Genomic DNA, 115,343 nt, shown 5'->3' on the forward strand with positions numbered 1-115,343 from the left:
ACGGGATCTTCCCTTACGGCACAGAAGAGGTCGACGGCCCGATCCTCGACTTCTTCCTGACCGGCAAGCGCCCGCCGAATGTCACCATCACGCAGGCCAAGCCTTTCCCGAAAGAGGAAGTCACCTACGAGTACTGGACTCCGCTATTCAAGGGCGCTAAGCACCACGGCTCACCGAACACCGACCCATGGCGAGTGGCCGGTGGCGGGGTCGCGACCCCTCGTCCAGTCGAGGTCACCGGAGCTGACCTCACCGCTGCTCCGCAGGCGGCGACTTCCTTCACTCGCTGGGTTGCCCAGACCTACGGACCGCAGGGCATGGACGTGCTAGCGAAAGAGGCGAAGAAGTAACCACGTCGCCGGTGGAGCCCCTAGAGGGTTCCACCGGTGATGAGTTCGTCGAGCTTGGCATAGCCATCATTGATACCGGACTCCATGCCGGAGGCGAGCATCCCGTCGCGTGCTTCGGGTGACTCCAGGAGCGAGACGGAGTGCATGCGGGTCCAGCCGTCCCCGAGGTCTTCGAAGGTCATGGTGTCCAGCGAGACGCCATCGGGCATTTCCTCCCAGGTGAAGGTCTGGACGAGGCGGTCGGGACGAATGGTGTGGAAGCAGCCGCGAAAAGCCCACGCCTCCTCGCCCCGGCGGCTGAGGTAGCGGTAGGACCCGCCGGTGCGGGCGTCCCACTCGACGACCTCCGTATCGATGCTCTTCGGACCGACCCACTGAGTGAAGATCTCTGGGTCGGTGTGAGCGCGGATCAGTTGTTCGCCACTGGCGTGGAAGTCCCGAGTGATGTGAATGATCGGGAGATTCTCGTCGGCCTCGATGCGCGCCGTGCTGATCCGGTCGGTGGTGGGGGTCATGATGCCTGTCCTTTGCCCTGGTTGGTGTGGTCCTGGTTCGTGCCGTTCATCTGGTCGAGCACGTCATCAAGGCGCTGGTAGCGCTCCTCGGCTTCCCGTTGATATTTCTCGATCCACTTGGTCATGAGGTCGAAGACCTGCGCCTCGAGGTGGACGGGGCGACGTTGCGCCTCCTTGGTGCGGGAGACCAGGCCGGCGCCCTCCAGCACCTTGAGGTGCTTGGACACCGCTTGGACGCTCACGTCGTAGGGCTCGGCGAGCTCATTGACGGTCGCGTCGGCGCGAGCCAGGCGCGCCACCATGTCGCGGCGCGTGGGGTCGGCGAGTGCGGCAAACACTTGCGAGAGCGGATCAACCATCAGGAAACTCTCCTCAACTAATCGGTTGAATATGAAGAGCGTACGCCGAGTCGCCGGTTTAAACAACCAGTTGATTGAATAAAGAGCTGGCGCGAGAACGGTGACGAAACATGAGCAGGTAGGCCACAATATGATCATGAAGTTTCAAGCGCCCCCTCCGATGACCCATCTCGAGCGCGAGATCGCGACCCAGCCGACCGACTGGCGTCGGGTGGCGGACCGGCCGGACGAGTTCGCTGACCGATTGCCGGTGGCTGGAGAGCGGGTGGCTGTCGTCGGGTGCGGGACCTCGTGGTTCATGGCCATGGCATATGCCGCGAAGCGTGAGGCGCTCGGGCAGGGCGTGACCGACGCTTTTGCTGGCTCGGAGCATCAGCTGGGTCGTGGCTATGACCGGGTCGTGTGGCTGAGCCGGTCAGGCACCACTACCGAGGTGGTGGATGCGATGGCCGCAGTCGACCCGGCCACTCCAACGACGGCTATCGTCGCCGTGGCGGACACTCCGATCGCGCGGCGCGCCCAGCAGGTCATCGTGCTCGATGACGTTGATGAGCAGTCGGTGGTGCAGACGCGGTTCGCCACGACGGCGTTGGCGATGCTGCGGTCCTCGCTTGGCGATGACCTGACGGCTGCGGTGTCAGACGCACAGGCCGTGCTTGATGAGCAGGTCGACCCCGAACTCCGGGACGCCGAACAGATGACCTTTGTCGGCCGCGGCTGGACGATCGGTTTGGCACACGAGGCCGCCTTGAAGTTGCGCGAATCGTGCCAGGCCTGGGCAGAGGCCTACCCCGCCATGGACTATCGGCACGGCCCCATCGCCATCGCGCAGCCGGGCCGGGTCGTCTGGGCGCTCGGTGAGGTGCCCGAAGGCCTGGAGCGAGACGTACGCGCCACGGGGGCCCGCTTCGAACATCGCCCGATCGATCCGCTCGCGGACCTGGTCCGGGTGCACCGCATGTGCTTGGCCAGGGCCTTGGAGCTGGGCGTGAACCCGGATCAGCCGCGGGGACTCACCCGCAGCGTGGTGCTGGCGGAGTCCTGACCAGCTCCTGAGGCAAGGCGCGCCAATGGCCCCCGGCGACTGACGTCGCCGGGGGCCATTGTGGAGGTGTTGCGGTGGAACTACTTCACTGGCTGGATCTCGCCGCTCTTGATGCGACCGAGGTAGCCGGTGTATTCCTTCTTCATCACGCGGGCCAGGATGTAGAGGCCGATGACATTCGGGACGGCCATGGCGAAGACCATCGCGTCGCCGAAGTCCAGCACTGCCTTGAGGGTCAGCACCGAGCCGATGACCGTGAAGATGCAGAACACGACCTTGAAGGCGTTCTCCGCGATCACGTTGTCGCCAAAGAGATAGCCGATGCCTTTCATGCCGTAGTACGACCAGGAAATCATCGTCGAGAAAGCGAAGAGCGTCACCGCGATGGCCAGCACCGACGGGAACCAGGGAATGACCGACTCAAAGGCGTCCGAGGTCAGGGCGACACCATCGCTGGCGTCCTCCTGGGTGTAGACACCGGTGATGATGATCGTCAGCGCGGTCATCGAGCAGATCACGATCGTGTCGATGAATGGCTCGAGGATCGCCACGAAGCCCTCCGTCGCCGGCTCATTCGTCTTCACCGCAGAGTGGGCGATCGAGGCTGACCCGACGCCGGCTTCATTGGAGAAGGCCGCCCGCTGGAACCCGACCATCAACGCGCCGATGACGCCGCCTGCGGCTCCGGCCCCGGTGAAGGCGCCATCGAAAACCTTCCCGATGGCATCCGGGATGGATCCGATGTTGCCGAGGATCACGATGAGGCACGCCGTGATGTAGAGAACGGCCATGAACGGCACGATCTTCTCGGTTACCTTCGCGATGCTCTTGATGCCACCGATAATGACGACTCCAACGAGTATCGCGAACGCGATGCCGATCCACAGCTCCTGGCCAGCCAACGGGCTGTCTTGCTTGCCGCCGGTGGCTTTGATGAGCTGAACGGTGGCCTGGTTGGACTGCACCATGTTGCCGCCGCCAAGTGCGCCACCGACGCAGAAGATTGCGAACGCGGCAGCCAGGACCTTGCCGAGCACCGGCATCTTGGTGACCTGGGCAACGCCGTCACGCAGGTAGTACATGGGTCCACCAGATACCGAGCCGTCGGCGTGTTGGCGCCGGTACATCACGCCGAGCATGCACTCCACGAACTTGGTGGTCATGCCGAGGAAGCCGGCCATGATCATCCAGAACATCGCCCCCGGGCCACCCAGCGTGATCGCGACCGCGACACCGGAGATGTTGCCGAGACCGACGGTTCCGGACACGGCGGTGGCGAGCGCCTGGAAGTGGGAGACCTCGCCTGCGTCGTTGGGGTCGGAGTACTTCCCGCGGACCAAGTCGATGCCCTGCTTGAAGCCTCGGATGTTGATGAAGCCGGTGTAAGCAGTGAAGATCACGCCCGCGCAGATCAGCCAGAAGACGACCAAGGGCACATCGGTGCCGTTGACGGTCACCGCGAAGAACACGATCTCGGAAATTTTGTTCAGAACGTCTTCCATTACGGAACCACCGTTACTGGGACGGGAGCGACCTGGACCAGATGGCTCGGGATGCTGCCAAAGAGAGCCTGACGAACGCGGCTGTCACCGGTGCGCCCGACGACGAGGCCAGTGGCTTCGCGCTCGCGAATGAGGTCAATGAGCAGGTCGATCGGGTCGCCATGCTTGACGAATCCCTCAGCGGTCACGCCCTCCTCGCGAGCCAGGCTCACCATGGGTTCAACCACCTGCTCGGTCGCAGCCTTAAGTTCCTTGGAGCGTTGGGTGGATCGGAACTCGTTTTCTCCAGGGGTACTGAACGAGTAGGGCGACCACGGGATGACGTGGGCGATGAGCAACTCGAAGTCGAGTTTGTGCGCGCGGAAGCAGGCGTACTCGACAGCATGTCGACTCGCCGCACTCCCATCGACGCCAACTAGAACGACGGCCATGTGGGGCACCTCCAGAATCTGTGCAGGTCGCGGACCAACGTATCCGCGATAGAGGTGATTTGGGGCGAGTTCGCGAGATCGTGATGCGCCGGAGGAATCTCGCCCGGAATATAGGTTAGGCTTACCGAAGTAACATGGTTCGGTACGTCACACCCGGTCGAAAGTTTGAGGATGAACCCGTTCGATGATGACAGCGGTCGATTCTGGGCCCTGGTGAACCAGGAGCAGCAGTACTCGTTGTGGCCCACCTTTCAGACAGTCCCGGGCGGTTGGGCCATCGCCTTCGGGGGCGCTGAAGGCGCAAGCCGCCAAGAGGTCCTCGAGTGGATCGAGCAGACCTGGACTGATCTGCGCCCACAGTCCTTGCGCGATCACATTGCTCAGCACCGCGCTGAGAACGCTGGCGTCATCACCGGTTGACCGCAGCCTTTTTGCGCCCACCCATTCGACTGCTCCTGGAGATCGCTATGCCTCGAACCGTCACCCATGCCGTCCGTTCGACGGACACCACCGTGGAGCCTCTACACCTGGAGGGCGTGGTGCCCTACCCGGCCGACCTCGCCCAGGAGTACCGCCGCCACGGCTGGTGGCAAGACCAGACCTTCTCCGAAATGCTGTTCGACACCATCCAGCGAACGCCAGATCGGACCGCCCTCATCGCGGGCGAAAGCGCTCTGACCTACGCAGAGTTGGGAGAACGGGTCCTGCGTATCGCCGCCGGATTCCAGGCCATGGGGATCACGCGTGGCGACCGCGTCGTCGTGCAACTGCCCAACCTGCGCGAATACATCCCCCTGCTGTTCGGGTTGTATGAAATCGGTGCCATTCCGGTGCTGGCGCTGGCTGCTCATCAGCGCCACGAGATCAGCCACTTCGTCGAGTTGGCAGGCGCCTGTGCCTATCTCACAGTCGAGTCCTACGACGGAGTCGACCTGGGATCCCTCGCCAAAGAACTCACCGAGTCGGTGGATTCGCTCGATCACGCGGTCGTCCTGACAGCAGACGGTCAGGGCCAGGCCCTTCGCGACCTACTCGCGCACGAGCCGCTGACCCACGAACGCCGGTCGCTGCCCGAAGACGTGGCCTTCTTGCAGCTGTCGGGCGGAACAACCGGCACCTCGAAGCTGATACCCCACACGCACGAGGCATACCTCGGCTCCATGCGCGGGGCCGTTCGCGTCGGCGGCACGACCGAGGCCTCCGTTCAGTTGGTCGTCCTGCCGATGCCCCATGCGCTCGCCATGCGTTCGCCAGGTTTCTTGGGGGCCCTGTCGGTGGGCGCGACCGTGGTGTTGGCGCCCGATGCCAGCCCCGATTCAGCCTTCCCCTTGGTGGAGGAGCATCGCGTCACGGAACTCGCGCTCGTCCCGCCGCTCGCGCTGGCCTGGTTGAACTCATCGCTACGGACGGGTTACGACCTGAGCAGTATGCAGATTTTGCGGGTGGGAGGTGCGGCGTTCGGTCCCGGCCCCGCGGCTCGAGTACGCCCCGAACTCGGCGCCACGCTGCAGCAGAGCTATGGCATGGCCGAGGGTCTGCACACCTTCACCGCGTTGGACGAAGACGACGCCATCATCACCACCCGGCAGGGCCGGCCGCCCTCAGCGGCGGACGAGATTCGCATCGTGGATGAGCATGAGTGCCCCGTGCCTGCGGGGCAACCGGGTCAGTTGTTGACGCGCGGGCCATACACGGTGCGTGGCTACTACCGTGCGCCGCAACACAATGCCCAGGCGTTCACGGCAGATGGCTTCTATCGCGTGGGTGACCTCGTCACTCAGGACGACAACGGCTACCTGTCCGTCGTCGGGCGGGTCAAGGATCAGATCAATCGAGGGGGCGAAAAGGTCGCGCCGCTGGAGGTCGAGAACCTCCTGGTCGACCATCCGGATGTGCACGACGCGTCGGTGATCGGGGTTCCAGACGAGCGTCTCGGCGAGCACGTCAAGGCCTTCCTGGTGCCGCGGCGCGGGGTGGAGCCGTCGACGTTGACGGTGGCCGTCATGCGCGCCTACCTCCGCGAGCGCGGGCTGGCGCCCTACAAACTGCCCGACCAAGTGGAGGTCGTCACCCATTTCCCGCGGACGGTCGCGGGAAAGGTCAGCAAACGAGATCAACGAACTCAGAAAGCATGACGTGACCGCACCACACTTTCTGCCGCTCTCGACGGCGCAGCGCGGCGTCTGGTCGGCTCAACAGATCTTTCCGACCTCGCCCGTCTATCGAGTTGGTCAGGTCATCTGGCTCGACGGCGAGATTGACCCGGCGCGATTCGTCGCGGCCATCGACGCCGCCGTCCTCGAAACCGAAGCGCTACGAGTGGAGTTCGACGACACCGACGGATCTCCAGTGCAGGCCGTGCGCGAGGGGCGGAAGGTCGACACTCAGGTCGAACCAGACGTCCTGACCGACGCGGAGATCGTTGAACGCGCGCGGGTCGACTACAGGTCCGAGGTCTCAGGCGCGGACCTGTACGAGCCTGCCTCGCTGCTGGCCCGACGGTCAGAAGGCGGGTGGGCGTGGGCGTTCACTCACCATCACTTGGTGCTGGACGCCTACGGTGTCTCGCTGTTCGTGCGGCGGGTTTCCGAGCACTACACGGCAGCAGTCGCCCCCGTACCGGTCGCGGAGAAGTGGTTCGGCAATCTGTCGGAGGTCGTTGAGGGTCCGCAGTCGAGCCAGACAGCCGACGCCGAGCGCGACGCTCGGGCTTATTGGCAGGACCTGGTATCGGAGGCTGAGGGCCGCCAGGTGAGTGAGGTGCCGCTGGATGAGGCGTTCTCCTTCCGCCCCGCACTGGCCAGCGTGCCGTTGCCTGACGACATTCGAGACCAGCTCAACGGCTGGGCCCGAGCAGCGAGGTTGTTCTGGCCCGACGTCCTCGTGGGGCTGTGGGGGATGTACGTCGCTCGCACCCAGCACCAGGATCACCTTGCAGTGCGGATGCCTTTCATGCTGCGCGATGGAGCCGCTGCACTGCGTACACCCTCGATGGCTTCACGGATCTTCCCGGTTGTCGTCGGCTTGCGGCCAGATGATTCCCTCACGCAGGTCTTGCGGACGATCTCGACTCAAGTGCGCGCGGTGCCGAAGCAGGACGCGATTGAAGACGCGCAGATAGCTCGTTTGTGGCCAGGTGGGGAGGCGGACTTCTTTGCGCTACCGGTCATCAACCTCAAGCTCTTGGACTACTCCGCCGACTTTGCAGGCGTCGCCGGCCTTGAGGAAACCGTCAACGCCGGACCTGTCGCTCCGCTGGATCTGTCTGTCTATAACGACCCGGTGCACGGATTCCTCATCGACGTGCGCGGGCGCTCCGCAACCGTCGCGGGCCTGTCCTTGCAGGAGCACGCGACGGCATTCGGTCAGTTCATGCGTTCTGCGTTGGCGCAATCAGCACAGGTAACGCTGGCTGAGCTCGATCGACTTCTCCCGCGTGCCAATGTCGCACTGCCGCAGGGTATTCAGCCCGAAGTCGAGGTATCGACCGTCGATGAGATGGTTCGAGCCCGAGCGTTGACGTCTGCCGACCGGGTGGCCGTGCTCGACGATCAAAGCGGGACCGCATGGACCTTCGGCGAGTTCGACGCGCGGGTCAATGCGCTGGCGGCGCTGCTGATCGAGCAAGGCGTCGAGACCGGTGACCGGGTGGGAGTGCTCCTTCCTCGCTCGCCGGAGCTCGTCTTGGCGATGGCGGCGATCCTGCGCGCCGGTGCTGCCTATCTCCCCATTGATCCGCGGCTTCCTCGCGAGCGCATCGACATGATTGTCGAGGACGGCATCCCGCGCGTGGTGTTGACCGACCAACTGCGCTCTGACCTGACCTCTGCGAAGTCAGTGCACCTGGACGACTTGTCCGTGGTGGATGCCCTCGACCGGGGTCGTACGACGGCCCCGACGATGTCGCGCCCCCTCCTAACGAATGACCCGGTCTACGTCATCTTCACGTCGGGAACGACCGGTCGGCCCAAGGGCGTCGAAGTACCTCATCGGGCGCTGGTCAATCGATTGGTCTGGGGACGCGAGTGCTATCCACTGCCCGACGGCACGAGCGTGCTCATGAAAACCCCTGTCTCGTTTGATGTTTCGGCTCCTGAGGTGTTCGCGTCGCTGGCCGAAGGCGCCAGGCTGGTCGTGGCGGCCGACGGTATGCATGGTGACCCCGTCTACTTGCACGACGTCATCCAGCGTCACCGGATCACCCGCACCAACTTTGTGCCGTCCATGGCACAAGAGTTCCTTGCCGCCGCCCCGGGCCCGTACACCTGGCCCCACGTGACGATGGTCGCCGGCGAGGCCTTTCCGAGCGATCTCGGTGCGGCATTGTCCGAGCTGACAGGCGGCACCGTGCTCAACGTCTACGGGCCGACCGAGACCGGTGAGATCACGCACCACGAGTATTCACCCGCCGACTCAAGTGGTGTCGTCCCGATCGGTAAACCGATGGCGCACACGCTTGTTCGCGTATTAGACCCATGGTTGGGTCAGGTTCCCCCGGGAACACCCGGCGAGCTGTATCTGGGCGGCGCCCAGCTCGCGAGCGGTTACGTCGGTCGCACCAGGCTGACCGCTGAACGCTTCGTCGCCGACCCGGCCGGATCGCACGGTGAGCGGCTCTATCGCACCGGTGATCTGGTGCTCATCAACACCGATGGCGTCTTGGAATACCTCGGACGCGCCGACGACCAGATCAAGGTCCGTGGCCACCGGGTCGAGCCCAGCGAAGTGGCCAGTGTCCTTGAACTCCACCCCCATATCGATCGCGCAGTGGTCGTGCCCTTCGTGCATGAAGTGGCAGGGACTCAACTTTCTGCGTATTTCACCAGTGCAGAAGCAGATTCGGCGGACCTGGTGGAGGAGGCCCGGTCCCACCTGGTGGCCCGCCTGCCGGACTACATGGTCCCGTCGAGCATTCAACGCATTGCGCACGTACCCCTCACGACCAATGGCAAGATCGATCGCCGCGAGTTGCCCGAACCGCACCTTACGAACGCCCGGACAACAGGCGCGCTGCCGCAGACGGACGATGAGATTGTGCTCGCCGCGTCGATGCGGAAGGTTCTGTCGCTGCCTACCGAGACCCCTATCGGAGTCGACGATGACTTCTTCAGGCTGGGCGGACACTCGCTCCTGGCGACCCGACTCGTCGCCCGGATCAATGCGGCGTGCGGGGTTCGGGCGACCCTGAGGGATGTGTTCGATCATCCGACGGTCTCCGGACTGGCTGACCTTGTCGATGGCCTCCGTGATGCTGCTCCGGACGAGTCCGATCAGGCCCTGAGTTCGGTTCGCCCCGAGCAGATCCCCGCCTCGTCTGGCCAGAGATCGTTGTGGTTCGCCGAGCAACTGGGCGGGCCCGGGGGGCGCTATGTCATACCGACCGTGGCGCGGCTGTCCGGCCCGCTCAATGTCGCGGCGCTGGACTACGCGGTACGAGATGTGGTGGAGCGCCACGAGCCGTTGCGGACCCGACTGCGCTCGGTGGGGGACAGCCTCGTCCAGGACATCGCCTCTGTGGATGCCGTGGGCGATGCAGTGAGCGTGGCGGTTGAGGACTATCGGGAGGTCGGCCAGGCTGCGATTGATCGGCGAATCGGCGAGATCATCGGTGCGGGATTCGATCTCGCGGAGGATCTCCCCCTGCGGGCGGTGCTGCTGCGCGAGGATGAGGAGCACGCCCGGCTGGTGCTTGCCATCCATCACCACGCGCTAGACGAGTGGTCGTTGCCGGCACTGTTGAGCGATCTGTCACTGGCCTACGACGCTCGAGTGGCGGGCCGCGAGCCGTCGTGGCAACCCCTCGCGGTGCAGTACGCCGATCACACGCTGCGTCAGGCCGCCCTACTCGGCGACCCGCAACAGCACACCTCGCCGCTGGCTCGACACTTGGTGTACTGGCGTGAGGCGCTTCAAGGCGCGCCCGAAGAATCGACGATAACGCTCGACCGGGCCCGCCCGGCCGAGCCCACGCATCGTGGCTTCGACATCCCGTTCGCCCTGGATTCCGAGGTGGTCCAGGGACTGCACCGCGTCAGCGAACAGCTCGGTGCGACGCCGTTCATGGTGATGTCCGCGGCCACCGCGCTTGCGGTCTCAGCGCTTGGCGGCGGGGACGATGTGGTGGTCGGATCACCGGTCGGTGGACGTACGGCTGAGGGTGTTGCTGATGCGGTCGGATACTTCGCCAACGTTCTACCCATTCGGCATCAGCTGAGCGGGGCGGACACCTTGGCAGAGGTCGTCCTGCGTTCGCGCGAAAGGGTTTTGGACGCCTTCGCGCACCAGGAGGCGCCCTTCGATCAGATCCTCAGCGCGCTCGGTGTCGAACGCGACGCGAGCCGCAATCCGATCTATCAGGTCATGCTTACCCATCAACAGCACACGGGGGAGGCATTCCCGCTGGCGCTGTCCGGTGTCGAGGTCCAACCCAGTGAGGTCGGCATCGGCGCGGTCAAGGCCGATCTAGACATCTATGTCACGGACAGTCCGCAGGCGCTGAGTGGATTTGTCAGCGCGGCCCACGATCTCTTCGATCAGGAAACCGTCGAACGGCTCGTCGACGTGCTCCTCCGCATCTTGACCGAAATCGCTGCTGCGCCTGGCCGACGACTTGCCACCGTGGACGTGTGTCCTGCCGAGCAAGCCAAGACACTGGCTCGCTGGTCGGCCGGAGAAGCTACGACCGACGAGGCGAGCACCGCTGACGATCTTCTTCGCGCACAAGCGAATTCCTCGCCTGACCGGATTGCGCTAATTGACCACCCGACTGGCGCACGATGGTCGTACGCCGACCTAGCACGCGAGCAGAACGCTGTCGCGAGGGTGCTCGTGGACCTCGGCGTCAAGGTCGGAGACCGCGTGTGCGTGGTGCTGCCTCGCGGACCAGAACTCGTCTTCACCTTGGCCGGGATATGGCGCGCGGGGGCAGCCTATGTACCCGTCGACCCGACCCATCCGACCGACTACGTCCTTGACGTGGTGGCGCGATCGTCCGCGTCAGCGGTGGTCAGCGACCGCGCGACAGCGGCGGGGCACGTATTGCGCGAGAGCACTTCGAATCTAGTGCTCATCGATGACCTTGTGCGTGATCGGGCGGCCGGCCAGAGCGTACTCGTGGAGGCGCCTGTGCTGGATCGGCCACTGCACCGTGATGATCCAGCATTCGCCATCTTCACCTCTGGTACGACGGGCCGGGCTAAGGGCGTGCAGGTGTCTCATGGTGCGCTGGTCAACCGACTTCGCTGGGGCAGTAAGTTGCTCGGCCTGGACGACGCTGGAGTGTGTCTTACCAAGAGTGGCGTCGGATTCGTGGATGCCGCCACCGAAGTGTTCGGACCGTTAGTGGCGGGGGCGACCACCGTGGTGGTGGACGATGAGACAGCGCGGGATCCGTCCGCACTGGGGGCGGTCGTACGCGAGCACGCCGTCAGCCATCTACTCACGGTGCCTAGCTTGGCGGAAATCCTCAGCGAGATCAGTGCTGAGGACAGCTTGACGTCGCTGCGCTCCTGGAGTTCGTCAGGCGAACCACTCCCGGCCGGCACCCTGAACGCGATGCGCACGGCTGCCCCCGGTGCCCAGATCTTCAACTTCTACGGCTCGACTGAAGTTACCGGGGACGCAACAGTTGGGAGTCTGCCATCCGCCGAGGCAGCGGTGCGTGAGGTGGCGATCGGGCGACCTCAGCCCGGCGTCTCTACGTGGATTCTGGATCCGTGGCTGCGCCCCGTCCCTATCGGCGTGGTGGGCGAGCTGTATGTCGGAGGAGCCCAGCTCGCCGACGGTTACCTTGGCCAGCCGCAGTTGTCGGCCGAACGCTTCGTCGCTGACCCGTTTAGTCAGGTAGGCGGGCGACTGTTCCGTACCGGCGACCTGGCGTGCTGGAACCCGTTGGGAGAGATCGACTTCCACGGGCGAGCCGACGACCAGGTCAAGATTCGTGGACACCGCGTCGAGCCCGAACATGTGAGTCAGATCGTGCGCGACCATCCGTTGGTCAGCGGCGCCTACGTCGCGGCGCACGACACAGGAGGGATGACCCAACTGGTCGCGTACTTCACCACAGTGCAGGACGCTGACGACCTCAACGAGTCTGTTCGTGAGCACTGCGCCGCGCGCCTACCCGACTACCTTGTTCCGGCGCAGTTTGTGTCGCTTGAGACATTTCCGTTGACGCCTAACGGCAAGATCGACCGCCGCGGCTTGCCGCTGCCGGATCCTGACCTGTCGAGCGCGGGTCCACTGCCCCAGACCGGCACAGAGGCCAGCGTTGCCGCCGTGATGGGCAGCGTGCTGGGCATCGAGCAGGACCATCCGCTCGGCCTCCAGGACCACTTCTTCCGGCGAGGCGGCGACTCGTTGCTCGCGGCGCGGATGGTCACGCAGCTCAACACCGCCTTGACGGCGTCGCTGCGCATCCGCGATGTCTTCACCCACCCCACGGTGGGCGGTCTGGCCGCATTGTTGGAGGCGCCCGCTGTCGGGGCTCAGGCACCAGCGCCACTCCCATCGATCAGAGACGTCGTTCGTCCCGATCCAGTCCCTGCTTCGCTAGGCCAAGAGGCGCTGTGGGTCCTGGACGAAATGGGGGACGGTGCTGCCTACCAGGTGGCACTTGCCCTGCGCGTCGAGGGCGGCGCGGATCCGAGGTGCTTAAGCGAGGCGGTCACCCAACTCGCGACCCGACACGAGATCCTGCGGACGGTGTTCGTACCGGATGATCACGGGAATCTGACTCAGGACATACGGCCCGTTCAGGAGGCGCCGACACTTCGGGTGGAAGCGGTGCAGACGGAAGTCGTCGCCGAGCGCGTCAACGACTTGCGCTCTCACCGGCTCAACTTGGCTACTGAGGGCGGTGTTGCGTTCACGTTGCTGCAGACCGGAGCCGATGACTACCTGGTGGTTCACGGCCATCACATCGTGATCGACGAAGGTTCGATTGCCCCGCTCGTGCGCGACCTGAACGTGTTGTACACGGCGGGCCTCGAGGGCGTCCCGGCGAACCTGCCGGGCACCTGCGCGCAATCCGCTGAATTTGCCCTATGGCAGCGGGAAGTGGTCGGCGAGCGAACCGACCCCAACGCGCGTTGCTTGGCCGACCTGGCGTACTGGAAGAGCACCCTTCGTGGACTCCCTACCGAGACGCTGTTGCCCCTTGACCGGCCGCGGTCGCGGACCAGCACGCGAACCATTCGAACAGTGGAATCGACTGTGGGACAGGGGGATTCTCGGAGCGTTCGCGACGCGCTCGCAGAGCATGGAGCGACGCCGCTGCAAGCTGTGACCGCTGCCCTCGCAGCCTCGCTGTGGTGGGAGGGCGCCGGAACAGCCATCCCGATCGGAACGCCAGTCGACCTGCGCGACCAGCCGGAACTTGCTGACGCCATTGGCTATCTCGTCAACACCGTGGTGGTCCGGGCTGATCTAGAGCCGGACGCTGGCTTTGCCGAGGTTGTCGGGGGTGTCCGCGAGCGGGTGCTCACGGCGGCGGAGCACAAGTTGACCCCCTTCGACCGTGTCGTGGAGGCGGTGAACCCACCGCGGCTGCCTGGAGTCAGTCCGCTATTCCAAGTGATGACGGCCGCCTTGAATGGGGGACACGACGCCGCCCAGGGTCCGTTGGTGCCCGACGCCTCCGTGTTGGGCGATCCAATCGAAAGCGCCCAGCGCGCAGCACTGTTCGACCTCGTGTGCGCAATCGCCGCGGACGAAGATGGTGCGCTTACCTTGCGGTTCAACGCCGCTCGAGAGTTGTTCGACGACACGACCATTCAGCGACTCATCTCCCAGACGGGACAGTTTCTCGTCCTTGGCCTGCGCTATCCGGAGTTGCCACTGCGCCACCTCGGGCACCTCGTCCGAGCGCACGCTCAAGTTCGGTCGAACTCGCTACCGCAGCCGGGCACCCGGCACCGGCTTCCCGTCGCGGGATTCCGCCCCGAAGAAGCACCTCTGTGGCGTGCCGCAGTCGACTACCTGCGAGCTAGCCTCCCCGAGGCGGACTCATTGGAACTTGACCATCATGAAGATCAAGCTTTCCTTGCAGGTCGTCTTCAGAGTCGCGAACTTCATTCGCACCTCGTCGATCTCGCATCTGAGCTGGTGCAGTCGTATGCCTCGCACACCCCACTGGTGATGGAGTCTTCTGCCACCTCGAGACACCCACGGTTGCGTCCGGCCGACCGGATGCGATTGTCGAGTTCTGAGCTCGCTCAGATACGTGCGGCATACGGCGATGACTGTCGACTGCTGCCGCTGTCTAGCCTGCAGAGCGGGCTTTTTTACCACATGGTCAGGGCCGAGGAGTCTGGCGAACGGCATGCCTACGTCTCGCAGGCGCTGCGTGAGTTCTCCGGAGTCGTTGACCCGGAACGGCTCCGCACGATCACCGGCCAGGTGGTCGACCGGTATCCCAACCTGCGGGCGGTTTTTGTGGCCCTGGGCGACACCGAGGTGCAGGTCATCCCGGCTCAGTCGCAGGTGCCATTCACGGTGTTTTCGCTGGAGGAGTGGCGATCGCAAGACACGCAGTTGGACGACTTCCTGGCCCAGGAGCGCGCGAATCCCTTTGAACCGCATCGGCCCCCGATGCTCCGATTCACACTCGTGCAGCACCAGGAGGACGCCTGGACCCTGGCCATGACCTTTGAGCACATCCTCATGGATGGCTGGTCGATCAATGCCCTGCTCAACGAGATCATTGACACCTATGCGGACCCCAGCCTGCTCACTGCGTCCACGCCCGCGTCGTATGAGGACTATCTCGACTGGCTCGAACGGCAGGATGCCGACGTAGCGTTCCGGGACTGGCACGGCTATTTGGCGGACGTCACCGAACCCACCATTCTGTGGCCAGAAGGTGGTGACCTCAGCGGCGGCGCGCATACCGGCGACGTTGCGCGGGACCTGTCCGCCGCCGATGCGAACGCCGTGTTCGCCGCGGCCCAACATGCCGGTGTGACGGTTGGAACCCTGCTTCAGACTGCCTGGGCCATCACGCTGGCTCGGATGACCGGTCGCAGCACCGTGACCTTCGGCAACACCGTCTCTGGTCGTCCTGCTGACTTGGTCGATGCCGACCGAATGATTGGGCTGCTCTTCAACACCGTCCCCATGTGCGTCACGCTCAGCCCTGGGGAATCAGCGGAAGGACTGTTGCATCGGGTCCAGACCGAACAACTTCAGGTCATCGATCATCCCTACGTCGAGCTCAGTGCTCTGCAGCGGCTTGTGGGGATCGGAACGTTGTTCGACACCCTCTTTGTCGTCCAGAACCTGCCGCTCGGCCCGATGACCGATGCTTCCCGCCCGGATGGCTTGCAGGTCACGGGCGGGTCGATCAACGATTCGACGCACTATCCGGTGACCTTTGCGGTTAACCCGTGGGAAGAATCAGGACGTGCGTCAGTACACGTCCGACTGTCGTATCGCACTGATGCTCTTGCGGATTCGGCGGCGGAGCGACTCGTTGAGCGCTACGCCCACGTGTTGGCTTCACTCGTCGCAGACTTGAGGCAACCCATCGGCCGGTTGCCCGCAGCGATACCAGATGATGCCGCGCTCGAACAGCAGGGGCACCGCCAGGAGATCCCCTGGATAACCGTCGGCGACCTTCTCGTGGAGGCCGTCGCGCGTTCACCGCACGCGACGGCACTGGTTGCGGGCGAACGCGAGTTGACCTTCGCGGAGTTCTCGGCGCGGGTCCATCAGTACGCGCGCGTCCTGATGGATAGCGGCGTGGGCCCAGAGCATCGCGTCGCGCTACTCCTCCCGCGCGATGAGCGAATGATCATCGCGATGTTTGCCGTCTTTGCCGTCGGCGCAGCGTATGTCCCCATCGATGGTGAGCTGCCCGACGAGCGGATCTCTACGATGGTGGGGATTGCGCGACCAACGGCGACGCTCGTCACTGACCGCGACGCTGAGCGCCTGGCCGGTCGAGCGACCGGGCACATCCTCAATCTCGATGAGGCGGATGTTCAGACCCGCATCCACCACGCTGACTCGGGTCCGATCACGGACGAAGAGCGCGGCGTACCGGTCCACCCAGACCACCTCGCGTACATCATCTTTACCTCGGGCTCGACCGGTACGCCAAAGGGTGTGGCGGTCGGCTACCGGGGCCTGACCAACATGTATGTCAACCATGTTGCCGAGATCTTTGACCGCGTGGTTGCCGAGCAAGGCGGCCGCCGCATGAAGATCGCGCACACGACATCGTTCTCGTTCGATGCGTCGTGGGAACAACTGTTTTGGCTGCTGCACGGGCACGAGGTACACGTCATCGACGAGGAGATGCGCCGCGAACCCGAGCGTCTGCTGGAGCACTATGACCAACGGCGGATCGACGGCTTCGACGTGACGCCGTCCTACGGCCAGGTGCTCGTGGACCAGGGTCTGTTGGAGCGTCCCCGTCCGCTCGGCGATTCCGTCGACGCGGATGCGCCCGGAGTGGTCTTTGTGTCGCTGGGCGGAGAAGCCGTTCCGGACGCGCTGTGGCGCGCTTTGCGTGAGGCACCCGGGGTGGAGGCCTACAACCTTTATGGGCCAACGGAATACACGATCAACGCGTTGGGTGCTGACCTATCGGATTCAGAGAGCTCAAGTGTGGGCCGCCCGATTCTGAATACCCACGCCTACATCCTGGACGACAACCTTCAGCGAGTGCTTCCGGGCGTGCCAGGCGAGCTCTATCTCGCGGGTAGCGGTACTGCGCGCGGCTACTGGGCTCAGGCGGGGCGCACCGCGGCTCAGTTCGTCGCGTGTCCCTGGCAGCCTGGCGAGCGGATGTACCGCACGGGCGACCGCGCCCGGTGGAAGCCCGACGGCACCATCGACTATCTCGGTCGAGCAGATGATCAGGTCAAGATCCGCGGCTACCGCATCGAACCCGGCGAGGTGTCAGACACCTTGACCACCGACCCCACGGTGGCGCGAGCCACGGTCATCGCCCGTCCGGACGCGCAGGGCGCGCTGCAGTTGTACGGGTACGTCGTGCCGGCGCAGGGCCAGCCGGCCGATCTCGACCTGGACTCCGTGCGCGCTCGCGCGCGCACCATCCTGCCGGACTACATGATTCCGGCCGGATTGGCTGCCTTGGCCGACCTGCCGCTCTCAGTGAACGGCAAGATCGACGCCCGAAGCCTGCCCGAAATCGAGATCTCGCAGGCGGAGTATGCCGCGCCAACCACGGATGCCGAGACCGCCGTGACCAGCGTCGTAGCCGACCTCCTGGGCATCGGGGAAGTCTCCACACACGCGAATTTCTTTGATATTGGGGGGAATTCGCTGCTAGCCATGCGCTTGGTAGCCCGACTGAACGACCGGCTCAACAGTTCGTTGCTGGTCAAGGACGTCTTCGCCAGCCAAGTGCTGTCGGATCTGGCGGCACTCGCGGACCGAGAAGATGGCGCTCCGGCGGATCTCCTCGACGCGGTGACTCTGCCGCTTGCGCGCTCAACAAACGGTCGTCACCTGTTCTGTGCTCACGCACGCTACGGGCACGCCGCGTTGTACGCGGACCTGGTCAACTACGTGCCGGATGGCCTCGGCGTGGTCGGGTTGCAAGACCCCGCGCATGCCGGGTTGCGGACGGAGTTCGACACGATTGAAGACCTCGCCGCTACCTATGCGGATGCCATTCAACAGGTCCAGCCGAGCGGGCCGTACGACCTGCTCGGGTGGTCCTTTGGCGGGCACATCATGTTTGCCGTGGGACGCGTACTCCACGAGCGTGGGGAGACGGTGGGGTCGCTGACGATCATCGACACGACGCCGTCAGCGAGAGGCCTGTATGAGGCCGGCCAGGTGGTGCCGCGACCGGGGGTTCCCGTTGCCGACGACGACCTCAGACAGCGCGAGTTCCTCGCCGTCTACGCCCAGGAGTTGCGCGAAGTGCTTGGCGAGGACGCGAGTCGAGAGGTCTTTGCCGACCGTGACCAACTCGCCTCCTTCGCCATCTCCGGGCTGCGCTGCGAGCGACTCATGGCACCCGACACCGTGGGTTCCCTGTCGGCTGCGGCGCTGGTCGTCGCGGCAGGTGGCCCTCCGGTGGACACCGATGAGGGCGCAGGCGCATGGCGCCGCCATCTTCCGCAGGCAGAGGTGGTGCGCGTCGAGGACGAAGACCACCACTCAATTGTTCGGCCTGAGCGCGGGATCCCGCGCTGGGCGCATCACCTGATGAGGCTGCTCGACCAGGGCAACCCCACCAACGTTCTCAAGGAGACCAACTGATGAGCCTTGCTGTGGAAACGATGACTGCCGATGTCGCCGACCTGCTCTATGTGCAGACTCAAGAACTCGATTGGGAACTTGACCTGCGCGACCAGGGCATGGATTCGGTACGCATCATGGAATTGGTGGAGCGCTGGCGCCAAGCGGGCGTTGCTGGCATCAGCTTCCGGCACCTGGCCGAAGACCGCCGTTTTGAGCGGTGGGTGGAGGTCGTGAGTGAGTTGCAAGGCGAGACCGCGGACCCCACCCGACGAAAGACCTGCATGGCGACGGTCTCACTCGGCGGGTCCTTGGAGGAGAAGATTGAGGCGATCGCCGGCGCAGGCTTCGACAGCATCGAACTCGTCGACGCTGATCTGCGCGCGTCTTCAATGTCCCCGGCGGAGACTGCGCGCCGTTGCGCCGACGTGGGACTGGGCATCGACTTTTACCAGCCGTTCCGTCGTGCCGAGGGCGTGAGCGACGCTGAGTTCTCTCAGGTGGTGAGCCGGTTCCGCATGGAGCTGGCCGTGATGGCATCCGTGGGATGCAGCTCAATCCTGGTGGTCTCGAATACCGACGGAGACGCGGATCCGGATCGGGCCCGATCTGTCCACCAACTGGCGACCTTGGCTGACGTGGCCGCCGAGCACGACATCACGGTGACCTTCGAGGCCCTCGCATGGGGCACCCACATCGGTCGGTTCGCCGATGCCCTCGATGTCGTACGCCAAGTGGATCACCCGGCACTGTCGGTAACTGTCGACACCTTCCACCTGATCAGTCGGGGTGACGATGTCGAGGCACTGCGTGAGGTCGAGATCGACCGGATCGGGCTCGTACAGATCGCTGATGCACCGTGGCGCGACCTGGACCTGATGACCTGGAGCCGAAACCACCGTGGCTTCCCAGGCGAGGGCGACTTCGATCTGCGAACTCCGTTGGCCCACTTGCTTGCGGGCGGGTATCAGGGTCCGCTATCTCTGGAGATCTTCAACCCTCGGTTGCGTGAACTTCCGCCGACGGCCGTAGCGGCCCGAGGCGCTCGCGCGCTGCGGGGCTTGATCGAGGACGCCGAACGTCCCGTCACGGTCACCGCTGCCGGCTAGCGGTCAGTCGACCGGAGATCTGGGGTCAAGAGGCGCCACTGTTGGCGTTCCGGTGACCGGGTCGGGCACCACGAGCGCTCGCAGACCAAAGACGTCCTCGATGAGTTCTGCGGTGATCACCTCTGCCGGCGGCCCGGTCGTGACGACCTTGCCGGCATGCATCACGATGAGGTGGTCGGCGTAGCGCGCTGCCTGATTGAGGTCATGCAGCACCGCCACGATGGTGCGGCCCTGCTCGTGCAGGGTGCGGAACAACTCCATCAGCTCGTACTGATGCGCGATGTCGAGGTAGGTCGTCGGCTCGTCCAGCAGCATGATGGGGGTGTCCTGGGCCAAGAGCATCGCGACCCAGACCCGCTGTCGCTGCCCGCCCGACAATTCCGCGACAGCACGCCCGGACAACTCGGTGAGTTGGGTAGCCTCGAGCGCCGCGCGGACGGCGTCCGCATCGCTGGCCCTCCACTGCTGGATCAGGCTTTGGTACGGCGCGCGTCCACGAGCGATCAGGTCGGCCACTCGAATCCCCTCGGGCGCGATCGACGTCTGTGGAAGCAGTCCAAGGATGCGAGCGGCTTCCTTGGGCGCGTACTTCGTGACGGATTTGCCGTCCAGGAAGATGTCACCGCTCGTGGGGGTGAGCACGCGCGCCAGCGCACGCAGCACCGTCGACTTCCCGCACCCGTTGGGTCCGATGATGGCGGTGAAAGAACGATCCGGAATCTCCGTCGACAAGTCTTCGGAGACCACCCGATTCGGATAACCGATGGTGGCGTGTTCCGTGACGATGCGGGCGTTCCGCTGCGGTGCATCCCGGTCCGCCGGGGCATCGCCCAGTGTTGTCCTCATGTCGTCCTTATCCGAGGTGGTCATGACAGCATGCCGGACTGCCGACGCGCCTCGCGGGTCAGCAGCCAGATCAAGTAGGTGCCGCCGATGCACACGGTGAGCAGACCGACGGGAATCGGGCGGTACAACTGTCCGATCACGAGCGACAGCAGCAGGGCGGTCGACAACAGCGCCGCACCCATCGCTGCAGAGCCTGCCACGCTGACGCCGGGTGACTTGGTCAGTCGTCGTGCTAACTGTGGAGCGGCAAGCGCGACGAAGCTGATGGGTCCGGCCGCAGCGGTCACCAAGGCCGTGGTCGCCACGCCAATCACGAGCAGTCCCAGACGAGTCCGGCCAACCCGGGTGCCCTGGGTGATCGCGGTGTCATCGCCGAGTTCAAGACGACGCAAGGCTGGGCTGAGCGCGCCGACAGCGACCACGATGACGGCGGCGGCCACGAGCGAGGGCGCCATCGAGGTCCAGGTCACCTTTGAGAGTGAGCCTGCGCTCCACAAGCCGACAACCATCGCGTCCTCAAGTTTCGCGCGGGTGATCAAGTAGCCATTGATCGCGGTGAGCATGGCCGAGAGGGCGATACCGACGATGATGAGGCGGAAGCCAGTGATGCCGCCGCGATAGGCGAGCACATAGACGGCGAAGGCCGTGATGAGGCCACCGCTGAGGGCCGCAATCGCGATGTCCCAGTAGCTGGCGGTGCCAAGGACCAAGACGGTGACGGCGACACCGGTGTAGGACCCGGCGTCGAAGCCGATGACATCTGGGGAGCCCAGCGGGTTGCGCGTGAGCGACTGAAAAATGGCTCCACCGATGCCGAGTAGGCCGCCGAAGACGATGCCGGACAGGACGATGGGCAGCCGCCATTCGGTCACGATCGGGCTATAGAACTCCGAACCGGTGCCGGTCAAGGACTTCGCGACATCGACGGCGCTAATGCGGATATCGCCGATCCCGAGCGAAACCACCGAGACGATGAGGGAGACGCAGATGAGGGCAATCGCCACACTGGCGATGCGCAGGTTGACCCGAAGAGACAACCACGGCAGGCGTAGCTGCCAACTCGGGTGACCAAAGTCAACGGTCGGTCGAGTCGTCATAGGGCGCTCACGTCACGTCTGCGGACCAACGCAATGAGGACAGGCGCCCCGAGGACGGCGGTGACGATCCAGACCTCGATCTCCCCAGGCCGGGCGATCACCCGGCCGACGACGTCGGCAATCAAAACGAACGCAGGCGCCGCGAGTAAGGAGTACGCCATGATCCAGCGCTGGTCTGGCCCGACGAACCAGCGAACAACGTGCGGCACCATCAGACCCACGAACGCGATGCCTCCGGTGAGGGCCGTCGCGCCGCCAGCCAACAGGGTGAGCGCGATGACACCAAAGACTCGGACCCGGCGGACGTTGGTGCCCAAGGACGCTGCGAGGTCGTCGCCGAGAGCGATCGAATTCAGCGACGTGGCCAGGGCCAGGGCGATAAGTAGACCGACAATGATGAACGGTGCGACCAGGCCAGCGTCCGCAAGGGTTGCTCTGGCCAGTGATCCAACCGTCCAATTGCGCACTCCGCGAAAGGTCTCCGGGTCGAGCAAAGTAAAGAAGGTTTCGATGCCGGTGAGGACCGCGCCAAGCGCCACCCCAGCGAGCACCAACGTGATGGGTGAGGCGGTGCCTCCGCCGCCGACGGACCCGATCGCAAAGACGGCAACAGTTGCCACCGCAGCCCCGAGGAACGCAACCCAGATGTATTGGCTGACCGATGTGAGCCCGAAGATGCCGATGCCGATGGTGACGGCAAACCCGGCCCCCGCGTTGACTCCGAGGATTCCAGGATCGGCGAGGGGGTTGCGGGTGAGGGCCTGAATGAGGGCCCCCGCAACGCCGAGCGCGGCGCCGACCATGATGCCCACCAGCGTCCGTGGCCAGCGTTCGGACCACACGATGATGGACTCGGTGCTGTTGTCCCCGCGCGACCACAGGGCCGACCACACGTCGCTATAACTCAGTGGATTTGCACCGTGCGCCAAGCTAAGGATGAAGGCGACGAACAGCGCTGCGCCAATGACCAACAGGCCAATCGCCCGTCGGCCACCAAAAGACGGCGATTCCACCGAACCCGGAGTGGGCTCGGTGGAATCGCGGGTGGTCATTGACATACGACAGTCAGATCCATTGACGCGGGACGTCCCGGTAGGACTAGCCGACCTCAGAGTTTGAGATCGCCGAACCAGTCACCCATGGTCTTGGTGGCCCAGGGGAGCGAGGTTGCGCTCGCGCCGCGGCGCAGTACCCAGGTGACCTCAGCGCCAGGCTGCTCGGAGGTGCGCCCGATGTAGTGCTTCTCCTTGACCGGATCCAGCGCCTTGAAGAGCGGCGTCTTGTCTCGCTTGGCCTTGGCGGCTGGGTCGACGTAGAACATCATCAACACGTCGCCGTCGAGTTTGCCGACGTTCTCATTGGACACCGTGTCGTCCTTGACGAATTCCTTGGCCAACGGGTTGGGCTTGAAGCCCATGTCCACCATCAGCTCCTCCGTCGTGCTACCAGCGATCGTGTAGTACTCGATCTGCCCGGTGTATTCGGTGGCGATGGTGATTGTCTTGCCCTTGACCTCCGGGTGTTTCTTAGCGACGTCGGCAGTGGCCTTGTCGGCCTTGGTGATCGCGGCGTTAGCTGCCTTAGGCAGGTCGACAGCCTTGCCGATCATCCGTTGGGTCTCGCGCCAGTCAATGTCCTCGCCTGGAACCTGCGTTGGGTTGTCTAGCACCGGCGCGATCGACGCCAGGCGCTTGTATTCATCTGCGCTCTGCAGGGCGTTCGGGGCGATGATCAGGTCAGGCTTTGCCGCCTTGATGCCCTCGAAGTTGATGGGATCGCGCCGCGTACGAGTGTCGACCGTCTCAATCGACTTCATCCAGGCCTGGTCACGCCACGGGTACTTGACCTCTTCGGTGATGGTATAGACCGGCTTGAAGTTCAATGCCTCCAGCGCGTCCAGGTTGGGTGAGAAGCCGAAGACCGCAACCCGTTCGGGACGCTTCTTCAACTCCGATGAGCCGGCCCAGGTCTTCAGGGTCAACGGGTACGTCGTCGAGCCTTCGCCAGCGGGTACGCCCGACGAGGCGGGCTTAGCCGCGTCGCCCGATCCACTGCCTGAGGCGCTACTTCCTGGCTCTGGCGTCGAAGAACACGCGGTCAGAACCATCAGCAAGGCGATCAGCAGCGCGGGAAGCGCAACGTGCCGATTACGGTGCAGCACAGAGGCTTTCATGAAACTCCTTCAACGTAGCGTCCGCTACCGAGCGGGCTTTGATGCCGCGACCCCCTTCGGCCAAGGCAAGGCTACCCTATGCTCGGGAGGTCATTGGCGCCACTCAGTAGCCCTATGCGGGACTGGGTGAGTCTCAGGTCAGCGGGCGACTTCGCTCAGCGCGTGACTTCGCGAAGCTCGACGAGTGGGCTCAGCCGCGCCACATCCGCAGGATCCACCTCGCCAGCCACGGGCTGGAGCACGGCGGCGGCCGAGTAGGCGACGCCCATCCGTAATGCTTCGGGCCAGTCGGTCGGTGACTGCTGAAGGTGCGCGGCAAGGGCGGCAGTGAGTGCGTCGCCCGCGCCAGTGGCATTGCCCGGCAGGGGATCCGGGAGGCGAGCACTCCATAGCGCGCCCTCGCGCGTGGCCAGCGTGACGCCCCGCCGCCCGTCCGAGACCGCCGCGTTCTGAGCCCCGGCCTCGATGAGGCGCATCGCCAGGTCCGCTGCCGGAGGTGGGTCGAGCGGGTCGAGGCCAAGCGTGGCCGCCGCTTCAGACCGGTTCGGCTTGACGAGGTCTGGCTGCAGTTCAAGCGCCTGTTGAAGAACCTCGTCACGCAGGTCGAGTACGAGGCCGGCACCACGGGATTGAACCTGCCGAATGATGTCTAAGACGGCTGATTCGGTGCCGATCGGCACACTCCCACACACGGCGACCACGGTCTGCGCGTGCACGACATCGTCGACATGACCGATGAGTGCGTCGCTTGGCCACCGCGTGCCCGGCTCGTTGAAAACCGTTGCAGTTCCATCGGGTTCGACTGCTGCGACGCTGCGGCGCACGCGTCCCGGAACAGGAACCAGCAGGTGCTTGATGCCACGGGAATCCAAGTCGGTGGCCATGAGGGTCAGGTCCTCTTCGCCGGTCGGGCATAGCGCGACACAGTCAATGTCCATAGCGGTCAGAACCGATGCCGTGTTAACCCCCTTGCCGCCCGCACGCGACCAGGATTTTTCGACGGCATGCGTCTCGCCGACACGAACACCAGGAACGGTGTAGGTCATATCGATGGCCGGGTTCGGCGTCAGAGTGATGATCATGCCCACGCCAAGTCCCCCGCGAGAACGGCCGCGCCGAGGGCACCCGCACGGTCGCCGAGTTGGGCGATGACAATCTCCAGCGGAGCCGCGCCAAGGCGCTCGCGGAGTGCTAATTGGAGCGGTTCTGTGAGGACGTCACCCGCCTGAGATAGGCCACCGCCCATGACGAGGAGGTCAGTGCCGTTCGCCGCGAGGATGGGGGCGAGTACGTCAGCCAGGGCGGTGATTCCACGCATCCAGATGCCGGCCGCCACGGGGTTGCCCTCGGCGACGAAATGGGCGATCGCAGCCGCGCCGCCATCGCTCCCCGTCTCGTGTTTCCAGAGTCGGGCCATGGCAGCGCCCCCGACGAGAGTCTCCAGGCAACCCTGGCGACCGCAGCCACAGTCGATGCCATTTGAGTCGACGGTGACGTGGCCAATTTCTCCGGTCCAGGGGTTGCCGCGCACGATCTGACCGCGGCACAGCAGCGCCGCCGCGATTCCGGTGCCCAGGGGGACGAAGCACACGTTGTCCTGGCCGCGTGCTGCACCAAGGCGGTGCTCGCCGAGCAGGCCCGCGCGTACGTCGTGCCCGATTGTCACCGGCGCCGGCAGGTGAGGTGCCAGCGTCGCGGTGAGGTCAAGGTCGCGCCAGCCCAAGTTGGCCGACCAGACCCCGAGGCCTCGCGCCTCGTCGACCAGGCCGGGAACGGCGACCCCAACATGGGCGACCGGCCCGCCGACCTGGTGGGCAAGAGCGTCGACCTGCGCACCGATCGCCGGCCCGAGTCTCGCGGCGGCATCGACGGATTCAGTGGGCCGAGTGTCCTCGGCCAGGATGTCCCCGGTACGCGATAGCGCGACGCCTTTGGTGCGCGTACCCCCGACGTCGATGCCGATCACTGCTGAGTCCACCTCGGCAGTGTGTCAGGTGGCACTCAGCGGAGGTAGACGGTTTGGCCGACATCCGATGATGTTGTGCCGCCCTGGCCGAGACATATCTTCCCACCCAGGGTAGGTCCGCACGCCGCCACCTGCGGTGTGCTCAAAGGTGCGACCCTTAGGTGTGAGCAATGAAGAACGGGAACCGCAGGATCAGGTGTGCCCGAGCACCCGAACCGCTGATGTGCAGGTTTTTGAGCCGCGCGAGGTGCCTCTTGGCGGACCGCGCGCGATGACCGTGCGCCGTACGCTCCCGCACCGGGACCGCTCATTCATCGGCGCATGGTGCTTCGTGGATCACTATGGACCCAGTGATGTCGCCGAGACGGGCGGCATGCATGTGCCACCGCATCCACACTCGGCGCTGCAGACCGTCTCCTGGCTCTTCGAGGGCGAAGTCGAGCACCATGACTCGGGGGGTTGGCACGCCTTCGTTCGTCCGGGTGAGGTGAACCTGATGACGGCTGGTGCGGGTATCGCGCATTCGGAGGTGTCGACGTCCGAGACAACGACATTGCACGGTGTGCAGTTGTGGGTGGTGCTCCCTGAAGCCGATCGCGATCTGCCGCGTCGCCTACAGCACCATGCGGCCGCAGATGTCGAACTCGCCGACGGCGTGCGCGGTCGCGTCTTCATGGGGGAGTTGGGCGGTCAGACATCGCCGATCGAGACCGCAACGCCATTGCTGGGCGCGGAGATTCACCTCGCCCCCGGGACGAAGTGGACGATCTCGGCGGACCCGACCTTCGAGCACGGAGTGCTGCTCGACTCCGGTGATCTGACGGTCGAGGGTCAGGCGGTTGGAGCCGGATCGCTCGCGGTACTCGATTCCGGGCCCGACGAGTTGCATCTCGAATCGCGTGACGGCGCGCGGCTGATGCTCATCGGCGGCACGCCCTACGACGAAGAGATCGTGATGTGGTGGAACTTCATCGGGCGTGACCACGACGAGATCGCCACCTTGCGCGAGCAGTGGCAGGCTCAGGCGGAGCGATTCGGAACGGTGAGCGGCTATGACGGCGGCCGGGATTGGCTGCCTGCACCGGGACTACCCGGAGGTCGACTCCGCCCGCGTGGACGCATGGGAAAGACGGCATAGCCCCAGGCGTTTCAGGGGATATCTGGCCAGGAAACCCCCCGGGCGCGCGTGCTGTATGCCTCCTGCAGGATCGCAACGAAGTCACCTCGCGAGACCCGCCCGCTGTACCCGCTCGCCGGGTGCTTGACCTGGACAGCGTCAGCTGACCGTTCATCGTCACCGACGACGGCGATCACCGCATCTCGGCGTTGGCGGCTGCGCCGGATGCGGGCGCCGAGAGAGCCGTCGACCTCGGTGCATGGTCGAAGGCCAGCGGTCAGGACATCGTCGTGCAGGCGTCGCGCATACCCGTCGTGATCCTCGTTCACTGGCAGCACGCATACCTGAATTGGCGCTAGCCACAATGGCATTCGGCCTTGGTAGTGCTCAAGTAGCGATGCGACTACACGTTCCATGGAACCCACGGTGCCGCGGTGAATCATGGCCACTCGGTGGCGTCCGCCGTCGGCGCCGTCATAGGTGAGGTCGAAGCGTTCCGGCTGGTTGAAGTCCAGTTGTACGGTAGCGATCGTGTCTTCGTGGCCGCGCCCGTCGTGTACCTGCAGGTCGAGTTTGGGGCCATAGAACGCGGCTTCGCCGGGGGCGTCGACGAGGTCAAGACCGGTTCCGGGAAGCACTCGCCCGGCTGCTTCGCGTAGCGCAAGCTCCGCATCGGCCCATTGTCTGGCGTCGCCAAGGTAGCCGGAACCGTTGTCCCGCAGCGACATTCGTACGTAGTCGACCGGAAGTCCTATCACATCCTGGGCGTGAAGAGCTGAGCGAAGGGCGCGGACGGCTTCGTCGGCGACCTGATCCGGACGGCAGAAGACGTGGGTGTCGTCCAGGTTGATCTGCCGCACCCGGCTCAGGCCGGAGACCACACCTGAGCGTTCAGCACGGAACATCGGTGCGAGTTCGTTGAGGCGGATCGGTAACTCGCGATAGGAGTGCCGCGAAGCGGCGTAGACCAACGCGTGGTGCGGGCAGTTCGCTGGTCGCAAGACGAGGTCGTCGTCGCCAGACTCGGCCCCGAGTTGCATGACGGGGAACATGTCCCCGCTGAACTTGGCCCAGTGCCCAGAACGCTCGAACAGTTCGCGCTTGGCGATCAGCGGGGTGTGGACGCCGTGGCAGCCGTCAGCGCGCGCGATGTCCCGTGCGAGTTGTTCGAGTTCGTCGCGGATGACGGTCCCGGCCGGCAGCCACAACGGCAGTCCGGCGCCGACCAGCGGGTCGGTGGCAAAGACAGCCAGCTCGCGGTTGATCTCGCGGTGGTCGAGCACGTGGTCCATGGGTTCTCCTGATCGAGTGGAGTCGCCACGGGGCAAACGAAACCCCGGAGCGTGGCTCCGGGGTGAGTGGTTGTCAGTGCAGCCGCGTCAGCGCCGGAGGTGATCCGGCGTCGTCGTGTGCTGGGCGCGCTGCATGGTGGAGAGTGTACGCATGTGCGCCGAGCCGGGACATCGACTTCCTGTCGATGGCCGCGATGTGGTGGTCGTTCTGAACTATCGCGGCCGGGCCGACACCGAGGATTGTGTCGCGGCGCTGCTCGCGGACCCAGCGCCGCCCGCGGTGATTGTCGTCGACAACGGGTCAGGAGATGGCGTCCTGGAAGCGGTACGTTCCCGCTGGCCGGACGTGGTGACGCACCAGACTGGCACGAACCTCGGCTTCGCCGGTGGGATGAACGCCGGGCTCCGGATGGCACTCGGCGGGGGTGCGCGCACAGTCACGGTTCTCAACAACGACACCGTCGTTCCGGCTGGTGCCGTGAGTGCTTTGGCGGCGCGTGCGCTCCATGGTGACTTGGTCAGCCCCGTCGTACGCCGGGTCGACAGTTCGGTGTGGTTCGCCGGAGGGGTCGTGAATGCCGAGACAGGGGTGCCCGAGCACATCTTCGATGAGCGGTTAGCGCGGCTGCCCGTCGACGGCATGGCGCGGCAGAGCGACGTGCTCGCTGGATGCTGCCTGACCGCAACCGCCGAGACCTGGGGACGGATTGGGCTGTTCGATGAGCGCTACTTCCTCATGTTCGAGGACTCTGATCTGAGTTTGCGCGCGCGGGCAGCCGGGGTCCCTCGGACGGTGCTGACCGACGTGCAGATCGAACACAAGGTATCGGCGTCATTCCAAGGAGCGATGGGCCGTTTGGGGGCGTACTACTTCTTGCGCAATGCACTGCTCTTGACGCGCGAGCACGGCGGTGGATCGCTATCGCAGCGTTGGCGTTTGCTGCGGACGCGTGTGCTACCTAACGTGACGGCTGCTGTGCGACAAAGGGATTGGCCCGCTTCCAGACTTCAACTGATCGTCATCGGTGCAGCGCTGGGAGATCACGCACGGCGTAAGTATGGCCGGGCGTCGGAGTGGCTAGAGGCGCGTTAGCAGAGTTCGTAGAAACAGGCTCAGCACCGATTAGAAGACGGTGTAACCGCCGTCGGCGACGAGGATTGACCCAGTCATGAATGACGAGGCGTCGGATGCGAGGAACACCACCGTCGGAGCGATCTCCTCCGGAGTCGAATACCGCTGCATCGGTGCGTCATCGATCCAATGCTGGCGAAACTGTGGCTCGTCGACGGGCGCCATCTCGGTCTTGATGTAGCCGGGTGCGACGGCGTTGACCCGGACGCCGTGTGGCGCCCACTCGGCCGCAAGAGATTTGGTGAGTTGGTGAACTGCAGCCTTTGAGGCGTTGTACGCCGGCTGCCACTGCGGGCGGTTGACGACCAGCCCCGACATGGAGCCAATGTTGATGATGTTGCCGTGTCCCTGGTCGACGAAGTGCCGACCGACAGCCTGGGTCAATGTCCACAGGCCGTGCACGTTGATGTCAAAGACCTCGCGCCATTCTTGCTCGGGCACCTCAAGCGCCGGGCGATGAAAGCAGGTGCCGGCGTTGTTGACGAGGATGTCCAAACGCCCAGTGGCTTCGATCGCGGTGTCGACAGCCGTGCGCACCGACGCCAGGTCGGTGACGTCGAGGCTGGTGCCGATGACGGTCCGTCCGGTTTCGGTGGCCAGGTCCTCGGCGACGGCGGCACACGCGCTGCTGTCGCGGGCTGCGATGACGACATCGGCACCCGCTTGGGCGAGTGCTCGAGAGAAGCCCAGGCCGAGGCCGCGATAACCGCCGGTGACTAGCGCCGTGCGCCCCTGCAGTGAGAAGGAATCGAGCACGTTCATGGATGCCTCACCCTCACGGCAAACATCACGGCGGTGGGCGAATGCGACCTAGATGCCATGGCTCCACGTTGCCACTCGGCCCGGAGTTTCCGCAACGGGTTGCGCAACAGGGGGCCACAGCATGTGAAGCGCTCGTGCAGGCACGGTGGTACTCGCTTGATCCGACCGGGCAAACTCAGGCTGCCGCGTTTGGCTGGCGCATGCTGCGAGGCCGAAGGTCCCAGATGACTGTCGAGGCGGTGGCGGTGGCGGTGTATTCATCGCGGTGCACGATGGTGTGATGTCGCTGGCATAGCAGTGCTGAGTTGGTGAGGCTGGTGGGTCCGCCGTGAGACCACGGAATGATGTGGTGGACCTGGCACCAACTGGGCGGTCTGTCGCACCCGGGGTAGGTACAACATCGGTCCCGTTGGATGACGGCGGCTCGCAGGCCTCGGGTGACCAAGCGTTCGGAACGTCCGACGTCGAGAGGTTGACTGCCTGACCCGAGAACCATGGGCAGGATCTCAGCGTCGCACGCGATCTCCCGAATCTGACTGGCATTCAACGATGTTCCCGCTTCGGTACGCCCGCATCCGCGCACATTTCCGACAAGAACGTCGAGATCGATAGTGACCACAAGACGGGCGGTGCCGCTGGTCGGGGTCGCGCCGTTGTCGATGGCCTCGGCTCCCCGCGTGAGGAGAAGGACAAGTGCGTCAGCAGCGCGCTTGTCGGCCTGTCGCGGATCGGGCTCGCCGGTCTTCTGGCCGCTGGTGTGGCGATGGAAAACGTCCTCGCAGCAAGAGTTTCCTGGGGTGGGCGCCGACAGGGCGTTGATGGCGTGGCGCACGTGGGCCGCATGCGTTGGGGCGAGATCGGCGACCAAGCGATGCATGCCGTTCGGCAGCTCCGACCAGGTCACCGATTCGGCGTGGTCGAGGCGCTCATCGAGGTCGTTCAGGAAGGTCTCGTCGGCGTACGTGGCGATCACGCGCTGGGCGAGCTCTCGGATCGCCTTGGAACCCGACCCAGCCGGAAGGTTCAGAAAATGCCCGAACACGGCGTCACGATGTGCGCTGGGCAGAACGGGTATGACTTTGTCGACCTCGATCAACGCAGTGCGCGCGGCGGCGACGCCGACCGAGTTGGCAGTCACTGCCGCGGCGAGCACTGTATTACGGCGCTGTGTGCATGCTGTGGCGACTTTGGCGATCCGTGAGGCGATGAGGGGTTCAACGCCCGGAAGCCGCAAGATCTCGCAGGTGTCTGCGTTGCTCTGGTCGGGCGGGTCGTGATGAACGTCTTCATCGGGACAGTCGACGAGGGGCATGAGTGGACCTGACGTCGGCGTTGCTGCCGGTGGCAGCAGGCGGTCGAGGTCCTCGCCAGTGCTGAGACGCGAGACCCACTGAGCCGGCCCGGCAGCAGTCGACTCGTGCACCATGCCTCGCTGAATAGCCTCGGCCACGAGGCTCACGGCGGCTGTCTCAGCCACCTGCAGCAGCGCCAATACCTCGCGGGTCAGCGCGGCTAGGTCACGAGTGCCGCGCTGATGGTTCGATTCGTGCAATCGCGACACCGCATCCACGGTCGTGTGCAATTGCGCGACCGTCTCGCTGACCTCGCTGTCACTGGTCGTCGTGCCCACCATCCCACTCACCTCCCCCGCTTCGCCGCACCCGGCCTATGACTATTATCGAACACACGTTCGAATGTTGTCAAGGGAGGGAGAGGCGATATTTGGGGCGGAGAAAGCGTTCAGGCCACACCCATCGCCTCGATAAGGCGCTGATGTCCGGTCGCCTCTTCGGTGCGGCCCGCCCGCTGGAGGGCGCGGCTGAGCAGCAGGCGGGCGTACCCGTCGGCGGGGTCGTCCTGCACGATCGCAGTCGCCAGTTCAATGGCTCGGCTCAGTTGCGCTGAGTGGAAGTAGGCGCGGGCGAGTAGTAGCCGAGCGGAGGCTGTGCCGATCACAGGTCTCTCCGGCGTGGTGGTCACGAGCGGCTCCAGGATCTTCACGGCCTCGGTGTAACGCCGCTCGTCGAACAGCGTGACTGCGCGCTGCCACGCAGCGAAATCCGAGTTGCCCTGGGTGTCGGTGTGACGGGACAGCAGGCTCTCGAAGGTGGTCATGTCCAGCAGAACGCCGGACGGTGAGTGGTCATTCCGCTGAGTGGTTTCGACGCGGCGGTCGCAGGCTCCCGCCTTGCTCTACCGGCGGTGGTGGTGGTTTCGACGCGGCGGTCGCAGGCTCCCGCCTTGCTCTACCGGCGTTGGTGGGGGTGGTTTCGACGCGGTGGTCGCAGGCTCCCGCCTTGCTCTACCGGCGTTGGTGGGGGTGGTTTCGACGCGGCGTTGTTAGGGGGTCATTTCGTATGCGCCCGACAGTTCCTCGACGCGCTGCCAGACGGCGGCGTCGCGCGCCTCGTCGACGGCGGGCTTGCGAATCTGTCGGATCGCCCAATCCTGTTGGGCTTCAGTGGAAGCCGCCTTTCCGTGCAAGCGGGTGGCGCGCTGGGAGAAGTCGCCAACAAGAACCCCGACAATGGCGTCGACCACCTGACGGTCGATGTCCTCGATGGCCGCCTGCTCCAGCATGAGGTGGGCATAGACCAGCAAGGTGAAGAGCTGGCCGAGCTCGAGGATGAAGTCCAGATCCTTCTGCTGGTCGTCCGTCAGGGGTGCAGTCTTGAGTAACTCGGCGAGCGCGTCGCCCTGCTCACGCAAGATTGCCACGTTGGGGAGGTCGGCGTACGGCTCGAACGCGGCATGCCAGTCGGCGAAGGTGATCTTGCCCAGACCACGAGCGGGACCCTGGTGGAACAAGAAATCGTCATTGGCTGGATCGACCCGCGTCGGGATTTCGGGCTGCTCCCGCGGCGACAGGAGATAGGCCGGCATGAACTTGAGGATGAGCGCGAGGTTCACGTGCACGGTCCCCTCCAGTTTGGCGGGCGCACCGATGTCGCGGCCAGCGTTGGCGAAGTACGTTTCCGCCTCAAAACCCTTGGCAGCAATGACATCCCACAGTCCGGCGACGACCGTCTCGGCCTCGCTGGTGACCTTCATTTTCGACACCGGGTTGTAGAGGAGGTAGCGGCGGTCATCCGCAGACGCGCTGCGCAGATAGTCAATGGCGCGCGAGGAATACAGCTTCATCGCGACGAGTCGAAGGTACGACTCGCTGAGGGTGCGGCGTACGTGCGGAAAGTCCGTCACCCGGTTGCCATAGAGAATTCTGTTGTGCGCGTGGGTGATTGCTTCGTACGTGCAGTGTTCGGCCATGCCGATCGAGGCAAAGCCGATGTTGAACTTGCCGACGTTGACCGTGTTGAGCGCCGCGTTGAACGCATCCTGACCGGTGTGCAGGATGTCGTCTGTGTGCACGGGGTAGTCCTCAAGCCGGAACTCGGAGACGAACTTCTGCCCGTCAACGGTGTTCTTCACGAGGTGGTATGCCTCGTGCTGGCTGTCCGCGGCGAAGAAGACGTAGCCATCCGGGCCCTCGACGTCGGACCGGCGGCCGAAAACCGACACCATGCGGGCGACGTTTCCGTTGCCGATGTAGTACTTACTGCCGGTCGCCGTGTAGCCACCGTCGCCGTCCGGCGTCAGGATCATGTCGGTCGAGTAGATGTCCGCGCCGTGCGAGCGCTCGGACAAGCCGAAGGCGAAGACTGCCCCGTCATCCAGCCATTGGGCCGCGCGTTTGCGGGCGGCTTCGTTGTCGCTCTGCCAGATCGGTCCGAGCCCCAAGATGGTGACCTGAAAGGCATACCAGTAGTCCAGGCCATAGAACGCGAGAACTTCACTCAGCGCTGAGATGCGCGCGGTGTCCCAGCGCTTAGCCGTGCTCCCGGCCGCATCCGTCGACGGCGTCAGCATGGCCGCGAACAAGCCCTCTTTTGCCGCGAAATCGAGGAAGTCAGCTGTCCAGGCGCGCTCGTGATAGTCCTGGAGCAACTTGCGCTTGCCGCGTGACTCGAACCAGTCGACGGTCGCCCGCAACAAGCGCGCGGTCTCGTCGTCGAACGGCTCGCCCTGGTAGGTCGGTGGGTGCAGCAGCGGATTCGGCACGGTGTCTCCTCGCGGTCGGCGTTGGCCCAAGCCTGCCCGTCCGAGCCGCACTCGTCACTGTTATCGGGCACAAGAGGGGTGAGGTGATGTGGTGCGCGAGCACACGTGCGGAACCTGGGGAATGAACGAGCGGGGTGCTGAGTTAAAGTAGTTGACATATCAACAACATGTCCGGAAGGATGAGTCTCATGCAGTTCGGCATTTTCTCCGTGGGAGACGTGACCCCCGACCCGACAACTGGACGTACCGCCAGCGAGGGCGAGCGCATCGACGCGATGACGCAGATCGCGCTCAAGGCCGAAGAGGTAGGGCTCGACGTCTTCGCGACCGGCGAACACCACAACCCGCCGTTCGTGGTGTCGTCTCCGACGACCCACCTGGGGTTCATCGCAGCCCAGACTGAGCGCATCCAGTTGTCGACCTCCACGACGCTCATCACCACGAACGACCCGGTGAAGATGGCCGAGGACTACTCCTTCCTGCAGCACCTGTCCAAGGGGCGAGTCGACCTGATGATGGGGCGCGGCAACACCGGTCCGGTCTACCCCTGGTTCGGTAAAGACATCCGTGACGGTCTTCCACTAGCGGTCGAGAACTACCACCTGCTGCGTCGCCTGTGGCGGGAGAAAGTCGTCAACTGGGAGGGCGAGTTCCGCACTCCTCTGCGCGGATTCACCCTCGCGCCCCAGCCGTTGGATGGCGTACCGCCCTTTGTCTGGCACGGCTCGATCCGCTCGACGGAGATTGCCGAGCAAGCGGCCTACTACGGCGACGGCTTCTTCCACAACAACATCTTCTGGAACCCAGAGCACACGGCGCAGATGGTGAACCTCTACCGTCGCCGGTTCGAGCACTATGGCCACGGCGGTGCCGATCAGGCCATCGTCGGTCTGGGTGGGCAAGCTTTCCTTGCCTCCAGTGAGGCGGAAGCGAAGAAGGCGTTCCGGCCCTACTTTGATGTGGCTCCGGTCTACGGCTACGGCCCGTCGATGGAGGAGTTCACGCGCACCACACCGCTGGTCGTCGGTACGCCGGAGATGCTGATCGAGCGCACTCTGCAGATCGGCGAAATGGTCGGTGACTACCAGCGCCAGATGTTCCTTATGGACCACGCGGGCCTGCCTCTCGAGGTCGTGCTGGAGCAGCTGGAAATCCTCGGTCGGGATGTGGTGCCGGTGTTGCGCAAGGAGTTCGAGAGCCGTCGGCCCTCCCACGTGCCGAGCGACCCGCCCAGCCACGCGTCGCTGGTCGCCGAAGGCGTCGAGTCCAAGCACCTGCTGGTGTCCCCGGCAGATGTCGCCACCGAATCACAAGGAGTTTCAGCATGACTCGCCGCATCGTCGCCCTGACTGCTGGCCTGTCAACACCATCGAGCACCCGACTGCTGACCGACCAGATCACGGACGCAACTCGCGCGGCGGTGAGCGCCCGTGGAGAGAATGCCAAGGTCGATGTCATCGAGTTGCGCGAACTCGCGACGGATCTCGCGCAGATGATGACCAGCGGCGGACGGCCATCGGAAGCCCTGGGTCGGGCCCGTGACCTCGTTGCGACGTCTGACGGAATAGTCGCAGTGACACCGGTATTCGCGGCAAGCTACAGCGGTCTGTTCAAGATGTTCATCGACTCCCTTGATCCTGAAACGATCGAAGGCAAGCCGGTTCTCATCGCGGCGACTGCCGGAACGCCGCGTCACTCGTTGGTGCTTGAGCACGCGATGCGCCCGCTGTTCAGCTATCTGCGCGCACTGGTCGTCCCCACGGCGGTGTTCGCTGCTACCGCGGACTTCGGTTCTGTGGGTAGCGAACTCGGGTCGCGGATCCACCGCGGGGCCGCCGAGCTCGCGGCGCAGGTGGTCGCTGAACCAACCGGTGTCGAGGGCTTCACCCCCGGTCCGGGCGACCGACGGCCCTCTCAGACCGACCAGGACGTGACGCCGTTCGCCGAACTCTTGCGCGGGCGTGGGCGTTGAGAGCCGCGTCAGAGTGGGTGCGACTTCTTGGTCGTGCTCACTCTGACGATGCGGACGCCGGCTGGGTCGTTCGGCGGATCCGTCCGTCGTAGCGGTCTTCCAGTGTGCGGTTGTGCTCATCGCCGCCGGGAACGTTTGCAGACATATAGATCGGCGGCGTCCCATCCGCCAGCAACCGGCGAACGACCTCGGCGGTAACCATCTGCGCCAGTAGCGCGGCGGTAATGGAGGAGACCGCGCACACGGCGCCGTCACCGGGCAGGTCCAGGACGGAGTCGCCGAACGGCGCGCCGTTGTCGAGCACTACGTCAGCGAGATCAGTCAAACGTTGACCGGACGGATGGCGTGACACCAGCGACTTAGACCCCCCCACCGAGGTGATCGCGATCAAGGGGTGGCCGTTCTCCTTAACCGTCTGAGCCATCTCGACGATGGAGCCGTTCACGCCCGAATTCGACGCAATAACAAAGGCATCCGCCGCATGGGGTGAGTTGAGCTCATAGATTCGGCGGGCCAGCCCGGACTCACGCTCGAGCGCCCCGTTGGTCAGGATTTCCGCCGGCTCGCCGCCGCGTAGCACCAAGTCACTCAGCAAGAGCCGGTTCGTGGCGACGAGACCGCCCGCTCGGCCGGACAACTCCATTGACAGCGCCTCCGAGTGACCGGTACCGAACGCCTGAATGACTCCACCGGCGCGTACGGCATCTGCAAGGAGCTGCGCGGCATCCTGGACCGGGCCTTCGGCCTGAGTCGCGACCTGGTCGAGCAACGATTTCAGCGTCGCGACGTAGGACACGGCGGATGGAGTTTGCTCGGTCATTGGTGATGCCTTTCAGTGGTTTCTGATCAATACTGAGCACGTGACCTCGTTGAGCGTAGCGCTGGACCTCGTGATTGGCGCCGACCTCGGCGGATCCAACACCCGGGTTGCGGTGGCGGATCGGTCAGGTCAGGTGCTCGGCCGAGCGCAGGGACCTGGCGGCAATCCGCTCTCCCATGCTGGGAGTGCCGCAACGACCTTCGGCAAGGTGCTGCGTGAGGCGCTCGCCGGATTGGACCCGGCGCGAGTGCGTCTTGGTGTGATCGGGCTAGCCGGGGGTAGCGCGTTGAGCGATCCGGCAACTCACCATGCCTTTGAAAAGGCTTGGCGCAGTGCCGAATTGGCTGCGCCGTGGCATACCTGCTCCGACCTAGAGGTCGCCTATAGCGCCGCCTCCACGGAGTCCGACGGAGCAGTACTGGTTGTCGGCACCGGATCAGCCGCGGCACAGGTGAGCGGACACCAGGTGCGTGTGGCGATCGGAGGGCACGGTTGGCTCATCGGCGACGACGGCTCGGGATTCTGGATCGGTCGACAGGCGGCAAGGGCGACCGTTCATGCGATGGAGTCCGGCGAGCAGGTCACCGGGCTGGCGGCGGCCGTACGCGATCACGTCGGGGCGAGCGACGACCCGCACGAGTTCATCCGGATCGTGATGGGCAAGCCACCGGTCGCGCTAGCGGAACTGTCCCGACTGGTGGCACAGGCGCATGCCTCCGGTGACCCAATAGCCCAGCGCATCCATGTCGAGGCGACCTCGTGCGTACTGGATCTGTGGTCGCGCTTCGTCGATATAGCGCCGCTCACGACTGGCGGCGTCGTGGCGTTCGCCGGGTCGATTACCCGGCCCGTGCATCCGGTCGGAGCCGCCCTCCGAGCCGCCCTCACCAATGATGGCTGGGTCGTGCGTGACAGCGTCGATCCGGTACTCGGCGCGGTGCGTCGAGCCATCGCTCTGACGCAGGACTAAAGGCTCAGGCGGTGGCGAAAACCGCGTGCACGTCAGCGCGTACCTCAACGTCCTCGGGCGCTAAGGCGATACCGTCGCCGTTGGGCTCGACCGCAGACATCCGCATCATCGTCGCGCCCGCGGCATGATGACCGGGCGCGGGGTCCACGACACGGGTGAAGTGCACCTGACCAAAGCCGGCGGCTCGGGCAATGGCTTCGGCCCGCATGCGAGCCGAAGCCACGGCCCGTCCGATGACCTCATCCTCCAATTGGCGGCGCGTCTCCGTCGTCAGAGCCCACTCGACGCCCTGCACGGTGACGCCCGGCTCGCCACCGAAGTTGTCTACGAAACCCGAAAGGGCTTTCCAGTCAACGAACTTCACGAGAACTACGGCATTGGCGGAATGCCGTTGAGGCATCACCTCGCCGTTCTGATTAAACGGCCGCCACGACTGGGTCGTGATCGGCTGCACGGCTGACCACGTCGTCGGCGACGGTACGCGTCCCTTGAAGTCATCGATGGCCGCTTGCACCCGCCGCACGAGCGTGGTGGTCTCCGTGAGCGCCTTGCCCTTGTCTCCCGTTTCGAAACCCAGCCGAAGCGTCAAGGTGGCTCGCTCCGGCCGGCGGGCGATTACGCTGCTGCCGTCTACCTCAATTTCCATGTCTCGCAGTATGTGTCATTCAGACGAGCTGAGGTCGATTAGGTGAGGTTCGTCGCCAGCCAGGCGCGGGTTCGATCCCATGCCTGCTCGCTCGCCGCCGGGTGGTGCAGCGCGGGAAGGTCGGAGTTGTCGAAGGCATGGTCCGCGCCGGGGTAGGTGTGGAAGGTCGTGGTGGGTCCACCGACAGCGCGCTCAATCTGAGCGACCGTGTCGGCGTCGATAAAGGAGTCCGCGAGACCGAAGTGATGCAGGCTCGGCACGGTCACGCGGGGTGCGAGGTCAAGCAAACTAGGAAGCGCCGATCCGTAGTAACTGACGAGTGCATCGACGGATTCGACTGCCGCGACGTTGAATCCGAGGCCACCACCGAAGCAGAACCCGACGATTCCGACGCCGCCGGAGACATGCTCGTCGGCGCGCAGTGTGCGTACGGCGGCGGCTCCGTCGGCGACGGCCTGATCCCAGTCGAGGCGGTGCAGCGTTGCCATTCCGTCCTGGAGCGCGGTCTCGCCCTCGAAGGCGGTGTCGATGTCGAGCCCGTCGAGACGCCAGTAGATCGCGGGGGCAAGGACGACGTACCCGTCGGCGGCGAGTTGTTGGGCTCGCCGCTGCACATAGGCGCTGACGCCAAAGATCTCCTGGAGGAGCACGATGCCCGGCCCACGTCCCGATGGCGGTAGCCAGCGGTACGCCACCATCTCGCCAGAATCAGTCAGGACAGCAACGCGCTCAGCCATAGACTCAGTATGGACGCCGGTCGAGACGACGTTGTCCGAGCCTGGACATAGAGTCCACCCGTGGCCCTTCTTCTCCACCACGCCCCGCGCACCGACGTGCTCGCTGACGAGCTCGCCGGTCTGCTGGCGCAGCCCGTGGACGACCCATTCACCGAAGAAGTCGTTGTCGTTCCGGCACGTGGTGTGGAGCGCTGGCTGACGCAGCGCTTGTCACATCGGCTGGGCACCTCCCGCGGGGATGACGGGGTGTGCGCGGGCGTGCGTTTTCTGACCCCGGGTTCCTTGGTCAGCCTGCTCCTGCGGCGCGATCGCGACGACCCATGGGATCCGGACCGACTGGTGTGGCCGGTTCTGGCGGCGATTGACGCCTCCCTGGGTCAGGACTGGGCCGCGCCGTTGGCTCATCACCTCGGCCGGGCGGACGCGTCCGAGCAGGAAGTTCCGACGGGTCGCCGCTACTCGCTGGCGCGCCGCCTTGCGGGCCTGTTCGCGAGTTATGGTGCCCAGCGTCCGCAGGTGCTCACTGACTGGGCGGCGGGCAAGGACAGCGATGGTGCGAGTCAGCCGCTACCCGACGACCTGGCTTGGCAGCCTCCGCTGTGGCGTGAGGTCATCGCGCGGGTCGATGCCCCGCCGCCGGACCAGCGGCTGGCCGCCACGGTCGGTCGCTTGCGTGCGGGTGACCACACCCTGGAGCTTCCGGGGCGGCTGTCCCTTTTTGGGCATACCCGCGCGACTGGTCCTGATGTTGAGTTGCTGATTGCGCTGGGCCAACACCGTGACGTGCATTGGTGGCTGCCGCAGCCGTCCCCTGCATTGTGGGCGGCGCTGGACGAGGTCGCGGCGGAGGGGCCTGTGCGCCGCGTGGACGACCGTAGTGCCGAGCGCGCCGAGCATCTGTTGTTGTCGTCCTTGGGCCGGGATGCTCGCGAACTGCGGCGCACCCTCGGGCCTACGCCGGTCGAGCGACCTATGCCGGTCGAGCGACCTATGCCGGTCGAGCGACGTACGCCGGTCGAGCGACGTACGCCGGTCGAGCTTGTCGAGACCAAGCCGCAGGGTCTCGACTCGCCCTCGGCTGGCGCCTCGGGCGGCTCGACCGGCGTGGGGGTGCAGGGTCTCGACTCGCCCTCGGCCGGCGTGGGGGTGCAGGGTCTCGACTCGCCCTCGACCGGCGTGGGGGTGCAGGGTCTCGACTCGCCACCGGCTAGGGCATCTCTGCTGCGTCATCTGCAGGACGACATCCGTGCTAATCATGAGCCGACGGACGCTGACCGGGCCGCCCGACCTTGGGGCGCCGAGGACCGCTCGCTTCAGGTGCACGCCTGTCATGGGCCAACCCGGCAAGTGGAGGTGCTGCGCGAAGTGCTCGTCGGGCTCCTGCAGGACAACCCGACCTTGGAGCCGCGGGACATCCTGGTGATGTGCCCCGACATTGAGACCTATGCCCCGCTGATCCAGGCGACGTTCGGCCTGCATGACATCGACTTGTCGGCGCCCGGGCAGGCCCGCCGCGTAGGTCACCCAGGGCACGAGTTGCGCGTACGCCTCGCCGACCGCGCTCTCACCAGCACCAATCCGCTGCTCAGCCTGACCACTCGGCTCGTGACCCTTGCCACCAGCCGAGTGACCGCAAGCGAGGTGCTCGACCTGGCCTCACTGCCTGCCGTACGCCGCCGGTTCGGTCTCGATGTCGATGACCTCGAGACCTTCACCGGCTGGATTGAGCAGGCGGCTGTGCGGTGGGGGCTGGACGAGCAGCACCGGGAGGAGTTTCACCTCGGGTGGCTGCGCGACAACACCTGGGCGTTCGGACTGGATCGGTTGCTGCTGGGTGTGGCGCGGGCCGACGGCCCCCAACATGACGTTGGCGGGGTGCTCCCGATCGACGACGTGGGCTCGACCGCGATCGAGTCGGCGGGTGCGCTCGCGGAATTGGTCGATCGGCTCGCCACCGCCCTCACTCAGATGCGGGAAGCCCAGTCCCCCGGTGCATGGGCTGACATCCTGACTAACTCAGTGCGTGCCCTGGCGGACGTACCGCCCGACGATGCCTGGCAACTCACCCAACTCGACCGCGAGCTGCGTGCCGTGGTCGAAGCCGCCGATCCTGACACCGTGCTGCACCTCAGCGATGTGCGGCGCATGCTCGAGCGCAACCTCGGCGGTCGCCCGACACGGTCCAACTTCCGGACCGGAATGCTCACCGTGTGCACGATGACGCCGATGCGGTCGGTGCCGCACCGGGTGGTGTGCTTGGTGGGGCTCGATGATGGAGTTTTCCCCCGGATGTCCGGTGTCGACGGTGACGACGTGCTGCAACGCGACCCGATGACCGGCGAGCGTGACCGACGCAGCGAGGACCGGCAGTTATTGCTGGATGCCGTGTTGGCAGCCACCGAAACGTTGGTCCTCACGTATTCCGGTGCGGACGAGCACACTGGCGAACCCCGGCCTCCCGCCGTGCCGCTCGGTGAGTTGGTTGATGCAGCGCGTCGCACGGTCGAGGTCCCGGCTGACCGCGATGTCGTGACCCGGCACCCGCTGCAGTCCCATGACCCGCGAAATCTGATGCCGCGACAGCTTGGCACCGCGACACCGTTCAGCTTTGATCCGGCTGCGGTCGCCGGTGCGCGTGCTGGCCTCGCACCGAGGCCGGTCAGCCCGACTCTCCTCGACCAGCGACTGGAGTCCAGGCCTCCGGCGGATGTGAGCCTTGAGGCGCTGATGAGGTTCTTCGACAACCCGGCCCGCGGATTCTTGCGCGATCGTCTCGACGTGACCGTCGTGCGCGAAGAGGATGAGTTGGACGATGCTGTACCCGTTGAGGTGGAGCGCGGACTAGGGACCTGGGCGGTTGGTGACCGGATGCTGCGCGACGCACTCGCCGGAATCCCCCTGCCAGAAGTGCTGACCCGTGAACTCCAACGCGGACTGTTGCCTCCAGCGGCCTTGTCGGCGCAGGCGTTGACCCAGGTGAAGCCTGCCGTCGCGTCACTCCTGAGTGCAGCAGACAGCCTTCGCCAGGGCACGCCCCGGTCGATCGACCTGCGCCTGCAGCTGGGAGAGGACCGGGTTCTCACCGGCACGCTCAGCCCAGTCTTCGCCACCGGTCATGTCGTCGTGACCTATTCCTCGGTACGCGCCAAGCAGCGACTCCGCGGCTGGATCACCGCCCTGGCGCTCGCCGCCGCGGGCGTGGAGGAGTCGTCTCGAGTCGCCCATGTGATCGGCAAGGACCGGTCCTCGGCGGCCACGTACACCTTTGGGCCGGTCGACACCGAACGCGCCCGACGCTGGCTCGGCGAGTTGGTCGACCTCTACGACCGCGGGATGCGCGAGCCGTTGCCCTTTGCGCCCGCGACCTCGCTCGCGGCAGCTGAGGTGCTGGTGCGCGGTCAGCGCAGCAGCGACAAGGACGCGATTACCCGTGCCCGCGCAGAGTGGGAGGGCCGGGGCGACTTCCCCGGAGAGAACGCCGATGCCGCCGTGACTTGGGTTCATGGACCGAGGCGTTCGATCGAGGTGTTCACCGGCGAGACACTGCCCGATGAGGCGTGGAGCAAGTCGACGACCCGCCTCGGGCAGTACGCCACCCGGGTTTTCGGACCGATGCTCACCCACGGTCGAGAGGGGTGAACCATGGACATTTTCGACATTCGTGATCCGCTGCCGACCGGTACGCTCATGCTCGAGGCCAGTGCCGGAACGGGCAAGACCTGGACCATCGGGGCGCTCGTCGCCCGATTCGTCGCAGAGGGCGCGGCCACGTTGGACGAGCTGCTCGTGGTGACCTTCAGCAGGGCAGCCACGCAGGAGTTGCGCGATCGCGTCCGCACCCAGTTACTAGCCGCCGAAAATGCCCTGCGAGACCCAACATCCGCTGACCGTTCTGATGCGCTCCTCGACCATCTCCTCGACGCTGATCCCGACGAGATCGAGCGGCGGCGTTGGCGAATCCGCCGGGCGCTGTCGTCCTTCGATGACGCGACGATCGCCACCATCCATCAGTTCTGTCAGCTCGTCCTGCGCGGCCTCGGTGTCGCAGGCGACACTGACGCCGATGCCACGTTGGTCGAGAACCTCGACGAACTGGTGGTTGAGGTGGTCGATGACACCTACCTGCGCGGGTTTGGGCGGGTCGATGGGCCGCCGGCATTCGACCGGGAGACCGCGCTGTCCATCGCGCGTCATGCGGTGAATGACCCGCAGGCATTGCTGCTTCCTGAAGCCGACCCGGCGACAGTTCCCGGACGACGGTCGGGGTTTGCAAAGGTCGTGCGTCAGGAGGTCGAACGGCGGAAGCGTCTGCAGGGCGTGCTCAGCTTCGACGATCTACTAGCGCGCGTGGCGGACGCGCTCGAACCTGTGGAATCCCCTGCGCGACACCGACTTCGGCGCCGGTGGAGGGTTGTTCTGGTCGATGAGTTCCAAGACACCGACCCGGTGCAGTGGCAAGTTTTCGATCGGGCGTTCTCTGGACACAGCACTCTGGTGTTGATCGGTGATCCGAAGCAGGCTGTCTATGGCTTCCGCGGCGGCGACGTGGTGACTTATCTCGCCGCGCAGCGCACTGCCGACGACCGGCGTACCCTCGCCCGAAACTGGCGCGCCGATGCACCTTTGGTGCAAGCACAACAGGCGGTGTTGAGAGGCGTGGCGCTCGGTGACGATGAGATCGTCGTGCGCGACGTGCAGGCTCAACACCAGGGCAGCCGTCTGACGGGCCTCCCGCCTGGTCGCGAGGCACCGTGGCGAGTACGCGTGGTTCCGCTCGCGGTGGCGGGTCAGACCGAGAAGTCGACGATGGTGGTGGGGGTGTCGCGCCCGTACATCGCTCAAGACGTCGCGGCCGACATCGCCGTGCTTCTCAGTTCGGGCGCACACTTTGACGGCCGCCCCCTCGACGCGGGCGATATCGCGGTGCTGGCGCGCACCGGCGCGCAGTTGCGAATGGTGCACGAAGCGCTTGCTGGGGTCGGCATTCCGGCAGTGCTCGCGAGCACCGAGAGCGTGCTCGGGACACCGGCTGGTCGAGATTGGCTCACGGTCCTGGAGGCGATGTCGGCACCGCATCGCACGGGGCTCGTGCGCGCCGCGGCCTTGACCCCACTCATCGGCTTGGACGTTCCCGCGCTCGACGCCGACCCTGACGCCACCACTGACCAGACCGCAGCGCTCACCCGGCGATGGGCTGAACTCTTCGCGCTGCGCGGCATTCCCGCCGTGCTGGAGGCAGCGATCACCGGGGGACTATCCGAGCGGGTGCTGGCGCATGTCGGTGGCGAGCGCCTTCTCACTGACCTGCGCCATGTCGCAGAGGTGCTTCACGAGACGACTCTCGACAAGGGCATGGGCTTGTCCGCGTTGACGGCCTGGTTGCGTCGCCAGGTGTCCGGTGACGATTTCGGCACCGTGAACCCACGGTCGCGGCGTCTCGATAGCGACGCGCATGCCGTGCAGTTGGCGACCATTCACAAAAGCAAGGGCCTGCAGTTTCCGGTGGTCTACCTGCCTTTTGTCGCTGACGAATTTGTCTCCCGGGTGCCCAACCCGGCGCGCTTCCATGGCGGGCAGGAGGGCATCACTCGCTGTCTCGATATCGGTGGCGACCCCGCTCGTGAGCACATTGAGCGGGCCAAGGCTGAAGACGACGGCGAGCGCCTGCGGCTGTTTTATGTCGGCCTCACCCGTGCCCAATCACAGGTCATCACGCACTGGGCGCCGACCACTAACGCCAACCACGCCCCGCTGCACCGGTTGCTGGTCGGGCGCGAGCCGGGTGAGACCGCGGTGCCGGGCTCCCCGTCGGTGCCGACCGAGGTGCGCGTCCGCGAACGGCTGCAAGCCTGGACCGAGGCGGGTGGGCCGGTGTGGGAGGAGGCCGATCATCAGCCGGAGGTTCCAGCATCAGCGCCTGCGGCGACGCCCGACTTGGCGGTACGCCGGTGGACTCGGCATGTCGACCAGGACTGGAAGCGCACGTCCTACACCGCGTTGAGCGTGGCGCAGGACGCAGCGCCCGGGGTGTCGAGCGAGCCGGAGAGCCCCGTCAAGGAGGACGAGCCGCCGGTGCCAGAGGTCGCTGAGGTGCCGGGCACGCTGCCGCTCGGCGGACTCGACGTTCCCTCACCGATGGCGAATCTTCCGGTCGGTGCAACGTTTGGTTCGTTGGTGCACGCGGTGTTGGAGGAAGCTGACCCACAGGCGCAGGATCTGCGTGCTGAGTTGCTCGGCAAGATCCGCGAGGAGGTCGTGCGCTGGCCGGTGGCTGACCTCGACCAGACTGAGTTGGCCGATGCGCTTGTGGAGGTATGCCAGACCCCCCTCGGCCCGCTTGCGTCCGACGCCCGACTGGTCGATATCGGACGACGAGATCGCCTGTGCGAGATGGATTTTGAACTTCCCCTCGCGGGAGGCGACCAACGGCCCTCGCCGGCCGGGAAATCTTCGCCGTCCGGGTTCTCTTCGCCGGTCGGGTTCTCTTCGCCGGTCGAGCTTGTCGAGACCCAGCTCGTCCTGGGCGACATCGCCCCGCTGCTGCGTGCTCACCTGCCCAAGGGCGACCCGCTCCTGGCCTATGCGGCTGCGTTGGACTCGCCCGAGTTGGGAGAGCAGCCGTTGCGCGGTTACCTCACGGGGTCGGTCGATGTGGTCCTGCGGGTGGGGGAGCGCTATCTCGTGGTCGACTACAAAACCAATTGGCTTGGCCCACCGGACGTTCCGCTGACGGCGGCCGCGTACTCGCCCGACCAACTCGCCGCCGCGATGGGGCACTCCACCTACCCGCTACAGGCGCTGCTGTATGCCGTAGTTCTGCACCGCTTCCTGCGGTGGCGACTCGCGACCTATGACCCAGAGCAGCATCTTGGCGGTGTGCTCTATCTCTACCTTCGCGGTATGTGTGGCCCGGACACCCCGCGGGTCGACGGGCACCCCACCGGCGTCTTTTCTTGGCACCCACCCGTGGCGCTGGTGGAGGAGTTGTCCGACCTCCTGGATGGAAGAATCGCTGATGGTGGTGCTTCATGACCGACGATCAGAATCCTGAAAGTGTCACGGGGGCAAGGCTTTTCGAGCCGACCTCCGCCCACGACCATCGGCTGGCGCTGCGTGCGCGGGGTTCACTGCAGGTCGCCAATGAGCATGGGTTGATCACCGCGGCCGCGGTCCATGTCGCACAGCGCATTAGCCAGATTGCGGGTGAGGAAGACGACTTGGCCACGCTTGCGCTGGCCCTCACCACCCATGCCGTGACGAGCGGATCCACCTGCCTGGATCTAGCGAGAGTTCGGGACGATCGCGTGCCGTTGGAGTGGCCAAACCCGGAAGACTATGAGCGCTTGCTTCTGGCGAGCCGGCTCGCCACGACCGGTGTGATTCAGGTTGAGGACGGACTGGTCTATCTCGATCGCTATGTCGAGCAGGAGACCCAGGTCGCCCGGGATCTGGTGGCCCGCATGGATGCAGTCGCGGCTGACGAATCCGTGCTCGAAGCGGGACTAGATCGGCTGTTCGGTGCGAATGACCCGGAGCAGCGCGCCGCATCAACTGCGGCCGTACGCCAACGCACCACCGTGCTCACCGGTGGGCCAGGCACGGGTAAGACCACCACCGTCGCTCGGCTCCTCGCTCTCCTGGTCGAGCAGGCCGAGAGCCGCCCGGATGGCCGGCGGCCGCGCATCGGGTTGACCGCTCCCACGGCTCGTGCCGCCGCGCAGATGCGCGACGCCATTGAGGCGGCCCGGGTTCACCTCCCTGAGGTGGATCGCCCACGGGTCAACAACGTGGAGGCCCTGACCATTCACCGCCTTCTGGGGTGGAAGCCGGGCACGAACCCGCGTACTGCGAGCAGGTTTCGCCACGACCGAACGAACCATCTGCCGCACGACATCGTCGTGGTCGATGAGGCCTCGATGGTGTCGCTGACGATGATGGCGCGTCTGCTCGAGGCCCTGCGCCCGGACGCTCAGCTGGTCGTGGTCGGCGACCCTGATCAGCTCGCCTCCGTCGACGCTGGCGCGGTCTTGGCAGACTTGGTGGCAGGGCTCGAGGCGCGCCAGGCGGAGACGAGCGTGCTCGCTCGCCTGACGCATACCTACCGGTTTGGTGGTGGAATCGGCGAGTTGGCCCAGGCGATCCGTGATGGCGATGCAGACCGGGCGATCGCCGTGATCGAGAAGTCGCACGAGCTCGAGTTGGTGCCCGGCTCCACGGCCCTGCGGGGACGACTGGTGCGTACGGCCCTGGAGTTGCGCAAGCACGCGCTCGAGGGCAACGGCGTGGCGGCATTGGACGTTCTTGGTGAGCATCGCCTGTTGTGCGCTCATCGATCGGGCCCGTTCGGCGCCGCGCACTGGAACCGTCAGGTCGAGACCTGGGTCGCAGAAGAGACCGGCGAAATCCACTGGAGTGCAATGTATCCGGGCCGTCCACTGCTGATCATCAGCAACGACTACGCCAACGCGCTGCACAACGGAGACACCGGAGTCGTGGTCCGGGATTCCGGCGGCGCCTTGCGTGCGGAACTCGACACCACCGACGGCCGGCGCGTGCTGCCGACCTCGCGGCTCAGCGAGGTCGACACCATGCACGCCATGACCGTCCACAAGGCGCAAGGCAGCCAGGCAACCCACGTCACGATGGTGTTGCCCGAGGCTGACTCCCCGTTGCTGACGCGAGAACTGCTCTACACCGGGGTGACTCGCGCACGGCAGTCTGTGACGATCGTGGGATCCCCTGACACCGTGCGCGCAGCGATCGAGCAGCGCAGTCAGCGTGCGAGTGGGCTAGCCCGTCGCCTCGGCAGTGACTGAGGTCAGAGTGCGTGTTGCTTGGCCCAGATTTTCGCTAGAGCAACCCCGCCACGCGCGAACGAGTCGGCGCTGTAGTGGGTGCCGTCGCCGCGGTGCGCGGGGTTGGGGGACCACAGGTCGTTGATGATGCTTCCCTTGCCGAGCGTTGTCACCTCTTTGTTGAAGAGCGCGGTCTCGCGCTTGCGCTCCGGGCTGCTCGTGTAGCGCGACCAGGTGGGGTTGAGATGGACGACCGTCGCGTGCATTTTCTTGGCCTCTGGGACCCCGGCGCGCACCATGTTGTGCAGACCGCGGAAGCGGCTGCCATAGCGGTAGGCGTCGCCGTCGATGACGTCTTGCTCGCCTTGGATCCAGACCATGTCAAGCACGCGCACGCTGGACACGGTGGGGTCGGCCAGGAGCTTGGCGATCGCGGCATTCAAGTGCTTGACAGCAGCCTTCATGTGCGTGCTCTTCCACTGGGCCGTGGAGGTGCTTCCGACGCTGTACTTGAACAGCGCGATGGTCCGCGCCCCGGACGAGTAGGCCGGGCGGGTGGTGTAGAGATGGTGCACAGCGGCTTCGCCGAACCCGATCTTGGTTGGTTTCAGGGTCGACCAGGTCAGCGCGGCGCTATTGGCCGAGACGAAGCGAACCTGGGGTAGCGGGGTTAAGAACTGCTTGTACGCAGCCGTGAGCTTGGCAGCGTTGTCACCGCCAGCGTTGCTCTGGCCGAGATTGAGAAAGAGATCGACGGGGCGGGCCGTGGGGGCGGCGCCGCGCGCGGAACCCTGGGTCGCGCTGGTCAGGAAGGCGGCGGAGGCGAGACCGGCTGTCGACACGAGTGCCGATCGACGAGATATAGGTGAGTGCATGCACCTATATTAGAGAACAGCGTTCACATGTGTCGATAAAGACCGCTTAATGGTCCCAAGCAGACCGCGAAGTATGTCGTCCGGCGCAGCAGACGTACGGTGGATTCATGCCGAAAACCACAGCAGCACTAGTCATCCCCGCATCAGGCGTTCCGTTCGAGCAGAGCACGATTGAGCGCCGTGACTTGCGCGATGACGACATCAGCATCGACATTCGATACGCCGGGATCTGTCACAGCGACATCCACACGGCGCGGGAGGAGTGGGGCCCAGCGCGATTCCCACTCGTCCCCGGGCACGAAATCGCCGGTGTGGTGGCAGAGGTCGGGCCGTCAGTCACCCGCTTCAAGGTCGGCGATCGGGTCGGGGTCGGGTGCATGGTCGACTCCTGTGGCGAGTGTGCGATGTGCAAGGACGGCGAGGAGCAGTTCTGCGAGCGCGGCGCCGTCATGACCTACGGCTCGATCGGCTATGACGATGAGGTGACGTACGGCGGCTATTCGCAGTCGGTCGTGGTCTCGGAGCGCTTCACCTGCCGGATCCCTGAGGAACTCGAGTTCGAGCACGCCGCGCCGCTCCTGTGCGCTGGCATCACGACCTATGCGCCGTTGGTGCGCTGGGGCGCCGGGCCGGGCAAGAAGGTTGCCGTTGTCGGTATGGGCGGGCTCGGTCACGTCGGCGTGAAGATCGCCGCCGCGATGGGCGCCGAGGTGACCGTGCTGTCGCGCTCACTCGCTAAATCTGAGGACGCTCGGACGTATGGCGCGACGCACCACTATTCGACCGCTGAGGAGTCGACCTTCGAGGAACTCGCCGGTCGCTTTGACGTGATCCTCAATACGGTCAGCGCCGACCTACCGATGGGTGACTACCTCGGATTGCTTCGCCCGTTTGGTGCGATCGTCAACGTTGGATTGCCCCCAAGCTCATACGAGTTCGCGCCTGGGGCAGTGGTGGGCCGGAGTCGAGTGCTCGCGGGTTCGATGATCGGCGGCATCGCGGATACGCAAGCCATGCTCGATTTCTGTGCCAAGCACGGTGTCGGCGCGGAGGTTGAAGTCATCACGGCAGATGAGGTGATGACGGCGTACGACAAGGTCGTTGCGGGTGACGTGCGCTATCGCTACGTCATTGACACCTCGACGATTCAGCCGAAGTAGCCCAGCCACAGGTCGGTGTCGGCGAAGCGAACGTCGGCGGTGCACGCGTCGAGTTGGGCCAGCATTTTGTCGCCACGGCGGAAATCACGTCCGCGGAGACCGAAACTGAAGCCATCGGCGAAGACGACCATCCGGGTGTCACCTTCATGTGCGACGCCGACAACCTCCGACCATGCCGCTCGACGCATCTCACCTCCATGGCGCATCGCGATCGTGTCACCGGTGAGAGCGACCGCCAGGCGGCGAGGTAACAGCCGAGACCGTCGACGCAGGAATATCTCACCATCAGTGGGGAATTCGTCGGCGCTTTGGATTCGACGACCGTCGAACGGAAGGTCGTCGAACTGCTCGGCGTCGTCAGCCTCCCAGACCTCCAACGGCAGGTGCACCAGCATGGTGTCTTGGGCCATCGCGATGGCGCGATTCCACTCCTCGCCCTGCACCTGGGCCATCTCTGCCTCAATCCGCGTCGAATGATGCCGTGCGGGGAGGTCTCGCGTCAGACGTCCAGCCTCCTCGACCATGACGTCGAACGCAGCCGTGGAGTCTTCGAGTCGGTGCCTGAGCTGCGACCTCACGTGGTCGACCTCGGCTTCAGTCGGCGGCTCGGTGACAAGACGTTGCACCTCGCGCCGAAGGGCCCGGGCGACCTCGGGAGCACGCTCTTCGGCGAAGTCGGCGCCAATGGCCGTCAGCCCGTGCCCATGGAGCGCCATGGTGTGGTCTTCGATCTGATAACTCAAGGCATCTCGCATGCGCAAGGTGTCGAAAGCGCGCTCGGTCACGAGCATGCCGAGCGCCTCGCTTGACTCCGGAGTGAGGAAGGAGATCGTCACCTCATCTTCTGAATAACCGCGTACGGCGCCTGGCGTCGTCGAGGAGAGAAAGGGCGCGTCGTCGGCACGGTTGGGGCGTCCGTCTGGCACGGGCACCCGTACGTCATCTGCGGGTTCGCCCGTCAGCACGAGGACGCACCCGTCCTTGCGCACTAACCGGCCGGTTAGCTCGGTCACAGCCTGGGCTGAGACCCCGCCTAGGTCCGGCTCCGGGGCAGAGGTGAGGCCGGCGCCGCGATAACCACACCGAGCACGCAACGCTTCGGCGAGTGCTGGTGGGCCGTAGGTTCCGCTCTCGATCCCAATGACCTTGGCTTCGTGGGCGATGCGCGATGTGTCCGGAGCGTGGAGGTGGAGCGCGACATCCTCAATGAACTGCAGCACATCGGCACGGTCACCGGAGGCGACGAAGGATGAATGGTGGATATCGACGTTGGCGTTGTAATTGATAGGACGTCGCCCGATCTGAGCCATCACCAAATGCTCGATGAGGTGCGTGATGCCCGAGGTTGTGAAGGTCTCGTCAGATGCCCCCATGCCAACGACCAGGCCTGCGCTAAAGGGACCGGGTGCGTCCTCCCAGAGTGTGACGACGCCATCGGCCAGGGTCTGCTGCATGCGCTGACTCTATGGCTTACGTGGTGAGGCGTCCTGCGAATTTGCCATCACCACAGGGCAGTTCAACCCTCTAGCCGTTCAGTCACGCGGGCGGTCACGCCGTCAAGGGTGGCGAGTTCTTCGTCGGTGAGGCCAGCGAAGAAGGACGCTCGGACACTGTCGACATGATCCGGTGCGGCCTTGTCCATGACGGTTTGACCGGCCGCAGTGATGCGCAGGTAGGCGCCGCGCTTGTCTTCCGAGCAGTTCTCCCGCTCTACAAGGCCGCGCTGTTCCATGCGCTTGATGTGGTGTGACAGCCGGGATCGATCCCACTGCACGATGTGTGCGAGTTCGCTCATGCGCAGGCGTCCATCGGGTGCGTCGGTGAGGCCAACCAGGATCGCGTAGTCGGGGAGGCTGAGGCCGTGCGGCTGCAGACGGCGGCCTAGTTCGACGGTGAGGAGGGTGTGGGCGCGCAGCCATTGCCGCCAGATGCGTTGCTCGTCGTCGTGCAGCCACTCAGTGTGCATAGGTTCACTCTACCCGATAGTTGACACGTCATGTAGAGCGAGTACTGTTGTAGTTGACAGATCAACCACACGCTTCAGGAAGGTCCTCCCCATGACCGCCACGCTTCAGTCCCTCACCGGCACCTACGTCATCGACCCGTCGCACTCGCAGGTGGGCTTTGTGGCCCGGCACGCCATGGTGACCAAGGTGCGCGGTGCTTTCGATGAATTCGAAGGCAAGGCAGTGGTCGACGGTGACATCTCCACCCTGCAGACCGAGCTCACCATTCAGACTGCGAGCATCAACACGCGTAACGCTGACCGCGACGGGCACCTGCGTACCGGCGACTTCCTGGAGGCCGAGGCTTACCCGACCATCACCTTCCGCTCGACCGGCGCGTCGGTCGAAGGTGACACCTTGAACGTCACGGGTGACCTCACCATCAAGGACGTCACCAAGCAGATCACCGTGCCGTTTGAGTTCGGTGGCGCAGCCCAGGACCCGTTCGGCAACGAGCGCGTGGGCTTCGAAGGTTCGACCGTCATCGTCCGCAGTGACTTTGGGATCAACTTCAACGCTGCCCTGGAGACTGGTGGCGTGTTGGTCAGCGACAAGATCACGCTGGAGTTTGAAATCTCGGCCATCAAGCAGGCCTGACCCGCGTTCATTAGCCATCGACTAGCGGCAAATGCTGGGTGTGTCTGTACGACGACCCGGTATTTGCCGCTAGTCGATGTGTCGCATGCCCGCCCGGGTTGCTTCGGCGGCGCGTTTGAGAGCTCCGAGTTGACGCTCCCAGTCATCGGCTCGAGCCAAGAGCCAGGTGGCGGTGTCGCGCAATGGCTCGGGGCTCACTTCGTACAGCACCTCGCGACCAGCGCGTCGTGAGGTGACGAGTTCTGCATCGGCCAGAACGCGAAGGTGCTTCATCACTCCTTGTCGGGTGATGTCGAGCTCGGTGGCCACTTCACCCGCATTCATCCCGGCACTTGCGGAGAGCACTTCCAGGATGGTGCGGCGGGTGGGGTCGGCGAGACACGTCAGGATCTCGGCCTGATCGCCCCCGTTGCGCGCAGACCGGCTCATCCCTCGAGGTGCTGTCGAGCCGCGGCCAGTTCCTGGTCCCAGCCCTGCGAGTTCTCTGCCTGCGTTTTAGTGCCCTTGGCCGCGTCGGCGTACGCCGCGAAGCCGGACTCAACCACAGTCACCAAAACCCCAGCATCGGTCTCGGCGAGCGTCATGTCGATGCGCGTACGGTCGCTGGCTGGATTGTCGGATTCGCCCGAACCCCATTCGTACGAAACGCTTTTCGGCTCATCGCTGCCCAGCGTGCGGATAGGGAAGTCGGCGCCCTTCCAGTGCAGTGTCGTGACGTCGCCATCTGTGGATGACTCGTGCTCGATGATCTCGCCGTCATTGATCCACCAGCCCGGCGTAGAGATCAATTGCCACACGGTGGTGAGTGGCGCGTTGATGGTGATCTCGCGCTTGATGGTGTCGGGGGTGCTCATGTGAACTCCTTGGTCGATGTGTAACTCCAGAGTTGCACATCGGAGCTGTGGTGTGCAACCCGTTAGTTGCTATTCGCCGTTTCGGAGAAGTAGGCATCCGCGAGCAGTTGGAACGACCGCACGCGCATCGCGGGGTCATAGGTATACGTCGTCACGATGAGTTCATCGACGCCCAAGTCAGCCTGGATCGCCTCCAACTCGCGGACCACGGTTGCGGGAGAGCCAACCGCGCGGACCGCCTGGAAGGCATCGACAAAACGCGCGACGTCGGGCCCGATCGTGGCATCAATGTCCTCAACCGGCGGCTGCAGTTTGACACGCTGCCCGGTCCGAATCCCTGCGGCCATCTGCTGGGCCGTCGTGAAGAGGAAGCGGGCTTCCTCGTCGGTCGGCGCGACCAGCACGTTGACCCCGGCGACGGCGTACGACGCGCTCACCTGAGCCGTCACCGCCTCGGCGTTGAAGCGCTCGCGATAGAGGCGCAGGGCCTGGTGGCGCGCGTCCGGGGCGAAGTGTGAGGCGAACGCATAGGGCAGTCCTAGGTGGGCGGCAACTGCGGCGCCGTCGAGGCTAGAACCAAGCATCCACAAGGGAACTCGCGTGCCCTGGCCGGGCAGTGCCTTGACTTCGGCGCGGCCGCGAGCGTCATCGCGCGGGCCAAGATAGCGCCACAGGTCAAGCACGTCTTCCAGGAAGGTATCGGTCGTCGAGGCGCCACGGCGTAGCGCGGCCGCCGTCATCGGGTCGGTCCCCGGCGCGCGACCGAGGCCAAGGTCGATGCGGTCGCCATACATCTCGGCAAGCGTGCCGTAGTACTCAGCGACCATCAACGGGCTGTGGTTGGGCAGCATCACCCCACCGGATCCCAGTCTGATGCGCTTGGTGTGCTCAGCGGCGCGTCCGATCAACAATGAGGTCGCGGACGAGGCAAAGGCTGGCGAGTTGTGATGCTCGGCGTACCAATAGCGCTCGTAACCAAGCTCGTCAGCACGCTTCACCATGTCCAGGGACTGGTCGAGCGCGGCGCCAATCTCGGTGCCGGAGGGGACAGGGACGAGGTCGAGAATCGACAGCGGTACGCGGGTCACACCAGGTGCAGCGCTCGCCAGCTAGCGGCTATTCCTGACGCAGATCGAGGAACATGATGTGCAACCCGACGTCACCGTGGGTCGGCGATCGGAAGGCGCCTGGAACCGTACCGATGATCTCGAAGCCACGGTCCTGCCAGAGGTGCACAGCCGAACTATTGGTCTCGACAACCGCGTTAAACTGGATTCCGAGATAGCCGCGTTCCCGGTGCCAAGCGATGACGAAGTCTGCGAGTTGGCGACCGATCCCGGCGCCGCGAGCGTTCGAGTCCACCATGAACGACGCCGTCCCGATGTGCGCTCCGGCGGCTGGTCGGTTCGGACCCATCTTCGCGCTGCCGAGCACCCGTGCCCCATCGCACGCCACCACACAATGCCCCGGCGGCTCCTCCAGCCACAGGGCCCATCGCCTGCTCTGATGACATGTCGATCGGATAGGCGTAGGTCTCCTGCGCCTGCACGGTGTCGCGAAAGAACGGCCAGATCGCGGGCCAGTCGGCAGGGGCTGCGGCACGAATGGTCAGCGGGGCGGGCATGGTCTGAACGGTAGCGGGCGTACCGTCGAGGCATGGCAAGCATTCTTCTCATTGGTGGACACGGCAAGATCGCCCTGCTGGCCGAGCCGCTGCTCGCGGCCGCTGGTCACACGGTAGACGCAGTGATTCGAAACTCCGATCACGCTGCGGAAGTCGAAGCAGCACAGGCAAATCCGGTCGTCGCGGACGTCGAGAACATGGATACCGCGACTCTCGCTGAGTTGGTGTCCGGTCATGACGTCGTCATTTGGTCGGCTGGCGCAGGCGGGGGCAACCCAGCCCGGACGTACGCCGTTGACCGAGATGCCGCTATCCGCTCGATCGACGCAGCGCAGGCCGCAGGGGTATCGCGCTATGTGATGGTGTCCTATTTCGGTGCCGGCCCGGGGCACGGTGTCCCTGAGGACACGGGCTTCTACCACTACGCCGAAGCCAAGGCCGCGGCCGATGAACACCTTCGGTCAAGCGCGCTCGACTGGGTCATTCTTGGGCCCAGCCGCCTCACCGATGACTCGGCAACCGGCCACGTCAGCGTCGGGCCGTCGGACAAGTCCGAGGTGCCTCGCGCTGACGTTGCCGCGGTGATTGCAGCGGCTGTCGACACCCCTGCGTTGTCGCGAATGACCTACGAGTTCAACGGTGGCGACATTCCCGTGGCCGAAGCAGTGGTCCAGGCGACGCGTTAGCGACGTGCCGACCAGCGTGCCAGGGCAGGGCCGATGACGACGCCGGATGCTCCCAGGCCAGCATCCCTTGGTCAGGTACTTCGGGAACGGTGGGACCTGGTGCTGGTCATCGGGCTCGGCGGTGCGCTCGGCAGCCTTGGGCGTTGGGGTGTCGCCGGAGCGATGCCCCACAGCGGAGCCGACTTTCCGTGGTCGACTCTGCTGGTCAATGTGCTGGGCTCCTTCCTTCTGGGCTCCGTCACCGTCCTCGTCGGGGAGGTATGGCCCCGCCAGCGCTACCTTCGTCCCTTCGTGGGTGTCGGCCTGCTCGGTGGCTTCACGACCTTCTCGACCTACGCGCTTGACGCCCGAGGCGCACACGCGGCGGGCAGTCCTGCAGTGGCCATGAGTGCGCTGGTGCTCACCCTGATGCTCGCGATTCCGGCGGCCTGGGCCGGGCTACGGCTTACCCGCACGATGGTCAGGCGACGGCCATGACCGCATTAGCCGTAGCGATCGGTGGCGCACTCGGTGCTGCGATGCGCTACCTGATCGATGTCTTGGTCCAGGAACGCAACCGGGGGCCCTTCCCACGAGGGACGTTGGTCGTCAACGTGATGGGCACGTTCGTCCTCGGGCTTGTCCTCGGCCTTGCCGAGGCAGGTTCACTGGGTTCGGGCGCGGTCGCGCTGCTGGGATCTGGCGTCTGCGGCGCGCTCACGACCTACTCCACCTTCTCCGTCGACACGGTTCGACTGCTGGAAGAACACCGCATACCGACCGCGGCACGATATGTCGGGTTGAGCCTTGCGCTCGGAATGATCGCCGCCGTCGCGGGCTGGAGCTTGGCCCTCCTGCTGACCTGACTTTCCGTTCTGGCACCCTGCTCAGGTGAGTCGTCGTGCGTGGGTGCTATTCGCCACCATGTCCCTGGTATGGGGCGTCTCCTATCTGTTCATCAAGGTCGCGGTCGAGGAAGTGTCCGTTCCGCTGCTCGTCTTCTCCCGGACAGCAGGTGGCGCGATCGCGTTGCTGCCGTTTATCGCCCGGCGGGGCTGGGCGACCGCGCTCGATGACGTACGCCGCCACTGGCGCTGGATCCTCGCGTTCTGCGCCCTGGAGATGCTAGGGCCGTGGTTCTTGCTGTCCTCGGCCGAGCAAAAAATCGACAGCTCGCTCGCCGGACTCATCATTGCGGGAGTCCCGATCCTTGCCGTCCTGGTGGGATGGCTCCTCGGAGACCGCGAACATATCGGACCGGTCCGGTGGGCGGGCCTGCTCCTCGGCTTGCTGGGTGTCGGTGTTTTGGCGGTGCCTGAACTCAGCGGCGGCGAGGCCTTTGCGGTCGGGCAGATGGCCCTGGTCGTCCTGGGGTATTCGACCGCGCCGCGCATCCTCGCGCACAAACTCGGCGGCGTACCTGGCCTGACCGTGGCAGGCGCATCGCTGGCCATGGCGGGCGTGATCTATCTGCCGTTCGCGCTGCTGACCTGGCCGAGCGAGACGCCTTCCCCGGGGGCCTTGGGCTCGATGGCCGCACTCGCGATCGTGAGCACCGCGCTGGCCTTCGTCGCATTCTTCGGTCTGATCGCCGAGGCCGGGCCGACCCGGGCGATGGTCTTCACGTACGTCAACCCCGCCGTCGCGGTCATCGCCGGCGTCCTCATCTTGGATGAGAAGGTGACCGCCGCCATGGTGCTGGCGTTCCCGCTCATCATCGCGGGGTCCGTCCTGGCGACCCGTCAAGGTCGGCCACAGACGCCAGCTCCGGCGTAGCATCAACGGTGATGCCACTCACCGGACTTCGCCTCGTGTCGCTTGCCGTCAACCTGCCTGGTCCGATTGCGGCTGCGCGCCTGACGTCGCTCGGGGCGACAGCCACGACGGTGTTGCCACCGTCGGGCGACCCACTCGAGACGCTGTGGCCCGAGTGGTTCGCCGAGCTCCATCAAGGTCAACGACTCCTGACCCTTGACCTCAAGGATCCGGACGGCGCCGCGACGCTGGACACCTTGCTCGCACAGGCCGACATCCTGCTGACGTCATCTCGCCCGGCGGCACTCGCCCGGCTGGGACTGGACCGGGCGAACCTGTCCGTACGCCACCCCGCGCTGTGCCAGGTCGCCATCGTCGGGCACGCAGACGCCGACAAAGCGGGGCACGACCTGACCTACCAGGCAGAGGCCGGGCTGCTCACCCCGCCGCAGTTGCCGGCGACCTTGCTCGCCGATATCGCGGGAGCCGAGCGCGCGGTGACGGAGGCGCTCGCGGCGATCTACCAGCGTCATCGCACGGGAGTCGGCGGAGTCCGCGAGGTAGCCCTCGCAGATGTCGCGGAGGATTTCGCTGAGCCGTTACGCCGCGGAGCGACCACCTCGAACGGGGTGCTGGGTGGTGCGCTGGCGACGTACGCGATCTATCCCACGGCCGACGGGCAGATCGCCGTCGCCGCGCTCGAGCCACACTTCGCCGAGCGCCTCCACCACGCTCTCGGGGTGGACCTCAACACCACCGAGCTTGCGGTAGCCTTTGCGGCCAAGCCCACCGCCCACTGGCTCGATGTCGCGGCGCAGCACGACCTCCCGCTGGCCGCAGTCCGGGACGTAGGGGAATCCCACCAGGCACAATCGCCACTATGAGTGACATGACCGGGGTGGTTTTTCCCACGTCAGGCGAGACCCGCAGCACAGGGGCCCTGGGACGCGCCGTCGTCGCGGCTGCGTTGGAACCCATTGACCCCGTCGGGGCGTCCGCCGCGCGGGCCGAGACAGGGTGGCGCCGCGAATACTTGAAGCACTTCAAGCGGTTGGTCGAGGCGGCGGGCCGGGATCCAGAGGCAGCGGTCACCTCAGCACGCGCGGGCCTCGCCGCACTGCATGAACAGATGCGCTGGGTCGATGAATCAGGTGAGCACCCGCTTTCTGCGGCGGTCCGAGCCGGCACTCCTCCAGCCACTGAAACCATCGAGGGCATCGGTCAGCCAGAGACTGAGCTCTCTATCCCGTTGCGTGGCAACCGACTTCGGGGTGACGACCTGCGAAGGCAACTCGACCGCTGGGTCGAAGGCGGGGTCATGGAGCCCGGTGCGCGCGACGCGCTCGGGGTCGTGATGGATAACCCGGACTGGCTGCGCTTTGAGGGCAAGACACTGGTCGTGCTCGGCGCTGGCGCAGAGATGGGTCCGATGCGATCGGCGCTGCGGTGGGGAGCGACTGTCGCTGCCGTTGACCTGCCACGATCGGACATCTGGGATCGAGTCATGGTCTATGCCCGAACCCGAGCCGGTCGCCTTCTCGTGCCCACCCGCACTCAGGGGGATGCTCGGCTGGAGGAGCGAGCGGGACTCGACGTGCTGCACGATCCCGCGAGCGTCGTGGCCTGGTTGGGCGGGATTCCGGGCCCCTTGGTCTTAGGCAACTATGTCTACGCCGACGGCGGCACGAACCTGCGGCTTTCCGCTGCGACAGAAGCGATTTCGATGGGTCTGCGGCAGCAACGCGACGATCTAGCGTTGGCCTTCCTTGCGACACCGACCGATGTGTTCCAGGTTCCCGAAGGTGCCGTCGAATACTCGAACCGTTCCTACCAACAGGCGGGAGGAGCTATCCGTCGGGTACGCACCCCGCTGCGCGTCGCGTCGCGCGGGCGCCTTCTGCGTCGGCAGTACGCACCGCTACCCGAGGGCCCTGCCATTTCCGACACCATGGTGCCGCAGCAAGGGCCAAATTATCTGCTGGCCAAGCGGATTCACCGTTGGCGAGCGAGTGTTGCCGCGGCCGACGGACAGCTGGTGTCGATGTCAGTTGCTCCGCCGACGCGTACTCAGTCGGTGCTCAAGAACCGGGCTCTGGCAGCGGCCTATGCCGGTGCTCACCGTTTCGGCGTGGAGATCTTTGAGCCGGCCACGGCAAACACGGTGATGGCGGCGCTGCTGGCGTATGACCTGCACACCGGCGGTGTCAGTGCCCGACAGGGCACACCCTTCGAACAAGAGGGAGTGACAGCGGTGCACGGCGGCACCTGGCGGGTGGCCTATGACCCGCGCTCGGCATTGGGAATCGCCGCGCTGCTTGGCCTCGGTGCTGCACGGCATTAGTTCTTTACGCCACGATGGACCCATGAACGACATCTATCGCGCGGCCGATGCCCGCTATGACGCCTTGTCCTACCGTCGATGCGGCCGCAGCGGGCTCGATCTCCCCGCCGTGTCCCTCGGCCTATGGCACAACTTCGGTGACGACGTTCCACTGGAGCGTCAGCGGGCCATCCTGCGTCGGGCCTTCGACCGTGGCGTCACACACTTCGATTTGGCGAATAACTATGGACCACCACCGGGTTCAGCCGAGATCAATGCCGGACGAATCCTGGCCGAGGACTTCGCTCCGTATCGGGATGAGCTGGTCATCTCCAGTAAGGCTGGTTACGACATGTGGCCCGGTCCGTACGGTCAGGGCGGCGGCTCACGCAAGTATGTGCTCGCCTCGCTGGACCAATCGCTGTCGCGCACCGGGCTCGACTACGTCGACATCTTCTATAGCCACCGGTTCGACCCGACCACGCCGCTCGAGGAGACGATGGGCGCCCTCGACACAGCCGTTCGTTCCGGGAAGGCGCTCTATGCGGGTATCTCCTCCTACAGCCCCGAACACACGCGACAAGCGGCCGCGATTCTGCGCGATATGGGTACGCCGCTGCTGATCCATCAGCCGTCCTACTCGATGTTCAACCGGTGGATTGAAGACGAGTTGCTCGACACTCTCGGCGATCTGGGAGTGGGGTGCATCGCGTTTTCGCCCTTGGCGCAAGGCATGTTGACCAGCAAGTATCTCAACGGCATCCCGACCAATTCTCGTGCAGCACAAGGAAAGTCCCTCGACCCCGACACGTTGGACGACGCGGCACTGTCCCGCATTCGCTCGCTCAACGACATCGCCAAGAGCAGAGGTCAGTCGCTTGCCCAACTCGCCCTGGCCTGGGCACTGCGGGACGACCGGGTGACATCGGTGCTGATCGGGGCCTCCAGCGTGGAGCAGCTCGATGACAACCTGGCAGCGCTGCAGCACACGGCGTTCGATGCGGCCGAACTCGTCGAGATTGACCGGTACGCCGTGGAGTCCGACATCAACCTGTGGCGGCGCAGCTCGCAGACCTGACCCGGCGTCAGCCGAAGAGAATCTCTGCCTCTTCATAGCGAGCCAGTGGCACCGTTTTGAGGGTGCTTGTGGCTTCGCCAAGTGGGACGGTCTCGATGTCGATTCCTTTGAGCGCCACCATGGTTCCCCACTTCTTGGCCGCGGCCGCATCAATGGCCGCGGTGCCAAACCGAGTGGCCAGGACGCGGTCGTACGCCGTCGGGCTGCCACCACGCTGGAGGTGACCGAGGGTGGTCGACCGGGTCTCGATGCCCGTCCGTTCTTCGATCATGGGCGTCAGTCGATGGGCGATGCCGCCGAGACGGGGGCGACCGAATGCGTCGAGGCCGTGCTGGGCGATCACTTCCTCATCACCATCCAAGACGAAGCCTTCAGCCACGACGACAACGGGAGCGCGCCCACGCGAACGAGCCTCCTCGACCCATTCGCAGATCTGCTCCAGGCTGGTCGACACCTCGGGGATGAGGATGGCGTGCGCCCCGGAGGCCAGACCCGCGTGCAGTGCGATCCAACCGACGTGCCGGCCCATGACCTCGACCACCATGCAACGGTGGTGAGCCTCGGCAGTGGTGCGCAGCCGGTCAATCGACTCGGTCGCGATGGAGACAGCTGTATCGAATCCGAAGGTGTAGTCCGTCGCAGACAGGTCATTGTCGATGGTCTTCGGCACGCCGATGACCTTGATGCCCTCGTTGGACAGCCGCTCCGCCGCCGCCAGGGTGCCCTCGCCGCCGATCGCAATCAGGGAGTCCATCTCGGCGCGAGCCATGACCTCCCGAATCCGTTCGATTCCGCCTTCGCCTTCATAGGGATTCGTTCGGGACGTCCCGAGAATCGTCCCTCCCATGCCGGAAAGTCCGCGAACCCGCTTCCGTTTCAACGGAATGCAGTCATCCTCGACGAGCCCGCGCCATCCGTCGCGTACGCCGATAAACGTCTCGTCATAGATTCTGGTGCCCTTGATGACGGCCCCGCGGATCACCGCGTTGAGGCCGGGACAGTCGCCGCCACTGGTCAGGATGCCGATATGCACAGGCCCAGTGTTCCGGGCCACGGGCCACATGGCGAGTTGTTCTCAGGGGGTGAAAAGCGTGCCGCTAAGGTTACTGGCGAGTTGGCCATCCGCAAGGGGAGAGGAGATGCAGTGCGCATCGCGCTGTCGTCGTACCGATCCAAGCCCCACTCCGGCGGTCAAGGCATCTACGTGCGCAATCTGTCGCGAGAACTCCACCGTCTTGGGCACGACGTCGAAGTGTTCTCCGGTCCGCCCTATCCAGAACTCGATGCTGGGGTACGCCTCACGCGACTGCCGAGCCTGGACCTCTATCGCGATGAGGACCCGTTCCGGCGTCCCGCGATGCGCGAGTTTCGCAGCGACCTGGACATGCTGGAGTACCTCACGATGTGCGCCAGTGGGTTCGCTGAGCCGCGAACATTTTCCTGGCGCCTGAGCCGACATCTGCGCCCTCGGCTGGACGAGTTCGACATCCTGCACGACAACCAAACGCTCGGCCCCGGGCTGCTGGACATCGCGCGCCGGGGGCTGCCGACGGTCACCACGATTCATCACCCAATCACGCAGGATCGGCGTCTGGAACTTGCCCATGCGCGCGGATTTGCGCGCATCACCAAACGCCGCTGGTATGGCTTCGTCGGCATGCAGCGTCGCGTGGCACAAAGCTCCAGGAACCTCATCACCGTCTCGGAGCAGTCGGCACGCGACATCGTCACGGACTTCGCAGTTCCCCGTGAGCGCCTCGCGGTGGTCCCCGTAGGAGTCGACGTGGACGTTTTTACGCCGACGCCGCGCGCGGAGCGTGTCCCTGGCCGCATCGTCACCATCGCCTCGGCAGACGTGCCGCTGAAAGGGCTGAGCGTTCTGATCGACGCTTTGACGTGGCTGGACCCGTCGATGTGGTCCGAACTCGTGGTCGTCGGCACGCCGTCGGAGCGTACGAACAAGGCACTCGCCGACGCCGGATTGCTCGACCGGGTGCGTTTCGAGCAGGGGCTCTCGACCAAGGATCTGGCCGGGCTCCTTGGTTCCGCGCACGTCTGTGCGGTGCCCTCGCGTTATGAAGGCTTTTCGCTGCCAACGGTCGAGGCGATGGCCTGTGGAACACCCCTGGTCGCCAGCCGCGTGGGTGCCCTGCCTGAACTGGTGGGTGAGGACGCGGGCATCCTCGTCGAGCCCGGAAACGCCGAAGCCCTCGCGCGCGGTGTGCGTGATCTGCTGGTGGACCCGACCCGCGCCGCGGCGCTTGGTGCTGTCGGGCGTGAGCGTGCGACCTCTACCTATTCATGGCGTGCGGTGGCCGAGGCGACTGCCGAGATCTATACCCGCGTACTCGCCGACGAACGACCGGGACCCCCTAGGAGGCCGCTCGATGATCACGATCGACTTTGACCGATTCCCCGTGATGCCGGGGATCTCGGTGCTGGACGTCGGCTGTGGGCAAGGCCGCCACAGCTTTGAGGCGTTGCGCCGGGGTGCCGCGGTGACGGCGTTCGATAGTTCAGAGAGCGACCTGGCCGACGTGAAAACCATGTTCGGTGCAATGGAGCTGGAAGGCGAGGTCGCGATCGGCGGACAGGGCCAGGTACGCCACGGCGACGCCCGCGCGATGGAGTTTCCTGACGCGACCTTCGATCGAGTCATCGCGGCCGAGGTGCTGGAGCACATCCACGAAGATGTGGACGCGATGAGGGAGATCGCGCGGGTGACCAAACCCGGTGGCCTCGTGGCTGTTTCGGTCCCGCGGTGGTGGCCCGAAAAGGTGTGTTGGTCGCTGTCTGACGAATACCACGAGGTTGAGGGCGGGCACGTACGTATCTATCGCCAGAGCCAACTCACCGAACGACTGAAGTCTGTCGGGTTGGACATCCTTGGATCCCAGCACAAGCACGCGCTGCACTCGCCGTACTGGTGGCTTAAGTGCGCGGTGGGCACGGATGCCGAGAACGCCGCGACGAAGGCGTATCACCGGATGCTGGTCTGGGATCTCATGAAGGCACCCAAACTCACGCGCTGGTCAGAGGCTGCGCTCAACCCGCTCCTCGGTAAGAGTGTCGTCATCTACGCCCGCAAGCCGGGGAACGGCTCGTAGTGGTGCAGGCAGAGCCCGCAGTCGATGCGACGTTGACTGCCGAAATGCTCAGGCGCACAGGGGGTTTCATCCTTGGTCAGCAGGAAGAGTCAGGGGCGGTTCCTTGGTTCACCGGGGGGCAGCTCGATCCGTGGGATCACGTCGAAGCGGCCATGGGATTGGCAAGCCTGGGACACCACGACGCGGCACTTGCGGCATACCGCTGGTCGGCTCGCACGCAGTCCGCGGACGGCTCATGGCCAATGCTGGTCCGCGGCGGGCAGGTCGAGGACGCTGCGTCCGACACCAACCAGTGCGCCTACATTGCGACCGGTGTGTGGCACTTCTTCATGGTCACCAGACGAGTTCAGGTGATGCGCGAGATGTGGCCAACGGTCGACCGTGCGATCGAGTTCGTGGTGGACCAACAACAGCCTGGGGGAGAGATCATCTGGGCGGTGTCGAGTGATCGGCGACCAGACACCTTCGCGCTGCGTACGGGCAGCGCCAGCATCCTGCACGCGCTGGAGTGTGCCCTGGAGATCGGTCGGGTTCTGGGATACGCGCGGCCGTCTTGGCAGGACGCTGCGGATCGCCTTCGTGTCGCTCTCGTCACCAGACCGGAGAACTTCGCGGAGCGCGCGCGCTTTTCCATGGATTGGTACTACCCGGTGCTCGCGGGTGCACTGCGGGAGAGTGCTGGTGTCGCTGCGCTGCAACGAGATTGGGAGCGGTTCGTGCTGCCCGGGCGTGGCGCCCGGTGTGTCGATGACCGTCCGTGGGTGACGGTCGCCGAGAGCTCTGAGTTGGTGCTGGCACTTGACGCGGTCGGACGCACTGATGAGGCGTGGGCAATTCTCCGGGACATTCAGTACATGCGCGATCCCGACACCGGGGGCTACTGGACAGGCCACGTCGTGGACGACGACGCGTTCTGGCCCGTTGAGCAGACGACCTGGACCGCGGCAGCGGTCGTTCTTGCCTACGACGCGCTCACCAATTCGACTGGCGGAGCCGGGATCTTTCGTGATCTGAGCCAGGTTCAGGAGACCGCAGATGTTGCCACCTGACGTCGCCGAGATCGTCTCCGGCATTAAGGGTTTCATGCCGCCGGACGAGGGCGCGGCGTTGTATGACGCGGCCGGTCGCGCCAGCGCTGGCACCTGGCTGGAGATTGGGACCTACTGCGGCAAATCCACGGTGCTTTTGGCGGCGGCTGCCCGCCAGGTAGGCGCCCAGGTTGTGACCGTCGATCACCACCACGGGTCAGAAGAGAACCAGCCGGGGTGGGAGTGGCATGACACCTCGATGGTGGACGCGAGAACCAGCCAACTCGATACGTTGCCGACTTTTCGGCAGACCTACGACGACCACTTGGCTGGCGTCGTCAGTGCGGTGGTCGGGACGACGGCACAGGTCGGAACCTGGTGGTGTACCCCGCTCGACCTGCTCTTTCTCGACGGCAACCACACCGAAGAGACCGCTCAGCACGACTTCGCGGCATTCGCGCCGCACGTGGTGGTCGGCGGAACGCTGCTGGTGCACGACGTCTTCCCTGACCCGGCCGACGGCGGACAAGCACCGTGGCATGTCGTGCAACGGGCCGAAAGAGAGGGCTTCACCACCGTCGAGGTGTTCGGATCTCTCCGGGTTTTGCGACGCCTCAGCGCGAATGAACAACCCGGCCGGCGACCATCGTAAGGACGGGGCGCGTGGTGCGTACCGCTTCGGCAACCTGGGCGGAGTCTCCTTCAAAATCAAGGGGATTCGTGTCGAGAAGGATGAGGTCTGCAGGCATTCCGGTGACCACTGTTCCGCGGCCATCCGTCGAGTCCTGAAGAGCCTCTCGCACGGTCAGCGCCTCCTGTGGTTGCCATGCTGGGCGGTCATCGGCCGACCGGTGCACCGCGGCGGCTATGGCCAGCCAGGGGTCGAGCGGGGCGACCGGCGCGTCCGAACCGAGGACAAGTTGTACGCCTGCCCGGCGCATGGTCGCGAGGGGGAAACATCGATCGGCGCGGTCACCCCAGCACTGGTCCATGACGTCGCGGTCATCCCAGAGGTGCGCGGGCTGCACACTCGCGCGAAGGCCCAACGCGGCAAGGCGGGGAACATCCGCTCGTGACACCAGTTGGGCGTGCTCGATAGAGCCTTTGGCGCCGGTTGACGCGAAGACGTCGAGGACATCAGTGAGGGCCCGATCGCCGATAGCGTGGATGGCGGCCTCCAGGCCCGCGTCCGTCGCCTGGCGCAGCAGCCACTCCAGTTCTTCTGGCGTGACGTTCTGAATGCCCATGGGTTCGTCGAAGTCACTGGCATCGAGAAACGGCTTGCAACAGTAAGCAGTTCGCGTGTTGAGCGATCCATCGGAGATCACCTTGAGTGGCCCCATCGTGATGAGCCCAGACCCATCAAGGGGGTCGCCTGTGCGGTGACCGGCTTCCAGGACGCCCGCTAGTGCCTGGCGGTAGACGGACGTGCGCAGTCTGAGGGTGTCGAGTCCGGCGGCAACACGGCCCGGCCATTCCCGATAACCCTCGCCCATTTCCATGTCGCCGACACCGACCACGCCCATCGCGGCGGCTTCGGCCATGACCTGGTGATAGCCGGTGACGAGCAGGGCCTCCGCCCCGGGAAGGAGCGCTAAGCGAGCAAAGGCGGGCCACCAATCTTCCTCAACGAGAACACCCTCTCGCGGAGGCTCGCCCAGCACGTGAAACGCCGAGGTCGACAACCAGCCGTGGTGAGCATCGCCACTGACCAGGACGACGGCCGCGTCACCCACGGCGGCATCAAGGTCAGCAGTCGTCGGTTGCCGGTCCCACAGCGCGGGGCGCTGACCGAAGCCCTGGACCACGTGCCACGGATCGCTGTCGCCACGCGCGCGGACGTAGTCGCCCACCATCGCAGCTGCCTCCTGCGCTGACTGAGCGGCAGAGACATCCACGCGAGTTTTGCCCATCGCCCATTGGCCTAGGTGGACGTGGTGATCCCACAGCCCAGGCAGCAGCCAACGGCCCCCACCGTCGTGAATCTCGCCACCGTCAGCAGCCAGCCCCGACCCCACTTCGACGATCCAACCGTCGCGGATGAGGACATCTTGAGGTTCGTCCGGTGCGGGCGTGGTGAGCGGGACAAGCCGGACATTCCGCAACAGACAAGATCGAGCCACGGTGGGTGCGGGATAGTCGGTCACGCGGGCGAGTATGCCCGGTGCTGCGCAGGCGGCAACCTTCGGTTCGGCTGGTCAGTCGCCCGCACGATTTACGCTTGGGCGGTCAATCGACGAACAGGAGCGGTCATGGAGCACGCGGTGGACTATGACGTGATCGTCGTGGGAGCAGGAATCAGCGGGATCAACGCCGCCTACCGGCTGCAAGAGACCGACCCCGCGCTGTCGTACGCGATCCTCGAGGCACGGGACAATCTCGGCGGCACCTGGGACCTGTTCCGCTACCCCGGAATCCGGTCGGACTCGGACATGTACACGCTCGGATTCCCGTTCGAGCCCTGGACCGGTGGAAAATCGATCGCCGACGGCGCCGACATCTTGGACTACCTCAAGGCGACAGTGTCCAAATACGCCATCGACCAGCGTATTCGATTCGGGCACAAGGTCACTCACTTCTCATGGAGGTCAAGTGAGGAGTGTTGGATCGTGACGGTCAACACCCCAGAGGGCGAGAAACAACTTCGCTCGCGGTTCATCTACTTGGCATCGGGCTACTACTCCTACGAGACGCCCTATCGACCAGAGTTCATCGGTGAGGACAGCTTCGCCGGGCAGATCATTCACCCGCAATTTTGGCCAGACGACCTCGACTATCGCGGCAAGCGGATCGTCGTCATCGGCTCGGGCGCGACCGCCGTGACGCTGGTGCCCGCCTTGACCAGGGGTGGTGCCGAGCACGTCACGATGGTGCAACGCACCCCGTCCTATTTTCTGCCGCTGCCCGATACGGCGCCTACGCCGGGGCCTATCGCACGTCGCTTGAGTCAGCAGCGCGCACACTCCGTGGCGCGGTGGCGTAATGCCGTCCAAACGGTCGGCTTCTACCAATTCTCCCGTCGAGCGCCTGGTCTGGCGAGCAAGATGCTGCGCGGCGCGGCACGGCGCACCGTCGGGGAGACGTACGACGATCGCGACTTCACCCCGCCGTACCAGCCGTGGGACCAGCGCCTCTGCATCATCCCGAACGGAGACTTCTTCCATTCCTTGCGCAAGGGCGACGCGAGCATCGTCACCGACACCATCGAGGAGTTCCGGCCCGAGGGCATCCACACCACAGGCGGGACGGTGATCAAGGCGGACATCGTGGTCACGGCGACCGGCCTCACCATCGAGTTCGCGGGTGGCGCCACCTTCGACATCGACGGCGAGTCACTCCAGATCTCGGACCGATTTGTCTATCGCGGTTGCATGCTCGAGGGCGCTCCCAACCTCGGGCTAGCGGTGGGATATGTGAACGCTTCTTGGACCTTGCGCGCGGATTTGTCAGCGCGCTTCTTCAGCCGGGTTGTCGATCACACGCGTCGCACGGGCAAAGCGGCCTTCGTGCCGCGTCCAACCGGGGCAATGGAGGCGCGCCCCTTCCTTGATCTAGCAAGCGGGTACGTCCAGCGCGCCAGCGGCTCACTGCCCAAGAGCGGCGACCGGGCGCCGTGGCTCGTCCGGCAGAACTATCTGCTCGATGCGGTCGAGATCCGTCGCGCCACCATGGACGACGACCTGGACTATGTCGCGCGGGCGCAGACCAGGGAAGGCTTGCGATCGTGAACGACAACTACCAGTTTCCTGCGTGGATCGCGCAGGCCGGACTGGCCGTCATTGTCGGTTCGCTGGTCATTGCGCTGGCCGTTCGATCAGTTCGGCGCACGAAGCGCTCGGGAATGTCACCGGGCGGCCCGCTCCTGTTTCTCCGCGGCGTGCGCAAGTCCTATCGAGGTCGGCCGGTGGTGCGTGGCATCGACCTGATCGTGGCGCCCGGTGAGGTTCTCGGCATCCTGGGGCCTAACGGTGCCGGGAAGACGACACTGATGCGGATCGCAACAGGCTTGGTCTATGCCGATGGCGGATCCGTGCACCATCCAGATGGTCCAGACCTTGCGTTCGGTGCGGCGATCGCTCGACCTGGTGTGCTTCCCCATCTGAGTGGTCGCGCCAATCTGGAGCTGGCGTGGGCGGCCACCGGCCGACCCGATCACGAGGCGTATCTCGCCGAAGCGATCGCTGGTGGTGGCCTGACTGACGCCGAACTCGACCGCCGCGCAGGCGATTACAGCCAAGGAACCGCTCAGCGGCTGGCGATTGCATTGGCCATGCTGGGGCGCCCGCAGTTGCTCATTTTGGACGAGCCGACGAACGGCCTTGACCCGGTGCAGATTGAGCATCAACGCGATGTGCTGACGTCGTACGCCCAAGGTGGCCGAGGCGTGGCGGTCTCCACCCATCTGCTGGATGAGGCCGCTCGGATGTGCACCCGAATCGTGGTGGTGAACGACGGCGAAGTGGTGGGCGAGCTGGATGGGCCGGCGCTGTATGCACCGCACGAAAGCGTGGTGGAGACCCTGACCTCGTTTTACCGCCAAGCGGTGGGAGGTACGCGATGACCTCGCAGATGCTGCAGGTGCGGGTCGAGGCGCGCCGCATGTATCGACGTCCGGCATGTGCCCTGGTCCTTGTCCTGGCCGCGGCCTTCCCGCTGCTGCCACTCCTGCTGGCCGCAGTCGGGTCAACGCAGACCGTCCTTGGCTCCCAAGAGGTGACTGCATTCGCGGAGAGCAGCGGACTGTCCTTCACGACTTTTACGTTCCTGCTCGCTGGCCAACTGGTCGTGCCGACGGTGGCGGCGTATTTCTTCGGCGAGTCTCTCGCGCGCGACGCGGAATGGGGGTCCCTTCGCAGCCTCATCGTGGCGGGAGCGAGTCGCGGCCGGATCCTTGAGGTCAAAGCCTTGTGTGCAGCGGCGGCAACTGGCGTGGTGATCGTTGGCTGTGCCGTCACCACCCTGGCTGTCGGCGTGTTGTTCTACGGCTCGGGTTCACTGGATGCTCCCGGCAATTCGAGTATCGCGTTCGGCCCCGGAGTCGGCCGCGTCGGCCTGATGGTGCTCACGATGTTGCTGTGCAATCTGTGGATCGCAGCGCTGGCCTTCCTGCTGTCCGCGTGGTCGCACGGCAATCCGCTCACGGCGGTCGGCGGTCCGCTGATGGTCCTGCTGATCTCGCATCTGCTCGGCACGTTCCCTGGCCTGGGCTACGCCCGCGATTTTCTCCCGACCCGCAGCCACGGCACCTGGATGGTGTGGGCGTACGACCCGGTGCCGACCGACATCCTCTCGTGGGGTGTCTTTGTCTCGGTCCTCTACGCCGCGCTCTTCGGCATCGCGGCGGTGGTGGCCTTCCAGACCAGGGATATATCGGCGTGATTGTCCGCCACGTTCCGGCGAATCGGGTGTCGGTCGTCGGTGGTCAGGGTTACCGTCATGTCCTACCGCAGACCGAGGGGAACCGCCATGAACGAGCAGACGCCGCCGCCTGGACAATTCCCGAATGGGCAGATGCCGCCGGGGCAGGTGCCGCCCGGAGGCCCACCGCCGGAACAGGACCCGGGGCGCACGTATTGGGAGGGTGTGCCTGGGCAGGCGGCCGAGCCACCTCCAGGCGAGCAGGGCGGCAACTCCCGGCGCAAGTGGATCATTGGCGGGACGGCCGCTGTGGCGGTTCCCGTGGTGGTTCTCGGTGGGTTCTTCGGCGCGAGCCTGCTGCGAGGTGGTGAGAGCGGCGCGGGGAGCGCGCAGGAAGCCGCCAGCACGTTCGTTGATTCGTTGGAAAAAAACGACGCCACGCGCGCGACGCAGTTCATCGTGCCAGCGGAGTCCACCGGCCTGCCGGCGCTGATGAATGAAGGCGCTAAGAAGGCTCAGGAAGGCGAAGGCCGCGAGAAGGAAGCCTCACCCAATGACCTCCTCGCGGGTGTCACCATCAAAACCACCGGGGCGAAGACGACCGTGAGTGACCTTCCGGTGCCCGCCGACGGTGTGAAGAAGGTCGAGTTCACCGGCGGTTCGGTGAAGGCCAGTTATGACCCGGCTAAGGCAGATCCGCTGATGAAGGACTTCATCAAGAGCATGGGCGGCGAGAACAAGAAGTCCAGCGAATCTGGGTCGATTGCCGACGCCCGCAAGGAAACGGGCCACAACCCCTACGTTGTGGTCGTCAAGGATGGGGACTCTTGGTACGTCTCGCCGACTTACACCGTCTTGGAGCAAATGGCTCAGGAAGAGGGCGTGAAGCCGGCCGCTGGCACGGTCAAGACCGAGAGTTTCTCCTCGCCGAAGGCCGCGGCTCAGGCCTACATGAAGGCCACCGTCGACGGCGCGAACGCCGGAGATCCGGATGCGGTGTTGAAGACGCTGTCACCGTATGAGGCCCAGTTAATGAAGCGCTACCGGCCATTGCTGGACAAGGAAACCGGCGGCGAGGCGCCGCAGGAGAAAGTGAAGCTCACCTCGAACGAGTTCGAAGAGCCGACCAATGAGGGCGATCGGATGCGGATTCGGCCCAAGAATGTCACTCTTGCCGCCGAGTCCGGAGACTCCGGGGAATCCTTGACCATCAAGGGCGGATGCCTCGTCATCGAGGGCGAGTCGTCCTGCACCGAGAGCAAGTTCGGGCGTTTGCTGGACAAGCACGCCAAGGGCTTCGTGGTGAAGGAAGGCTCCGACGGCTGGAACGTCCTGCAAGGCGCCAGTTCGATCGCGATCGTCACGGACTTCATCAAGGGCGCCTCCCGCGCCGACCTGGAGGACGTCTCCAAGGAGGTCTGATCGGTCCTCGTGGTCGGTCGCGGCTCCGGGCCTGCCATGCTGAGGCTCTCCTGAGAGAGGACTTCCTATGGCGCCAGCAGTCACGACCGACCAACTTTTCGCCCTCGATTCACTGATTTCTGATGACGAGCGCGACATCACCGCAGCAGTCCGCCGATTTGTCGATCAGCGGGTGAAGCCCGACATCGGCGAGTGGTTCGAGCAAGGGACTATCCCGGCCCGCGAACTCGCGCGTGAGCTCGGCGAACTCGGCGTTCTTGGCATGCACCTGGAGGGCTACGGCTGCGCCGGTCTGTCGTCGGTAAGTTACGGGCTGGCGTGCCAGGAGTTGGAGGCCGGAGATTCCGGCATCCGCAGTCTGGTGTCGGTCCAGGGCTCGCTCGCGATGTATGCCATCCATGCCTACGGTTCGGAAGAGCAGAAGCAGGAGTGGCTGCCGCGGATGGCGGCGGGCGAGGCGATTGGGTGCTTCGGCCTCACCGAGCCGGACTTTGGGTCTAACCCGGCGGGCATGCGTACTCGCGCGGTGCGGGACGGCGACGACTGGGTGCTGAATGGCACCAAGATGTGGATCACCAACGGGGCCATCGCCGATGTTGCGGTCGTGTGGGCACAAACCAGTGACTCACCGCGCGACATTCGCGGCTTCGTGGTTCCCACGGCCACGCCGGGATTCAGCGCGCCAGAGATCACAAAGAAGATGTCTTTGCGGGCCTCGGTCACCGCGGAGTTGGTGTTGGAGGACGTACGGCTCCCCGCCGATGCGGTGCTACCAGAAGTCAGCGGACTGGGTGGGCCGCTCGGGTGCCTGACCGAAGCCCGCTTCGGGATTATCTTCGGCGCGATGGGCGCGGCGCGTGATTGCCTGGAGACCGCGGTCTCCTACGCCCAAGACCGGATGGTCTTTGATAAGCCGCTCGCGGCCTATCAGTTGACCCAGGCCAAACTCGCCGACATGGCTCTGGAGCTCGGCAAGGGCCAGTTGCTCGCGCTGCACCTTGGCCGGATCAAAGACGCCGGCACCATCCGCCCGGAGCAGGTCAGCCTCGGCAAACTCAACAACGTGCGCGAAGCGATCGCGATCGCCCGTGAGTGTCGAACAATCCTCGGCGCCAACGGAATTACGTTGGAATACCCCGTGATTCGGCACGCCAACAACCTGGAGTCGGTGTTGACCTATGAGGGCACCTCCGAGGTGCACCAGCTGGTCATCGGAAAGGCACTGACGGGTTCAGCAGCCTTCCGCTGAGTGACCCCATCGGTCACTTGTGGTCAGTGATGAGCCGCCCCAGCATCTCGCGATGACCCCATCGGTCAGTTGTGGTGCCTGATGGGGCGTATGCATTTGCTCCCTGTGGACATCGCTCCGCGAGTTGTTCCTGGGCAAGACTCGACGCATGGACCTTCGCCACCCTTTCACGCGGGCTGAGGGGTACGCCGCCGGTCTGACCGACAGGGACTTCCGCCGCCAGGAGGTGGTGTCGTTGTTCCGCAACGTATGGATTGCCGCCGACGTCGAACTCACGCCCCGGGTGCTCGCGGCGGCTGCTTTACGGGCAGTGCCAGCGGGTTCGTTTCTGTGCCACCGAACCGCCGGCATCTTGCTCGGGTCCGGGGCCGAGGTCGCGGGCGTGGTTGACGTCGGGTCGGTCGGTGATCAGCGATCGCGTCTCAGTGGGATCGAGAGCCACCGCTATCGCGAGCCGCCCGAAACGATGATGCTCGGGCGGCTTCCAGTGACCAGCCCGGCACAGACCTTCGTCGATCTCGCCGCGACGTGCTCACTCGTGGAGTTGGTCACCACCGGAGATCAACTGGTGGCCTCTCGTAGGACGACTCCACGACAACTGATGGCCGTCGCGGATGGCGCCCGTACTCGCGGCGCGCGGACGGCTCGCCAAGCAGCGAGGTTGGTGCGGCCGGGAGTCGAGTCTCGGATGGAAACGGCTGCCAGATTGCTGCTGGTGCTCGCCGGGCTTCCCGAGCCGGTAGTCAACCTCCGCGTCCAGGACGGCAGTGGCCGAGCGCGACGGGTCGACCTCGGGTATCCGGAGTTTAAGGTCGCAGTGGAGTACGACGGGCGACATCACATCGAGCGTGAAACCCAGTGGCGCAACGACATCGTGCGCCGCGAGGACATCGAAGCGCTGGGGTGGCGGTTCATCGTTCTCACTTCAGCGGATGTCTTCGTGACACCGGGACGCTCGGTCGACCGAGTGGCTGCGGTGCTGCGCTCGCGGGGCGCCGTCGTCACGCCGCGGTCCACGTGGCGGCTGCACTTCGCTGGTCGCCCGCAGGCTAGCTGAGTGACAACAGGTGACCGATGGGGTCAGGTACGACGCAATCTGGCCACCCCAGCGACCACAAGTGACCGATGGGGTCAGGATTCTTCCTGGGCCACCTTGGCGCGTACCTCGTCCATGTCGAGCGCGCGCACCTGGCTGATCAGGTCGTCCAGCGCTGCCGGAGGCAGGGCTCCTGGCTGTGCGTGCAACAGGATGCCGTCCCGGAAGACCATGACCGTCGGGATGGAGGAGATCCCGAGAGCGCCCGACAACTCCTGTTGATCCTCAGTGTCGACCTTGCCGAAGGTGATGTCGGAGTTGTCTTCCTTAAGTGAAGCCGACTCATATACCGGAGCGAACTGCTTGCACGGACCGCACCAGTCGGCCCAGAAATCAACGAGCACGATGCCGCCGTCCTGGATGGTGGGCTGGAAAGTGTCGGCGGTAAGCGCCTGCGTGGACATTGATGCTCCTGCACGTCGGTGAATAGTCGTCCGGCAGGTACAACGCATAGAGGCATAGGTTGTTCCAGTGAGGACTCCCACCCGCGCGGACGGCGACGGAAGCCTGTGGATTGCGCTGGGGATGTCAGCCGGTCCCTTGGTGGCCCTGGGCCTGGCGCGGTTTGCGTACGCGCTCCTGCTGCCCGCGATGCGGGACGACCTGGGCTGGTCCTATTCCGCGGCCGGCACCCTCAACACCGCGAATGCCGCGGGCTATCTGATCGGCGCCCTCATCGCGGCCCCACTGGCGGCACGGGTCGGGGCGAGAAGGTGTTTCGTCGCTGGCATGGCGGTCACTGCGGTGATGTTGTTGGCCACCGCCGCGACCGACTCGTTGCTGCTTCTGGGGGTGATCCGGGTGCTGGCCGGAGTGTCGGGTGCCTTGAGTTTTGTGCTCGGCGGTGGCCTGGTCGCCGAAGCTAGCCACGGCGCGAGCAAGGGTCGAGCTGCCGTCATGCTGGGGCTCTATTTCGGCGGCGCTGGCCTGGGTATCGTGCTGGCCGGGCTGCTGGTGCCCGCGGTCCTGTCCGGAGTAGACAGCTGGCGTCTCGGGTGGGTGACGCTGGCGGTGATTGCCGCGGTGGCGACTGTCGTCGTGCTTCCCGTGGTCCGCCGGATATCGGACCCGAAGCCACCAGTGGCAGGGTCGCCGCGATGGGACCGTCGAGCCATCGCGGCGGTGGTGGCGGCATATACCTGCTTCGGGTTGGGCTACATCGCGTACCTGACCTTCGTCATCGCGTTGCTCACCGAGCGCGGCTTCGGCACGGTGGAGGTTGCCGCATTCTGGGCCGTCGTCGGAGTCGCGGCGTTCGCCTCAGGATTCGTCTGGGGTCCAGTTCTGGGTCATCAGCCTGGCGGGCGCGGAATGGCCCTGATCATGGCGGTGCTCGCCGTCGGCACGGCGCTACCCGTCTGGTGGGAGAACCCGGCCACGACCTACCTCAGCGGCCTCTTGGTCGGAGGTACCTTCATCTCCGTCGTCACAGCGATGACGGTCGCGGTACGACAGTCGTTGCCCCAACCCCACTGGACCGCTGGAATGGCCTATGCCACCGTCGGGTTTGGCCTCGGCCAAACGGTAGGGCCGGTCTTGACTGGATGGGTGAGTGACCACTTCGAGAGTCTGACGAGCGGGTTCGTGGTCTCAGCCGTACTCCTCGTCGTGGGTGTCGCCTTCGCGCTCGCTCAACCAGACCGGCGGAGTTCTCCGAGCGACGCCGCGGCATAGGCCACGGCACGGGCCGACCGGATGAGTCGCCGGTTGGAGGCATGCCGGCCCATGGTGAGAACCGTGCTGGTGGTCGCCCTTCCGTCGACCAGGAGCGGTCGGCGTCGGGTCACCTGCATGCCGTACTGGGAGAACTCGGCCGCAAAATCCCATGGAAAGGCGTGCCGCCCGAGATAGGCAGGCTCGTCGATCGTGACGATCTTGGGTGCCAGCCGGGCCAGGGTGCCGAACAGGTGGGCGCTGTCTGGGTGGGTGTGGCGCAGGGTGCGTACCGCGACGATCAGCGCGAATGAGTCGTTTTCGTAGGCCGCGAGTACGTCTTCGGCGGGGCCGACTAAGACCTCAACATCACGCAGTTGCGGATGCAGCTCCCGCATCCGCTCCACCGCGAGCGGGTTGATCTCAACTCCGGTCACGTTCGTGACGCCATGATCGACCAGTGCCGCGAGGGTGGAGCCAAGCCCGCTGCCGACCTCGAGTACGCGATCAGCCGGGCCGAGTTCGCCCGCGTGTCTCAGGACGGCCGCGACGGATGCCTCGGTGTAGGGCAAGGGGGCGACGGGGCGGTCAGGATCGGTCCAGAACAGGCGCTGCCAGCGCAACGACTGCATGGCCGGGCGCCGGATGAGGAGGCGACTCGTCTGCGGGTAGCGGGCGACCACCGCGTCGCGATGCGGACGCACCCGGCGTTTGAGGACCTCGCTGGTCCGCCAAAGTATCCGCTGCATTCCCCACATGCGCGCTAGTCCACGCCAGGGGCAGCCACGGCGCAAGGTTCTGACCAAATTCGTGACCTTCGACAGACGAGATTCGTCCGCTGACCTGATTCCCCGCGTCAGCACCTGACACACTCAGGGACGTGGACTTCTACTCGTCTTATGCACAAGGTTTTGCGCGGATTGCTGCCTGCACCGGGCCCGTACGTCTCGCTGATCCGCACGCCAATGCCGAGTCGATCCTGACTCAGGCGAAGGCATGTCACGAAGACTCGGTCGCGGTGGCGATCTTTCCCGAGATGGGTCTCACCGGGTATGCCATCGATGACCTCTTGCTGCAGGAGACCCTCCTGGCGGAGACGACGGCTGCACTGACGGACCTGGTCACGGCGAGCGCGGACCTCCTACCCGTACTGGTGGTCGGAGCGCCATTGCGGAAGGGATCGCGCCTGTTCAACTGCGCGATCGTGATTCATCGCGGGCAGATCCTGGGGGTCGCGCCGAAGTCGTACCTTCCGAACTATCGCGAGTTCTACGAGAAGCGGCATTTTGCTCCCGGCGACGACCAGCGGGGCGCGACCATCGAATGCGGTGGTCGCGAGGTGCCATTCGGTCCGGACCTGCTGTTCCGCGCCACCGATCTGCCGGGGCTGACCCTGCACGTCGAGGTGTGCGAGGACCTCTGGGTGCCCATCCCGCCGTCGACGGAGGCGGCGCTCGCGGGCGCCACAGTGCTGGCCAACCTGTCGGCGTCGCCCATCACCGTGGGCCGTGCCGATGACCGTCACCTCCTCGCCCGAGCGCAATCCGCCCGCTGCCTCGCGGCCTATGCCTATACGGCCGCTGGCGAGGGTGAATCGACGACCGACCTGTCCTGGGACGGGATGACGATGGTGTACGAAGGCGGCGAACTCCTCGGCGAGACAACGCGTTTCCCGACCGAGGTGGCGGCGACGGTGGTCGACGTCGACCTTGACCGGCTGGCCTTCGAGCGTCGCGCGCAGGGCTCGTTTGATGACAACCGGCGCACGCACGAGGAGCGTGCGGGTGACTTTAGGGAGGTGTCCTTTGAGTTGGGCGCCCCAGCCGGAGACATCGGCCTACGGCGCAAGGTCGACCGGTTCCCGTTCGTTCCGGATGATGCAGAGCGACTCGCGCAGGATTGCTATGAGGCATACAACATTCAGGTCCACGGACTCGTCCAGCGGCTTCGCGCAATTGGCAAGCCCAAGGCGGTCATCGGAGTCTCCGGCGGGCTGGACTCGACCCATGCGCTGCTGGTCGCGGCCCAGGCGATGGACCGGTTGGGCCGACCACGCTCAGACATCCTGGCGTTCACGATGCCTGGCTTCGCGACGAGTGACAGCACCAAGTCGTATGCGACCCGCCTCGCCGAAGCCATCGGCGTGACCTTTGCCGAGTTGGACATTCGTCCCGCCGCCGAGCAAATGCTCCGTGATCTTGACCACCCCGCCGGTCAGGGTGAACCCGTCTACGACGTCACCTTCGAGAACGTTCAGGCCGGTTTACGTTATGACTACCTCTTCCGGCTCGCGAACGCCCGGGGCGGCATCGTGGTGGGTACGGGCGATATGTCCGAGCTCGCGCTCGGCTGGTGCACCTATGGCGTGGGCGACCAGATGTCGCACTACAACGTCAACGCGGGCATCCCCAAGACGATGATCCAGCACGTCATCCGTTGGGTGATCACCGAGGAAATCTTCGACGAAGAGACCGATGAGCTGTTGCAGTCGATCCTCGATCAGGAGATCAGTCCAGAGTTGGTCCCGGCCGGAGCGGGCGAGAAGCCGCAGTCAACGGAGGACGCCATCGGGCCGTACGCGCTCCAAGACTTCAACCTGTTTCATCTGCACCGCAGGGGTGCCCGGCCGAGCAGGATCGCCTTCCTTGCTCACCACGCCTGGCATGACAAGTCGACCGGGGGATGGCCGACCGGCTACCCCGAGTCGAAGCGAATCGACTACGACCTAAACGAAATTCGCCATTGGCTCGAAATTTTCCTGAAGCGTTTTTTCGGTAACCAGTTCAAGCGTTCCGCGTTGCCCAACGGGCCGAAGGTGGTGTCGGGTGGTTCGATGTCGCCGCGGGGTGACTGGCGGATGCCATCCGACGCGAGCGCCGATGTCTGGATTGCCGAGCTGGAGCGCTGCGTACCGCGACCTTAGGGATATGCGTCTGCCTAGGCCTTGAGCCGGCCACCTGGAGTCGATTTTTGCTTCCTGTCACCACGCCGCTACAGTGCTCGTGTCAGGCAAGCCTCACCTAATTAATCGAGGACATTCTCCCGTGTACCGTCGCTCATTCCTCACGTTGTTGTCCGCTACCGCGGTGGGCGCCACCCTCGCCTCCTGTTCGACCGGATCGACGGAGGACGACGCCCCGGAAGGGCCGGGTGCCGCCACGTCGGGCGCTGCCAAAGTGGCAGCAGATGCGTTCCCGGTGTCCGTCAAACATGTCTACGGAACCACCACGGTTGAGAGCGAGCCCAAGCGCATCGCGACCATCGGATACACCGACTCGGAGGTTCTCCTGTCTATCGGGGTGGTGCCGATCGGCGCTCCCAAGATCACCTACGGCGGCAACAAGCAGTTCTCCACCGATCACTTTGATGCAGAGTTGAAGAAGGTAGGCGGCAAACAGCCGGCCCGATTCAGCGACGCCGATGGCACCCCCGTGGATGAGATCGTCAAGATGAATCCGGACCTGATCGTGGCCACGAACTCTGGAGTCACTCAAGAGGAGTACGACAAACTCACCAAGATCGCGCCCGTGATCGCCTATCCGGATAAGGCTTACGGCACCCCCTGGCAGACGAGTTTGGCCATGCTTGGCAAGGCCGTGGGTCGTCCGACCGAGGCAGCCAAGGTCAAGACAAGGACCGAGAAGGTCATCAAGGATGGCCTGGCGAAGTACCCCGAGCTCGAGGGCAAAACGGGTGCGTGGGCCACCTTCAACCCCGCCGACACCAGCAAGTTTGGGTTCTACACCAGTTTCGATCTGCGCCCGCGGATGCTCAAGGAGTTCGGCCTTGACGTTCCCCCCGTGGTGCAGAAGGCCTCCGAAAAGACCGACAAGTTCTCTGTCGACATGTCCTCCGAGAAAGCTTCGGATTTTGATGCTGACGTGGTCGTGTTCTACGTCGTCGAGAAGGGCCAGACCAGCAAGCTGCAGAAGCACCCGTTGCTGGGCAAGATCCCGGCCATCAAGTCGGGCGCCTTTGTCGCCTCCGATAACCCGGACATCGACGCCAAGATGTCGGCCGCCTCTCCACTGTCCATCCCGTTGGCCGTCAGGGACTTTATGCCGTTGCTGGCGGCAGCGGCGAAGAAGGCATAGGCCCCGACAGCAGTGACGACCATCTCTCCAGCGCCAGTCGCGGCAGAGGACGCCAACAAGCGTTCCCGTCGCGAATGGTCTTATCCCACGATTCTTGTCGTGGGTCTGATCGCCACCGGGTCAGCAGCGTTGCTGTCGTTGATGATTGGCGTGGTCAACGTATCGCCCGTGGACGCCGTCACCAGTGTCTTCGGATCGACCGGTACGGACGCTGACGCCATCGTCGCCGGTCGCGTCGATCGGACCATCGTGGGCATTCTGATCGGAGCGGCGGTCGCCGTGTCGGGCGCGGTCATGCAGGGTGTCACCCGCAACCCGCTCGCCGACCCCGGAATCCTTGGCGTCAACGCGGGCGCGGCCTTGGCCGTCATCCTCGGCATCTTCTTGCTGGGAGTCGGGTCGCTGCAGGGATATATGTGGTTGTCGCTCCTGGGTGCCTCGATTGCCGCGATCGTGGTCTATGCCATCGCCAGTATCGGACCGAAGTCGGCTGCGCCCATCACGATGGCGTTGGCGGGCGCTGCGATCAGTGCGGCCGCGACAAGCATCATCGGCGGCATCATGGTGACCAACCAGGAGGCCTTCGATACGTTCCGCTTCTGGCAGGTTGGCTCCGTGGCCGGCCGTGAGCCCAGCGCTCTGACGCCCGTCTTGCCACTGTTCGCGCTGGGATTCCTGTTGTCGTTGACTGCTGGTCCGATCCTCAATGCGCTCGCGCTCGGTGATGACATGGCACGCGCACTTGGTCAGCGCGTCATGGTGGGCCGGGCGGTCACCTCGCTGGGTGCGGTCCTCTTGGCCGCGAGCGCGACAGCGGCGGCTGGACCGATCGGGTTCGTTGGACTCGTGATTCCGCATGCCGTACGCCTGGTGGTGGGTCCTGACTATCGAAAGGTCCTGCTGGCCTCAGTGTTCGGAGGGATGGTGCTCATCCTGCTGGCGGACACTGCGGGCCGAGTCCTCACGCCACCCTCGGAGATTTCAGTCGGCATCATGACTGCCCTGATCGGTGCGCCCGTGCTGGTGATGCTGGTCCGTCGAGAGAAGACACGCTGATGGCGGTGATCACTTCAGGACACACTGATATCGACGACGCCATCACGGTGATCCGAACGGTGCGGCGGCGAGTGCATCGGCGCTCAGCCATTGCCCTGGGAAGCCTAGGTTTGTTGCTCTTTGGGTTGTTTGCTGCCCGAGTACTCCTGGGCGACTACACCATCACCATCCCCGACTTTTTCAGCATCCTGTTTGGCAAGGACATCCCGGTGGCGTCCTACATCGTGATGGAGTCCAAGTTGCCGCGGGCCATCGCGGGCACCCTGGCCGGTGTGGCGTTTGGCATCTCGGGCGCTGTCTTCCAGGCGATGCTGCGCAACCCCCTGGCCAGCCCCGACGTCATCGGGGTGACGATGGGTTCAAGTGCGGCCGCAGTCACCGCAGTGGCCTGGTTCGGTCTCGATGGGACGCCGGTCGCAATCGCCGCGACGCTGGGTGGGTTGCTCATCGCCTTCGCCGTCATGTCCCTCTCGGGCAGCCGTGGCACGGCTACCGGAAAGCTGATCCTCGTCGGCATCGGCCTTGCCGCAGCGACGCAATCGCTGATCCAGTGGGTGTTAATCACCAGCGACGTCTTCAAAGCTCAAGATGCCTTGGTGTGGCTCACCGGGACGCTCGGCGTCGTGAGCTGGTCGGAGATCCTCCGCATGACGATCGCCATCGTGCTTCTCGTCCCGATCATCCTTGCCCTGTTGCCGCGACTAAAGGTGCTGGAACTTGGCGACGACGCGTCGCAGGGGCTAGGTGTGCGCGCTTCGCCGACCCGTTTGCTGCTGATGATCCTGGTCGTCTTCGTTATGGCGATCTGTACCTCGGTTGTTGGGCCCATCGCGTTTGTCGCGTTGTTGTCGGGGCCGATTGCGCGTCGTCTCGCGGGTGGTCGTACGGCCGTCCCGCTGGCCGGTCTGGTGGGTGCGTGCATCGTGCTAGCCGCCGATTACATCGGCGCATATGGCGTGGGCGACTCTAACCTTCCGGTGGGTGTGATCACCGGAATCGCGGGCGCTCCCTTCCTGCTCTGGCTGTTGGTCAGCACGCGACGCACGATCAAGGACGGATGATGGCCATCACCAATGAACGCACGACCGAGGCTCGCGCAGGCCGGGTTGCCACGGTCCCCCGACTCGAAGCCGTTGGCGTGTCCCTGGGGTATTCCGACCGCGCTGTCGTCGAGGATCTATCGGTTGTCGTACCCAACGGCAAGGTCACAGCCATCGTCGGGTCCAACGGGTGCGGAAAGTCGACCTTGCTGCGCGGACTATCGCGGTTGCTCAAGCCGTCGAGCGGGCAAGTGCTTCTTGATGGCACGTCGATCCATGAGCGCTCGACCAAAGAGGTCGCGCGGTCCATTGGGTTGCTGCCCCAGTCACCGATCGCCCCGGAGGGCATCACCGTCACCGAGTTGGTGAGCCGTGGACGCCACCCGCACCACGGCATGTTCAAACAGTGGTCGCAGGCAGACGATGAGGCCGTAGCGGCGGCATTGGAGCAGACCCAAACCGTCGAGTTGGCGCATCGTGATGTCGACGCATTGTCTGGTGGTCAGCGGCAACGCGTGTGGATTGCGATGGTTCTGGCGCAGCAGACGGACCTGCTGCTGCTGGATGAGCCGACCAGTTATCTCGACATCGCGCACGCCGTCGAAGTCCTCGACCTGGTGACTGATCTCAACCTTCGCGGTACGACGGTGGTGATGGTGTTGCACGACCTCAATTTGGCGGCACGCTACGCCAATCACGTCATTGCGATGTCCGGCGGAAGCATTGTGCGCGAAGGGGATCCGCGCGAGGTGGTCACCGCAGAGGTGGTCGAGCAGATCTTCGGTGTTCCGTGCCATATCGTCCCGGATCCGGTGTCGGGCAGCCCCATGGTGGTCCCCATCGGACGGCACTATCGAGACGATGGACGGCGTGAGTCAGCATCTGCATAAAGAACAGCCGCACAAAGAACGCATCTGCGGGATAGTCTCGGCTCGTTATCCGCAGGTGCGTTTCGTAGGGGTACGTGCCGTCAGCTGAAAGGCCCGCGCCATGCGCAACCTTCATCGCAGTCCACGCAGCCAATTCGCCCTCGTCGTCGCCGCCTGTGCCTGCGTCGTGGCCGTCGCGCCGGTGGGATGGGCGGCGGCGAGTGGGGATGCCGTGACGAGTTCGACAGCGCCGCTCCGCGCTGAGGTACAGCAATCGTCATCGTCGGCAACCTTCACCGTCCGCGGAAACGTGGCCCGGCCCCGGTTCTACACCGTGGGCCAACTGCGCAAGGCGTTTGCCGCGCAGACCGTGAAGGCGACATACGCCAGTGGCAGCGCCAAGGAAACGCACACGTTCTCGGGGCCGTTGCTCTATGACGTCGCAACGGCTGCCCGCCCGCGGTTCGATGCCACGGTGAAGAACGACGCACTGGCCTTCGCGGTGGCTGTCACTGCCAAGGACGGATACCGAGCCGTCGTGTCATGGGGTGAGCTCGACCCCGGCTTCGGCGCCCAGAAGATCTTGCTCGCCACCCACCAGGACGGCGCGCCACTTGACCGCCCGCGCCTGGTCGTACCCGGCGATGCCAAGGGCGGACGCTACGTCTCAGACGTGCGGAACGTTGCCATCCGCGACCTAGGTCGCTGACCGCAAGGAAACGAGCGGGTCAGGCTGCCGAAGAACCGGCTGAACGGCGACCAGTGCCGCGGCCGTTTCGGCGACCGCGAGGGGCGCCGCCTTGGCCATTTCCTGACGGTTGCGCCGAGCGCGCTCGCCCGTTGCGTGACTGACCGGTGCGATTCTGACCGCCGCCGGGCTTTCGGCCACCGGTACGAGCGGACCCGCCCGAGCCGCCGCGGCTGCGCGACGGCGCCGGGGCGTTGGGTGAGACGTACGCACCGCTGAGCTCGCGCTCTCCCGGAACCACCTCTTGCAGCAGGGGGTGCTGCGGGTTGACCTTGGTCGTCGTCGGCTTGATGCCAGCCTTGCGGGTCAGGTCACGAACGTCGCGCTGCTGCGCGTCGGTCATCAGCGTGATGACGGTGCCGGAGTTTCCAGCGCGAGCCGTGCGACCCGAGCGGTGCAGATATGCCTTGTGCTCGACGGGCGGGTCGGCGTGTACCACCAAGCCGACATCGTCGACGTGAATTCCGCGAGCCGCGATGTCGGTCGCGACCAAGGTCGAAGCCGCTCCGCTGTGGAAGGCCTCCATCGTGCGGGTACGGGCGTTTTGGCTCAGGTTGCCATGCAACTCGACACTCGGCACGCCAGCCGAGTTCAGTTGACGTGCAATGCGCTTCGCGCGGTGCTTGGTGCGTGTGAAGACCACTGTTCGGCCCGGTGCAGAGACCAGGTCAACGAGCACCGGGAGGTGCTGGTCATCGCGCACGTGGAAGACGTGGTGGCTCATGGTGGAAACCGGCGACTGAGCCGAATCGGCCTCGTGTGTCACCGGATTCGTCAAGAACTGCTTCACAAGAGCGTTGACGCCGGAGTCCAGCGTTGCGGAAAAGAGCATGCGCTGGCTGTTCCCCGGTGTGGCTTTAAGGATGCGTCGCACACCGGGCAGGAAGCCCAGGTCTGACATGTGGTCGGCCTCATCAAGGACGGTGACCTCGATGCCGTCGAGGCGTACGTGCCCCTGACCCATGAGGTCTTCCAGGCGTCCCGGGCAGGCGACGAGGACGTCGACTCCCTGACGAATTGCGGTGACCTGCGGGTTCTGACCGACGCCGCCAAAGACAGTGCGCGAGTTCAAACCGACTGCCTGAGCGAGGGGTTGGAGTGCGTCGTTGATCTGATTTGCCAGCTCACGAGTCGGCGCCAGGACGAGCGCTCGCGGCTTCATCGGGGTACGACGGCCACCACTGGAGATCAGTTGGGCGACGATGGGAAGGAGAAAGGCGTACGTCTTTCCCGAACCGGTCCGACCGCGGCCGAGGACGTCGCGTCCTGCGAGCGAGTCCGGCAGCGTGGCTGCCTGGATCGGGGTAGGCGAGGTGATGTCTCGCTCGGCGAGAACAGCGGTTAGGGCCTTGGGCACGCCGAGCGTGCTGAAGGTGTCATGAGACACGTGGGTGAAACTCCCTCTGAGGGATCAGTGATGCAGTCGGTTCTGCCCGGCGCGAATAGTCGCGGCGCATCGGCATCGACAGACGAGAACGGAAGCGGCCCGAGGCAGAACAGTGCGGGCTGCTGTCATCAGCCTACGTGGAACTCAGGACTTCTGACGAATCGCCCTGGGTTGTCGTACGGTCGGGGCGTGCATCGCGGGCAAACAGAGGTGAACGTGCGGCAGGCAAGCTGGGTCCGCCGGGTCAGCGATGCGGGTGTGCAGCGGGTTTGTGGCGTTCTTGCGTTCGAGCGTGGGCTCGGCTATCTCGACGCCGAGCGGGTCCAGTCCATCAGCACCGGTGACCAGGGCCGACTGTTGCTTGCGTCAGTGGGCGGCGGCGGTGGGCGAACCTATTCCACGATGGTGACTGCGCTGGATGCTGACTCCGATGGCGAACCAGCGTGGTCGGGGCGTTGCAGTTGCCCGGTCGGACTGTCATGCAAGCACGTCGCGGCAGTGGTCCTGACGGTCAGAGAGCTACTGGAAGAGGCGAATTCGCCTGGTCAACCCTGGCGGCGCGAACTCGGCCACCTGCTGGCTGCGCCGAGCGCACGAGCACGGTCGGAGTTCGGGGTGCCGGCCGTTGAGCCCATCGCGCTCGCAGTGGGTGTGCATCGTGGTCGTCATGGCGAAATCGTCGAGGTCGATCTTCGTCCCACCAAGCGCAACAAGAATGGCTCCTGGAGCAAGGGCATGGGATGGGGAAAAATTGCCAACGCAACCGCGGGAAGTGACCTCGATCAGGATCACGTGAAGGCGCTACGAGCGTTGCACCGCAGCACTATTCGCCCGGCCTACTGGTCGCAGGGCACCGCACCGGTAACCCTGTCCGACGTGGTCCCTGAGGGCTGGGCCGTGTTGCAGCGAGCCATCGAACGTGGGGTCGAACTCGTGCCCGATCCTGCTCACGTGGCGCCGATGCATGCGCGAGTGTTGCCCGATCCGGTCTGGTGCGGTGTCGCATTGCGCCCGCAGGATGACGGAAGCCTTCAGGTCACCACGACGGTCGGGGAGGCGCCGGAAGGTGTAGAGGCATACCCCTTGGGCAGGCCGCCTGCTGCGGTCGCATGGGTCGACGATGGCGTGCTGGTGATTGCGCCGACCCAGGACGAGCTCGACCCGCTCACCCGCGACCTGCTGAGTGGTCCGCCGGTACACGTTCCGGCGGAGGACGTCGATGAGTTCACGGACACCTACCTGCCTCAACTCGAGCGCGCTACGGCGGTACGCCATCCCAGTGGCCACCACGGTGCCGCTGACGCAGGCGAGGCGATCCGACTACTGCTGAACGTCACCCGCGGCGGACCTGGTGAGGTGCTGGTTCGTCAGCAGATGGCCTACGGGGAAGATCGCCACCCGGTTGGGCTCGGCAACTCCTTCATTGGGCGGCGCCGCGTGCAGGAGCGCGAATTGGTGGAGCGGGTTCAACCCGAGCTTCGTCCGTACGGCCTGGTCGCGATGGTGGGCGGGTTGAGTTGGTGGCCGGTGGAGGAAGTCACGCTGAGTGGAATCGAGGCAGCGAGATTTGTCGGCGCGCTGCCGGATCTTCGTGCCCTGGAGGACCTCATCGTCGAGGCGGCAGCAGACCTTCCGGTTTTTGAGGAAGTGACTGCCGATCCAGTGATCGAAGTAGAGACGCGCGCACCGGGTGATCCCGGCGCGACGGACTGGTTCGACCTGCATGTCTCGGTCACGATCGATGGCGAGCAGGTGCCGTTCGAGCCGCTGTTCCAGGCATTGGTGCGCGGGGAGAAACACCTCATGCTTGAGTCGGGGAGTTTCTTCCGGCTCGATCACCCCAGCCTGGAACGACTGCGTGACCTGATCTCCGAGGCGCGCGACTTGCAGGACACCACGGGCGGCGGGACCAAGGTCAATCGCTTCCAGGTAGGTCTCTGGGAGGAACTGGTCAACCTCGGGGTCGTGACCGAACAAGCCTCTGCCTGGGAAGAATCGGTCGATCGGTTGCGCAGCCTGGACGAGTTCGATCGCCCGGAAGCTCCGAGGGGTTTACGCGCGGTGCTGCGGCCGTATCAGCACGACGGCTACGCGTGGTTGTCGGTGCTGTGGGACGCAGCCCTCGGTGGAGTCCTGGCCGACGACATGGGACTCGGCAAGACCGTTCAGGTTCTGGCGTTGCTCGAACGCGCCCGCGCCGCAGGCGAACTCACCAGTCCAGTGCTGGTCGTCGCGCCGACCTCGATGATCGGCACCTGGCAGTCCGAGGCCGCCAAATTCACCCCTGACCTGCGCGTGGTCCCGGTGACCGAGACCTATACGAAGCGCGGACGTGCATTGGTCGACGAGGTGGGCTCAGCGCACGTGGTCGTGACGACATACACGGTGCTGCGCATCGACGATGAGCAGTTCCAGGGCCTCGACTGGCGCGGCCTCATCTTGGACGAGGCGCAGGCCATTAAGAACCATCAGTCCAAGACCTATCAGGCGGTACGCCGTATTCGAGCCCCCTTCCGGCTCGCTATGTCGGGCACGCCCCTTGAGAACTCCTTGATGGACTTGTGGTCCTTGTTGTCTGTGACGGCGCCGGGCCTCTACCCCAAACCAGAAGACTTCACGGTGCGCTATCGCAAGCCCATCGAGTCCGGTGAGGCTCCCCAACTGCTGGATCAGTTGCGCCGCCGAATCCGCCCGCTCATGCTGCGGCGTACGAAAGACGAAGTGGCCGTTGATCTTCCGGAGAAGCAGATCCAGGTCAGCAACGTCCCGCTTACCCCCGTTCACGCCCGCATTTATGACCAGCACCTCCAGCGGGAGCGGCAACGCGTCCTTGGCCTCCTGGACGACCCGGATACCAACCAGATCGCCATCCTTGCTGCCCTGACACGGCTTCGGCAGATGGCTCTCGACCCAGGTCTTGTCGACGACTCCTATATCGGGACGACCCCGTCGGCCAAGCTGACTGCCCTGGTCGACCACGTGCGTGAGCTGGCGGGCGAAGGCCACCGGGCATTGGTCTTCAGCCAGTTCACTCGATATCTCCAACTCGCCCGTGATGCGCTGACGGCAGCCGGGCTGGAGACGTGTTACCTCGACGGCACCATGTCGGCGAAAGCCCGTTCGGCAGAAGTGGATTCGTTCCGAACGGGTACCGCACCCGCGTTCCTTATCTCCCTCAAGGCGGGCGGCACCGGCCTGACTTTGACCGAGGCGGATTACGTCTTCGTGCTCGACCCATGGTGGAACCCAGCGACCGAAGCACAGGCCATCGACCGTACGCACCGGATCGGCCAAGACAAGCCGGTCATGGTCTACCGGCTCGTGAGCCAAGGCACCATCGAAGACAAGGTCGTCGCGCTGCAGGAGCGCAAACGCGATCTCTTCGACAAAGTCATGAACGACGGTGGAGCGCTCTCCGGCGCGATCACGCCTGAGGACGTGAAGGGCCTCTTCGACCTTTAGCCACCCCGATGCGTCGACTAGCGCCAAATGCAGGGTGTTTGCGCACGATCACCCTGTGTTTGGCGCTAGTCGACGGCAGGTAGATGGGTCAGAGTCGGTCGAGTGCTCGGGTGGTGGCTGCAGCGAGTTCGGCGACCTCGTCATCGGTCATGACAAATGCTGGCGAATACTGAAGCCCACCGGCTCCTACTGCGCGGGTGGCGACGCCGTCTTCGCGCAGGAGTGCAACGGCTCGCGGCGCGAGGGACGCATCGCCAAGCTGTACGGCGGCCACGGCACCGGTGCCAGCGCGTACCTCCGTGACGGCATCGTGCTCAGCGAGCGGCGTCATAGCCGTCTGTAGTGAGGTCTCCAGCCGCGCCGCTTCGTCCATCAAGCCTTCTCGCTCGATGAGGTCAAGGTTGGCGAGGGCAACTGCACAACACATCGCGTGTCCGGAGTAGGTGTAGCCGTGGCGGAACCAGACGCCGGCGTCAGGCTGGAAGAACGGCTCCCACACCTTGGGCGCGACGAAGACGGCGCCCAAGGGTGCGTACCCCGACGTGAGGCCCTTTGCGCTGGTGACCATGTCGGGCTCGAGACCGAATCTGCTTGAAGCAAACCAGGATCCGCCGATCCGGCCATAGCCGGTCACGACCTCGTCGGCCACGAACAGGATGTCGTTCTCGGTGCAGATCTTGCGCACCTCGGCCAGATAGTCGGCCGGTGGCGGGTATACGCCGCCCGCGCCCATCACCGGCTCGGCGTAGAACGCCGCAATGGAGTCTGCTCCGAGCCGTTCGATGGTCGCGCGGAGATCTTCAGCATCATCCCAAGCGACGTGGGCAGTGTCCGGAACGAGTTGTCCATAGCCGTCGCTGTTTGGCGGGAGCCCGCCCAATGCCGTTCCGGCGTAGTGCATTCCGTGGTAGGCCTTGTGCCGGCCGATGATGATGGTACGGCCGGGCTCGCCACGTTCGACCCAGTAGCGGCGGGCGATCTTCGCCGCTGTCTCGACCGAATCAGAACCGCCGGACGTTAAGAAGATCTTTGAACCGGGGACTGGTGCGATGCCGGCGAGGCGCTCGGCCAGAGCATTGGTCGTGTCCGAGGTGTAGTTCCCGAAGGTGCTGTAGTGGGCAATCTTGCGCATTTGGTCCGCTGCCGCGTCGGCCAGTTCAGCGCGCCCGTGCCCGACGTTGGCGAACCAGAGGCCAGCCGTGGCGTCCAGGTAGGCCCGTCCTGACTCGTCGAAGACGCGGGTGCCCTCGCCTCTGGTGATGACGAATTCACCGCCTGCCTCGATCGCGCCCATGTCCGAGAAGGGGTGCCAAAGCGCTCCCATGTGAGGTCCTTCCATCGTCGGGACTTGTCAGTCTACGGAGGGCGGTGGACTGCTTGGCGCGGACGCGAGTAGTTCGCGCCGGTAGTCGGCGTAGGCCCGCCGAATGAGGTCCCCAGGCCAGTGCGGCGGCAGCAGGTCGACCGGAAGGAGGGGGTCGTCGGTGAGATGTCGGACGACCTTGGCTGCGGCGGCTAGTCGGAGGGCGGGGTTCTGGGTGTGCTGGAGGAGATCAAGGAGTTGGTGACCCTGGCGGGCCCACTCGCTCAGGTCCCATAGCGAGCTAGCTAGGGCGCGCGGGTCGTCGTCTGGGACGCCGCGGAACAGTGCGACGCCGGTGTGATGGATCGCGGTTGCTCCGTGGTCCAGGTTGTCTGGCCTGAGCCATACGCCCTCTCGCAGTTCGGCGAAGCGTCGGCTAGTGAGGTCCTTGCGCAGCGCGATCCGTTCGCTTGCTGGGCGTGCCGAAGCAACGACGATGATCGTGCGCCACTGGCCGTCCCAGGGGGTTGATGCGACCTCGACACCTTCGTCTTGGCGTCGTTGTCGGGCAGCGAGGCGTTCGCCTAATGCGTACTGACCGTCAACCCGACGAAGGTCGCCGGCGTTCACGGCTCGGGTGAGCGCGACTCGGAGAGTCGGTGTCGAGATTCCGAACTGCTCTGCGCGGTATGCCAACTCGGCGGCACTCATGCGCCCGGGGTGTGCACCGAGGAGGAGCGACAAAGCGACCGAGCGAGCGGTGAGGGGTTCCAAAGCGATCGTTGGTGCAGGCACAGGGGATAGTTTCGTGCATTACAGGTATTGATTCAAGTGACGAAATAGGTGTAATATTTCGCACACCACAACTGTGCCCGCCAGCGAGGATTCGTCATGACAGCCACCCATGAAGTGTTCAATCAGAGCCGCCCGTTGGTTGGCCACGATGCCTCCGACCACCCCGCATTGCGGGAGGGTCTTGAGCGCGAGGGTGCTGGATGGGCCATTCCCGAGGTCTCCGAACTAGGGGTCTTGGCGGGGTCTGGGCAGGTGCAGGAGTGGGGGCGTCTGGCCGAGCGGGTGCCGCCCAAACTGAACACCCATGACCGCTTTGGCCATCGGGTGGACGAGGTGCAGTACGTCCCGGCTTATCACCAGCTCATGGAGACTGGCGTGAAGCACGGAGTCCACGCGGCACCCTGGGCTGATGATCGACCGGGCGCGCACGTCGCACGGGCAGCCAAGGCCATGCTCTGGTGGGGTGTGGAGCCCGGTCCGGTGTGCCCATTGTCGATGACCTACTCCGTGGTCCCGGCTCTACGAACGAACCCAGACCTCGCCGCCACCTTCGAGCCGTTGCTGACCAATCGTGTCTACGACTTTGGCCTGCGCGACCCCGCTACTAAGCAGGGCCTGATCGCGGGCATGTCGATGACTGAGAAGCAGGGCGGCTCGGACGTACGCGCCAACACCACGTCCGCGATGCCACAGTCAGATGGCACCTACACTCTGGTCGGCCACAAGTGGTTCACCAGCGCGCCGATGTCGGACATGTTCCTCACCCTCGCCCAGGCGCCGGGCGGTCTGTCCTGTTTCCTTGTCCCGCGCGTTTTGCCTGGGGGAGAACGAAACCCGGTCCGGTTCATGAGGTTGAAGGACAAACTGGGCGACCGCTCGAATGCGTCTTCGGAGGTCGAATACGAGGGCGCGATTGGCTGGATCGTGGGTGAAGAAGGCCGGGGGGTTCGCACCATCATCGAGATGGTCAACCAGACCCGCCTGGACTGTGTCATTGGTTCCGCGAGTGGAATGCGGACCACCCTCGTGCTGGCAACCCACCACGCCCGGCACCGATCGGCGTTCGGGAAACTGCTCATTGACCAACCCGCAATGCGCAATGTGCTCGCTGACATCGCGGTGGAGTCTGAGGCCGCGACGGCAGCCATGATGCGCCTCGCAGGAGCCAATGACCGTGCCATCCAGGGTGATTCGCAAGAGGCTGCGGTGCGACGCATCGCCCTCGCGGCCACGAAGTACTACGTGTGCAAGCGGGGCCCGGTGGCGGCTAATGAAGCATTGGAGTGCCTGGGTGGCAACGGTTATGTCGAGGACTTCGACATGGCCCGCTTCTATCGACAGTTACCGCTGCTCTCGATCTGGGAAGGATCAGGCAATGTTGCGGCGCTCGACGTGATTCGGGCGATCGGGCGGGAGCCGGCGTCGTTGGAGGCGTTCATTGGGGAAGCCGAGCTGGCGCTCGGTGTCGATGAGCGCTACGACGCAGCCCTGGACCGGCTGCGCAAGGAACTCACGAGCGCGGATGACATCGAGATGCGCGCCCGCCGGGTCGTGGAGCAGCTCGCCTTGGTATTCCAAGGCTCGCAGCTGCTGCGGCATGCGCCGCATGCGGTGGCCGATGCGTTCTGCGCGTCGCGTCTGGATCGAGATTGGGGTGGCGCCTTGGGGACACTGCCCACCGGCCTCGACTTGGACCCGCTGATCGAGCGCGCAGTGGTCGAGGTGCCCGACTGAGTAGCCTCATGGGTGCCCACATCGCCCCATAACTTACTAGTTAGTAGGTAGGCTGTCCCCATGTCGAAACCCAAGTCATACCAAGGCGCGTACGCCATCGTCACCGGGGGAGCCTCCGGGTTCGGTCAGGCCCTGACGCGTCTCTTGCACGCCGATGGCGCCCACGTGATGGTGGTCGATGTTCACGAGCACGCACCCGAAGGTGCCCTGCCGGCCGGGGTGGACTATCGGCAACTGGACGTCCGCGACCAGGTGGGCTGGGACGACCTGCGCAACCACGTCGAGGCGACGTGGGGGCGACTCGATTTGCTGGTGAGCAACGCCGGGATTGCGGTCGGTGGGCGCATCGACGTCGCCGAGATTGAGGAGTGGGACCGCGCGATCCAGATCAACCTCATGGGCGTGGTGCGGGGAGTGCGCACCTTCGTGCCGATGATGAAGCAACACGGCAGCGGCCACCTCGTGCAGACGGCCTCACTCGCCGGGCTCGTCCACGCGCCCGGTATGGCGACCTACAACACGGTGAAGGCCGGAGTCGTCGCGCTTTCGGAGACGCTGCACTACGAGCTCTCCGCGCACGGCGTCGACGTCAGCGTGGTCTGCCCCTCTTTCTTCCGGACGGGTCTCGCTGATTCTCTCGCGGGCAAGGATGTTGACCTGGAGCATTCGGCCGTCTCACTCATCACGAAGGCCAAGCGGTCAGCCGACCAAGTCGCCGCGAAGGCCTTCTCGGGGATGCAGAAGCGAACCTTCCTGATCCTTCCTGATGAAGAGGCACAGATCGCGTCGCGGGCGAAGCGTTTTGCCCGCCCGGCGTACGACCGCGCCATGCTGCGCGCCGGTCGCGACATGGGCGCGGGCAAGTCAGGGACAAGCGCGCTTGACCGGCTTGGGAAGTTGCGAAACCGCCGGCCCTGAGAGAGTCCTCGCGCCGCCCAGCCGGTGGTGGACGTTGCTCACCCTGGTGGCAAACGCGTCCCCCAAGTACCTCAGAGGGCGTAGGGAGGGGCCTCCTAGGGCGCAAAGATCGGGCAAGTGCCTCATGCGCGCGGCTACCTCAGCCGACGAGTGTTCTGGGTGTCAGCGAAACGCCACATCACTAGGAGACTCGCCATGTTGTTGAACTTCTTCCTCCTCACCCTTCTCGTCGTCCTGCCGACCGCGGCCACCGTTGCGCTCCTGCGCATGGACCGCGATGCGAGCGGCCGCAATGTCAGTCGGCGTGGTGCTGAGTTTGGTACCCCGTTCCGGACACCAGAGTTTCAGCGAATGGAAAACCCGGTCGGATGGTCGACTATGAGGTGACCACTCGTCACGACCAGGAGGACGTATGCGCCGCGTCGCACCCCTTGTAGCCCTTGCCCTGTTCCTTACCGGATGCCAGTCCGAGTCGGACTCTTCAGAAACCGGCTCGGCTGGTTCCCGCTCGGGCAGTTCGACGTCGACCTCTGCGGCCGCCAAACGGTCGTCCGTCGCGACCTCGACGTTGGATGCAGTCCGCAAGGACAAGAAGCTCACGGTATGCACCACGGGCGACTACCGACCATTCACCTATGTTGATCCGAAGAGTAAGAAGCGCACCGGAATTGACGTCGACATGGCCAAGAATCTCGCGGCCTCACTCGGCGCAAAGGTCGAGTGGGTGTCAACGTCCTGGAAGGACTTGATGCCCGACTTCCTGGCGCGGTGCGATATCGCGATGGGCGGGGTATCGATCTCGACGGATCGAGCGCAGCAGGCATACTTCACCGACCCGGTTCTTACCGAGGGCAAGACGCCGATCACGTTGTGCCGCAACGTGTCCAAGTACGACACCATCAAGGAGATCAACAAGCCCGGGGTGCGTTCCATCACCCCGGAAGGTGGCACCAATGAGGAGTTTGCGCGCGAGCACTATGCCAAGGGCAAGATCATCGTGTGGGGCGATAACAACACCATCTTCGACCAGATCATCGCGGGCAAGGCCGACGTCATGACGACTGACGCCAGCGAGACGGTCTGGGTCGCGAAGACCCATCCTGAGCTGTGCGCGGTCCACCCGAAGAAGCCGTTCAACTTCAGTCAAAAGGGCTACCTCCTCCCGCGCGGTGACGATGATTGGCGCGCATACGTCAACACCTGGCTGCGCATCGCGAAGAACGACGGAACCTGGGCCAAAGCGACCCAACCCTGGTTCGGACAGACCCAACTCAGGTAGGCACCGTGGATACTGACTCCGTGACGCCATCGCCGATCGACCGTTCGCCCCTGGTGGGGCGTGCTGTCGAGTTGGGAGACCTGGTGGACCGGGCGACCGGCGGCACCGCATCCGCCGTCTTGCTCGGCGGCGATGCCGGGGTCGGTAAAACGCGGCTGCTCACGGAGCTCATCGCTCGAAGTCGTGAGCAGGGCGTTCGGGTGCTGTCTGGTCACTGCCTCGACCTGGGTGAGTCTGGTTCTCCCTATCTGCCGCTTCGGGAAATGTTCGACCGGCTCCAGCTTGACGAGCCAGAGACCGCGGCCAGCCTGGCAGAGGCCTTCCCCGGGCTGGGGCCGCTCTATCCCGCGGGTCTGGCCGCCCATCAGGTCGACCGAGGCGACTTCCTCGAAGCCCTGCATGATGCGCTCACCTACCTAGGCCATGAACGGCCGCTGCTCGTGGTGGTCGAGGACGCGCACTGGGCGGACCGGTCCAGTCGCGGTCTGTTGACTTTTTTGCTGAGTCGCCGGATTCCTTCGCCCGTCACGATCGTGGTCTCCTATCGGGCCGATGACCTGCACCGGAAGCACCCACTTCGAAGGGACCTCGCGGAGTGGTCACGGCTGCCTGGCGTGACTCGGGTCGTGCTGCCGCCGCTGGCCGACGCCGACATGCGCGGCTTGGTCGTCGGCCTGCGACCAGGGCTCGTCGGGGCCGCCACCGAAGACATCGTGGCGCGGGCCGATGGCAACCCCTTCTTTGCTGAGGAGCTTCTGGCCGCCCACGACCTGGGCAAAGCCGGTCTGCCTGGGGATCTGGCCGACCTGCTCCTCCTGCGGTTGGACTCTCTGGGGGACGCCGCACGAACCGTGGTTCGGGCGGCGTCCGTTGCGGCGCGCAGCGTCACCCATGACGGACTGGGCCACATCACTGACCTATCGGTGACCGAGGTCGATGATGGCTTACGAGCCGCCCTCGACGCCAACGTCTTGATGCCATCTGGCCAGAACTACGTCTTCCGGCACGCCCTTCTCGGGGAGGCGGTCTACGACGACCTGCTACCTGGGGAGCGCGTACGCCTGCATCGCCGCTACGTGGACTCGTTGAGCGACCGCGAATTCCCAGGAGCCGCAGCGTCACTCGCCCATCATGCGCATGCAGCGGGGCTGCGCAAGGTGGCGGCCGAGGCCGCAGTCAGGGCCGGTGATGAGGCGTTGTTGGCAGCCGGTCCGGCGGATGCTGCAGCGCATTTCCAGGCCGCGCTGAATATCTTCGCCGAAGACGACATCGAGCTGGACGGAGGATGTGGCCGGTTCGAGGTGAGCCTGCGGGCCGCGCGCGCGTTCGTCCTGTCCAGTGATCCGCACCGGGCCATTGGACTTCTGGACGAGGTATCGACTGCCGACCTGAGCGCCGAAGACCACGGCCGACTGGCCGTCAGGATTGCTGAAGCCCATCAGGTCACCGACCTCCCCGATTCACTAGTGGGCATGCTGCAGGAGGTGATTGCTCGACAGGATGGGGAGACCGAGCTCACGGCGACGCTGCTGTCCAAGCTGGCGAGGGCGCACCTGGACGACGAAGAATACGACAAGGCCGCCGAGGTCGCCGATGAGGCGGGCCGGGTTGCTCGCGATCTGGATCTGCCGTCGGTGACCGCCGATGCGATGACCACGCTCGGGCGCCTCGATGGCTTTGCGGGCCATCGAGATCGGTCGTTGAGGCGACTGGATGATGTGATCGAAGCGGCGCGTATCGCGGGCGATGTCGAAGCCGAACTCAGAGGCAGGCACCAGCGCCATCGGGTGCTGGCCCGTCTTGGCGACCACCTTGGCGCTCGTGAAGCGGGCGTCGAGGCGGTACATCGCGCGGTCGAGCTCAACGCTGCCAGCACGCCGTTTGCCGTCGATACCCGAACCATGGCAGCGCATTACGCCGTCGTGACGGGCGAGTGGGAAACCGCTGACGCCATGCTTGACCTGAGTGAGTTGCGCCTTCCAGAAAGTTCATTCACGGCCGTCATGACGGCCGTGGGAATGCAGTTGGCGGCAGCGCGTGGTCAGGACGGTGATGTGTTGGCGCGGGTTGCCCGAGTCCGCCCGATGTTGACTCGGGAGATGATGGTCGGTGTGCAGGGTGGCTCGGCGGCCGTGGATGTCTTCGGTCGGCAGGGCAAGGTTGAGGCGATGCTCGACCTCCATGACGAAATCGTGCAGACCATCGGCATGGTGTGGCGGCTCCGCAACTTCGACGCGCGGATTCGACTCAGTGCCATCGTGATTGGGCACCTTGCAACCTCTCGCATCGGCGGCGCCGCGGAGTTTGCGCGGGTCGAGGAACTGGCTCAGGCCGCGGAGACTGTCGCGGGCACTCGAGGTGACGAGCGGTGGTTGGGGCTGGAATCGCGCGCCTGGTTGGCCAGGGCCCGCGCCGAGCGAGCCAGACACGATTGGGGTGGCGTCGGTGCTCCCGATTCCGTGACGGTGGACCTCATGCAGACGGCGGTCGACTGCATGGGTGAGGCAGTTTTTCCCTATGACGAAGCCTGGTCGCGAGTACGCCTCGCGGAGTTGCTACTCGCCCGCGGTGACCATGCGGATGCGAGGGAACAGGCAAGTCTTGCGCGAGCGATCGGATTGCGATTGGGCGCGTCGCCGATCCTTGACGTGGTCGGTCGACGTGGATCTGCCCCGGCAGCGCCGCGCCGCGATGGAAAGGCGGAGCTCACCCCACGCGAACGGGAAGTGTTGGTCTTGGTCGCGCGCGGGAAAACTAACGGGGATATCGCCAAGGAATTGTTCATCAGCACCAAGACCGCGAGTGTGCACGTGTCCAACATCCTCGCCAAACTGGGCGTCAGCACCCGCACCGAGGCCGCAACCATGGCAACTCGAGAAAGACTGTTGGACTAAGCAATTCGCTGGTTTGTGCAGGTCAGCGGAGTTCTAGCCGGGGGCCTGTCCACTGTTGGGTGAGCCATCGGTCGTGGCTGGCGACGATGACGGTGACCGGCGTGCGCCGCAGCGCCTCCTCCAGTGCTTCCACCAGGGCGAGAGAAATGTGGTTGGTGGGTTCGTCCAGAAGCAAGAGGTCGTGGGGTGTCGCCATCAACAGCGCGAGCCCGAGGCGCTGGCGTTGTCCCTGGCTGAGTTCGCCGACCGGACGGCTCAGGTCCCGAGGATGGAGTATGCCAAGGTCGGCCAGGGGCCGTAACGGCGTGACATCGGCATAGATCTGCAGCGGGGAGCGGGAGGAGTCGGCGAAGGCCACCTCCTGAGCGAGGTACCCAGGCGCCTGGGCCGCCACCTCAACGCCGGGCGAACCCTCAATGCCGGTCGCTCCCTCAACGCCGGTCGCGACCTCAATGCCGGTCGCTCCCTCAACGCAGCTCGAGCAGCCCTCAACGCCGGTCGCGCCCTCAACGCCGGTCGAGCAGCGGGAACGCAGTGATCCGCGTGTCGAGACCAAAGCCTTCAAGAGGGTCGACTTTCCGCACCCGTTAGGGCCGGTGACCAGCAGGTGTTCGCCTGGGCCAACGTCCAGGCGCTCAAGGGAAAGACGCCCGGGGACGACCATGTTCCGGACGCGTACTGATCCTGCCCGACGCCCGTCAAATGACCCCGAAAACACCACGGGCGCAGGCGGTTTCGGAATGAGGTCGCGCTCGATGGTGGCGATGCGCTGTTCGGCATCACGTACCCGACGCCGCACCGTCGCCTGCACGTTTTGGCCCTTGAACGCGTGGATGAACTTGTCGTTGTCCCGCGGTCCCCGCCCATGGGCCACATCCTGTTCGCCGCTGCGGGACTTGCCGCGCAACTCGTTGAGCGTGTCCTGCTGGGCCTCGAAGTCCTCCTGCCACCGGCGCCGACTGCTTTCCTTGGCTGCCAGATAGGCGGAGTACGAGCCGGAATATGCCCGACCTCCGCGACCGTCGGTCCCTAGGTGGCTGGGGTCGAGGTCCACCAGAGAGGTGCATACCCGCTCCAGAAGGACCCGGTCGTGGGTGGCGATGAGAACGGCACCACGCATGGTGAGGAGTTCGGACTCCAAGAAATCCAAGGCGTCGTGGTCTAGGTGGTTGGTCGGCTCGTCCAATACCAAGCAGTCGGGCCTCCGAGTCAGCAGTGCTGCCAACGCAAGTCGCGCGCGCTGCCCACCCGACAACTCACCGACCAGCTTGGTCCGAGAGAGCTGCTCGAGTCCGAGCCGATGGGCCGCAACTTCAGCTCGCCGGTCGGCGTCCCACGCGTCATGCATTTCAACCCATTCGAGTTGCTCGGCGTAGGCATCGGTCGTCTCCGGCAAGCCGTTCGCGAGCTGCTCTAGCCGCTCGACGGCGTCGTGCAGAGGGGCAAGCGCCTCGGCCAGTACGGCCTCGACGGTGTCGTGAGCCCGCAGCCCAGAATCTTGCGCGAGGTAGCCAAGGTCCGGTGGCGACTCGACGTGTCCGCCGTCAGCATCCTCAAGCCCCGCGATGATGCGCACGAGTGTTGATTTGCCCGCGCCGTTCTCGCCGATCAGCCCGAGGCGCTGCCCCGGGGTGACCGTCAGGTCGACACCGTCGAGGACGGGCCGGCTGGCGTAGGCCTTTGAGAGGTCACGAACGATGAGCGAGGTAGACATGCGGCACTCCCGAAGAGGGGGATGGGTGCTCGCCGGGCGTGTGCCTCGGGCGCGAGCGATTCAGTGCCTCAGTGCTTCATAGTCGGGCCAGGATAGTTGACAGCCGCCCTAGACCGCCAACGGAATTTTGCTCCGTCCATGAATGGTCCGGGTGGGACGCACAGGGGCCTTCCCCGCCCGGTGCAGCGTCGGCAGGCGTTGGGCGATGGCGCGCAGCGCGATGGTTGCCTCCAGCCGTGCGAGCGGCGCGCCGACGCAGTAGTGAATCCCGCTGGAGAAGGCGAGGTGGTCGCCTGGCTCGCGCGTGATGTCGAACTCATGTGGGCGATCCCAGACCTGGGGGTCGCGTCCGGCGCCGGCGAGGCCGAGGACGACCCAGCGGCCTTCCTTCAATACGGCGCCGCCAAGGTCGAGGTCAGCATTCGCCCGCCGTGACGAGAACTGCACGGGCGCGTCGAAGCGCAAGGTCTCTTCGACGACCCCCTCCGCAAGATTGGGATCTTCCACCAGGAGCTGCCATTGCTGCGGGTTCGCCATCAACTGGTAGACGGCATTCCCAATGAGATTGACCGTGGTCTCGAATCCCGCGACCAACAAGAGCTGGCAGAGCGGCAGGATTTCCTTGGCGGAAATCTGACCCTCATCAGCCTGGCTCAGCAGAGTCAGCATGTCGTCCCGCGGGTCGCGCTGCCGCTCCTCAATCAGGCGAGCAAACATGTCTTCCAGGGCATCGCGTGCGGCAAAGACACGTCGTGCCTGGCGTATTGAGCTGATGCCGTCTAAGGCGCTGCCGAGCGCGGTGCCATACCTGGTGAAGGTGTCGGTGTCGGCGTCGGGCACGCCCAACAGGTCACTGATGACCGCGATAGGAAGCGGCGCGGAGAGTGTGCGTTGCAGATCAAACGTGCCTTGTCGTTCGGCGTCGTCGAGCAATTGATGGACGACCTTCTCAATGCTTGTTTCGTATGCCGCCATCCGCCTCGGCGTGAATGCTGGCGCGGCGACCCGACGGATCCGGGTGTGGTCGGGCGGATCGAGTTGCAAGAGAGACAGGTCGATTTCCTGCGGGCCGCGTACGGACGTACCCGTTTGGCTGGGGTCCGTCACGCCGGTGTCGCGACTCTTGAGCACCTGCTTGCAGATCGCGTGGTCCATGGAAACCCGCACACCGGGAATCGAGGTCTTGCTGAGCGGCCCACGGGCACGGATCTGCTCATAGAGCGGGTACGGATCGCTGCTCCAGGGGCGAAGACCGGTGCGTACCAAGGGGTCTCGCAGGACATAGCCGGCAAACAGTTGTCCGGCGCGCTCGGTATACATCCGCTGGGCGAAGGCCGCTCCTCGCGTGATCGCTGCACCGTCGAGCGCTGGCTTCACCATGGTGGCACCTCTCGTTCTGAATAACTTACGGTTCCGTAGGTAAGGTTAGAGCATAGCCTTCATGCCTTCGTGGGAAGCGACGAAACCGAGTCGTTCATAGAACGTGTGGGCCCGAGTGCGCGCCTTGTCGGTTGTCAGTTGCATGAGGTTGGCGCCCTGCTCGCGCGCGTAGTCGATGGACCACTCGACCATCGCCGCGCCGACGCCAGTGCCACGTGCCGCGTCGGCGACGCGTACTCCCTCTAGTTGAGCGCGGGTCGCACCGCGCCGGGACAGCCCGGGAATGATCGAGACCTGCATGGTGGCTGCGACCTGGTCACCCTCGTCGAGTACGACGACCAGCAGGTGGGCCGGGTCTGCGTCGAGGGTCTCGAACGCGCGGACGTAGGCCGGATCGCTCGGATCCTCTCGCGTCGATCCGAGCGGATCATCCACCAGAAGAGCGATGATGGTCGGGAGGTCTTCCCGCCGCGCCCGGGCGATCCGGTGGCCGGATGGCAGGGTGGCAAGAACCGTATGGGTCATGGTCTGAGGCTACGCGCGCTAGACCGTATGAGCCGTGGACTGCGAAATAAGTTTCTCATCGGTAACATCGACGGTCAGTCACCTGAAGGGATCTTTCTATGACCTCTACGACCCGCCAACGCGTCGGGCTGACCGACCTCGCCAAGGGCGCTGCCGCCATGAGGTCCGATCTGCCCGCATTGCTCAAAGCTGGCGCCGGACTGATTCTGCGCAAGCCGGGGGATCAGGCCTCGATCGGCCGGACCTTCCAGGACCTTGCGGCTAAGCAGCCCGATAACGCCTTCTTGGTGTTCGAGGATCAAGAGTTGACCTACGGCGAAGCTAACGCCGTCGTCAATCGCTACGCCGCTGTTCTGACCGAACGCGGAGCCGACCGCGGCGGAGTCGTCGGCATCATGGGTGGCAACGAACTCGATACCTTGCTCGTGACTCTGGCCGCGGTCAAGATCGGATCCGTCGCCGGGTTGCTCAACCATCACCAGCGGGGCGATGTCCTCGGGCACAGCCTGGGCATCCTGGATGCTCGCTTGATCGTCGTTGCCGATGGCGCGACTGAGGACCTGGCGACCGCGGGTGAGGCGGCGCGGGCGCAGCCAGCGTTGACATACAGCGAGTTGCGGTCTGAAGCGGAAGGCAAGTCGACTGACAACCCGGCGATCACCGAGCAGATCCTCGGCTCGGAGCGGGCGTTCTACATCTTTACCTCGGGCACCACAGGCATGCCCAAGGCCAGCATCATGACCCACTTCCGGTGGCTGAAGTCCTACTCGGGTCTTGGTGGCCTTGGCGTGCGGCTTAAGCCCACCGACCGCATGTACAGCTGCCTCCCGCTGTACCACAACAACGCCATCACGGTCGCGCTCGGAGCGGTGCTCGCCGGGGGCGCGTCCTACGCCATCGGCCGCAAGTTCTCCGCCTCCGGCTTCTGGGAGGAAGCGCGTCGCTATGACGCGACGGCCTTCGTCTACATCGGCGAGTTGTGTCGCTACCTTCTCGCCCAACCCGAACGTCCGGGCGACCGCGATCATCGGGTTCGCGTCATTGTGGGCAACGGCCTGCGACCGGACATCTGGCGTGACTTCCAGGGGCGCTTTGGCATCGAGCGCATCGCCGAGTTCTACGGCGCTAGTGAATGCAACATTGCCTTCATCAATGCGTACGGAATCGACGAAACCGCTGGCACCTGCCCACTGCCGTTCAGCGTGGTCGCGTACGACCAGGACGCGGGCGAGCCAGTGCGTGATGCGAAAGGCCGTCTGACCAAGGTGAAGGCCGGAGAGATCGGGTTGCTCCTGGCGAAGGTCACTTCCCGGGCCCCGTTTGATGGTTACACCGACGACGATGCCACCGAGCGCAAACTGATTCGCGGCGGATTCCGTTCTGGTGATTGCTGGTTCAACACCGGAGACCTAGTCATCAACCAGGGCTTCACGCACGTCGCTTTCGTTGACCGGCTGGGTGACACGTTCCGCTGGAAGGGCGAAAATGTCGCCACGACCGAAGTCGAGGCGGTGCTCGGTCGACAGCCGCAGATCGAGGACTGTTCGGTCTACGGCGTCGAGGTGCCAGGCACAGATGGGCGGGCGGGGATGGCGGCCGTTGTCCTGGCTGAGGGTGCCGACCTGGACCCGTCGGGTCTGGCGACCACGTTGCGGAAGGCCCTGCCGGCGTACGCCGTGCCGCTGTTCATCCGAGTCGTCGACTCCCTTGAGCACACCTCGACGTTCAAGTCGATCAAGGTGAAGTTGCGCAGCGAGGGATATGAGGTCGGCGACGACGTGTTTGCCTTCGTCGGTGGAGACGACGGCTATGTGCCCTTCTACGCGGACTATCCAGCTGATGTCGCGGCCGCGCGGGCGCCTCGCTAGCGCCCGGAATCCCAAAACTGACCGGTAACGGTCTAGGACTCTCTACGCTCAGGGCCATCCGTCCGTCAGAGAGGCCTACGCCGTCATGCGCAGATCGATTGCATCCCTTGTCACCCTTGGTGTCATCACTGTCCTTCCAGGAGGTGTGGCGCTGGTGGGGCAATCCTCTGCTGGTGCGGCGTCACCTGCCCAGTCCGCCCAACTGGATCTTCTTGACCGTGTGCGTGCGCTCCCGGGCGTGATCGAGGCCACCGAGTCGGCCGCCGGAGGAGGCTTGCGCAATTTTGACATCACGTTTGAGCAATTCGCTGACCATGACGACCACAGCAAGGGAACCTTCGCTCAGCGAGTCAGTCTCACGCACAAGGATTTCTCCCGCCCGATGGTGATGTACACCTCGGGGTACTCGCTGCCCGGCTTTAACCGGAGTGAGCCGACCCAAATCGTCGACGGTAACCAGATCAACATGGAGTACCGCTTTTTCGACTCGTCCCGACCGGACAACCCTGACTGGAGTAAGCAACTCACGATCAAGCAGGCGGCCACCGACCAACACCGGATCATCGAGAGCTTTAAAAACCTCTACAGCGCCAACTGGCTCACGACCGGAGGATCCAAGGGTGGGATGACTGCGACGTACCACCGGCGGTTCTTCCCCAAGGATGTGAAGGGGACGATTGCCTACGTTGCCCCCAACGACGTGAAGGACGACAAGGACGTCTACAACAAATTCCTCGACAATGTGGGTGACAACCCGACCTGCCGCCAGGACCTGCTAGCCGTCCAGCGTCGCATGCTCGGCAAAGACCGGCCCGCGTTCCTTGAGTTGCTCACGAAGGGCGACAAGGAGCAAGGCCGCACGTACGCCACGGTCGGTTCCCAGGAGAAGGCCTACGAATCCGCGGTCGTGGATTTGCCCTTCGGTTTCTGGCAGTACCAGCCTTCCACTTTTTGCCAGTACATCCCCGCGCCGTCAGCCACAAACGAGCGAATTTACACATGGGTGTCGGCCGTCTCCAAGCCGTGGGCTTACTCCGACCAGGATCTCGAAGGCACCGCCCCGTACTACTTCCAGGCGGCCTACCAGCTCGGCTCGCCGGAGCCCTACGAGACCCACATTGGCGACCTGTTGAAGTTTCCGGGAGCGAACGTCGCTCGGACGTTTGTCCCAGATGCGTTGAAGCCGGCGAAGTTCGACACGAAGGCTATGCCCGATATCGACAAGTGGGTCCGTAAGAGTTCCTCGCAGATGCTTTTCGTCGACGGCGAGAACGACCCGTGGAGTGCGGAACCGTTCAACTGTGGCAAGGATGGCGCTCAGCGCGACTGCAACCGCTATGTCGCTCCCGGTGCCAACCACGGTGCCAGCATTAAGGCGCTGCCCGAGAAACAGAAGAACACTGCGAACTACAAGATTCTGCAGTGGGCCGGGTTGACCGAGTCTGACCCGGCGGTCAAGCAGATTCGCAAGGCGGGTAAGCCGAAGGATCTCGGCAAGATCGACCGGGAGCCCCAGCGCCAGGGACTGGGTCTGCGTTAGCCATCGCGTACGACCGGTCGAGTAGCCGCCGACTGGCGGCAAATGCGGGGTTGGCCGAGCGCCACGCTACGTATTTGCCGCCAATCGACGTGTAAAGCCATACCGCCGACATCGGTGATCACGATCTCCGGAGACGCGGCCGAGGGACATGACAGGTGCGATGAAATTGCCCCGAGAGCGACAGGAATCCCAAAACTGACCGGTAACGGTCTAGGACTCTCTACGCTCAGGGCCATCCGTCCACCAGAGAGGCTCACGCCGTCATGCGCAGATCGATTGCATCCCTTGTCACCCTTGGTGTCATCACTGTCCTTCCAGGAGGTGTGGCGCTGGTGGGGCAATCCTCTGCTGGTGCGGCGTCACCTGCCCAGTCCGCCCAACTGGATCTTCTTGACCGTGTGCGTGCGCTCCCGGGCGTGATCGACGCCACCGAGACGACGCCGGCTGGTTCGGAAGGCCCACGAAGGTTCGAGATCAAGTTCGAGCAGTGGGTCGACCACCAGGACCACGGCAAAGGAACGTTCGTCCAGCGACTCGGCTTGATGCACACCGACTTTGGCCGCCCAATGGTCATGCACACGTCGGGCTATGGCTTGCCAGGTTTCGCCCGTACGGAGCCGACGCAGATTGTGGATGGCAACCAGATCAACATGGAGTACCGCTTCTTCGACCCGTCCCGACCGGACAACCCCGACTGGAGCAAGCAACTCACGATCAAGCAGGCGGCCACCGACCAACACCGGATCATCGAGAGCTTTAAAAACCTCTACAGCGCCAACTGGCTCACGACCGGAGCATCCAAGGGTGGGATGACTGCGACGTACCACCGGCGGTTCTTCCCCAAGGACGTCAACGGGACAGTTGCCTACGTTGCCCCCAACGACGTGAACGACGACAAGGACGTCTACAACAAATTCCTCGACAATGTGGGTGACAACCCGACCTGCCGCCGCGAGTTGATCGGCATCCAGCGTCGTCTGTTGGGCAAAGACCGGCCCGCGTTCCTTGAGTTGTTGACCGCAAGCGACAAAGCCGCAGGGCGCACCTACACCACGGTCGGTTCCCAAGAGAAGGCCTATGAGGCCGCGGTCGCGGATATGCCCTTCGGCTTCTGGCAGCAGAAGCCCGCATCATTCTGCGACAGCATCCCCGCACCATCGGCATCGAACGAAGTTGTTTTTTCTTGGGGGGCGCTTGTCACCAAGCCATGGGCCTACTCGGACCAAGAACTCGAATACTACGCGCCGTACTATTATCAAGCGGCCTATCAGCTCGGCTCTCCCGAGCCCTATGAGACCCACATTGGCGACCTGTTGAAGTTTCCGGGAGCGAACGTCGCTCGGACGTTCGTGCCGGATGCGTTGAAGCCGGCGAAGTTCGACACGAAGGCTATGCCCGATATCGACAAGTGGGTCCGTAAGAGTTCCTCGCAGATGCTTTTCATCGACGGCGAGAACGACCCATGGAGTGCGGAGCCGTTCAACTGCGGCAAGAACGCCGCGGCCCGGGACTGCAATCGCTATGTCGCTCCCGGCGCCAACCACGGCGCGAACATCAAGGCGTTGCAGGAGAAACAGAAGAACACTGCGAACTACAAGATTCTGCAGTGGGCGGGGTTGACGGAGTCTGATCCGGCGGTCAAGCAGATTCGCAAGGCGGGTAAGCCGAAGGATCTCGGCAAGATCGACCGGGAGCCCCAGCGCCAAGGACTGGGTCTGCGTTAGCCATCGCGTACGACCGGTCGAGTAGCCGCCGACTGGCGGCGAATGCGGGGTTGGCCGAGCGCCACACTACGTATTTGCCGCCGGTCGACGCGGGTAAGGGTCAATGAGTAAGGCCACCGGCCTGTTGCGCCTGGCGCAGCGGGCCGTCTGGCATTCCGGCCAAGACGCCAGCCTGATCGGCCTCGGGCTTGTCCCGGCTGAGCTTGGCTTTGGCGTGCACCTCGGTGACGGAGATTTTTAGGCCGACGATGGCCTTGAGTCGAGTCGCGATCCACTTCGCCGGGGCGTCGGACACCGCCCAGGGCTGGTCGCGTACGCCCTCGTGTCGGTCGGTCAGTCGTGTCACCGCGTCGAGCACCCAGTCAGGATCGTCGTGGACCGTGAGCGTTCCGCGCAGTTGCACCTCGGTGTAGTTCCAGGTCGGGACTACGCGGCCGTGTTCGGCCTTGGAGGCATACCAGGCCGGTGTGATGTAGCCATTGACGCCGCGCACGACCAGAAGCGCATTGGTCTCGTCGACCAGGTGCCGAGTCTGCGGGTTGGTGCGGGCGATGTGCGCAATGACGCGATCGCCTTCCCACAGGATCGGCAGACTCGTGGAGTGAGGTATGCCGTCCACGTCGGCGGTGATCAGGCTCGCCAGCGCCATCGCATCAACGAATGACCGGATCTCGGCGTCGTCCTCGACGGCCGAATGCGGTGGTAGATACATGGCACGCAGTGTGTCAGGGGTGGCCGGGCCCTTCCGGCCACCCCGGACATCTCAGGCGCGAAAGAGCGTGGTGTGCGTGACGTAGCCCGACTTGCAGGTGGCCCAGGTGGTCTGCCCGACGCTCACCTTGGGCGAGTAGACCGTCCCGCCCTTGCTGCAGGACACGCGGATCTTGTATTTCGCGGCGCCGTCGAATGAGGTGCACCGAGCAAAGCCGGTCTTCGCGCCGTTCGTGGATCGCCACAGGTCGCAACTACCCGCGGCTTCCGCCGAACCTGTAGGAACCAAGATTGCGGCAGCGGTCGCCGCGGTGGCGAGCGTACTGATCAGAGTGGAACGCATGGACCTGTCCTTCGTCGCGGAATCAATGTCACGCACACCATTGCGGGCGAGTCGCCGCGTGGTCACGCCAATCCGCTGAAAGTGGCGGAAACCGAAACCGGTCGCGGCGGACCTTCCCCTCATAACGCCTGGGGTGCGTTCTCGCGCCACAGACGCCGGGCGTCGCGCCAGCGGGCGCCGTCCGGCAATGACAGTTGGATGATCCGCTTCCAGGTCGATGCAAGCTGCTTAGGCAGGGGGCCGGTGGTGTAGGGGAGCCCGTAGCGCTCGCAGATCTGGCGCACTCGCGGCGCGATCTCGAAGTAGCGGTTGGACGGGATGTCCGGGAAGCAGTGGTGCTCAATCTGGTGGCTGAGATTTCCCGTCAGGATATGAAAGAGCTTGCTACCGGACAGGTTTGCCGAGCCCATCATCTGTCGTACGTACCAGTCACCACGGCTCTCGCCTTCGATCATGTCTTCAGTGAAGGTCTCGACGCCCTCGGGGAAGTGGCCGCAAAAGATGACCGAGTGCGCCCATACATTGCGGATCGCGTTGGCCGCCACGGACCCGGTCAACGCGCCGGTGCCGGACTTAGCCACCACCTGCGCGACCACCGGAAAAGCGATGTACTCCTTGGTGATCTGCTTGATCGCTTTGGTCTTCAACAAGCGGACATCGGCGTCGAAGGCCTCCTTGGTCTTATGCCCCTCCTGCACCTGGTCCCACTCCAGGTCATAGGAGGCAATGCCCCACTCGAAGACCAACGCCAGACCCGCGTTGACGAGTGGGTTGAACAGGTCGCGCCGCGCCCACGGCTGGTCTTCATCGACGCGCAGGATGTTGTAGCCGACGTCGCGGTCTTTGCCGATGACATTGGTCCAGGTGTGGTGCAGGTCGTTGTGCGTGTGCTGCCAGCCGCGCGCGGGAGCGACGAAGTCCCACTCATAAGTGGTGGAGTGAATATCTGGGTCGCGCATCCAATCCCATTGCCCATGAAGGGTGTTGTGGCCTACCTCCATGTTGTCCAGCACCTTGCCGAGCGCCAGCATCCCGGTGCCAAGAGCCCATGCCGGGCGGTATCGCGAGGCCAGCAACATCGCGCGGCCACCAACCTCGAGGCCGCGGGTGATCTTGACCATTCGCTTGATGTACGCCGCATCCTTGGCCCCGCGCGAGGCGATCACTTCGTCGCGGATGGCGTCGAGCTCGGCTCCGAGTTGGCGTACTTCCTCGTCGCTGAGGTGGTCGGCACCCGGTGGACGGACGGCGGGGCTGCCAGCGGCGGGGAGGACGCCAGTGCGCTGGGTGACCGATGGCTTACTGCCCCGACGCAACGAGGTGTCGACCACGGGGTCGGTGGCGCTCGCGGGGGGTGCATCGGTCAGGGTCATAGGTCCTCCTGCTGGAATTCAGACGTCAAGGTGCACCGGGCCAGCGGCAGCCGAAATGCACGTTTGGATGAGTTCGCCCTCGTCTTGGCGGATCTCGCCGGTGCGCAGGTCTTTGACCTGGCCAGAGAGCAGTGGCGTGAGGCAGCTGTGGCAGATGCCCATACGGCATCCGTGGGGCATGAGTACGCCGGCGTTTTCGCCGGCCTCGAGGAGGGTGGTGGCGCCGTCGGCGTCGGCTTCCTTGTCGGACTTTTCGAACACGACGCGACCACCGGCGCCGTCATCGACCAAGAGTGAGGTTTCGAACCTTTCCACGGACAACTCATCGGGCGCATGAAAGGTCTGCCAAAACTCGGTCGCGTCATCGAGGAGTTCGCTCGGACCGCAGACAAAGGCCTTGCGCGAGCGCCAATCAGGGCAGAGGTCGTCAAGGTCGGCAATGGTGGAGAAGTCAATGCGCCCTTCGGATTCAGTCCAGCGGTGTACGACGTGCAATGCCCGGTAGGTGCGCTCAAGGTCGGCGAGTTCGTCGCGGAAAAGCGCGACCTCCTGGCTGCGCTCGGAATGGATCAGCACGACGTCCGCGTCGCGCCGTCGCGGGAGGAGCGTACGGATCATCGACATGACCGGCGTGATGCCGGAGCCCGCGGTCAGCATGAGGAGTGGGCGCGGGCCAGGCGGCAGGACGAAGTCGCCCTGGGGCGGCGCGAGGAAAAACACGTCACCGGGTTTGGTGTGCTCGACCAGGTGGCGTGACACCCGGCCGATCGCCGTCACGGTCACGGCGGGGTTGGCGCCTTCGGGAGCGGACAGGGAGTACGACCGCCACTGCCGGATGCCGTCGATCTCGACCCCGATGCGGGCATACTGACCGGCCTCGTGGGCGTGCCACCCGCGGCCCGGTCGGAACGAGATGGTGGCGCTATTGGCCGTCTCTGGTGTCACCGCAGTCACCACCCCGCGCAACTGTCGGGCCGAGGAGAGTGGGCTGACGAGGTTGAGAAAGTCTTCGGGAGCGAAGGGGGCGGTGAAGACGCCGAGGGCGCGACGCGCCAACTGTCCTCCTCCACGACTCACCCCACTAGTGTGATTGGCGCGAGCGGTCATATTCTGCTGCCTCAGACCACAACTACAGGGCGCTTGTTTGTCTTAACACGAGCAAAAAGGTGGTGAACGGCCTGTCATGAGCCGTCACGTCGTAGAGCTGACCGACGACGCGCCGCCTTGGGCTGCGCTGCCGCGCGATGTCTCTGATGCGATGAAGCCGCATATGAGCGAGGTCGTCGGCGCCATCATCGAGGTCATCCAGCGCGACGTCCCGGCCTATGCGCGACCTCTAGAAGGCGATTTCGGCGTCGCCGTACGTCGCGGCGTGGAGGTGGCGCTGTCGCGGTTGCTGCTGGAGTTGCCTGGCTCCACTGAGCCAGCGCTGCCGCCGCACGCGCGACAGGTTTACGTCGGGCTCGGTAAGGGCGAAGCCCGGACCGGTCGACCGATGGAGGTGCTGCTGGCGGCCTACCGCATCGGCGCTCGCGTGGCCTTCCGTGCCGTGTCGCGTATCGCGGTGGAGGAGGGTCTGGACCCGACCGTCTTGATGCCCTTGGGCGAGTCGATCTTTGCCTACATGGACGAACTCACCACCGCGAGCATCGAGGCGTTCACCGCCGAGCAGTTTCGCCGTGCTGGAGAACGAGACCGGCGGCGCGCGCAGCTCGTGGAACAACTCGTGTCCGGGCGTGCCGATGAGGCCGACCTGCGCCAGTTGGCAACCGAGGCGGGCTGGCCGATCCCTGCGGAGGTGGTGGTTGCTGTGCTGCCCACGGAGCGGGCCGACGGCCTTCGCCTCGCACTGGGAGAGACCGGGTTGGTGCGCGGACGGCCGGACCAGGTCGTCATGGTGGCGCCCGCGCCCACCAGTGGCCGAGCCCGCCGGAGACTGGAGCATGCCCTGGCCGATCGTCGCGCCTGGATCGGCCCGGCACGACCTTGGCTGCGGGCTGCGGCGTCACTACGCGCTGCCCACGCGGCGATGACCATGCCAGACCCGGCGAGCGTTCACCAGGCCGAGGGAGAAGGACCGTGGTGGGTCCGCGACCACCTGTCCACCCTCGTCCTCGGCCACGAGCCAGAGTTGGTGGCCGACCTGGCGGCGCAATGCCTCGCGCCGCTGGACGGTCTACGCCCCGGCCAGCGAGCGAGGCTCGCCAAGACCTTGCTCTCCTGGCTCGGCCATCAAGGCGAGCGATCCAAAGTGGCCGCCGAGCTCCACATCCACCCCCAAACCGTGGGTTATCGAGTCGGGCAGCTTCGTGAGTTGTTTGGCGCCGCCCTGGACGACCCCACCTCCCGGTTCGAGTTGCAGATCGTGCTGCGCGCGGGCCACGCATAAGTGATGAACCAGGCATGCTGAGGCCATGACGTATGTCGCGCTCGGTGATTCCTACGCTGCCGGGGTAGGTGCCGGAACGCCTGAGGATGGTTGCGGCCGCACCTCTGCTGGATATCCGTTGGCCGTGTCTCGGGCGCTGGACGAAGCCTTGCTCTACGAGGCCTGCCCGGGCGCGACGACGGTGGAAGTCGCGACGATCCAGACGGGCGTGATCACTCGCGAGACCAGCCGGGTGAGTGTCACGGCGGGCGGCAACGACCTCGGCTTCGCAGACGTGCTCACCGAGATCGCCAAGCCTTCCTGGCTCTCAGACAGCGGCGCGGTGTTGGCCGAGACCGAGCGCAGGGTCGGGGAGGATCTTCCCCAGGCGTTGGATGTCTTGTTCGATGCGATCAAGAGTCGCGGCCCGCAAGCGCAGATCGTCATGGTCGGCTACCCGCGACTCTTCTCATCCGGAGATTGCAGTCTGGTGACCTTCTTCACCGACGACGAGATCGCGCGGATGAACGGCATTGCTGATCGGATGGCCGAGGTGATGGGCAAGGTCTGTTCCGAGAGTGGAGCCGAATTCGTTGATGTGCGAGAGGAATTCGCCGCTCACGGGACCTGCGCGGATCAAGAATGGGTTCACGGAGCGTCCTACCCACTGGAGGAGTCTTTCCACCCCAACGGCGCGGGCCACGAGGCCTATGCGCGCCTCGCCCTGGCCGGCTTCGGTGTCGACGCCGCGCCGGCCGACCGCCCGCAGCCACAGGTGACGCGCGCGATGATGCCCGACCGCCGCCGACCCGTATTCCTGCCGCCCGACCTCTCGGTGCCGCGAAGTCAGCGTCCGGGGCGGGCTACTCCCGGCCGGTACGCCGCCGCCAGGCCCGGCGAGACTCGCCCGGGCGCGGACGGCCGGCAATTTCTGGCGCCACCAGAGACCCGACGACCGTGACCGTTCCGGCGATGACGTTGCCGGGAGTGACGTCGTCGTAGTCATCTCCGGCGAGGCACAGATCGAGGTCGCCGATTGCCGTACGCACCTGGGTCGCCAGGAACCGGCCCCCCGTCAACTCGTTGGTTCTCGGCTCGACCTGGCTCACGACCCCTGACATGAGCGCGTATGGAGTTGGCTTGGCAGGTCCGTAGAAACCATTGGCCAAGAACGCTTTTGACGACATGCGCGGTGGCCACGCAAGGCCACGATCGCGCACCTGAGCCGGCGGGGGTCCGAGCTCGTCTTCGGTGCCGAGAAGGCTGGCGTCCGAGGCCAAGAAGGCGCCGATATCTGCATGCACACTGATGTGAGTTCCCAACGCAGTCAGGCAAATACGCCCATTCGACGGGACGTCGCTGAGGTGGCGTCGCTGTTCAACTTGGCACGTCACGCCGGTGTGCCCTATGCCGTCTGAGCTCGTGACCATGATCTTCGTGACCTCGGTCGACACGGGAACGATGGAGACGTAGTCGAACTCCGACGTCCCGGCAAACGTCGGCACGATATGGGGAGTCCCGGCCAGCACGTCGTAAACCACGCGCGCGCCGCTTGGGTCCTGCCAGGCATAGGTCTGAACGCCGAAGCTCTCCCGAAGGAATTCGCGGTCCCGGCTGGTGAGTTCCGCGATAAGCGCGTCAAGGCCCGCCGTGGAGGTCACGGCCATGCCGATACACGCGAGATTGCTGGTCACGAGTGCCAACGGTAGGCCACGACCGCCCCAAGTTGTTCGCCGCGCATTCACCCATACACACAATTTCTCGGCCAGAGTGAACGCCATGTCGACCATTCGCACCGCAGGCCTGTTGACCGTCGGGACCGCTCTCGTCCTGTCCACCGCATCCCCATCGCACGCCGCCGCGGGCGCCTATGTGGCGCTAGGAGACTCGTTCTCCGCGGGTACCGGCACCAAGTCAAAGGTGGATGATTGCTATCGCTCGCAGCTCGGGTATCCGGCGCTCCTGGCCCAGAAAAGTGGCCTGAACCTGGACTACCAGGCGTGCTCGGGTGCGACGACCGCCGGAGTGCGGGACAACCAACTAGGGACCCTCAACAGTTCGACGGCATTCGTCACGATGACCATTGGCGGCAACGACGTCGGATTCGCGGACGTGCTGCTCGAATGCGCCAAGCCCGGATGGCTCAGCGACTGCGAAGGCGCCATCGCAGGCGGCACCGCGATCCTGAACGGCAGCCTTCCCGGCCGCTACGACGAGTTGTTCGGCACGATCAAGAACAAGGCCACCAATGCGAAGGTCACGGTCGGCGGGTACCCGCACCTGTTCAACGGCGAGGACTGCAACGCCGCGACCTTTTTCAGCCCGGACGAGCAGAGCAGCCTCAACTCCTCGACCTCGAGTCTCGGCGAGCTCATCAAGAGCAAGGCCGGGGCGTACGGGTTCGGCTATGTCGATCCGGTGAGCACCTTCAAGGGCCACGCTGTCTGCGATAACCCGGAGTGGATTAACGGCCTGAGTAACCCGGTGGAGGAGTCCTACCACCCCAATCGCGCTGGCAATGAGGCGTACGCGTCGCTCTTTGGCGGGGCCGTGGGTAAGGCATACCGGGCACCGAGCGATCGCTCGGCCTCGGCGGAGCAAGCCTCGCCGGCGCAGCAAGTGCAGGCGCAGGCCAACTATGTGCTGAGCCTGAAACTCACGTCGCCCAGCAACCTGGCCAAAGCGCAGACCGCTGGCGTGAAGCCGAGCGAGGTCAAGCGACTCAACTCAGCCCTTCGGTCGTCCGACACCGCAACGGTGCAACAGGCGCTCGACGGGCTGCAGGCGCTCGACCGGCAGATGTAGCGGTCTGCTGACCTAGCGGCGCGTGACGAGGATGCCGTCCTCGTCAGCCCACAGGGTCGCGCCCGGGGTGAAGGTCGCGTCGCCGAAGGTCAGCGGTACGTCCACCTCGCCGGTCCCTTCCTTGGCGCTCTTGCGCGGGTTGGAACCCAGCGCCCGGACGCCAAGGTCGAGTTCGCGCAGGGCCGCCACGTCGCGTACGGCCCCGTGGATGACGACGCCCGCCCAGCCATGCTCGACGGCGCTCGCGGCGATGAGGTCGCCCATCAGCGCGGATTCGAGTGATCCGCCGCCGTCAACCACGAGCACCCGATCATTGCCCGGTGTGGCCAGGGTGTGCTTGAGCAGGGCGTTGTCGCGATGGCACCGAATCGTGGCGATCGGACCGCTGAACCATGCCCGGCCGCCATAGGAACGCAACTGCACCGAGCACGAGTCCAACTCGTCGCCGCGCTCGTCGAAGAGGTCGGCTGTGCTGAGGTCCACGGTTGCTCCTTAGGTTTGGGCGTGCTCCACGGCGCGCCCGTCGAACGGATTGTCCTCGTCGTGATCGAGCGGCACGCCCATCCAGCTGCGGGCTACCCACGCGCCGGGCTCTCCGTCGACGACGACCACACCGGTGTTCGCGAGCGGGTTGTTCAACGCGAACCGCGGCCCGAGATTGCTGCTGCGAAGGGTGGTCCAGGTGCGAATTGCCGCACCGTGACTCACGATCGCGGCGACCTGATGGCCCGCGTCGAAGACCTGCTGCACGGAGGAGTCGTAGCGAGCGAAAAAGTCCGTGCCGCGCTCGCCGCCGGGAATGGTGACGTCCAGATCGGAGTCGGCCCACTGGGCCATACAGCGCAGATAGGTCCGAATGCTCTCCTCGTCAGTGCGCTTCTCCACCGATCCGGCCTGCACCTCGTGGGTGCCCGCCAGCTCCACGGGCTCGAGCCCGAGATGGTCCGCGAGGGGGCGAGCCGTCAGGTGCGTACGCAGCGCCTGGGAGACATAGATCGCCTCGACCGGCTCGTCAGCCACCGTCTGGGGGATGGACCGTGCCTGCTGGGCTCCCAACTCGGTGAGCCCGGGCCCGGGCAGCACGGTGTCGAGGGCTCCGGCGACATTGGCTGGGGTCTGACCGTGTCGGATCAACAAAAGGCGCACTCCGCCATCCTTCCACCCGTGGCCGATGAGCACTCATCGAGTGGCGGTCTTCCAACGTCGGTCGAGCTTCCAACGTCGGTCGAGCAGGCGAGCGCCCTGGCGCGAGCCGTGTCGAGACCATCGTGGGGTCTCGACAAGCTCGACCGGCGTTTGGCCGACCGGCGTTTGGTCCGACCGGCGCGTACACCAGACGGGGCAGACATCTTTCGTCACACTGGCCGGATGCGAATGACGCGCCGGGCCGCCGCCGTTCTGGGTATGAGCGGAATGCTCGCCGTCAGCGGATGCGGTGGTGCTCCGCTCTACAGCGAGCAAGCCGTGGAAACGCTGAGTACCCCGGCCTCGCCGAGTTCAACCACGGCACCCGCGACCTCCACGACGAGTTCCCCACCACGCGCCACGACCGCGCAGCCGACGCGGTCACCGACAGCAACACCAACAACAACACCGACAGCAACTCCGAAGAAAACGGTTGCCCTCGACTCTCTCGGCGGGCCCGGCTCGGGGC

General features: G+C 65.0%; 95 protein-coding genes (2 of these 95 only partly in view). 53 read left to right on the plus strand and 42 right to left on the minus strand.

Going from position 1 to position 115,343, the window contains the following annotated elements; translation table 11 throughout:
* On the plus strand, window positions 1-350 hold the 3' end of the coding sequence (locus F562_RS0114250) for an alpha/beta fold hydrolase (protein WP_169333393.1). 1,345 nt of this gene lie to the left of the window's left edge; 350 of the gene's 1,695 nt are visible here — the last part of the coding sequence; its start codon lies off the left edge, out of view; it ends in the stop codon at window positions 348-350.
* A 20-nt stretch (window positions 351-370) separates the two neighbouring features.
* Here the strand turns inward: F562_RS0114250 and F562_RS0114255 are convergent, their stop codons facing one another.
* Together F562_RS0114255 and F562_RS0114260 are read right to left on the minus strand one after the other, a co-directional pair.
* Complete coding sequence (locus F562_RS0114255; RefSeq protein ID WP_018157645.1) at window positions 371-865, minus strand: SRPBCC family protein; 495 nt, start codon at window positions 863-865, stop codon at window positions 371-373.
* A complete protein-coding gene (locus tag F562_RS0114260; protein WP_018157646.1) occupies window positions 862-1,224 on the minus strand; it encodes an ArsR/SmtB family transcription factor in 363 nt (120 codons plus the stop codon). Before F562_RS0114260 ends, F562_RS0114255 begins: the two co-directional genes overlap by 4 nt.
* Window positions 1,225-1,354: 130 nt before the next feature.
* Here F562_RS0114260 and F562_RS0114265 point away from each other — a divergent pair, with 130 nt between their 5' ends.
* A complete protein-coding gene (locus F562_RS0114265; protein WP_018157647.1) occupies window positions 1,355-2,269 on the plus strand; it encodes an SIS domain-containing protein in 915 nt (304 codons plus the stop codon).
* An 80-nt stretch (window positions 2,270-2,349) separates the two neighbouring features.
* Here the strand turns inward: F562_RS0114265 and F562_RS0114270 are convergent, their stop codons facing one another.
* On the minus strand, window positions 2,350-3,771 hold the full coding sequence (locus tag F562_RS0114270) for an alanine/glycine:cation symporter family protein (RefSeq protein WP_018157648.1): 1,422 nt from the start codon (window positions 3,769-3,771) through the stop codon (window positions 2,350-2,352).
* A complete protein-coding gene (locus tag F562_RS0114275; protein WP_018157649.1) occupies window positions 3,771-4,202 on the minus strand; it encodes a universal stress protein in 432 nt (143 codons plus the stop codon). Before F562_RS0114275 ends, F562_RS0114270 begins: the two co-directional genes overlap by 1 nt.
* 171 nt (window positions 4,203-4,373) lie before the next feature.
* Between F562_RS0114275 and F562_RS19375 the strand changes: the two genes are divergently transcribed.
* From F562_RS19375 to F562_RS19380, 4 genes are read left to right on the plus strand one after another with little or no spacing between them, the layout of a single operon-like run.
* On the plus strand, window positions 4,374-4,622 hold the full coding sequence (locus tag F562_RS19375) for an MbtH family protein (RefSeq protein WP_018157650.1): 249 nt from the start codon (window positions 4,374-4,376) through the stop codon (window positions 4,620-4,622).
* 47 nt (window positions 4,623-4,669) lie between these two features.
* Window positions 4,670-6,337, plus strand: a complete 1,668-nt coding sequence (locus F562_RS0114285) for a (2,3-dihydroxybenzoyl)adenylate synthase (protein ID WP_018157651.1) — start codon at window positions 4,670-4,672, stop codon at window positions 6,335-6,337.
* 1 nt (window position 6,338) lies between these two features.
* Window positions 6,339-18,440, plus strand: a complete 12,102-nt coding sequence (locus tag F562_RS0114290; RefSeq protein ID WP_018157652.1) for a non-ribosomal peptide synthetase — start codon at window positions 6,339-6,341, stop codon at window positions 18,438-18,440.
* Entirely contained in the window at window positions 18,440-19,528 is a 1,089-nt protein-coding gene (locus F562_RS19380) for a TIM barrel protein (RefSeq protein ID WP_018157653.1), read from the plus strand. The genes F562_RS0114290 and F562_RS19380 overlap by 1 nt, the downstream gene beginning before the upstream one ends.
* A gap of 3 nt (window positions 19,529-19,531) precedes the next feature.
* On the opposite strand, the gene F562_RS0114300 is transcribed toward F562_RS19380, so the two are convergent.
* The 6 genes from F562_RS0114300 to F562_RS0114325 all read right to left on the minus strand — a co-directional run bounded on the left by F562_RS0114300 (window position 19,532) and on the right by F562_RS0114325 (window position 25,622).
* Window positions 19,532-20,398, minus strand: a complete 867-nt coding sequence (locus F562_RS0114300) for an ABC transporter ATP-binding protein (protein ID WP_018157654.1) — start codon at window positions 20,396-20,398, stop codon at window positions 19,532-19,534.
* The gene (locus tag F562_RS0114305; protein WP_018157655.1) at window positions 20,395-21,471 is read right to left on the minus strand and encodes a FecCD family ABC transporter permease; all 1,077 of its coding nucleotides are present in this window, start codon (window positions 21,469-21,471) and stop codon (window positions 20,395-20,397) included. The genes F562_RS0114300 and F562_RS0114305 overlap by 4 nt, the downstream gene beginning before the upstream one ends.
* The gene (locus tag F562_RS0114310; protein ID WP_018157656.1) at window positions 21,468-22,529 is read right to left on the minus strand and encodes an iron chelate uptake ABC transporter family permease subunit; all 1,062 of its coding nucleotides are present in this window, start codon (window positions 22,527-22,529) and stop codon (window positions 21,468-21,470) included. The genes F562_RS0114305 and F562_RS0114310 overlap by 4 nt, the downstream gene beginning before the upstream one ends.
* Before the next feature lie 50 nt (window positions 22,530-22,579).
* On the minus strand, window positions 22,580-23,644 hold the full coding sequence (locus F562_RS0114315) for an ABC transporter substrate-binding protein (RefSeq protein ID WP_018157657.1): 1,065 nt from the start codon (window positions 23,642-23,644) through the stop codon (window positions 22,580-22,582).
* A 155-nt stretch (window positions 23,645-23,799) separates the two neighbouring features.
* Complete coding sequence (locus F562_RS0114320) at window positions 23,800-24,726, minus strand: 1-phosphofructokinase family hexose kinase (protein ID WP_026181295.1); 927 nt, start codon at window positions 24,724-24,726, stop codon at window positions 23,800-23,802.
* Entirely contained in the window at window positions 24,723-25,622 is a 900-nt protein-coding gene (locus tag F562_RS0114325) for an ROK family protein (protein WP_156822675.1), read from the minus strand. The genes F562_RS0114320 and F562_RS0114325 overlap by 4 nt, the downstream gene beginning before the upstream one ends.
* Before the next feature lie 151 nt (window positions 25,623-25,773).
* Between F562_RS0114325 and F562_RS0114330 the strand changes: the two genes are divergently transcribed.
* The gene (locus F562_RS0114330; RefSeq protein ID WP_018157660.1) at window positions 25,774-26,748 is read left to right on the plus strand and encodes a pirin family protein; all 975 of its coding nucleotides are present in this window, start codon (window positions 25,774-25,776) and stop codon (window positions 26,746-26,748) included.
* An 11-nt stretch (window positions 26,749-26,759) separates the two neighbouring features.
* Here the strand turns inward: F562_RS0114330 and thrS are convergent, their stop codons facing one another.
* On the minus strand, window positions 26,760-28,019 hold the full coding sequence (thrS, locus tag F562_RS0114335) for a threonine--tRNA ligase (RefSeq protein ID WP_018157661.1): 1,260 nt from the start codon (window positions 28,017-28,019) through the stop codon (window positions 26,760-26,762).
* A 151-nt stretch (window positions 28,020-28,170) separates the two neighbouring features.
* On the opposite strand from thrS, the gene F562_RS20350 reads away from it, so the two are divergent.
* Window positions 28,171-29,112 (plus strand): glycosyltransferase family 2 protein, encoded by a 942-nt coding sequence (locus F562_RS20350; protein WP_018157662.1) that lies wholly within the window; start codon window positions 28,171-28,173, stop codon window positions 29,110-29,112.
* A gap of 30 nt (window positions 29,113-29,142) precedes the next feature.
* Here the strand turns inward: F562_RS20350 and F562_RS0114345 are convergent, their stop codons facing one another.
* From F562_RS0114345 to F562_RS0114360, 4 genes are all read right to left on the minus strand, one after another.
* Window positions 29,143-29,913, minus strand: a complete 771-nt coding sequence (locus F562_RS0114345; protein WP_018157663.1) for an SDR family NAD(P)-dependent oxidoreductase — start codon at window positions 29,911-29,913, stop codon at window positions 29,143-29,145.
* A 175-nt stretch (window positions 29,914-30,088) separates the two neighbouring features.
* Window positions 30,089-31,546, minus strand: a complete 1,458-nt coding sequence (locus tag F562_RS20355; protein ID WP_018157664.1) for an HNH endonuclease signature motif containing protein — start codon at window positions 31,544-31,546, stop codon at window positions 30,089-30,091.
* Between the two features lie 107 nt (window positions 31,547-31,653).
* Window positions 31,654-32,028: a tetratricopeptide repeat protein gene (locus F562_RS19395; RefSeq protein ID WP_018157665.1), complete on the minus strand. Its 375-nt coding sequence runs from the start codon at window positions 32,026-32,028 to the stop codon at window positions 31,654-31,656.
* 225 nt (window positions 32,029-32,253) lie between these two features.
* On the minus strand, window positions 32,254-33,972 hold the full coding sequence (locus tag F562_RS0114360; protein ID WP_018157666.1) for an acyl-CoA dehydrogenase family protein: 1,719 nt from the start codon (window positions 33,970-33,972) through the stop codon (window positions 32,254-32,256).
* A 188-nt stretch (window positions 33,973-34,160) separates the two neighbouring features.
* Between F562_RS0114360 and F562_RS0114365 the strand changes: the two genes are divergently transcribed.
* Window positions 34,161-35,300, plus strand: coding sequence for an LLM class flavin-dependent oxidoreductase (locus F562_RS0114365; RefSeq protein WP_018157667.1), 1,140 nt, complete (start codon window positions 34,161-34,163; stop codon window positions 35,298-35,300).
* Window positions 35,297-35,944, plus strand: coding sequence for an FMN reductase (locus F562_RS0114370; RefSeq protein WP_018157668.1), 648 nt, complete (start codon window positions 35,297-35,299; stop codon window positions 35,942-35,944). The genes F562_RS0114365 and F562_RS0114370 overlap by 4 nt, the downstream gene beginning before the upstream one ends.
* A gap of 37 nt (window positions 35,945-35,981) precedes the next feature.
* On the opposite strand, the gene F562_RS0114375 is transcribed toward F562_RS0114370, so the two are convergent.
* Window positions 35,982-36,764 (minus strand): sugar isomerase domain-containing protein, encoded by a 783-nt coding sequence (locus tag F562_RS0114375; protein WP_018157669.1) that lies wholly within the window; start codon window positions 36,762-36,764, stop codon window positions 35,982-35,984.
* Between the two features lie 40 nt (window positions 36,765-36,804).
* Here F562_RS0114375 and F562_RS19400 point away from each other — a divergent pair, with 40 nt between their 5' ends.
* Window positions 36,805-37,734, plus strand: a complete 930-nt coding sequence (locus F562_RS19400) for an N-acetylglucosamine kinase (protein WP_018157670.1) — start codon at window positions 36,805-36,807, stop codon at window positions 37,732-37,734.
* A gap of 4 nt (window positions 37,735-37,738) precedes the next feature.
* On the opposite strand, the gene F562_RS0114385 is transcribed toward F562_RS19400, so the two are convergent.
* Both F562_RS0114385 and F562_RS0114390 read right to left on the minus strand, forming a co-directional pair.
* Window positions 37,739-38,380, minus strand: a complete 642-nt coding sequence (locus F562_RS0114385) for an SIMPL domain-containing protein (RefSeq protein ID WP_018157671.1) — start codon at window positions 38,378-38,380, stop codon at window positions 37,739-37,741.
* 38 nt (window positions 38,381-38,418) lie between these two features.
* Entirely contained in the window at window positions 38,419-39,117 is a 699-nt protein-coding gene (locus F562_RS0114390) for a dienelactone hydrolase family protein (RefSeq protein WP_018157672.1), read from the minus strand.
* Between the two features lie 60 nt (window positions 39,118-39,177).
* Between F562_RS0114390 and recC the strand changes: the two genes are divergently transcribed.
* Genes recC through recD form a run of 3 tightly spaced genes read left to right on the plus strand, consistent with a single transcriptional unit; the run spans window position 39,178 to window position 47,933 of the window.
* Window positions 39,178-42,756 carry an exodeoxyribonuclease V subunit gamma gene (gene recC, locus F562_RS0114395; protein WP_018157673.1) on the plus strand — a complete coding sequence of 1,193 codons (3,579 nt, stop codon included), beginning with the start codon at window positions 39,178-39,180 and terminating at the stop codon, window positions 42,754-42,756.
* A gap of 3 nt (window positions 42,757-42,759) precedes the next feature.
* Entirely contained in the window at window positions 42,760-46,149 is a 3,390-nt protein-coding gene (locus F562_RS0114400) for a UvrD-helicase domain-containing protein (protein WP_018157674.1), read from the plus strand.
* A complete protein-coding gene (gene recD, locus F562_RS0114405; RefSeq protein ID WP_018157675.1) occupies window positions 46,146-47,933 on the plus strand; it encodes an exodeoxyribonuclease V subunit alpha in 1,788 nt (595 codons plus the stop codon). The genes F562_RS0114400 and recD overlap by 4 nt, the downstream gene beginning before the upstream one ends.
* Window positions 47,934-47,935: 2 nt before the next feature.
* Here recD and F562_RS0114410 read toward each other — a convergent pair whose 3' ends face one another.
* Window positions 47,936-48,787, minus strand: coding sequence for a sialate O-acetylesterase (locus F562_RS0114410; protein WP_083915564.1), 852 nt, complete (start codon window positions 48,785-48,787; stop codon window positions 47,936-47,938).
* A gap of 107 nt (window positions 48,788-48,894) precedes the next feature.
* Here F562_RS0114410 and F562_RS0114415 point away from each other — a divergent pair, with 107 nt between their 5' ends.
* Window positions 48,895-49,947: an NAD(P)-dependent alcohol dehydrogenase gene (locus F562_RS0114415; RefSeq protein ID WP_018157677.1), complete on the plus strand. Its 1,053-nt coding sequence runs from the start codon at window positions 48,895-48,897 to the stop codon at window positions 49,945-49,947.
* On the opposite strand, the gene F562_RS0114420 is transcribed toward F562_RS0114415, so the two are convergent.
* Together F562_RS0114420 and F562_RS0114425 are read right to left on the minus strand one after the other, a co-directional pair.
* Window positions 49,935-51,401 (minus strand): insulinase family protein, encoded by a 1,467-nt coding sequence (locus F562_RS0114420; protein ID WP_026181298.1) that lies wholly within the window; start codon window positions 51,399-51,401, stop codon window positions 49,935-49,937. The two genes, F562_RS0114415 and F562_RS0114420, sit on opposite strands and share 13 nt — an antisense overlap.
* Window positions 51,402-51,463: 62 nt before the next feature.
* Window positions 51,464-51,913 (minus strand): MarR family winged helix-turn-helix transcriptional regulator, encoded by a 450-nt coding sequence (locus F562_RS0114425; RefSeq protein WP_018157678.1) that lies wholly within the window; start codon window positions 51,911-51,913, stop codon window positions 51,464-51,466.
* A 91-nt stretch (window positions 51,914-52,004) separates the two neighbouring features.
* Here F562_RS0114425 and F562_RS0114430 point away from each other — a divergent pair, with 91 nt between their 5' ends.
* Window positions 52,005-52,550, plus strand: a complete 546-nt coding sequence (locus F562_RS0114430) for a YceI family protein (protein WP_018157679.1) — start codon at window positions 52,005-52,007, stop codon at window positions 52,548-52,550.
* A 69-nt stretch (window positions 52,551-52,619) separates the two neighbouring features.
* Here F562_RS0114430 and F562_RS0114435 read toward each other — a convergent pair whose 3' ends face one another.
* The 4 genes from F562_RS0114435 to F562_RS0114450 form a co-directional block, all read right to left on the minus strand.
* Entirely contained in the window at window positions 52,620-52,979 is a 360-nt protein-coding gene (locus tag F562_RS0114435) for an ArsR/SmtB family transcription factor (protein WP_018157680.1), read from the minus strand.
* Window positions 52,976-53,404, minus strand: a complete 429-nt coding sequence (locus tag F562_RS0114440; RefSeq protein ID WP_018157681.1) for an SRPBCC domain-containing protein — start codon at window positions 53,402-53,404, stop codon at window positions 52,976-52,978. Before F562_RS0114440 ends, F562_RS0114435 begins: the two co-directional genes overlap by 4 nt.
* A 62-nt stretch (window positions 53,405-53,466) precedes the next feature.
* Window positions 53,467-54,492, minus strand: a complete 1,026-nt coding sequence (locus F562_RS0114445) for an LLM class flavin-dependent oxidoreductase (protein WP_018157682.1) — start codon at window positions 54,490-54,492, stop codon at window positions 53,467-53,469.
* A gap of 28 nt (window positions 54,493-54,520) precedes the next feature.
* Window positions 54,521-55,006, minus strand: coding sequence for a GNAT family N-acetyltransferase (locus F562_RS0114450; RefSeq protein WP_245553658.1), 486 nt, complete (start codon window positions 55,004-55,006; stop codon window positions 54,521-54,523).
* 54 nt (window positions 55,007-55,060) lie between these two features.
* On the opposite strand from F562_RS0114450, the gene F562_RS0114455 reads away from it, so the two are divergent.
* Genes F562_RS0114455 through mgrA form a run of 7 tightly spaced genes read left to right on the plus strand, consistent with a single transcriptional unit; the run spans window position 55,061 to window position 60,846 of the window.
* Window positions 55,061-55,714, plus strand: a complete 654-nt coding sequence (locus F562_RS0114455; RefSeq protein ID WP_018157684.1) for an SDR family oxidoreductase — start codon at window positions 55,061-55,063, stop codon at window positions 55,712-55,714.
* 33 nt (window positions 55,715-55,747) lie between these two features.
* Window positions 55,748-56,191, plus strand: a complete 444-nt coding sequence (locus F562_RS0114460) for a fluoride efflux transporter FluC (protein ID WP_156822677.1) — start codon at window positions 55,748-55,750, stop codon at window positions 56,189-56,191.
* Window positions 56,188-56,559 (plus strand): fluoride efflux transporter CrcB, encoded by a 372-nt coding sequence (gene crcB, locus F562_RS0114465; protein ID WP_018157686.1) that lies wholly within the window; start codon window positions 56,188-56,190, stop codon window positions 56,557-56,559. Before F562_RS0114460 ends, crcB begins: the two co-directional genes overlap by 4 nt.
* A gap of 25 nt (window positions 56,560-56,584) precedes the next feature.
* The gene (locus F562_RS19405) at window positions 56,585-57,469 is read left to right on the plus strand and encodes a DMT family transporter (protein WP_040385341.1); all 885 of its coding nucleotides are present in this window, start codon (window positions 56,585-56,587) and stop codon (window positions 57,467-57,469) included.
* A gap of 11 nt (window positions 57,470-57,480) precedes the next feature.
* Entirely contained in the window at window positions 57,481-58,332 is an 852-nt protein-coding gene (locus tag F562_RS19410) for a CoA transferase (protein ID WP_040386027.1), read from the plus strand.
* Window positions 58,329-59,789, plus strand: coding sequence for a hypothetical protein (locus tag F562_RS0114480; RefSeq protein WP_026181300.1), 1,461 nt, complete (start codon window positions 58,329-58,331; stop codon window positions 59,787-59,789). The genes F562_RS19410 and F562_RS0114480 overlap by 4 nt, the downstream gene beginning before the upstream one ends.
* 22 nt (window positions 59,790-59,811) lie before the next feature.
* Window positions 59,812-60,846 (plus strand): L-glyceraldehyde 3-phosphate reductase, encoded by a 1,035-nt coding sequence (gene mgrA, locus F562_RS0114485; RefSeq protein WP_018157690.1) that lies wholly within the window; start codon window positions 59,812-59,814, stop codon window positions 60,844-60,846.
* 7 nt (window positions 60,847-60,853) lie between these two features.
* On the opposite strand, the gene F562_RS0114490 is transcribed toward mgrA, so the two are convergent.
* Window positions 60,854-61,879, minus strand: coding sequence for an ATP-dependent 6-phosphofructokinase (locus F562_RS0114490; protein WP_026181301.1), 1,026 nt, complete (start codon window positions 61,877-61,879; stop codon window positions 60,854-60,856).
* Between F562_RS0114490 and F562_RS0114495 the strand changes: the two genes are divergently transcribed.
* Genes F562_RS0114495 through F562_RS19415 form a run of 4 tightly spaced genes read left to right on the plus strand, consistent with a single transcriptional unit; the run spans window position 61,874 to window position 65,633 of the window.
* Window positions 61,874-63,253, plus strand: a complete 1,380-nt coding sequence (locus tag F562_RS0114495) for a glycosyltransferase family 4 protein (protein WP_245553659.1) — start codon at window positions 61,874-61,876, stop codon at window positions 63,251-63,253. The two genes, F562_RS0114490 and F562_RS0114495, sit on opposite strands and share 6 nt — an antisense overlap.
* Complete coding sequence (locus F562_RS0114500; protein WP_018157693.1) at window positions 63,234-63,953, plus strand: class I SAM-dependent methyltransferase; 720 nt, start codon at window positions 63,234-63,236, stop codon at window positions 63,951-63,953. The genes F562_RS0114495 and F562_RS0114500 overlap by 20 nt, the downstream gene beginning before the upstream one ends.
* Window positions 63,954-63,997: 44 nt before the next feature.
* Window positions 63,998-65,002: a prenyltransferase/squalene oxidase repeat-containing protein gene (locus F562_RS0114505; RefSeq protein ID WP_051080255.1), complete on the plus strand. Its 1,005-nt coding sequence runs from the start codon at window positions 63,998-64,000 to the stop codon at window positions 65,000-65,002.
* Window positions 64,989-65,633, plus strand: coding sequence for a class I SAM-dependent methyltransferase (locus F562_RS19415; protein WP_018157695.1), 645 nt, complete (start codon window positions 64,989-64,991; stop codon window positions 65,631-65,633). Before F562_RS0114505 ends, F562_RS19415 begins: the two co-directional genes overlap by 14 nt.
* Here the strand turns inward: F562_RS19415 and F562_RS0114515 are convergent.
* Window positions 65,596-67,128: an amidohydrolase gene (locus F562_RS0114515; RefSeq protein ID WP_018157696.1), complete on the minus strand. Its 1,533-nt coding sequence runs from the start codon at window positions 67,126-67,128 to the stop codon at window positions 65,596-65,598. The genes F562_RS19415 and F562_RS0114515 overlap by 38 nt on opposite strands.
* Here F562_RS0114515 and F562_RS0114520 point away from each other — a divergent pair.
* The 6 genes from F562_RS0114520 (at window position 67,033) to F562_RS19425 (ending at window position 74,067) form a co-directional block, all read left to right on the plus strand.
* Window positions 67,033-68,709: a flavin-containing monooxygenase gene (locus tag F562_RS0114520; RefSeq protein ID WP_281164112.1), complete on the plus strand. Its 1,677-nt coding sequence runs from the start codon at window positions 67,033-67,035 to the stop codon at window positions 68,707-68,709. The two genes, F562_RS0114515 and F562_RS0114520, sit on opposite strands and share 96 nt — an antisense overlap.
* Window positions 68,706-69,542, plus strand: a complete 837-nt coding sequence (locus F562_RS19420; RefSeq protein ID WP_018157698.1) for an ABC transporter ATP-binding protein — start codon at window positions 68,706-68,708, stop codon at window positions 69,540-69,542. Before F562_RS0114520 ends, F562_RS19420 begins: the two co-directional genes overlap by 4 nt.
* Window positions 69,539-70,360: an ABC transporter permease gene (locus F562_RS0114530; protein WP_018157699.1), complete on the plus strand. Its 822-nt coding sequence runs from the start codon at window positions 69,539-69,541 to the stop codon at window positions 70,358-70,360. Before F562_RS19420 ends, F562_RS0114530 begins: the two co-directional genes overlap by 4 nt.
* An 87-nt stretch (window positions 70,361-70,447) precedes the next feature.
* A complete protein-coding gene (locus F562_RS0114535; RefSeq protein ID WP_156822678.1) occupies window positions 70,448-71,761 on the plus strand; it encodes a hypothetical protein in 1,314 nt (437 codons plus the stop codon).
* A gap of 67 nt (window positions 71,762-71,828) precedes the next feature.
* Window positions 71,829-73,010: an acyl-CoA dehydrogenase family protein gene (locus F562_RS0114540; RefSeq protein WP_018157701.1), complete on the plus strand. Its 1,182-nt coding sequence runs from the start codon at window positions 71,829-71,831 to the stop codon at window positions 73,008-73,010.
* Window positions 73,011-73,158: 148 nt separating this feature from the next.
* Complete coding sequence (locus F562_RS19425; RefSeq protein ID WP_051080175.1) at window positions 73,159-74,067, plus strand: endonuclease domain-containing protein; 909 nt, start codon at window positions 73,159-73,161, stop codon at window positions 74,065-74,067.
* A gap of 74 nt (window positions 74,068-74,141) precedes the next feature.
* On the opposite strand, the gene trxA is transcribed toward F562_RS19425, so the two are convergent.
* Window positions 74,142-74,510 (minus strand): thioredoxin, encoded by a 369-nt coding sequence (gene trxA, locus F562_RS0114550; RefSeq protein ID WP_018157703.1) that lies wholly within the window; start codon window positions 74,508-74,510, stop codon window positions 74,142-74,144.
* 67 nt (window positions 74,511-74,577) lie between these two features.
* On the opposite strand from trxA, the gene F562_RS19430 reads away from it, so the two are divergent.
* Window positions 74,578-75,780 (plus strand): YbfB/YjiJ family MFS transporter, encoded by a 1,203-nt coding sequence (locus F562_RS19430; RefSeq protein WP_040385343.1) that lies wholly within the window; start codon window positions 74,578-74,580, stop codon window positions 75,778-75,780.
* Here F562_RS19430 and F562_RS20360 read toward each other — a convergent pair.
* Entirely contained in the window at window positions 75,738-76,508 is a 771-nt protein-coding gene (locus tag F562_RS20360; RefSeq protein WP_018157705.1) for a class I SAM-dependent methyltransferase, read from the minus strand. The genes F562_RS19430 and F562_RS20360 overlap by 43 nt on opposite strands.
* 131 nt (window positions 76,509-76,639) lie before the next feature.
* On the opposite strand from F562_RS20360, the gene F562_RS0114565 reads away from it, so the two are divergent.
* From F562_RS0114565 to F562_RS19440, 6 genes are all read left to right on the plus strand, one after another.
* Entirely contained in the window at window positions 76,640-78,682 is a 2,043-nt protein-coding gene (locus F562_RS0114565; RefSeq protein ID WP_018157706.1) for an NAD(+) synthase, read from the plus strand.
* Window positions 78,683-78,803: 121 nt separating this feature from the next.
* Window positions 78,804-79,853, plus strand: a complete 1,050-nt coding sequence (locus F562_RS0114570; RefSeq protein WP_018157707.1) for an ABC transporter substrate-binding protein — start codon at window positions 78,804-78,806, stop codon at window positions 79,851-79,853.
* 12 nt (window positions 79,854-79,865) lie between these two features.
* Entirely contained in the window at window positions 79,866-80,909 is a 1,044-nt protein-coding gene (locus F562_RS0114575) for a FecCD family ABC transporter permease (RefSeq protein WP_018157708.1), read from the plus strand.
* Window positions 80,909-81,970, plus strand: coding sequence for a FecCD family ABC transporter permease (locus F562_RS0114580; RefSeq protein ID WP_018157709.1), 1,062 nt, complete (start codon window positions 80,909-80,911; stop codon window positions 81,968-81,970). Before F562_RS0114575 ends, F562_RS0114580 begins: the two co-directional genes overlap by 1 nt.
* The gene (locus tag F562_RS0114585; protein ID WP_018157710.1) at window positions 81,970-82,839 is read left to right on the plus strand and encodes an ABC transporter ATP-binding protein; all 870 of its coding nucleotides are present in this window, start codon (window positions 81,970-81,972) and stop codon (window positions 82,837-82,839) included. The genes F562_RS0114580 and F562_RS0114585 overlap by 1 nt, the downstream gene beginning before the upstream one ends.
* Window positions 82,840-82,939: 100 nt before the next feature.
* Entirely contained in the window at window positions 82,940-83,527 is a 588-nt protein-coding gene (locus F562_RS19440) for a molybdopterin-binding protein (RefSeq protein ID WP_018157711.1), read from the plus strand.
* A gap of 19 nt (window positions 83,528-83,546) precedes the next feature.
* On the opposite strand, the gene F562_RS19445 is transcribed toward F562_RS19440, so the two are convergent.
* Window positions 83,547-84,953, minus strand: a complete 1,407-nt coding sequence (locus F562_RS19445) for a DEAD/DEAH box helicase (protein WP_018157712.1) — start codon at window positions 84,951-84,953, stop codon at window positions 83,547-83,549.
* A gap of 189 nt (window positions 84,954-85,142) precedes the next feature.
* Between F562_RS19445 and F562_RS0114600 the strand changes: the two genes are divergently transcribed.
* A complete protein-coding gene (locus F562_RS0114600) occupies window positions 85,143-88,415 on the plus strand; it encodes a DEAD/DEAH box helicase (RefSeq protein ID WP_245553661.1) in 3,273 nt (1,090 codons plus the stop codon).
* Between the two features lie 88 nt (window positions 88,416-88,503).
* On the opposite strand, the gene F562_RS0114605 is transcribed toward F562_RS0114600, so the two are convergent.
* Entirely contained in the window at window positions 88,504-89,739 is a 1,236-nt protein-coding gene (locus tag F562_RS0114605; protein WP_018157714.1) for an aminotransferase family protein, read from the minus strand.
* Window positions 89,740-89,766: 27 nt separating this feature from the next.
* Complete coding sequence (locus tag F562_RS0114610) at window positions 89,767-90,513, minus strand: PaaX family transcriptional regulator C-terminal domain-containing protein (RefSeq protein ID WP_018157715.1); 747 nt, start codon at window positions 90,511-90,513, stop codon at window positions 89,767-89,769.
* A gap of 96 nt (window positions 90,514-90,609) precedes the next feature.
* Between F562_RS0114610 and F562_RS0114615 the strand changes: the two genes are divergently transcribed.
* The 5 genes from F562_RS0114615 (at window position 90,610) to F562_RS21320 (ending at window position 97,338) form a co-directional block, all read left to right on the plus strand.
* Window positions 90,610-92,247: an acyl-CoA dehydrogenase family protein gene (locus F562_RS0114615; RefSeq protein ID WP_018157716.1), complete on the plus strand. Its 1,638-nt coding sequence runs from the start codon at window positions 90,610-90,612 to the stop codon at window positions 92,245-92,247.
* 60 nt (window positions 92,248-92,307) lie between these two features.
* On the plus strand, window positions 92,308-93,165 hold the full coding sequence (locus F562_RS0114620) for an SDR family NAD(P)-dependent oxidoreductase (RefSeq protein ID WP_018157717.1): 858 nt from the start codon (window positions 92,308-92,310) through the stop codon (window positions 93,163-93,165).
* Window positions 93,166-93,360: 195 nt separating this feature from the next.
* A complete protein-coding gene (locus tag F562_RS0114625; protein ID WP_018157718.1) occupies window positions 93,361-93,552 on the plus strand; it encodes a hypothetical protein in 192 nt (63 codons plus the stop codon).
* A 25-nt stretch (window positions 93,553-93,577) separates the two neighbouring features.
* Complete coding sequence (locus F562_RS0114630; protein WP_018157719.1) at window positions 93,578-94,444, plus strand: transporter substrate-binding domain-containing protein; 867 nt, start codon at window positions 93,578-93,580, stop codon at window positions 94,442-94,444.
* 5 nt (window positions 94,445-94,449) lie between these two features.
* Window positions 94,450-97,338 carry a helix-turn-helix transcriptional regulator gene (locus tag F562_RS21320; protein ID WP_018157720.1) on the plus strand — a complete coding sequence of 963 codons (2,889 nt, stop codon included), beginning with the start codon at window positions 94,450-94,452 and terminating at the stop codon, window positions 97,336-97,338.
* A gap of 22 nt (window positions 97,339-97,360) precedes the next feature.
* Here the strand turns inward: F562_RS21320 and F562_RS0114640 are convergent, their stop codons facing one another.
* The 3 genes from F562_RS0114640 to F562_RS0114650 form a co-directional block, all read right to left on the minus strand.
* A complete protein-coding gene (locus tag F562_RS0114640) occupies window positions 97,361-99,052 on the minus strand; it encodes an ABC-F family ATP-binding cassette domain-containing protein (protein ID WP_018157721.1) in 1,692 nt (563 codons plus the stop codon).
* Between the two features lie 108 nt (window positions 99,053-99,160).
* Complete coding sequence (locus F562_RS0114645) at window positions 99,161-100,432, minus strand: cytochrome P450 (protein ID WP_018157722.1); 1,272 nt, start codon at window positions 100,430-100,432, stop codon at window positions 99,161-99,163.
* Window positions 100,433-100,477: 45 nt separating this feature from the next.
* Complete coding sequence (locus F562_RS0114650; protein ID WP_018157723.1) at window positions 100,478-100,957, minus strand: GNAT family N-acetyltransferase; 480 nt, start codon at window positions 100,955-100,957, stop codon at window positions 100,478-100,480.
* A gap of 98 nt (window positions 100,958-101,055) precedes the next feature.
* Here F562_RS0114650 and F562_RS0114655 point away from each other — a divergent pair, with 98 nt between their 5' ends.
* The 3 genes from F562_RS0114655 to F562_RS0114665 all read left to right on the plus strand — a co-directional run bounded on the left by F562_RS0114655 (window position 101,056) and on the right by F562_RS0114665 (window position 106,089).
* Window positions 101,056-102,825, plus strand: coding sequence for a long-chain-acyl-CoA synthetase (locus F562_RS0114655; protein WP_018157724.1), 1,770 nt, complete (start codon window positions 101,056-101,058; stop codon window positions 102,823-102,825).
* An 85-nt stretch (window positions 102,826-102,910) separates the two neighbouring features.
* Window positions 102,911-104,365: a S28 family serine protease gene (locus F562_RS0114660; protein WP_026181305.1), complete on the plus strand. Its 1,455-nt coding sequence runs from the start codon at window positions 102,911-102,913 to the stop codon at window positions 104,363-104,365.
* A gap of 263 nt (window positions 104,366-104,628) precedes the next feature.
* Window positions 104,629-106,089, plus strand: a complete 1,461-nt coding sequence (locus F562_RS0114665) for a S28 family serine protease (RefSeq protein ID WP_026181306.1) — start codon at window positions 104,629-104,631, stop codon at window positions 106,087-106,089.
* Between the two features lie 100 nt (window positions 106,090-106,189).
* On the opposite strand, the gene F562_RS0114670 is transcribed toward F562_RS0114665, so the two are convergent.
* The 4 genes from F562_RS0114670 to F562_RS0114685 all read right to left on the minus strand — a co-directional run bounded on the left by F562_RS0114670 (window position 106,190) and on the right by F562_RS0114685 (window position 109,623).
* Window positions 106,190-106,801, minus strand: a complete 612-nt coding sequence (locus tag F562_RS0114670; protein WP_018157727.1) for an FMN-binding negative transcriptional regulator — start codon at window positions 106,799-106,801, stop codon at window positions 106,190-106,192.
* Between the two features lie 51 nt (window positions 106,802-106,852).
* Window positions 106,853-107,143 (minus strand): hypothetical protein, encoded by a 291-nt coding sequence (locus F562_RS19450; protein ID WP_018157728.1) that lies wholly within the window; start codon window positions 107,141-107,143, stop codon window positions 106,853-106,855.
* Between the two features lie 119 nt (window positions 107,144-107,262).
* The gene (locus tag F562_RS0114680; protein ID WP_018157729.1) at window positions 107,263-108,516 is read right to left on the minus strand and encodes a fatty acid desaturase family protein; all 1,254 of its coding nucleotides are present in this window, start codon (window positions 108,514-108,516) and stop codon (window positions 107,263-107,265) included.
* Window positions 108,517-108,534: 18 nt separating this feature from the next.
* The gene (locus F562_RS0114685) at window positions 108,535-109,623 is read right to left on the minus strand and encodes a ferredoxin reductase (protein WP_083915568.1); all 1,089 of its coding nucleotides are present in this window, start codon (window positions 109,621-109,623) and stop codon (window positions 108,535-108,537) included.
* A gap of 76 nt (window positions 109,624-109,699) precedes the next feature.
* Between F562_RS0114685 and F562_RS0114690 the strand changes: the two genes are divergently transcribed.
* Together F562_RS0114690 and F562_RS19455 are read left to right on the plus strand one after the other, a co-directional pair.
* The gene (locus F562_RS0114690) at window positions 109,700-110,905 is read left to right on the plus strand and encodes a PucR-like N-terminal domain-containing protein (protein ID WP_018157731.1); all 1,206 of its coding nucleotides are present in this window, start codon (window positions 109,700-109,702) and stop codon (window positions 110,903-110,905) included.
* 25 nt (window positions 110,906-110,930) lie between these two features.
* Window positions 110,931-111,845 (plus strand): SGNH/GDSL hydrolase family protein, encoded by a 915-nt coding sequence (locus tag F562_RS19455; RefSeq protein WP_018157732.1) that lies wholly within the window; start codon window positions 110,931-110,933, stop codon window positions 111,843-111,845.
* Here F562_RS19455 and F562_RS0114700 read toward each other — a convergent pair.
* Window positions 111,748-112,578 carry a hypothetical protein gene (locus F562_RS0114700; protein ID WP_156822679.1) on the minus strand — a complete coding sequence of 277 codons (831 nt, stop codon included), beginning with the start codon at window positions 112,576-112,578 and terminating at the stop codon, window positions 111,748-111,750. The two genes, F562_RS19455 and F562_RS0114700, sit on opposite strands and share 98 nt — an antisense overlap.
* 85 nt (window positions 112,579-112,663) lie before the next feature.
* Here F562_RS0114700 and F562_RS19460 point away from each other — a divergent pair, with 85 nt between their 5' ends.
* Window positions 112,664-113,689, plus strand: a complete 1,026-nt coding sequence (locus tag F562_RS19460) for an SGNH/GDSL hydrolase family protein (protein ID WP_018157734.1) — start codon at window positions 112,664-112,666, stop codon at window positions 113,687-113,689.
* 12 nt (window positions 113,690-113,701) lie between these two features.
* On the opposite strand, the gene rraA is transcribed toward F562_RS19460, so the two are convergent.
* Both rraA and F562_RS0114715 read right to left on the minus strand, forming a co-directional pair.
* Entirely contained in the window at window positions 113,702-114,172 is a 471-nt protein-coding gene (gene rraA, locus F562_RS0114710; RefSeq protein ID WP_018157735.1) for a ribonuclease E activity regulator RraA, read from the minus strand.
* A gap of 9 nt (window positions 114,173-114,181) precedes the next feature.
* Window positions 114,182-114,835, minus strand: a complete 654-nt coding sequence (locus F562_RS0114715) for a histidine phosphatase family protein (RefSeq protein ID WP_026181307.1) — start codon at window positions 114,833-114,835, stop codon at window positions 114,182-114,184.
* Between the two features lie 222 nt (window positions 114,836-115,057).
* Here F562_RS0114715 and F562_RS0114720 point away from each other — a divergent pair, with 222 nt between their 5' ends.
* Window positions 115,058-115,343 carry the beginning of an NPCBM/NEW2 domain-containing protein gene (locus tag F562_RS0114720; protein ID WP_156822680.1) on the plus strand. 341 nt of this gene lie beyond the right edge of the window, so the window shows 286 of its 627 coding nt (coding positions 1-286); the start codon lies at window positions 115,058-115,060; the stop codon falls past the right edge of the window.

It is taken from the genome of Demetria terragena DSM 11295 (genome assembly GCF_000376825.1).
GTDB classification, from domain to species: domain Bacteria; phylum Actinomycetota; class Actinomycetes; order Actinomycetales; family Dermatophilaceae; genus Demetria; species Demetria terragena.

What these genes read in the sequence shown, in the direction of transcription:
- F562_RS0114255 (WP_018157645.1), bottom strand. Translation starts at nt 865, where the DNA reads ATGACCCCCACCACCGACCGGATCAGCACGGCGCGCATCGAGGCCGAC.
- F562_RS0114260 (WP_018157646.1), bottom strand. Translation starts at nt 1,224, where the DNA reads ATGGTTGATCCGCTCTCGCAAGTGTTTGCCGCACTCGCCGACCCCACG.
- F562_RS0114265 (WP_018157647.1), top strand. Translation starts at nt 1,355, where the DNA reads ATGATCATGAAGTTTCAAGCGCCCCCTCCGATGACCCATCTCGAGCGC.
- F562_RS0114270 (WP_018157648.1), bottom strand. Translation starts at nt 3,771, where the DNA reads ATGGAAGACGTTCTGAACAAAATTTCCGAGATCGTGTTCTTCGCGGTG.
- F562_RS0114275 (WP_018157649.1), bottom strand. Translation starts at nt 4,202, where the DNA reads ATGGCCGTCGTTCTAGTTGGCGTCGATGGGAGTGCGGCGAGTCGACAT.
- F562_RS19375 (WP_018157650.1), top strand. Translation starts at nt 4,374, where the DNA reads ATGAACCCGTTCGATGATGACAGCGGTCGATTCTGGGCCCTGGTGAAC.
- F562_RS0114285 (WP_018157651.1), top strand. Translation starts at nt 4,670, where the DNA reads ATGCCTCGAACCGTCACCCATGCCGTCCGTTCGACGGACACCACCGTG.
- F562_RS19380 (WP_018157653.1), top strand. Translation starts at nt 18,440, where the DNA reads ATGAGCCTTGCTGTGGAAACGATGACTGCCGATGTCGCCGACCTGCTC.
- F562_RS0114300 (WP_018157654.1), bottom strand. Translation starts at nt 20,398, where the DNA reads ATGACCACCTCGGATAAGGACGACATGAGGACAACACTGGGCGATGCC.
- F562_RS0114305 (WP_018157655.1), bottom strand. Translation starts at nt 21,471, where the DNA reads ATGACGACTCGACCGACCGTTGACTTTGGTCACCCGAGTTGGCAGCTA.
- F562_RS0114310 (WP_018157656.1), bottom strand. Translation starts at nt 22,529, where the DNA reads ATGTCAATGACCACCCGCGATTCCACCGAGCCCACTCCGGGTTCGGTG.
- F562_RS0114315 (WP_018157657.1), bottom strand. Translation starts at nt 23,644, where the DNA reads ATGAAAGCCTCTGTGCTGCACCGTAATCGGCACGTTGCGCTTCCCGCG.
- F562_RS0114320 (WP_026181295.1), bottom strand. Translation starts at nt 24,726, where the DNA reads ATGATCATCACTCTGACGCCGAACCCGGCCATCGATATGACCTACACC.
- thrS (WP_018157661.1), bottom strand. Translation starts at nt 28,019, where the DNA reads ATGGACCACGTGCTCGACCACCGCGAGATCAACCGCGAGCTGGCTGTC.
- F562_RS20350 (WP_018157662.1), top strand. Translation starts at nt 28,171, where the DNA reads ATGTGCGCCGAGCCGGGACATCGACTTCCTGTCGATGGCCGCGATGTG.
- F562_RS0114345 (WP_018157663.1), bottom strand. Translation starts at nt 29,913, where the DNA reads ATGAACGTGCTCGATTCCTTCTCACTGCAGGGGCGCACGGCGCTAGTC.
- F562_RS20355 (WP_018157664.1), bottom strand. Translation starts at nt 31,546, where the DNA reads ATGGTGGGCACGACGACCAGTGACAGCGAGGTCAGCGAGACGGTCGCG.
- F562_RS19395 (WP_018157665.1), bottom strand. Translation starts at nt 32,028, where the DNA reads ATGACCACCTTCGAGAGCCTGCTGTCCCGTCACACCGACACCCAGGGC.
- F562_RS0114365 (WP_018157667.1), top strand. Translation starts at nt 34,161, where the DNA reads ATGCAGTTCGGCATTTTCTCCGTGGGAGACGTGACCCCCGACCCGACA.
- F562_RS0114370 (WP_018157668.1), top strand. Translation starts at nt 35,297, where the DNA reads ATGACTCGCCGCATCGTCGCCCTGACTGCTGGCCTGTCAACACCATCG.
- F562_RS0114375 (WP_018157669.1), bottom strand. Translation starts at nt 36,764, where the DNA reads ATGACCGAGCAAACTCCATCCGCCGTGTCCTACGTCGCGACGCTGAAA.
- F562_RS0114385 (WP_018157671.1), bottom strand. Translation starts at nt 38,380, where the DNA reads ATGGAAATTGAGGTAGACGGCAGCAGCGTAATCGCCCGCCGGCCGGAG.
- F562_RS0114390 (WP_018157672.1), bottom strand. Translation starts at nt 39,117, where the DNA reads ATGGCTGAGCGCGTTGCTGTCCTGACTGATTCTGGCGAGATGGTGGCG.
- F562_RS0114400 (WP_018157674.1), top strand. Translation starts at nt 42,760, where the DNA reads ATGGACATTTTCGACATTCGTGATCCGCTGCCGACCGGTACGCTCATG.
- recD (WP_018157675.1), top strand. Translation starts at nt 46,146, where the DNA reads ATGACCGACGATCAGAATCCTGAAAGTGTCACGGGGGCAAGGCTTTTC.
- F562_RS0114410 (WP_083915564.1), bottom strand. Translation starts at nt 48,787, where the DNA reads ATGCACTCACCTATATCTCGTCGATCGGCACTCGTGTCGACAGCCGGT.
- F562_RS0114415 (WP_018157677.1), top strand. Translation starts at nt 48,895, where the DNA reads ATGCCGAAAACCACAGCAGCACTAGTCATCCCCGCATCAGGCGTTCCG.
- F562_RS0114420 (WP_026181298.1), bottom strand. Translation starts at nt 51,401, where the DNA reads ATGCAGCAGACCCTGGCCGATGGCGTCGTCACACTCTGGGAGGACGCA.
- F562_RS0114425 (WP_018157678.1), bottom strand. Translation starts at nt 51,913, where the DNA reads ATGCACACTGAGTGGCTGCACGACGACGAGCAACGCATCTGGCGGCAA.
- F562_RS0114430 (WP_018157679.1), top strand. Translation starts at nt 52,005, where the DNA reads ATGACCGCCACGCTTCAGTCCCTCACCGGCACCTACGTCATCGACCCG.
- F562_RS0114435 (WP_018157680.1), bottom strand. Translation starts at nt 52,979, where the DNA reads ATGAGCCGGTCTGCGCGCAACGGGGGCGATCAGGCCGAGATCCTGACG.
- F562_RS0114440 (WP_018157681.1), bottom strand. Translation starts at nt 53,404, where the DNA reads ATGAGCACCCCCGACACCATCAAGCGCGAGATCACCATCAACGCGCCA.
- F562_RS0114455 (WP_018157684.1), top strand. Translation starts at nt 55,061, where the DNA reads ATGGCAAGCATTCTTCTCATTGGTGGACACGGCAAGATCGCCCTGCTG.
- F562_RS0114460 (WP_156822677.1), top strand. Translation starts at nt 55,748, where the DNA reads ATGACGACGCCGGATGCTCCCAGGCCAGCATCCCTTGGTCAGGTACTT.
- crcB (WP_018157686.1), top strand. Translation starts at nt 56,188, where the DNA reads ATGACCGCATTAGCCGTAGCGATCGGTGGCGCACTCGGTGCTGCGATG.
- F562_RS19410 (WP_040386027.1), top strand. Translation starts at nt 57,481, where the DNA reads ATGCCACTCACCGGACTTCGCCTCGTGTCGCTTGCCGTCAACCTGCCT.
- F562_RS0114480 (WP_026181300.1), top strand. Translation starts at nt 58,329, where the DNA reads ATGAGTGACATGACCGGGGTGGTTTTTCCCACGTCAGGCGAGACCCGC.
- mgrA (WP_018157690.1), top strand. Translation starts at nt 59,812, where the DNA reads ATGAACGACATCTATCGCGCGGCCGATGCCCGCTATGACGCCTTGTCC.
- F562_RS0114495 (WP_245553659.1), top strand. Translation starts at nt 61,874, where the DNA reads ATGCACAGGCCCAGTGTTCCGGGCCACGGGCCACATGGCGAGTTGTTC.
- F562_RS0114500 (WP_018157693.1), top strand. Translation starts at nt 63,234, where the DNA reads ATGATCACGATCGACTTTGACCGATTCCCCGTGATGCCGGGGATCTCG.
- F562_RS0114505 (WP_051080255.1), top strand. Translation starts at nt 63,998, where the DNA reads ATGCTCAGGCGCACAGGGGGTTTCATCCTTGGTCAGCAGGAAGAGTCA.
- F562_RS19415 (WP_018157695.1), top strand. Translation starts at nt 64,989, where the DNA reads ATGTTGCCACCTGACGTCGCCGAGATCGTCTCCGGCATTAAGGGTTTC.
- F562_RS0114530 (WP_018157699.1), top strand. Translation starts at nt 69,539, where the DNA reads ATGACCTCGCAGATGCTGCAGGTGCGGGTCGAGGCGCGCCGCATGTAT.
- F562_RS0114535 (WP_156822678.1), top strand. Translation starts at nt 70,448, where the DNA reads ATGAACGAGCAGACGCCGCCGCCTGGACAATTCCCGAATGGGCAGATG.
- F562_RS0114540 (WP_018157701.1), top strand. Translation starts at nt 71,829, where the DNA reads ATGGCGCCAGCAGTCACGACCGACCAACTTTTCGCCCTCGATTCACTG.
- F562_RS19425 (WP_051080175.1), top strand. Translation starts at nt 73,159, where the DNA reads ATGGACCTTCGCCACCCTTTCACGCGGGCTGAGGGGTACGCCGCCGGT.
- trxA (WP_018157703.1), bottom strand. Translation starts at nt 74,510, where the DNA reads ATGTCCACGCAGGCGCTTACCGCCGACACTTTCCAGCCCACCATCCAG.
- F562_RS20360 (WP_018157705.1), bottom strand. Translation starts at nt 76,508, where the DNA reads ATGCAGCGGATACTTTGGCGGACCAGCGAGGTCCTCAAACGCCGGGTG.
- F562_RS0114580 (WP_018157709.1), top strand. Translation starts at nt 80,909, where the DNA reads ATGGCGGTGATCACTTCAGGACACACTGATATCGACGACGCCATCACG.
- F562_RS0114585 (WP_018157710.1), top strand. Translation starts at nt 81,970, where the DNA reads ATGGCCATCACCAATGAACGCACGACCGAGGCTCGCGCAGGCCGGGTT.
- F562_RS19440 (WP_018157711.1), top strand. Translation starts at nt 82,940, where the DNA reads ATGCGCAACCTTCATCGCAGTCCACGCAGCCAATTCGCCCTCGTCGTC.
- F562_RS0114605 (WP_018157714.1), bottom strand. Translation starts at nt 89,739, where the DNA reads ATGGGAGCGCTTTGGCACCCCTTCTCGGACATGGGCGCGATCGAGGCA.
- F562_RS0114615 (WP_018157716.1), top strand. Translation starts at nt 90,610, where the DNA reads ATGACAGCCACCCATGAAGTGTTCAATCAGAGCCGCCCGTTGGTTGGC.
- F562_RS0114620 (WP_018157717.1), top strand. Translation starts at nt 92,308, where the DNA reads ATGTCGAAACCCAAGTCATACCAAGGCGCGTACGCCATCGTCACCGGG.
- F562_RS0114625 (WP_018157718.1), top strand. Translation starts at nt 93,361, where the DNA reads ATGTTGTTGAACTTCTTCCTCCTCACCCTTCTCGTCGTCCTGCCGACC.
- F562_RS0114630 (WP_018157719.1), top strand. Translation starts at nt 93,578, where the DNA reads ATGCGCCGCGTCGCACCCCTTGTAGCCCTTGCCCTGTTCCTTACCGGA.
- F562_RS0114640 (WP_018157721.1), bottom strand. Translation starts at nt 99,052, where the DNA reads ATGTCTACCTCGCTCATCGTTCGTGACCTCTCAAAGGCCTACGCCAGC.
- F562_RS0114645 (WP_018157722.1), bottom strand. Translation starts at nt 100,432, where the DNA reads ATGGTGAAGCCAGCGCTCGACGGTGCAGCGATCACGCGAGGAGCGGCC.
- F562_RS0114650 (WP_018157723.1), bottom strand. Translation starts at nt 100,957, where the DNA reads ATGACCCATACGGTTCTTGCCACCCTGCCATCCGGCCACCGGATCGCC.
- F562_RS0114655 (WP_018157724.1), top strand. Translation starts at nt 101,056, where the DNA reads ATGACCTCTACGACCCGCCAACGCGTCGGGCTGACCGACCTCGCCAAG.
- F562_RS0114660 (WP_026181305.1), top strand. Translation starts at nt 102,911, where the DNA reads ATGCGCAGATCGATTGCATCCCTTGTCACCCTTGGTGTCATCACTGTC.
- F562_RS0114665 (WP_026181306.1), top strand. Translation starts at nt 104,629, where the DNA reads ATGCGCAGATCGATTGCATCCCTTGTCACCCTTGGTGTCATCACTGTC.
- F562_RS0114670 (WP_018157727.1), bottom strand. Translation starts at nt 106,801, where the DNA reads ATGTATCTACCACCGCATTCGGCCGTCGAGGACGACGCCGAGATCCGG.
- F562_RS19450 (WP_018157728.1), bottom strand. Translation starts at nt 107,143, where the DNA reads ATGCGTTCCACTCTGATCAGTACGCTCGCCACCGCGGCGACCGCTGCC.
- F562_RS0114680 (WP_018157729.1), bottom strand. Translation starts at nt 108,516, where the DNA reads ATGACCCTGACCGATGCACCCCCCGCGAGCGCCACCGACCCCGTGGTC.
- F562_RS0114685 (WP_083915568.1), bottom strand. Translation starts at nt 109,623, where the DNA reads ATGACCGCTCGCGCCAATCACACTAGTGGGGTGAGTCGTGGAGGAGGA.
- F562_RS0114690 (WP_018157731.1), top strand. Translation starts at nt 109,700, where the DNA reads ATGAGCCGTCACGTCGTAGAGCTGACCGACGACGCGCCGCCTTGGGCT.
- F562_RS19455 (WP_018157732.1), top strand. Translation starts at nt 110,931, where the DNA reads ATGACGTATGTCGCGCTCGGTGATTCCTACGCTGCCGGGGTAGGTGCC.
- F562_RS19460 (WP_018157734.1), top strand. Translation starts at nt 112,664, where the DNA reads ATGTCGACCATTCGCACCGCAGGCCTGTTGACCGTCGGGACCGCTCTC.